The organism is Pseudomonas sp. IT-P258 (assembly GCF_949767825.1).
GTDB lineage: Bacteria > Pseudomonadota > Gammaproteobacteria > Pseudomonadales > Pseudomonadaceae > Aquipseudomonas > Aquipseudomonas monachiensis.
This window is the reverse complement of record NZ_CATKPU010000021.1, coordinates 226,243-337,736: the sequence shown is the minus strand read 5'-3', so window position 1 is coordinate 337,736 and position 111,494 is coordinate 226,243. Positions and strand designations below refer to the sequence as shown.

Sequence of the window (111,494 nt, the reverse complement as noted above, 5' to 3'; positions counted from 1 at the left end):
AGTGATTTGCGGTTTCGGTCGTACCGGCGAGTGGTTTGGTGCCGATTTCTACGACCTCAAGCCAGACATGATGACCATCGCCAAGGGCCTGACCTCGGGCTACATCCCGATGGGCGGCCTGATCGTGCGTGATGAAGTGGTGGATGTGCTCAACGAAGGCGGCGACTTCAACCACGGCTTCACTTACTCCGGTCACCCGGTAGCCGCTGCGGTGGCGCTGGAAAACATCCGCATCATGCGCGACGAGAAGATCATCGAGCGTGTACATGCAGAAACGGCACCGTATTTGCAAAAGCGTCTGCGGGAACTGAACGATCACCCGCTGGTGGGTGAAGTTCGTGGCGTGGGTCTGCTGGGGGCCATCGAACTGGTCCAGGACAAGGCCACGCGCAAGCGCTACGAAGGCAAGGGCGTCGGCATGATCTGCCGTCAGTTCTGCTTCGATAACGGCCTGATCATGCGCGCCGTCGGCGACACCATGATCATCGCTCCGCCACTGGTGATTACACCGGCGGAAATCGATGAACTGGTGACCAAGGCTCGCAAGTGTCTTGACCTGACCCTGAGTGCATTGCAGGGCTAAGTGCTAGGCTCTGAGCGGAAGTCCAAAGTTCTGCAAATGAACCAGGAACTTTCGCTCGGAACTGGTCAGAAAGCGTGGCCGTTCCTTGAAAGACCGATGTGGATCTTGCCAGACTAGCCGCGGTTCCAGTTGCCCGGGTTCGGTCGCTGAACAAGTGGTTCAAAAAAGAAAAATTTGGAGCATTACGCATGAAGGCACTAGGTAAAAAGCTCGCTGGCAAGACTCTGCTTGCCATGTCCGTGATGGGTTTGATGGCGGGCGCGGTTCAGGCCGATGACAAAGTACTGCACGTGTACAACTGGTCCGACTACATCGCACCGGATACCGTCAAGAAGTTTGAAGACGAGTCGGGCATCAAGGTTGTCTATGACGTCTTCGACAGCAACGAAACCCTGGAAGCCAAGTTGCTGGCAGGCAAGTCCGGTTACGACATCGTTGTACCGTCGAACAACTTCCTGGCCAAGCAGATCAAGGCTGGCGTCTACCAGAAGCTGGACAAGTCCAAGCTGCCTAACTGGAAGAACCTGAACACCGACCTGCTCAAGGCCGTTTCCGTGAGCGACCCGGGCAACGAACACGCCTTCCCGTACATGTGGGGTTCGATCGGTATCGGCTTCAACCCCGAGAAGGTCAAGGCTGCGCTGGGTGCCGACGCGCCGACCAACTCCTGGGACCTGCTGTTCAAACCTGAAAACGCCGCGAAGTTGAAGTCGTGCGGCATCAGCTTCCTCGATTCGCCAACCGAGATGATTCCGGTGGCGTTGCACTACCTGGGCTATCCAACCGACAGCCAGGACAAGAAACAACTGGCCGAAGCCGAAGCGCTGTTCCTGAAAATCCGCCCTTCGGTAGGTTACTTCCACTCGTCCAAGTACATCTCCGACCTGGCCAACGGCAACATCTGCGTGGCTGTGGGTTACTCGGGTGACATTTACCAGGCCAAGTCCCGCGCGGAAGAAGCCGGTGGCAAGGTGAAAGTCAGCTACAACATTCCAAAAGAAGGTGCCGGCAGCTTCTACGACATGGTCGCCATCCCTAAAGATGCCGAAAACGTCGAAGGCGCCTACAAGTTCATGACCTTCCTGCAGAAGCCGGAAATCATGGCTGAAATCACCAACGCCGTGCGTTTCCCGAACGGTAACGCGGCTGCAACTGCGTTGGTCGATAAAGACATCACCAGCGACCCGGGCGTTTACCCACCGGCGGACGTGCTCGCCAAGTTGTACGCGATTGCCGACTTGCCGGCCGCGACCCAGCGGATCATGACCCGCAGCTGGACCAAGATCAAATCCGGTAAATAAGCCGGTTTTATGCAACAACCTGTTGTCGCCACCCGCGCGGTGGCGACAACAGGTGTAATTAAATGACAGAAAGTTTTGCTGGAACGGTTTTTCGAGGGTAAGTTGCGCGCCGGTTTTGTTGCCGGGCAACCACGGTTGTCATGTAACGCGGGGCAACTTGGGCCCAACTAATTTCAGAGGACCTCCACTTGCCTATTTTTTCTTTGTTGCGCAATGCCATGCTGGCGGGCGCCGGGTTGACGCTGGCTGTCAGTGCCCAGGCCGCCGGTACCGTGCATATTTATAACTGGTCGGACTACATCGGCGAGACCACCCTGGCCGACTTCCAGAAAGAAACCGGTATCAAGCCGGTTTATGACGTCTTCGATTCCAACGAAACCCTGGAAGGTAAATTGCTGGCCGGGCGTACCGGCTACGACGTGGTCGTGCCGTCGAACCACTTCCTCGGCAAACAGATCAAGGCCGGGGCATTCCAGAAGCTCGACAAGTCGCAGCTGCCGAACTATTCGAACCTCGACCCGGTGCTGCTCAAGCGCCTGGAGCAGAACGATCCGGGCAACCTGTACGCCGTGCCGTACCTGTGGGGCACCAACGGCATCGGTTACAACGTCGACAAGGTCAAGGCTGTGCTGGGCGTCGATACGATTGATTCGTGGGGCGTGCTGTTCGAGCCGGAGAACATCAAGAAGCTGCAAAGTTGTGGCGTCGCGTTTCTCGATTCCGCCGATGAAATGATGCCGACAGTGCTCAACTACATGGGCCTGAATGCCAACAGCACCAACCCTGAAGATTACAAAAAGGCCGAAGAGAAGTTGCTCGCAGTACGGCCTTACGTGACCTACTTCCACTCCTCCAAGTACATCGCGGATCTGGCCAACGGCGATATCTGCGTGGCGATCGGTTTCTCCGGTGACATCTTCCAGGCCAAGAACCGCGCCGAAGAAGCCAAGAAAGGCGTGAACATTGCCTACTCGATTCCGAAAGAGGGCGGTGCACTCTGGTTCGACATGCTGGCGATTCCGAAGGACTCGGCCAACGTCAAACAAGCCCACGCCTTCATCAACTATTTGCTCAAGCCTGAGGTGATTGCCCAGGTCAGCGATTACGTCGGCTATGCCAACCCTAACCCGGGGTCGGACAAACTGATGGAACAGTCCATTCGCACCGACGAAGCGGTTTATCCACCGCAAGAGGTGCTCGACAAGACCTACGTGTCGATCGAGTTACCGCCGAATATTCAACGTTTGATGACCCGCAGCTGGACCAAGGTCAAGTCGGGTAAATAGCCTCAAGGCTCAAACTATCCAAGGTTGGCTCACCTTGAGCGAACTGCACTCTTTTTTTCTGGGAGTTTCGTAAATGGCAGTTGCCTCCGGCGCCTATAAGAAAGCCCTCGAGGGCGACCAGCAACCTAAACAGGTGCTGGTCAAAATCGACCGGGTCACGAAGAAGTTCGACGAGACGATTGCCGTGGACGATGTGTCCCTGGAAATCAAGAAAGGCGAAATTTTCGCCCTGCTCGGCGGTTCGGGATCGGGCAAATCCACTTTGCTGCGCATGCTCGCAGGTTTCGAACGGCCCACGGAGGGACGCATTTTCCTCGATGGCGTAGACATCACAGACATGCCGCCCTACGAGCGGCCGATCAACATGATGTTCCAGTCCTACGCCCTGTTCCCGCACATGACCGTGGCGCAGAACATCGCTTTCGGCCTCAAGCAGGACAAGATTCCCGCGGCAGAAGTCGACGCCCGCGTGGCCGAAATGCTCAAGCTGGTGCAGATGAGCCAGTACGCCAAGCGCAAGCCGCATCAATTGTCCGGCGGTCAGCGTCAGCGTGTGGCCCTGGCCCGTTCCCTGGCCAAGCGTCCGAAGCTGCTGCTGCTCGACGAACCGATGGGCGCACTGGACAAGAAGTTGCGTTCGCAGATGCAGCTGGAGCTGGTGGAGATCATCGAGCGCGTCGGCGTGACCTGCGTCATGGTGACCCACGACCAGGAAGAGGCCATGACCATGGCCGAGCGCATCGCGATCATGCACCTGGGCTGGATCGCCCAGATCGGCAGCCCGATCGACATCTACGAAACCCCGACCAGTCGCCTGGTCTGCGAATTCATCGGTAACGTGAACATCTTCGAGGGCGAAGTCATCGACGACGCCGAAGGCCACGCGATCATTACCTGCAAAGATCTGGATCGCCAGATCTACGTCGGCCACGGCATCAGCACTTCGGTGCAGGACAAGTCGGTCACCTACGCGATCCGTCCGGAAAAACTGCTGGTCACCGCCGACATGCCGACCTGCCAGTACAACTGGTCCAGCGGCAAGGTGCACGACATCGCCTACCTGGGCGGGCACTCGGTGTTCTACGTCGAACTGCCAAGCGGCAAGCTGGTGCAGTCGTTCGTGGCCAACGCCGAGCGTCGCGGGCAGCGTCCGACCTGGGGTGATCAGGTCTACGTGTACTGGGAAGACGACAGCGGCGTGGTGCTTCGCTCATGAACATGCGCAAACTCAAGCGTCGACTCAATCGAATAATTCCCGGTGGCCGTCAAATGGTCATCGGGGTTCCCTTCATCTGGCTGTTCCTGTTCTTCATGCTGCCGTTCTTCATCGTACTGAAGATCAGCTTCGCAGAAGCGGACGTGGCCATTCCGCCCTACACCGAAATCTACAGCTACGCCGAGCAGAAGCTGCAGTTGCTGCTTAACCTGGGCAACTACGCGATGCTGGCCGGTGACGAGCTGTACATCGCCGCATATCTCGGCTCGCTGAAGATGGCGCTGTTCAGCACCATCCTCTGCCTGGTGATCGGCTACCCGATGGCCTACGGCATCTCCGTTGCCCGCAAGGAAGTGCAGACGGTGCTGGTGCTGTTGATCATGATGCCGACCTGGACTGCGATCCTGATCCGCGTTTACGCGTGGATGGGCATCCTCAGCAACAACGGCCTGCTCAATGGGTTCCTGATGAGCATGGGCTGGATCGACGAGCCGCTGCAGATCCTCAACACCAACCTGGCGGTCTACATCGGCGTGGTTTATTCCTACCTGCCGTTCATGATCCTGCCGCTGTACGCCAACCTGGTGAAGCACGACCAGAGCCTGCTGGAAGCTGCGTCGGACCTGGGTTCGAGCACCTTCAACAGCTTCTGGAAAATCACCGTGCCGCTGTCGAAAAACGGCATCATCGCCGGCTGCATGCTGGTGTTCATTCCGGTGGTGGGCGAGTTCGTGATCCCGGAACTGCTCGGCGGTCCGGAAACCCTGATGATCGGTAAAGTGCTCTGGCAAGAGTTCTTCAACAACCGTGACTGGCCGGTGGCGTCTGCCCTGGCGGTAGTGATGCTGGCGATCCTGATTGTGCCGATTATCCTGTTCAACCGCAGTCAGGCCAAGGAAATGGAGGGTAAAGAATGAAGCGCTTCCGTTTCTCCAGCCTGATGCTGGTACTGGGTCTGTTGTTCATCTACCTGCCGATGCTGATTCTGGTGATCTACTCGTTCAACGCCTCGAAACTGGTAACGGTGTGGGGCGGCTGGTCGATCAAGTGGTACGTCGGCCTGCTCGACAACAGCCAACTGATGGGTTCGGTGGTGCGTTCGCTGGAAATTGCCTGCTACACGGCGGTGGCGGCGGTGGCATTGGGCACACTGGCGGCGTTCGTCCTGACGCGCATTACGCGCTTCAAGGGCCGTACCCTGTTCGGTGGCCTGGTCACCGCGCCGCTGGTGATGCCTGAGGTGATCACCGGTCTGTCGCTGTTGCTGCTGTTCGTGGCCATGGCGCAGATGATCGGCTGGCCGCAGGAACGCGGCATCGTCACCATCTGGATCGCCCACACCACGTTCTGTGCGGCCTATGTGGCGGTGGTGGTTTCGGCGCGCTTGCGCGAGCTTGACCTGTCCATCGAAGAGGCAGCCATGGACCTCGGTGCTCGGCCGTGGAAGGTGTTCTTCCTGATCACCATCCCGATGATCGCGCCATCGTTGGCGGCGGGCGGCATGATGTCGTTCGCGTTGTCCCTCGATGACCTGGTGCTGGCGAGCTTCGTGTCGGGCCCGGGTTCCACGACCCTGCCGATGGAAGTGTTCTCGGCGGTCCGTCTTGGGGTCAAACCCGAGATCAACGCCGTGGCCAGCCTGATCCTGCTGGCGGTGTCCATTGTGACTTTCATGGTCTGGTTCTTCAGCCGTCGTGCCGAAGAAAGCCGTCGTCGTGCGATCCAGCAGGCGATCGAAGAAGCGGCAGCCGACTCGTGGAAGCAACCGGACGTGCGTCGCGCACAGGCACCGGAAGCGGCTTGAGCCTGAAATCGGGTAGGCCACAGTTCTGTGGTCTACCCGGACCTCTCACAGGTTCTTTGGCGGTCAGGAAATCCAAGGAGATTTGCGGATGACCTCGACGAAGTTCATCGGCTTGAACCCCGGCTCCTGATCCACCAGCACATCGGTCTTCACATTGCCGAACGTGGTCTGCGGACGATGGCGCAAGCCGTCGGCAAACGCGCAGATGATGCACTCCTTGAACCCCTCGCCCCGTGGATGCGCATGCACCACCGCTTCGCGCTGCGAGCTGGAAAACGCTGCGTAGTCCATGCCCAGCACGTCCATCTCGACGCCAGCCGTGACCAGCGCCACGGTGGGCCGCAAATGCCGGGGCACGCCCGGCGTGGTGTGCAGGGCAATCGATAGCCAGACCTGTTCGATGTCGTCATCGCTTAACCCGTAGGGCTTGAGGAACGCCGCTGCGGCGTTGGCACCATCGACTTCGAAGCGCTCGTTGTCGCTGCGATAACCTTGTACCAGGCCCAGGTCATGGAACATCGCGCCGACGTACAGCAACTCCGGGTTGTAGGCCAGTCGCTTGCGCTCACCGCTCAGTGCGCCGAACAGGAAGACCCGGCGCGAGTGGTGGTAAAGCAGGTCGGATTCGATGTCGCGAATGTATTCGGTGGTGGCCCTGGCCAGTGCACTGTCGGGGATCTGGATGCCGGCGATGGTGCTGCTCATGGAGTTTTCCTCGTCGTGAACGCCTTGGCGGCGCTGAGGGTTTCAGTCTGTTCCGGCCCCCGAAGCCGGACAATCGATCCATGGCTGCGATCCCGGCCAATGAGCGTGCATATCGCGCCAACCTCGCTTGTTATGTGTGGATTGGCTAGGGTTGCTGGTGAGCAGCTAGAAAAGATCGCAGCCTTCGACAGCTCCTACATGGCATTGCGCTCACCTGTAGGAGCTGCCGAAGGCTGCGATCTTTTTTCAACGTTGAGGATGAACTTGAACCATGCAGAAAACCGTAGCCATCGTGGTGTTCGCCGGCGTCCAGTCACTGGATGTCACCGGTCCCATGGATGTGTTTTCCGAGGCCAATCGCTTCCTTGCCCCGCAGGATCACTATCGTCTGGAGGTGATCGGCGTCGAGCGCGGGATGATGGCGTGCTCCAACGGTTTGGCACTCAATGCCCATCGGCATTTCAGCGAGGCGCTGGAGCCATACGACCTGTTGCTGGTGGCCGGCGGGCCGCAGTTGCCGTTCATGAGTTTCGGTATGGCATTCGATGGTTGGTTGCGCGATGCCTGTGCCCGGGCCAAGCGCTTTGGCTCGATCTGCAATGGCGCGTTCATGCTCGCCCGGGCCGGATTGCTGGAGGGGCGCACGGTCACCACGCACTGGCAGGACGCATCGGATCTGGCGGTGTTGTGTCCCACGTCCCGGGTGGAGGCGGATCGACTGTATGTCGAGGACGGCGAGCTGTTCACCTCGGCCGGGGTCACCGCGGGTATCGATCTGTCGCTGTATCTGTTGGGTCGGGATCACGGGCCGGAAGTGGCGCTGAATGTCGCCAAGCGGCTGGTGGTGTTTACCCAGCGTTCGGGCGGGCAGTCGCAATTCAGTCCGTTCCTCACGCCGCACGCCGAAACGGATTCAGCGGTGGCGATGGTGCAGCATTACGTGCTGGCCAACCTGACGGGCGACCTGACGATCGCCGACCTGGCCAATGCCGCCAACATGAGCGCGCGGAACTTCTCCCGGGTGTTTGCCAGGGAAGCGAAAATCACCCCGGCCGAGTTCGTCGAGCGTGCGCGAGTGGATGCGGCGAGGACGCTGCTGGAAAGTACCCGCGCGCCGCTCAAGACCGTGGCATATCAATGCGGATTTCGCGATGCCCAGCACATGCGCAGTGTGTTCAATCGCCGATTGGGGGTGACGCCGCAGCAGTTCAGGTTGAATTTTGCGGCGATGGTTTGAGCTGACATTTTTATTGCCTGTGAGGGACCCTTCGCGGGCAAGCCCGCTCCCACAGGGTTCTCTGGTGTTCACACAATTTGTGTTCGACACAGATCCCTGTGGGAGCGAGCTTGCTCGCGATGAGGCCAGTCCAGCCAGCAAAAATCTATGGCACAGCCCGCGCCGGCAACAGCTTCAACGTACTGCGCGTGTTGGCCGTGACTTCTTCATCATTGAGATGCGCCTGGAAGTACATCCCCTCGATGTAGGCCTCGGCCTGATCATCATAGTGACTGTCGAACAGTACGCCGCTCTGGCCGACCGGGTTGACGGTCAGGCTGTGGGTCGGGTCGGCGAAGTCGATCAGGCGTCGGGTCGAGGGGCCATAGGTGACGGGCCAGGGTGCCGGGCCAATTTTCGCCGAGAGGTTGTTCGGCACTTCATGGCTGCCCGGTGCGGCGAAGGGGCCGACATTGAAGAACAGGTCCAGCGGCTTTTGCTGCCCCAGCGGATGGCCATGGGTCAACGTGTGCGCGTTGCCCCACTGCCATTGCGAGGCGTCGGCGCCGAGTGTGCTCTTGAGGTGCGCGAGGCTGGCTTGCCAGGCGGCCTTCACCGTATCGGCACGGGTTTCCTTGCCGAGGGTGCTGCGGTTGTCCCACCACGGTGAATCGGCGCTGGCGGCCAGGCGGGGGAGCGCGGCGTCGATCACCCGGGTCGAGAGCAGCGTTTCGAAGAAGTCGTTACCCAGTTCATCGCGCATCGTCGCGTCAGCCAGGTTGAACAGGAGTTGGTTGAACAGCGTGGCGCTGGTCGAGTCGAGGGGGTAATCGCCTTGCCACTGGGCCAGTTGCTCCACCAGTTTGAGCTCGGCGGGATCGCTCACCACTTCGCGCAATACTGGCAACAGTGGTGCCAACAGGCGCGGGCCGTAGGCGGTGGTGGTGCCCAGTTGCAGCTTCTGGCTGTTTTCCAGGTCCCATTTGACCGCTTTGTCACTGAGCTGGCGATTGAGTTGCTGGCCGCGATCGGCAAGGTTGTAGTAGCCGGGAATCTCCATGCCGGTCGGCGACACTGGCTGGAAGTTGGCCGAGACGATGTAGCCCCGGGCCGGGTTTTCTTCCTGGGGGTTGGCCGTGAACGGGTAAAAGCCGTCCTTGTCCGCCTCGGCGGTGCTGCCGTCGAGGATGAACCACGGGCGTACACCCGTCGGGCGTTTAGGCAATTGCGCCGCCGCCCACCAGCCGATGTCACCCTTGGCATTGGCCCAGACAACGTTCAGGCCCGGGGCCTGGATTTTTGCCGAGGCATTGCGGGCCTTGGCCAGGGTGTCGGCGCGATTGAGCTGGTAGAAGCCCTCCAGGATCGGGTTCTGGCTTTCGAGAAACGCCCACCACATGGCAATCGGCGTTTTTCCGGCGCCGCTGCCCAAGGCATCGTTGACGATCGGGCCGTGGGGCGACTGGCGCAACACCAGGGTGACTGGCGCCTGGCCCTTGACCGCGATCTGCTGCTCGCTGGTCGTCATGTCCACCCATTTGCCGCGATACCAGACCTGATTAGGGTTGTCCGGGTTGACCTTCTCGGCGATCAGGTCGAGGTCGTCGTTCTGGAACATGGTGATGCTCCAGCCGAAGTCGCTGTTCATTCCCAGGGAGGCAAACGGCATCAGGGCCTGATAGTGGCCGTAGAGTTCAAAGCCCGGCGCCGAGAGCTGTGCTTCGTACCACACCGACGGCGCGGAAAAACGGATATGCGGATCACCCGCCAGCAACGGCTTGCCGCTTTGGGTCCGGCTGCCCGCGACGACCCAGGCGTTGCTGCCCTCGAACTGTGGCAGGCCGTTGTCAGCCAGGGCTTGCTCGCTCAGGCGGGCGAGGGCGTTGAGGTCTTTCCAGTCGGCGCTGGCCAAGGGGGTGCCGGTCCCGTTGAGCACGCCCTTTGGCTGCCAGTCGAGATCGAAGATGTTCAGGTATTCAGGCCCCAGTTGATCGCGAACGAATGTCAGCAAGGGTTCGGTACGAAATGCCGCGGCAAAACTGTAGGCCATGTAGCCGGCGATGCTGATGGTGTCCTGGGCCGTGAACGGGCGTTTTGGAATGCCCAGCACATCGAACTCCACGGGTTTGGCGTGGCTGTCCTGATACTGGTTGATGCCGTCCAGATAGGCTTGCATGGCGATGAAGGAGGGCGACTGCTTGTCGAGATTCGCCAAGTAGGTTTCGGCACGTTCGCGAATGCGCAGGCTGCGCATCAGTTTGTCGGTATCGAGCAGTTTCGGCCCCAGCACTTCGGCCAGTTCGCCACGGGCCAGGCGACGCAGGACTTCCATCTGGAACAGGCGGTCCTGGGCATGCACATAGCCGAGGGCACGGTACAGGTCGGTTTCGTTGTCGGCGCGGATGTGCGGGACGCCGCGCTCGTCGTAGCGCACGGTGACGGAGCCTTGCAGGTGTTGCAGTTCCACCATGCCCTGGCGTGACGGCTGCTTGCTGTAGAGGTACCAACCGGCCCCGGCGGCCAGCATGACGATCAACAGAGCGAGAGCGGTCAGGCTGCGTTTCATGGAGACTCCTTGTTGTTATTGTGATTCCTGGCGCCACTGTGTAACACGTTGCGCCGATTTGGCGCATCGCCCGTAGGAGGGATTCGTATTACTGCGTCTTTCCCTATTTGCTTGGCTCGACAAGCCACGGGCAGTAACACCCCACCGCCAGTGTGTGCGTGGCGCTCACCGCACGTCCCTCATCCAGCGCTTGCAGGATCGGTTCGATAAAGCTGTTGCTCGAATTGCAGGTCAGGCCTTCGCTGTAGGGGCCGAAATACGCCAGTTTGCCGCTGCGATCCCAGATCGCCACGGCCGGGCTGGCGGGGATCTGTTCGGAACCGGGCAGGACGTCGATGGTTTTCAGGCTGCTCAAGGTGCCCGGCAATTGGCCGTGGCTACCGGGTTTTTGCACGGCATAGAATTCCACGCCATGGGGAATGTAGCGCTCGACCAGTTCGGTCAGGTGTTGTTGGTTGCCGACATTGCACGGGCAGGCCGGGTCCCAGAAGTGCACCAGGCGGATGGCGCCAGGGCCGGCGAGGGATTCGGGAAGGCGCAGCGGATCGCCGGAAAACATCGCGGTGTGCTCGCTGAACGCCCGCAGGTAACGCCCCTGGAACCAGTCGTAGGCCGCCCACAATGCGCCGGCACACACCACGGCGAGCAGGCTGGCAAACAGGGTGGCGCGAAGGGGCGAGCGCATCGGTTCAATCCTCGAAGGTCGGCTAGCTTGCCATGCTTGCCGCGACAGATGAATATCGCAGGCCTATAAAGTCCGTTTCACGTTCTGGAATCGTCCATGCCGGCTACTTTCGACCCTGATTTTCTACGTGCAAGCCTGCTGCCATTGGCGGCCGGGCAGCCGTTGTCGGCGCAGGCGCTGGCTTACCAGCGATTCTACGGGCTGGATTTTGCCTCGCGTCAGGTGCGCAGTGGCCTTGGGCGATTCGAGGTCGACGGTTATGAGCTGGTCAGCCAGTTCTGGTGGCCCGAGCGGGCAAAGGCGACGTTGTTTGTCATCCACGGTTTCTACGACCACACCGGGCTCTACCGGCATGTGATCGAATGGGCGCTGGACCAGGGCTTTGCGGTGATTGCCTGCGACTTGCCGGGGCATGGCTTGTCCAGTGGCGAACGGGCGAGCATCAAGGATTTCGCCGAGTACCAGGACACGCTGCAAGGTCTGTTCAGTGAGGCGCAGTCTCTCGACCTGCCGCAGCCGTGGCACCTGTGCGGGCAGAGCACCGGCGGGGCGATCGTGATCGATCATGTGTTGAATGCGGGGACGAGCAGCCCGGCCCAGGGGCAGGTGATTCTGCTGTCGCCGCTGGTGCGGCCGCGGGCGTGGGGTTGGTCGCAGCTGAGTTATTACCTGCTCAAGCCTTTCGTCAAAGCCATCGCCCGACGTTTCAGCGAGAACTCCAGCGACCCGGCCTTTCTGCCGTTCCTGCAAGCCGATCCGTTGCAGCCGCTGCGTCTGCCGACGGCCTGGGTGGGCGCATTGGCGCGCTGGATCAAGCGCATCGAGGCCGCTCCCGTGAGTGCCCGCCGGCCGCTGATCGTGCAGGGGCAGGCCGACATGACGGTGGATTGGGAACACAACCTGGAAGTGTTGCGGGGCAAGTTTGATCGGCCGCAGGTGCTGATGCTTCCCGAGGCGCGGCATCATCTGGCGAATGAGACGCTGGTGATGCGAGAGGAGTATTTCGGCTTCTTGACCAGGCGGATGAGCCGGCAATATCGATGAGTCAAGATCGAAAGATCGCAGCCTTCGGCAGCTCCTACCGAACGTTTGTAGGAGCTGCCGAAGGCTGCGATCTTTTTTACTGGGTCAGGTTCGAATTACTCTGCCCCACCGCCAACCCTGCCCGGATTGCTGCCAATGCGGCTTGATAATAAGCCTGGCCTTCCGAAGATTCAGCAAAGGTCGCGAACTCTTCCAGTTCGTTGTCCGACAGGTCGCGATAGACATACAGCAGCGTGTTGTTCAGGTCGCTGCCGATCTGGTCCATCAGGCGCTGGCGTTGGCCGTTGAGCATGCCTTGGGCCTGACCGGCACCGAGCAACCCGGGGATCATCGAACTCAAGCTGTCGGCGGCGACGCCAGCAATCGCCAGGCTGACTTCCGCGCCGGCCTCGCGTGCGGGCAGGGCTTGTGCCAGGTGGCCGATGATCAGCATGCGGCTGTCACTGGCCTGCATCTTCGGCAGGCCCTTGGCGTTTTTCGCCAGTTGGTCGCGACGGGTCGCCAGCAGCTCGGCGGCGACGACTTTCTTGCCCAGGGGTGACTGGAAAAACGTCAGCGCGGGTTTGGGGTTGGCGAGGTTCTTGCGCAATTGCGCTTCGGCGCGCTGGTCCATGGCCTGGGCGGAAAAACGCTGATTGCTGTTACTGACCAGTGCCTGAAATACCGCTGGAGGCAGGCTGCCCTGGTAGCGTTGCTGAGCGGCCGAGAGGGCGTCGCTGAAATGCGCGCGTTGTTCCGGCCAGCCGGCGACCTTGTACAACAGGTCATGGCCGTCTGCCCAGGCGGGCATAACGCAGAACATCAGCAGTGATAAAAGCAAACGGCGCATAGGGACTCCTGTCAGCAGGCGACTATTCTCCGTGCGGCACTCCTGCTTGTCGAGAATTCGTATCAACCCGCTGCGCGGCTCTGTCGGATTTCCGGGCACAGGAATACTATGCGCGCCATGCAAATATCCTCTGATCACCCGCTGCTGCTACGAATCGTCGACGACCTGGCCGAGCACGGCTGGTCGCAGCAGAATATTTTCCTGCCTCTGGATCTGACCCGGGCGCTGGCGGCCGAGTGTCGCAAACGTGCTGCCGAGGGTGAACTGGCTCCGGCCGCCGTCGGCCGTGGACCGTTTTCGGAGATCCGCGAAGGGATTCGTGGCGACCATATCCAGTGGATCGACCCCGGCCAGGCCGAGGCGTGCGACAGCTACCTGAGTTTGATGAACAGCCTGCGCGAGGCGATCAATCGCGGTCTGTTTCTCGGCCTGGAGGATTTCGAAAGCCATTTTGCGATGTACCCGCCCGGTGCGTTCTACCTGAAGCACGTCGACCGCTTTCGCGATGACGACCGGCGTATGGTTTCGGCGGTGGTTTACCTCAATGACGCCTGGCTTCCCGAACTCGGCGGCCAGTTGCGCATGTACCTCGACAATGATCGCGTCCACGACGTGCAACCTGTAGGCGGCTGCCTGGTGGTGTTTCTCTCCGGAGAGGTGCCTCATGAAGTCCTGCCCGCGACCCGGGATCGCCTGTCGCTGACCGGCTGGTTCCGCCGGCGCGGCAACGAGCCGTTCTGATCATGCAGAAAATTCTCGTCAGCCGCTGCCTGTTGGGCCACCGCGTCCGTTACGACGGCGGGGCCAGCGGGCCGTTCGATCAGCTTCAGCAGTGGCTTGATGAGGGGCGGGTCGTGCCGTTGTGCCCCGAGGTGGCCGGTGGATTGCCAACACCTCGGGCGGCAGCGGAAATTCCAGGCGGGCAGGGCGTGCAAGTCCTCGATGGCCAGGCGTTGGTGATCACCACCGAGGGTGAGGACGTCAGTTCGCAGTTTCTGTCGGGGGCGTATCAGGCACTGGAGCTGGTACAAAAGCATGGCATCCGCATCGCCGTCCTCAAGGCCAACAGCCCGTCCTGCGGCAATCTGCTGACCTATGACGGGACGTTCAGCGGTGTGAAGGTCAGTGGCGAGGGCGTGACGGCGGCACTGCTCAAACGCCACGGGGTGCAGGTGTTCAGTGAGCTGGAGTTGCCGCAAGCGGCGCAGGCGTTGGCAACGCTGAACTGACAGCCGACACAAAACCAAATGTGGGGGCGGGCTTGCTCGCGAAGGGAGAATGTCAGTCGAAAGAGATGCTGACTGACGCACCGCCTTCGCGAGCAAGCCCGCTCCCACAGGTTTTGCATTCACTTGGGCTTCAAGGTGGGCTCAAGGCTTCGGCACCACACCCGCATCCGCCCCCAACCACTTCTGCTCCAGCGCTTGCAGTCGTCCGTCATCCTTGATCCGCTGCAAGGCGTTTTCCAGGCTGGCATGGAACGCCGGATTACCCTTCTGGAACGGAATCGCCAGGCTCACGGCCGGGTTGGTTTTGGGCGTCTCTTGCGTCAGCGATTGCACCAGTAAAATGGAGCGCGGCTCTTCTTTCTGCGCGATCAGTTGCGCATGGGTTTGAATGTAAGGCTCGCTGAAGTCGAAACGATCCTTGAGATCCGGGGTCACTGCTATGTGGTTGATAGCGATGTCGTATTTGCCGCTTTCGACGCCGGTCAGCAGATCGCTGCCGTCGGTGACGACAAAGTCGGCCCGGACATCGAGTTCACTTGCCAGCAGTTGGCCCAGCTCGACTTCGAAGCCGGTGAGCTTGTCGTCATCCTTGAAGTTGAATGGGGGAGTGTTGGCTTCAACGGCAATGCGCAATTCGCCCCGGTCGTTGACGTCATCAATCAGTTCGGCATGAGCCAAAGGGCTCAGAAGGGGTAGCAGGCAGATCAGGCCAGGCAGAAAGCGCATGGTCACTCCTTTGAATTTATTATCGCGACCCTCTGATTCAGGCTCGCTTTGCTATGGTTGTCGAGTGCCTTCGACAACGAATGGCCATGAAGTTGTCATGGTCACGCGGATTTTACGGAAAAACTGGAGAAGAGAATGAAAACCTTTATGTCACGTGCTGCTTTGGCTGGCCTGTTGATGGGTGTTTCGGTGCTGGCCAGTGCTGCAACGCCGGCTCCGAAAGGCGCCGAAGTGTCCATCGTGTCTCCCAAGGATGGCGCGACGGTTCCCCAGACGGTCGTGGTCAAGTTCGCGGTCGAGAACGTTGCCTTGGCACCGGCGGGCGATACCACCAAGAACACCGGTCACCACCACTTGCTGATCGATGTCGACGAGATGCCCGCCGCCGGTGCGCCGATTCCCAAGGATACCAACCACATGCATTTCGGCAACGCGCAGACCCAGGCTGAAGTAACGCTCACGCCGGGCAAGCACACCTTGCAGTTGGAACTGGGCGATAGCAACCACATGCCGTTCGATCCGCCGATCGTTTCCGAGAAGATCACCGTCAACGTCAAGTAACGTTGTGGCGTGAATGAAAAAGGGAGCCCGAAGGCTCCCTTTTTTTGTCGCTCAGGTCGTGATCAGAACAACACGCGACTACGGATGGTGCCTTTGACGTGTTGCAGCTTCTCTTGCGCCAGATCCGAGTACTCGGCGTCGACGTCGATTACCACGTAACCGACTTTCTCGTTGGTCTGCAGGAACTGACCGGAGATGTTGATGCCGTTTTCGGCGAAGACCTTGTTGATCTCGCTGAGCACGCCCGGGATGTTTTCGTGGATGTGCAGCAGGCGGTGCTTGCCAGGGTGAGCCGGCAGGGCCACTTCCGGGAAGTTCACGGACGATACCGAAGTACCGTTGTCGCTGTACTTGACCAGTTTTTCCGCCACTTCCAGACCGATGTTGGCCTGGGCTTCAGCGGTGGAACCGCCGATGTGCGGGGTCAGGATCACGTTGTCCAGGCCACGCAGCGGGCTTTCGAACTCTTCGTCGTTGGAGCGTGGCTCCACCGGGAATACGTCGATGGCCGCGCCGATCAGGTGTTTGTCCTTGATGGCTGCCGCCAGGTGGTCCAGTTCGACCACGGTGCCGCGGGCGGCATTGATCAGGATGCCGCCTTTCTTGATGGCGCGGATTTCCTTCTCGCCCATCATCCACTGGGTGGCGGCGGTTTCCGGAACGTGCAGCGAAACGATGTCGGACATCGCCAGCAGCTCGTGCAGGTTGCCTACCTGAGTGGCGTTACCCAATGGCAGCTTGGTGATGGTGTCGTAGAAGTACACCTGCATGCCCAAGCCTTCCGCCAGGACCGACAGTTGAGTGCCGATCGAGCCGTAGCCGACGATGCCCAGCTTCTTGCCACGGATCTCGAAGGAATTGGCCGCGCTCTTGATCCAGCCGCCACGGTGGCAGGAAGCGTTCTTCTCAGGGATGCCGCGCAGCAGCAGGATCGCTTCGGCCAGCACCAGCTCCGCTACGGAACGGGTGTTGGAGTACGGTGCGTTGAACACCGCGATGCCGCGTTCGCGGGCCGCGTCCAGGTCGACCTGGTTGGTGCCGATGCAGAAACACCCTACAGCCACGAGCTTCTTCGCGTGATCGAAGATCTCTTCGGTCAGTTGAGTGCGGGAGCGAATGCCGATGAAGTGAGCATCAGCGATCTTTTCCTTGAGCTGGGCTTCCGGCAGAGAACCAGTGAGGTACTCGATGCTGGTGTAGCCCGCCGCCTTGAGGACGTCGACAGCCGATTGGTGGACGCCTTCGAGAAGAAGGAACTTGATCTTGCTCTTATCGAGAGAAGTCTTGCTCATCTGCGTAAACCTGTGTCCCGGAGAAAAAATGGCAGGAAGTAGCCAGCAGATGCTGACCCGGACGGCAGGAAAGCCGTCACCGCAGAACAGCCCTTGGGCACTATCCTGCGGGGTCGTTATGCTAGCATATGCACCCCGCTAAACACTCATTCCTGCGACGTGAAGCGTTCTCAGGATGACCATGAATTGTTCGAGAGTTCTGTCGATGACCAATCCTGCCCTGATTGAAGAGCTGAAGACCCTGGTTGAGCCTGGCAAGGTGCTGACCGATGCCGACTCCCTGAATGCTTACGGAAAGGATTGGACCAAGCATTTCGCCCCGGCCCCGACCGCCATCGTGTTCCCCAAGACCACCGAGCAGGTCCAGGCTATTGTCCTGTGGGCGAACAAACACAAGGTGGCGCTGGTGCCGTCCGGCGGTCGTACCGGTCTTTCCGCAGCAGCGGTGGCGGCCAATGGTGAGGTCGTGGTGTCCTTCGACTACATGAACCAGATCCTCGACGTGAACCTCACTGACCGCACGGCCGTTTGCCAGCCGGGCGTGGTCACCGAGCACCTGCAGAACGTCGCCGAAGAGAAAGGCCTGTACTACCCGGTGGACTTCGCTTCGGCGGGTTCGAGCCAGATTGGCGGCAATATCGGCACCAATGCCGGCGGGATCAAGGTGATTCGCTACGGCATGACCCGTAACTGGGTCGCCGGCATGAAAGTGGTCACCGGCAAGGGTGACGTTCTGGAACTGAACCGCGACCTGATCAAGAACGCCACCGGCTACGACATGCGCCAGCTGTTCATTGGTGCCGAAGGTACCCTCGGGTTCGTGGTCGAAGCGACCATGCGCCTGGACCGCGCACCGAAAAACCTCACTGCAATGGTCCTCGGTACCGCCGATTTCGATTCGATCATGCCGGTGCTGCACGCCTTCCAGAGCAAGCTTGACCTGACCGCCTTCGAATTCTTCTCCGACAAAGCCCTGGCCAAAGTCATGGCTCGTGGCGATGTGCCGGCGCCGTTCGAATCCGATTGCCCGTTCTACGCGCTGCTGGAATTCGAAGCGACCACCGAGGAAGTGGCCAACCACGCCCTGGAAACCTTCGAGCACTGCGTCGAGCAGGGCTGGGTACTGGACGGTGTGATGAGCCAGAGCGAAACCCAGCTGCAGAACCTGTGGAAGCTGCGCGAATACATCTCCGAAACCATTTCCCACTGGACACCGTACAAAAACGACATCTCGGTCACCGTATCGAAAGTCCCGGCATTCCTGAAGGAAATCGATGCCATCGTCGGCGAACACTACCCGGATTTCGAAATCGTCTGGTTCGGCCACATCGGCGACGGCAACCTGCACTTGAACATCCTCAAGCCGGATAACCTGAGCAAGGATGAGTTCTTCGCCAAGTGCGCGACCGTCAACAAGTGGGTGTTCGAAACCGTCGAGAAGTACAACGGTTCGATCTCCGCCGAGCACGGCGTGGGCATGACCAAGCGTGACTACCTGACCTACAGCCGCTCGCCTGTCGAGATCGAATACATGAAGGCGGTCAAGGCGGTGTTCGACCCGAACGGCATCATGAACCCGGGCAAGATTTTCGCTGTTTGATTTTCGAACTTTAAGAGCCAACGAAGCAGGAGTCGGTAATGAGCTATCAGCACCAGTATGTCGACGGTACGCGCATTCACTTCCCGTTGGGGAAAGTGGTGTGCATCGGCCGTAACTACGCCGAACACGCCAAGGAACTGGACAATCCGGTGCCGACCGAGCCGCTGCTGTTCATCAAGCCGGGCAGTTGCGTGGTACCGCTGGAAGGCGGTTTCAGCATTCCGACCGAGCGCGGTTCGGTGCATTACGAGGCGGAAATCGCGGTCTTGATCGGCAAGCCGTTGTCGACCAAGCCGAGCCGTGAAGAAGTGCTCGACGCCATCTCCGGTTTCGCTCCGGCCCTGGACCTGACCCTGCGCGACAAGCAGGCCGAGCTGAAATCCAAGGGTTTGCCCTGGGAAATCGCCAAGTCCTTCGACGGCGCGGCAGTGCTTGCTCCGTTCGTGTCCGGCAGCACCTTTGCCGACCTGACCGATATCGGCATCCGCCTGACCATCAACGGTGAAGTGCGCCAGGACGGCAACAGCAGCGCGATGCTCAACCCGATCGTGCCGATGATCCAGCACATGGCCGGCTGCTTCTCGCTGCAGGCTGGTGACGTGATCCTCACCGGCACGCCAGTGGGCGTTGGTCCGCTGAACGTCGGTGACGAGATCGTTCTGGAATTGCCCGGCGCCAGCAGTTTCACCAGCAGCGTTCGCTAGTCCAGGCGCCGCCAAACCCACATTGGTTTTTCCGTGGTCTTCAAAAGGCTCACCCTGGCATTTCCCGTTTTTTTCACATCCAGTCTGGATAATTTCAGGGCTATTGGCCTCTGAGCCGGCCCCAAACTGTGCTATTACCCCTAGCCTGAATTTCTGGAACGCATTCCCCGATGGCCACTCCTCCTCTTTCCACGCTTGAACCTGTTCGCCGTTCGCGCTTCGCCCTGCGCTGGCACACCTGGCTGCTGCTGGTGGCGGTTGTTGCCTACGGCGTCGCATTTGCCATGCACTGGGATTCTCGTGGCGTGCTCTGGGTGAAAGAGCAATTCAAGAGTCCGGCCGAGCGTCAGGCGAGTATCTGGCTTCCGGGCTATCGGGCGGTGATCGATGCCAAGCCGTTGCCGGGCATGGAGAAGGATGAAGCATCGGACGTGGCCTACGACCCTCAGACCAAGACCCTGTTTTCGGTCATGGGCAAGAACCCGTTCCTGGTCGAATTGAACTTGCAGGGCGATGTGCTGCGCCAAATGCCGTTGGTCGGCTGGAGCAACCCTGAGGGCATCACCGTGCTGGGCGACGGCCGGCTGGCCATTGTCGATGAGCGAGAGCATCTGATCGCTATCGTCAAGGTCGATGCCGATACCCGTGAATTGAATATGGCCGACTTCCCGAAATACGACCTCGGGCCTTCCAAAGACCAGAACAAGGCGTTCGAGGCTGTCACCTGGGACCCGAGCAATCAGCAACTGTTGCTGGGCGAAGAGCGCCCGCCGGCATTGTTTGCCTGGAAAGGTGACGGCAAGGTCCTGACCGGCGACAAGCTGAAGCTGGCCAGCCATGCACTGGATATGCGCAACCTGTCTGCCCTGGCCGTCGATCCACGGACCGGCCACATGCTGGTGTTGTCCGCTGACTCGCACCTGCTGCTGGAGCTGGACAAGAAGGGTGAGCAGGTCAGTTTCATTACCCTGCTGCGTGGCTTCAACGGTCTGAAAAATACCATTCCCCGTGCCGAAGGCGTAACCATGGATGAAGCGGGCACGCTGTACATGGTGAGTGAACCGAACCTGTTTTATCGCTTCGAAAAACAGAGGTAGTGCCTCTCCTGCGCTGATTGCGTATACGTAAAAGGCTCACGGCCATTAAGCTTCAGTTCAGACGGGCGTGATATTTCATCCGCCTGTTTTGACCCGAGCCCACCCGAATGCGTCGATTTGCCCGTCCCAAATCCCTGATTCTGATTCTGTTGGTGGTCTTGCTGATCGCGTTGATAGCGATCGCCCAGTACATGCGCCTGTTCGAGCGCACCTGGTTCAATCTGCATGCGCTGTGGCAGCCGGTGAGTTCCCGGTCCATGGGGCTGGACCAGTACCAGGTCGTGACCGAAGCGCAGGTGATCGATGGCCTGGCCGACAACGTTTCGGCGCTGACCTACGATCCCGTGCGCAAAAGCCTGTTCACCGTCACCAACAAACGGAGCGAGCTGGTCGAGTTGTCCCTCGACGGCAGGATCTTGCGTCGTGTGGCGCTGGTCGGTTTCGGTGATCCGGAGGCGGTGGAGTTCATCAGCGAAGACATCTACGTGGTCACTGATGAAAGCCAGCAGCGGCTGATCAAGATTCGTCTGGAGCAGGACACCACCTTCGTCGATGCGGCAGACGCCGAGCAGATGACCATTGGCGTACACATGGGCGGCAACAAGGGCTTCGAGGGCCTGGCCTACGACTCTGTGGGCAAGCGCCTGTTCGTCGCCAAGGAGCGCAACCCGATGCTGATCTACGAGGTGCACGGTTTTCCGCGCTTCAATCCTGAAGAATCCTACTCGGTGCACGTGATCAACGACCCCAAGCGTGATGCCGGGATGTTCGTGCGGGATCTGTCGAGCCTGCAATACGACGAGCGCAGCGGGCATTTGCTGGCGCTGTCGGATGAGTCGCGATTGATTCTGGAGCTGGATGTGGGCGGGCGTCCGCTGAGCACAATGTCATTGAGCAAGGGGCGCCATGGCCTGCAAAAAACCGTGCCGCAAGCGGAGGGGCTCGCCGTGGACGACGACGGTGCGTTGTACCTGGTGAGTGAGCCGAACCTGTTCTACGTGTTCAAGAAACCCACGCAACTCTAACCAGCACCACAAAACAAATGTGGGAGCGGGCTTGCTCGCGAAGGCAATCTGTCAGTTGACATCTCTATCGACTGACACGACCCCTTCGCGAGCAAGTCGGATCGCCGCACCGCCGCTCCCACAGGTATTTCGTCTGCCCGCAAACAGGTGGGCAAACTGGCTTACTCGGCGCGCAGTGTCTTCACGCCTTCGCTCGTACCCAGCAACAACAGATCCGCCGGACGTGCCGCGAACAAACCGTTGGTGACCACGCCGACGATCGCATTGATCTGCGTTTCCAGTTCCACCGGATTGGTGATCTGCATGTTGAACACGTCGAGGATGATGTTGCCGTTGTCGGTCAGCACGCCTTCACGGTAAACCGGGTCGCCACCGAGCTTCACCAGTTCGCGGGCCACGTGGCTGCGGGCCATCGGGATCACTTCCACCGGCAGCGGGAAAGTACCGAGGACCGGCACCAGCTTGCTGGCGTCGGCGATGCAGATGAAGGTCTTGGCCACGGCCGCGACAATCTTCTCGCGGGTCAGGGCCGCGCCGCCGCCCTTGATCAGGTTCAGGTGCTCGTCGCTTTCATCAGCGCCGTCGACATAGAACTCCAGGTCGCTGACGGTGTTCAGTTCGTACACCGGAATCCCGTGGCCCTTGAGGCGTGCGGCGGTGGCTTCGGAGCTGGCGACAGCGCCGTCGAATGCGCCCTTGTGCTTGGCCAGCGCGTCGATAAAGCAATTGGCGGTGGAGCCGGTGCCGACCCCGACGATGCTCTTGTCGTCGAGTTTCGGAAGGATGAAGTCGACGGCGGCCTGAGCCACTGCCTGTTTGAGTTGATCCTGGTTCATGCGGGCTCCGGGGTGCCGAGGAGGGGACGAAAGGCCGGCATTATAGCCCTAAGCGGGGCTAAAACCTCTGCATTCGTATGGTCGTACAGTTGAAAGCCGGGTTAGACTCCTTGGTCCTGCCCAACCCGCTCAGTGATGCTTTCCGATGCTTGAACAGTACGTCAAAAAGATCCTCACCTCGCGCGTTTATGACGTTGCCGTAGAAACCCCGCTGCAGACTGCCCGCCAGCTCTCCGAGCGGCTGGGCAACAGCATTTGGCTCAAGCGCGAAGACTTGCAGCCGGTGTTCTCGTTCAAGATTCGCGGCGCCTACAACAAGTTGACCCAGTTGAGCGACGAAGAACGCGCTCGCGGCGTGGTCACCGCGTCGGCGGGCAACCATGCCCAGGGCCTGGCCCTGGCGGCCAAGGTGTTGGGCGTGAAAGCGACCATCGTCATGCCCAAGACTACCCCGGAGATCAAGGTCGAAGGCGTGCGCTCCCGTGGTGGCAAAGTGGTGCTGCACGGCGATTCGTTCCCGGAAGCCCTGGCCTACTCGCTGAAACTGGTCGACGAAAAAGGCTACGTCTACATTCACCCGTACGACGACCCCCACACCATTGCCGGGCAGGGCACCGTGGCGATGGAGATTCTGCGCCAGCATCCGCAGCCACTGGATGCGATTTTCGTCCCGGTGGGCGGCGGCGGCCTGATCGCCGGCATCGCCGCTTACGTGAAGTACCTGCGCCCCGACATCAAGGTCATCGGCGTCGAACCGGATGACTCCAATTGCCTGCAAGCCGCCATGGCGGCGGGTGAGCGTGTGGTACTGCCGACCGTAGGCCTCTTCGCCGACGGCGTGGCGGTGGCCCAGATTGGTCAGCACACCTTTGACATCTGCAAAGACCATGTCGACGAAGTGATCACCGTCAGCACCGACGAAATCTGCGCGGCGATCAAGGATATCTACGACGATACCCGCTCGATCACCGAACCTGCCGGCGCCTTGGGCGTGGCCGGGATCAAGAAGTATGTCGAGCAGCGCGGCGTCAGCGGCCAGACCTTCGTGGCCATCGACTCCGGGGCCAACGTTAACTTCGATCGCCTGCGCCATGTCGCCGAGCGTGCGGAGCTGGGTGAGGGTCGCGAAGCAATCATCGCCGTGACCATTCCCGAGAAACCGGGCAGCTTCAAGGCGTTCTGCGAGGCCATCGGCAAGCGTCAGATCACCGAATTCAACTACCGCTACAACACCGGCAGCGAAGCGCACATCTTTGTCGGCGTGCAGACCCACCCGGAAAACGACCCGCGCAGCGCGTTGATCGCCAGCCTGAGCGAGCAGGGTTTCCCGGTGCTGGACCTGACCGACAACGAACTGGCCAAGCTGCACATCCGCCACATGGTGGGTGGCCGTGCGGCGCATGTGGTCGATGAAGTGATCCTGCGTTTCGAATTCCCGGAGCGTCCGGGCGCGCTGTTCAACTTCCTCAACAAGCTTGGCGGGCGCTGGAACATCTCGATGTTCCACTACCGCAACCATGGCGCGGCCGATGGCCGTGTCGTCGCGGGCCTGCAAGTGCCTCACGACGAGCGCCACCTGGTGCCGGCGGCGCTGGAAGAAATCGGTTACCCATACTGGGACGAAAGCGACAACCCGGCCTATCAGCTGTTTCTTGGCTGAACGGCTACGCTGACGGGCAAGGCAATAAGGAAATCTGACAATGGAAACGTTAACTGCCCTGAAAGCGGCGCACATGGTGGCAACGGTTGTACTGCTGGCTTGTGCGCTGGGGCTGGGAGCCTGGGTTTTGCTTGCGCGGCGCAAGGGTGACGCGACGGCGGGTAGTCGAACCTTGCAGCGGCCAAGGGTATTTGTCTGGCTGCTGATGGGCCTGGCGCTGCTGAGCATGCCGTTTACCGGCTGGTGGATGGTGCACCTGGTGGGCTGGCCGCTGGGGCAAGCCTGGTTGCTGGTGTCGAGCGTGCTGTACACCGTGGCGGCGCTGGCGTGGTTCTGGCTGCTGGTGCGGCTGAACAAGCTGCGCAAGACACCGGGTGGTGTGGGGAAATTCACCTTTGCCTTGGCGTTGTTCAGTTTTGTCTGTCTTGTGGCCATTGCCGGGTTGATGGGTGCCAAGCCTGTTTGACCCAAAAAGATCGCAGCCTTCGGCAGCTCCTACAGGTGTGCGCGCGATACCTTGTAGGAGCTGCCGAAGGCTGCGATCTTTTGATTTATCAATCGCGCAACGAAATCACCGGCCAACCCCGCTTCTCGGCCTCGGCCCGCAGATTCGGGTCCGGATCAACCGCCACCGCATGAGTCACCTGCTCCAGCAACGGAAAATCATTCATCGAGTCGCTATAGAAGTAGCTGTCTTCCAGCGTAAACCCGGTTTCCTCCAGCCAGCGATTCAAGCGCGTCACCTTGCCCTCGCGAAAGCACGGCACGTCGGTGCTGCGCCCGGTGTAGCGGCCGTCGACCATTTCGCATTCGGTGGCGATCAGGGTTTCGACACCCAGGCGCTCGGCAATCGGCCCGGTGACGAAGCGGTTGGTCGCAGTGATGATCACCAGTTTGTCGCCGGCCGCGCGGTGCTTGGCCAAAAGCTCGATGGCTTTGGGCAGCAGGATCGGTTCGATGCAGTCGCGCATGTAATCGCTGTGCCATTGAGCCAGCGTGGCCATTTCGGTGCGGCCGAGGACTTCCAGGCAGAAGTTCAGGTAAGCGGCGTTATCCAGTTTGCCGGCCAGGTAATCCTGGTAGAACGCATCGTTGCGTGCCTTGTAGGCGACGGCGTCTAGAAAGCCGCGCTCGCACAGGTAATCGCCCCAAGCGTGATCGCTGTCACCGCCCAGAAGGGTGTTGTCCAAATCGAATAAAGCCAGGCGCATTACAGTTACCCGCTGAAAAGTCAGTAAAAAGGCGACAAGAATACGGTCTTTTCACAAGAGTGCACATAAGGTAGGAACCTTCGTTGCCGCCTTCACAACCTTTGTGGAACAATGCGGCGACATGCGTTTGCGAGGTTGTTGCCGTGATCGACCCCGATGGTTTTCGCCCCAATGTCGGGATCATTCTGACGAATGACGCCGGCCAGGTGCTATGGGCTCGCCGAATCAATCAAGATGCCTGGCAGTTTCCGCAGGGGGGAATCAACCCCGAAGAGACGCCGGAAGACGCCTTGTACCGCGAGCTGAACGAAGAAGTGGGCCTTGAACGCGAAGATGTTGAAATTCTCGCCTGCACCCGGGGCTGGTTGCGCTATCGTTTGCCGCAACGTCTGGTACGTACCCACAGCCAACCGCTGTGCATCGGCCAGAAACAGAAATGGTTTCTCCTGCGCCTGATCTCCAACGAGCAGCGGGTGCGGATGGATTTGACCGGTAAACCGGAATTCGATGGCTGGCGCTGGGTCAGCTATTGGTATCCGTTGGGCCAGGTGGTGACATTCAAGCGCGAGGTGTATCGACGCGCTCTCAAAGAGCTTGCCCCGCGCCTTTTAGCGCGCGACTGACGACGGAGTTCGACCCCGAGCCATGCTCAATACGCTGCGCAAGATCGTCCAGGAAGTTAACTCCGCCAAGGATCTCAAGGCGGCGTTGGGGATTATTGTGTTGCGCGTCAAAGAGGCCATGGGCAGCCAGGTCTGCTCGGTCTACCTGCTTGATCCGGAGACCAACCGCTTCGTGCTGATGGCCACCGAGGGCTTGAACAAGCGCTCGATCGGCAAGGTCAGCATGGCGCCCAACGAAGGTCTGGTGGGTCTGGTCGGCACGCGTGAAGAACCCCTGAACCTCGAAAACGCCGCGGACCACCCGCGCTACCGCTACTTCGCCGAAACCGGTGAAGAGCGCTACGCCTCGTTCCTCGGTGCGCCGATCATTCACCACCGCCGCGTCGTCGGCGTGTTGGTCATCCAGCAAAAAGAACGTCGCCAGTTCGATGAGGGTGAAGAAGCCTTCCTCGTGACCATGAGCGCGCAGCTCGCCGGTGTTATCGCCCACGCCGAAGCCACCGGTTCGATCCGTGGCCTCGGTCGCCAGGGCAAGGGCATCCAGGAAGCCAAGTTCGTCGGCGTGCCGGGTTCGCCGGGTGCCGCGGTCGGTACGGCGGTAGTCATGTTGCCCCCGGCCGATCTGGACGTGGTGCCGGATAAGGCCATTTCTGACATCGACGCCGAGCTCAAGCTGTTCAAGACCGCCATCGAAGGCGTACGCGCCGACATGCGCGCGTTGTCGGCCAAGCTCGCCACCCAGCTGCGCCCCGAAGAACGGGCCTTGTTCGACGTCTACCTGATGATGCTCGACGATGCCGCGCTGGGCAGCGAAGTCACCACCGTGATCAAGACCGGCCAGTGGGCCCAGGGCGCGTTGCGCCAGGTGGTCACCGATCACGTCAATCGTTTCGAATTAATGGACGACGCCTACCTGCGCGAGCGTGCCTCGGACGTCAAGGACCTCGGTCGGCGCTTGCTGGCTTATTTGCAGGAAGAGCGCCAGCAAACCCTGGTCTACCCCGACAACACTATTCTGGTCAGCGAAGAACTGACGCCGGCGATGCTCGGCGAGGTGCCGGAAGGCAAGCTGGCCGGCCTGGTGTCGGTGCTCGGTTCCGGTAACTCCCACGTCGCCATCCTCGCCCGCGCCATGGGCATTCCGACCGTGATGGGCCTGGTCGACCTGCCGTACTCCAAGGTCGACGGCATCCAGATGATCGTCGACGGCTACCACGGCGAGGTCTACACCAACCCGAGTGAAGTGCTGCGCAAGCAGTTCGCCGAGGTGGTCGAGGAAGAGAAACAACTGGCCCTGGGGCTGGATGCGCTGCGCGACCTGCCGTGCGTGACAGTCGATGGCCACCGCATGCCGCTGTGGGTCAACACCGGCCTGCTGGCGGATGTGGCGCGCGCGCAGAAGCGCGGTGCCGAAGGCGTGGGTCTGTACCGCACCGAAGTGCCGTTCATGATCAACCAGCGTTTCCCGAGCGAAAAGGAACAACTGGCGATCTACCGCGAACAGCTGTCCGCGTTCCACCCGCAACCGGTGACCATGCGAACCCTGGACATCGGCGGCGACAAATCGCTGTCGTACTTCCCGATCAAGGAAGACAACCCCTTCCTCGGCTGGCGCGGCATTCGCGTCACCCTTGATCACCCGGAAATTTTCCTGGTGCAGACCCGCGCCATGCTCAAGGCCAGTGAGGGCCTGAACAACCTGCGCATCCTGCTGCCGATGATTTCCGGCACCCACGAGCTGGAGGAAGCCCTGCACCTGATCCACCGTGCCTGGGGTGAAGTGCGTGACGAGGGCTGCGACGTACCGATGCCGCCGATTGGCGTCATGATCGAGATTCCGGCGGCGGTGTACCAGACCAAGGAACTGGCGCGGCAAGTGGACTTCCTGTCGGTCGGCTCCAACGACCTGACCCAGTACCTGTTGGCCGTGGACCGCAACAACCCGCGGGTGGCCGACCTCTACGATTACCTGCACCCGGCGGTGCTGCAGGCGCTGCAGAATGTGGTGCGTGATGCCCACGCCGAAGGCAAGCCAGTGAGTATCTGCGGTGAAATGGCCGGTGATCCGGCGGCGGCGGTGCTGTTGATGGCGATGGGGTTCGACAGTTTGTCGATGAACGCCACCAACTTGCCGAAAGTGAAGTGGATGCTGCGCCAGATCAACCTGAGCAAGGCCAAGGAGCTGCTGGCAGAGCTGATGACCATCGACAACCCGCAAGTGATTCACAGCTCGTTGCAGCTGGCGCTGAAGAATCTCGGGTTGGCGCGGATGATCAATCCGGCAGCAATCAAGCCCCTCTAAAACGCTGACGGCCCCTGTGGCGAGGGAGCTTGCTCCCGCTGGAGTGCGAAGCGCTCCTAACTCCGGCTAATGCGGTTTTTCAGAAAAACTGTGGTAGCTGGATTGCGACTGCTTCGCAGCCGAGCGGGACGGTGCGGCGATCCGACAAGCACCCTCGCCACAGGGCCACGTCAGATCAAATTTTGAGTTCCACTTCTCCAAGATGCCCACCAAACGGCCCGAAACTCCTTTCGACCATATGCAGCGCTCCATCCGCCTGCACAATCAACGCCGTACTCGCCCGCGTTCCATAGCTCTGGCTGGCAATGAACACGCTCGACAGCAGCGTCTCGGTGGCCAGCCCGACACCGGTATCCGGCAACTCGGCAAACGGCGCGGTCTGCGCATCGCTCAATAACGCCAGCAGCGCCTGCGGCTGCGGATCATCCAGCACCTCGCTCAATGCAGCCTTGGCCTTGAGCAACTTCGGCCACGGCGTATCCAGCCCGGCGTTCGACACGCCGTAGACTCCCGGTTGCAGCATCACGGCTTGCGTTTCCCGGGCGTTGAAGTGCCAGAGCTCGTTCCTGTTGCCAACCAGTAGATTGAAACCGCCATATTCAAGCGAACGTCGGACAACGTCGGCCAAATAGTCATCAATCGAGCAGTCGCCATTGAGAAATCGCGCGACCAGCTCCCCACGAGACTTGCGCCCCGGTGGCCGATGGGGATCGCGGATGTTGGTCAGCGCCGCAAAGCGTCCGTTGGCACCGATACCGAGCCAGGTGCCACCGGCCTCGAGGTCGCGCCCCGCATGCACGTGCGGCGCTTCGGGCCATGGCGCCAGGGGCAGGCTGGGGCGGGCGTAGAATTCATCGCGATTGGCCGCCACGACCAGCGGCTGGGCATGACCCGGGCGCCAGGCAAAAACAATCAGGCACATCAGGCTGTCCTTGTGTGTTTTTTGCTCACTCTACGCAGACATCGCTCATCGATCCATCGCCTTGCGCAGTGGAGCTTGAGGCCATGCATCCGTTACCATGCCGCTCCGGTTTTGGGGATGCGGGCGGGACGACCATGGAATTTCTGCTCTATCTGGCGCTCGGCGCCTGTGCAGGTGTACTCGCCGGGCTGTTTGGCGTGGGTGGCGGGATTATCATAGTCCCGGTGCTGGTGTTCAGCTTCAAGGCCCAAGGGTTCGATCCGTCGATCCTCACGCACCTGGCAGTGGGTACGTCCCTGGCGACGATCATCTTTACCTCGGTAAACGCGGTACGCGAGCATCATCGCCGTGGCGCCGTGCGTTGGCCGATCTTCATGTGGATGACCGTCGGTATTCTGCTCGGAGCCGGGTTCGGCGCGCTGACGGCCGAAGCGATTTCCGGCCCCAACCTGCAGAAGCTCATTGGTGTATTCGCCCTGGTGATCGCCGCTCAGCTGGCGCTGGAGATCAAACCCCAGGCCAGCCGAACCGTGCCGGGCAAACTCGGTCTGACCGTGGCCGGCAGCGTGATTGGCTGGGCTTCGGCGATTTTCGGCATTGGCGGCGGTTCGTTGACCGTACCATTCCTGACCTGGCGCAGCGTGCCGATGCAGCAAGCGGTGGCCACTTCATCGGCCTGCGGTCTGCCGATTGCCCTGGCCAGTGCACTAAGTTTCATGATTCTGGGCTGGCACGATCCGTTGCTCCCGGCCCATAGTCTCGGTTTTATCTATTTGCCGGCGTTGCTGGGCATTGCCCTGACCAGCATGGTGTTCGCCCGCTTGGGCGCGCGATTGGCCCACAGGTTGTCGCCGAAGTTGCTGAAACGGCTGTTTGCCGCTTTGCTGTTCTGCGTCGGCCTGAACTTTCTAGTCTGAAGCATCTGCTCTGACGGGCAGCGCAATCCTGGCTTAATCCTGAGGTGGCAGCGTCGCCCGGGAATTTTTAAGATTTGAACTCTAACGAGGAGTCGCAATGCTGCCTTACCCGCAGATCGACCCGGTGGCCCTGGCCATCGGTCCGCTGAAAATCCACTGGTACGGCTTGATGTACCTGATCGGCATTGGTGGCGCCTGGCTGCTGGCGTCCCGCCGCCTGAACCGCTTCGACCCGACCTGGACCAAGGAGAAACTCTCCGACATGGTGTTCTGGATGTCGATGGGGGTGATCGTCGGCGGACGTCTGGGTTATGTGCTGTTCTACGATCTGAGCGCTTACCTGGCCAACCCGATGCTGATTTTCGAAGTGTGGAAGGGCGGCATGTCGTTCCACGGCGGTTTCATCGGCGTGATGCTGGCGGCATTGTGGTTCGGCAAGAAGAACAACAAGTCGTTCTTCCAACTGATGGATTTCGTTGCGCCGATGGTGCCGATTGGCCTGGGCGCCGGGCGTATCGGCAACTTCATCAACGCCGAGTTGTGGGGCAAGGCGACCGATGTGCCATGGGCGATGGTCTTTCCGACCGATCCGGCGCAACTGGCGCGTCATCCGTCGCAGCTGTACCAGTTCGCCCTCGAAGGCGTGGCACTGTTCCTGATTCTCTGGCTGTTCTCGCGCAAGCCACGGCCGACCATGGCGGTATCGGGGATGTTCGCGCTGTTCTATGGCATCTTCCGTTTCATCGTCGAGTTCGTCCGCGTACCGGACGCCCAGTTGGGCTATCTGGCCTGGAACTGGCTGACCATGGGCCAGGTACTGTGCGTGCCGATGATCGTCGGCGGGCTGTTCCTGATCTGGCTGGCGTATCACCGCGCCCCGGCAACTCCAGCGGCAGCCGTATAAAATTCGAACCCCGGGGCTACGGTCCCGGGTTCAAGGACACAGGTAATTCATGAAGCAATATCTCGAACTGGTCGCCCACGTCATCAAGAACGGCACCAAACAGGCCAACCGTACCGGCGTGAACACCATCAGCTTTCCCGGTGCGATGCTGCGTTATGACCTGCAGGAAGGTTTCCCGGCGATTACCACGCGCAAGATGGCGTTCAAGTCGGCCATCGGCGAAATGTGCGGATTCCTGCGTGGCGTGAACAACGCTGCCGAATTCCGCGCCCTGGGCTGCAAGGTCTGGGACCAGAACGCCAACGAAAACGCCCAGTGGCTGGCCAACCCGTTCCGTCAGGGCGAAGACGACCTCGGCGAAATCTATGGCGTGCAATGGCGCAAATGGCCTGCGTACAAGCAGATCCCGGTCAGCAACCCGGCTGCCATCGAGCAGACCCTGAAGCAAGGCTATCGCCAGATTGCCGAAGGCGAAGAAGACGGCCAGGCCTATGTGGTGCTCTACAAGGCCATCGATCAGGTTCGCCAGTGCGTCGACACCATCATCAAGGACCCGGGCAGCCGCCGCATCCTGTTCCATGGCTGGAACTGCGCCCAGCTCGATGAAATGGCCTTGCCACCGTGCCACCTGCTGTACCAGTTCCACCCGAATGTCGAGACCAGGGAGATTTCCCTGACCCTCTACATCCGCTCCAACGACCTGGGCCTGGGCACGCCGTTCAACCTCACCGAAGGTGCTGCGCTGTTGAGCCTGATCGGTCGCCTGACCGGCTACACGCCGCGTTGGTTCACCTATTTCATCGGTGATGCCCACGTCTACGAAAACCACCTGGACATGCTCAACGAACAGCTCAAGCGCGAGCCGTTCCCGATGCCGAAACTAGTGATTTCCGAGCGTGTGCCGGAGTTTGCCAAGACTGGCGTGTATCAGCCGGAATGGCTGGAGCTGGTGGAGCCGAGCGATTTTTCGCTGGAAGGTTATGAACACCACGCGCCGATGACCGCGCCGATGGCGGTCTGAAGCGCACCATCGAACCCAATGTGGGAGCGGCGGTGCGACGATTCGACTTGCTCGCGAAAGCGGTCTGTCAGTGAAATCTATATCAACTGACACGGCCCCTTCGCGAGCAAGTCGAATCGTCGCACCGCCGCTCCCACATTGGGTTTTGCGGTGTGCTTAGTGGCCGTGACTACGGCCAACATGAGAATGCTCCACCTCCGTCGCCGCCACCCCGCCGCTCACTTCCAGGCGCTGCAAAATCCCGCATTGGTCAATCTTCGGCCCCTCGCCGCAGCGTTGGCGCAGGTCGAGCAGCTGTGTCTGCAAGGCCAGCAAGCCGTCGATCCGCGCCTTGACGTGGTGGATGTGCTCGTCGATCAGCGCATTAACGCTTTCACACTGATCCTGCGGACTGTCGCGAAACGCCAGCAGGCTGCGGATTTCTTCAAGTGTCATGTCGAGGGTGCGACAGTTGCGGATGAATGTCAGGCGCTCGGCGTGGGCCTGGGTATAGACGCGATAATTGCCGTCACTGCGGGCCGGTTCCGGCAGAAGGCTCTCGCGCTCGTAGTAGCGGATCGTTTCCACGGCGCAGTCCGTGAGTTTCGCCAATTCTCCAATTTTCATGACGCCAATCTCCAAAACTCCGGAATGGGTGCTTGACCCTATAGTGGCTACAGGGTCTTTACTTGGCAACAGGCACTCTTATGGACGCAACCAATGAGCGATTCCCTGCATTCCCACAAACCCGAGGCTGGACACGAGCACAGCCACAAGCTCAAACCCGTGAAAAAACATGACCACGGCGGTCATGGCGACGCCTGTTGTTCATCTAAAGCGGCAGCGCCTGCGCTGGTAAAACTGAGCGAATTGCCGACGCCCGGGGCCCGACTGAGCCGTTTTCGCATCGAGGCGATGGACTGTCCAACCGAACAGACGCTGATCCAGAATAAGCTAAGCAAACTGACCGGCGTGCACCAGTTGGAGTTCAATCTGATTAATCGGGTGCTCGGCGTGACCCACGATTTTCCTGGAGTCGAGCCGATCGTCGAGGCCATCAAGTCCTTGGGCATGCAGGCCGAACCGCTGGAACAGGGTGCTGAAGCCCCGACGCCGGCGCCTGGGAAAAAGCCGTGGTGGCCCTTGGCGCTATCCGGTGTTGGTGCATTGCTGGCAGAAGTTATCCACTTCACCGGCTTCGCGCCGAACTGGGTGGTGGCGGTTATAGCGCTGGTCTCGATCCTCAGCGGTGGCCTTGGTACATACAAAAAAGGCTGGATTGCCCTTAAAAACCGCAACCTGAACATCAACGCCCTGATGAGCATTGCCGTGACCGGCGCGGTGCTGATCGGCCAGTGGCCGGAAGCGGCGATGGTGATGTTCCTGTTCACCGTGGCCGAGTTGATCGAAGCCAAATCCCTCGACCGTGCGCGCAATGCCATCAGCGGTTTGATGCAAATGACCCCGGACACGGCAACGGTGTTGCAGGCTGACGGGAGCTGGCTTGAGCAGGATGTCGAAAACATCGGGCTTGGCGCGCGGGTACGGGTGCGCCCCGGTGAGCGTATCGGCCTGGACGGTGAAGTGCTGTCCGGTCGCTCGACCATCGACCAGGCGCCAATCACCGGTGAAAGCCTGCCGGTGGAAAAAACCGTCGGCGACAAAGTGTTCGCCGGGACCATCAATCAGGCAGGTTCGCTGGAGTACGCGGTGACCGCCGTGGCGGATAACTCGACCCTGGCCCGCATCATCCACGCCGTCGAGCAGGCCCAAGGGGCGCGGGCGCCGACCCAGCGTTTCGTCGACAGTTTCTCGAAAATCTACACCCCGGCGGTGTTTGTCCTGGCTCTGGCCGTGGCGGTGATCCCGCCATTGTTCATGGGCGAGTTGTGGTTCGACTGGATCTACCGGGCGTTGGTGCTGCTGGTGGTGGCCTGCCCCTGTGCGCTGGTGATTTCCACGCCGGTGACCATCGTCAGCGGCCTCGCGGCGGCGGCGCGCAAAGGCATTCTGGTCAAGGGCGGCGTCTATCTGGAGGGCGGTTACAAGCTCGATTACCTGGCCCTGGACAAGACCGGTACCATCACTCACGGCAAACCGGTGCAGACCGATTACCTGTCGCTGGACCCGACCGCCGACGACTCGGCGCCCGCCATTGCCGCCGCGCTGGCCGGGCGCTCGGATCACCCGGTCTCCCTGGCCATCGCCAAAGCGGCTGTGGATAACCAGACCGCGATGCTGATTGTGGATAACTTCGAAGCGCTTGGCGGGCGCGGGGTGCGCGGCGAGATCAACGGCCAGCTCTACCATTTGGGCAATCATCGACTGGTGGAAGATCTGGGCCTGTGTTCGCCGGCGCTGGAGGAAAAGCTGTTTGCCCTGGAAAAACAGGGAAAGTCGGTGGTGTTGCTGCTCGATTCGTCCGGCCCGTTGGCGCTGTTTGCCGTGGCGGACACGGTAAAGGAGTCAAGCCGCGAGGCTATCCGGCAGTTGCATGACCTGGGCATCAAGACCCTGATGCTCACCGGCGATAACGTCCACACCGCGCAAGCCATTGCCGTGCAAGTCGGCATCGACGAAGCCCGGGGCGACCTGTTGCCAGGCGACAAATTGCAGGCTGTCGAGGAGCTTTACGCCCAAGGGCATCGGGTCGGCATGGTCGGCGATGGCATCAACGACGCCCCGGCCCTGGCGCGTTCCGAAATCGGCTTCGCCATGGCCGCCGCGGGTACCGATACCGCAATAGAAACCGCCGATGTCGCCCTGATGGACGACGATCTGCGCAAAATCCCGGCGTTCATTCGACTGTCTCGGCAGACCTCGACCATCCTCAAACAGAACATCGCCCTGGCTTTGGTGATCAAGGCGATCTTTCTTGGGGTAACCTTCGCCGGGGTCGCTACCATGTGGATGGCGGTGTTCGCCGACATGGGCGTGAGTCTGCTGGTTGTGTTCAACGGTTTGCGCCTGCTGCGCAAGTAAAGGATGAGGGGCGGGTGTGCTGAGTGCCGAGCTGAAGGCGTTTTATATGGTGGCCCGCCTGGGCAGCATTACCCAGGCTGCCAAAAAGCTCGGCCTGAGCCAGCCGACGGTGACGACGCAGATCCGCAACCTCGAAAGTCAGTATTCGGTCGAGCTGTTCTACCGTGGCGGCCGGCGTCTCAGCGTCAGCGAGGAGGGCGCGCGGCTGCTGCCGATGGTCAAGGAGCTGATGCAGCAGGAAGCCGACATCGAGTTTTTCCTGCGTAACTGCGGTCAGGTCCAGGGCACGTTGCGCATAGCCGCCACGGCGCCGTATTACATTCTCGACCTGGTGAAAACCTTCCGCGAACGCCTGCCGCAGGTTGAGGTTTCGGTGGAAATCGGCAACTCCCAACAGGTGCTTGAAGCGCTGGAGGATTACCGGGTCGATGTCGCGGCCTCGTCGCAGTTGCTTGACGACGCGCGACTGGTTCGCCGGGTGCTCGGTAGCGATCCGCTGGTGCTGGCGGTGCATCGCAATCATCCGCTGGCGGTTCACGATCACGTGCCGCTCGGCGCCTTGGCCGGGCACACCTTGCTGATGCGCGAACCGGGCTCGACCACCCGTCGTTTGACCGAAGAGTTGCTGCTCAGCGCTGGCGTGTGTTTCGGCCCGCTGCTGGAGATCGGCAGCCGCGAATCGATTCGCGAAGCGGTGCTGCGCAACATCGGTATCAGCATCATTGCCCGACAGGAAGTGCCCCATGATCCGCAGCTGCGAGTGCTGACCATCGAGAACGCACCGCAGATACCCGAATACCTGTATTGCCTCAAGGAGCGCAAAAACGCGCGGCTGCCGGCGGCGTTTCTGGGGTTGGCGCAGGAAATGGCTCCGGCTTGAATTAAAAGATCGCAGCCTTCGGCAGCTCCTACAGGGGAATGTGTTCTGTGTAGGAGCTGCCGAAGGCTGCGATCTTTTTTCCAACCAAAATCCTTGAATACCACTATCGGCAGTTTTTGCCTTACTGCCACATGACGGACTCATTACAACTCTAGGATGGCCCCCATCTGCCAGATGAGGTCCGTCCATGAACAACTCGATTGCAACTGCCCTGACCAACCCCGGTGCACCGATGAAAGTGCGCGGCGTACAGAAGCGTTTTGGCGCCTTCACCGCGTTGGATAACGTGTCCCTCGACGTGGCGGCTGGCGAACTGGTGTGCTTGCTGGGCCCGTCGGGTTGCGGAAAGACCACGTTGCTGCGTTGCATCGCCGGTCTGGAAAAGCAGGACAGCGGCGAGTTGTACCTCGGTGATCGTGACGTTTCCCACCTGGCGCCCCAGGCGCGGGACTACGGCATTCTGTTCCAGTCCTACGCGTTGTTTCCCAATCTCACCGTCGAAGCGAACATTGCCTACGGCCTCGCCGGCAGCGGTCGCGACGAGGTGCGCCGTCGTGTCGGCCAGATGCTGGAACTGGTTGGCCTGAGTGGCAGCGAGAAAAAGTATCCCGGTCAATTGTCCGGCGGCCAGCAGCAGCGGGTTGCCCTGGCTCGCGCCCTGGCCCCGGCACCTTCGCTGTTGCTGCTGGACGAGCCGATGTCGGCCCTCGATGCCCGGGTGCGCGAGAATCTGTGTACCGAGTTGCGCCAACTGCAACGCAACCTTGGCATCACCACCTTGATGGTCACCCACAATCAGGACGAGGCCATGCTGATGGCCGACCGCATCGCCGTGATGAACAACGGCAAGGTCGAGCAGTACGCCACGCCGCAGGAAATCTACAACCGCCCGGCCACGCCGTTTGTTGCGGAGTTCGTCGGCCAGGGTAATTGGCTACCCTTCCAGCGCAGCGGCGACAGCCACGCCCAGGTCGGCGGGATGAACATGCGTCTGGCCGATGGCAGCGCCAAGACCGCGTCGGGCCGCTTGTTCTGCCGTCCGGAAGCGATCAACGTCAACCCGCTGGTGCACGAGGAAAACCTGTTCCCGGCCAAGGTTCGCGAGATCACCTTCCTCGGCAACCGCTGCCGCATGAGCTTTGAACTCGATCATTTGCCGGGCCACGCCTTGCTGGCTGAACTGGCACCGGAAGCCATGCCGCGCCTGGGCGCCCAGCAGATCATGGTCGCCTTGCCGCCGCGCAGCCTGCAGGTATTTGCCTGATGAGCGCGAACATCGCCCTGCCGCTGCCGCACAAGCAGGTTCGGCAAACCACCCGCGCCGAGGTTGGTGACCGGTTGTTCGTGGTCGGTGGCAAAGTCCTCATGCTGGTGTTGTTGGGCGTTGCCGTATTGATGCCGTTGCTGGCGATCTTCTGGCGCGGTTTCAGCGCCGAAGCCGGGCAGGGTGGTGGCTGGGTCGCAGCGAAAGAGCTGGTGAGCAGCGAGAACTTCCATTGGTTGCTCGGTAACAGCCTGAAGGTTTCCCTCAGCGTCGCGGCCATTGTCGTACCGCTGGCCTACCTGTTTGCCTACGCCCTGCAACGCACCTTGATTCCGGCCAAAGGCATCTGGCGCGGTATTTCGCTGTTGCCATTGATGGCTCCGTCGATGCTGCCGGGGATTGCGCTGGTTTACCTGTTCGGCAACCAGGGCATGTTGCGTGGCCTGCTTTCGGACAACATCTACGGCTTCTGGGGCATTGTGCTCGGCGAAGTCATCTACACCTTCCCACACGCCTTGATGATTCTGCTGTCGGCCCTGTCCCTGGCCGATGCGCGACTGTTCGATGCTGCCTCCAGCATGGGAGCCAGCCCGGCCAAAGCCTTCCGCAGCATCACCTGGCCGGCGACCCGACAGGCTGTGTTCGCTGCGTTCTGCCTGGTGTTCACCCTGACCATCACCGATTTCGGCGTGCCCGTGGTGGTCGGTGGCGACTATCAAGTGCTGGCGCTGGAAGCCTACAAGGCGGTGGTCGGCCAGCAACAGTTTGGTCGCGGGGCGTTGATCGGCATGGTGCTGTTGCTGCCGGCGCTCTTCAGTTTCGGGGTCGATGCCTGGTTGCGTCGGCGCCATGGCGACTCCATGAGCGGTCGCGCCCAAGTGTTCAAGCCTTTGCCGTCGAAGCTGCGCGACAGCTGCTACCTGGTCATCGTCCTGCTGATCTGCGCCGCGTTGCTGCTGGTGTTCGGCATGGCGGTGTTCTCGTCCTTGGTGAAGTTCTGGCCGTACAACCTGTCGCTGTCGCTCAACCACTATCAGTTCAACGAAACCGCCGGCGGTGGCTGGCTGGCCTACGGCAACAGCCTGAAGATGGCCCTGGGCACGGCGTTGATCGGCAGCCTGCTGATTTTCACCGGCGCCTACCTGATGGAAAAAACCAAGGGCCAGCGCGGCCTGAACCTGAGCTTGCGCATGCTCAGTTTCGTCCCGATGGCGGTACCGGGACTGGTGCTTGGGCTGGGTTACGTCTTCTTCTTCAATCTCACTGGCAACCCGCTGCATGTGCTGTACGGGACCATGACCCTGCTGATCGTCTGCACCATTGCTCACTATTTGACCACCGCACAAATGACCGCCACCACCGCGCTGCGTCAGCTCGACGCCGAGTTCGAAGCCGCCGCGCTGTCGCTCAAGGCGCCGCTGTATCGCCATTACCTGCGGGTCACCGTGCCTATCTGCCTGCCGGCACTACTGGACATCGTGCGCTACCTGTTCGTCTCGGCCATGACCACCGTTTCGGCGGCGATCTTCCTCTACAGCCCCGACACCATCCTCGCGGCGGTGGCGGTACTGAACATGGACGACGCCGGCAACGTCGGCGGTGCGGCAGCGATGTCGACGCTGATCCTGATTACCTCGGCGGGCGTGTCTCTGCTGCTGGCCTGGGCCTCGCGCGGTTTGCTGCGCCGCTCCCAAGCCTGGCGGCAGACGGCGCCCGGTCATTGAATCTGCACAACCCCTCAACTCAAAAACAGGAAAAGATCATGTTCAAGCCTATGGCCCTGGCCGCTGCTGTCCTCACCGCTTTCAGCCTGAACGCCTTTGCGGCGAAAACCGAGTTGACGGTGTACACCGCCCTCGAAGCCGAACAACTGAAGACCTACAAAGAAGCTTTCGAAAAGGCCAACCCGGACGTCGAAATCAAATGGGTGCGTGATTCCACCGGCATCATCACTGCCAAACTGCTGGCCGAAAAAGCCCGTCCGCAGGCTGACGCCGTGTGGGGCCTGGCAGCTTCCAGCCTGGCGATCCTTGATCAGCAAGGCATGCTGCAAAGCTATGCACCGAAAGACCTGGGCAAGATCGGCGCCAACTACCGCGACGCGGCCAACCCACCAGCCTGGGTCGGCATGGACGTCTGGGCCGCGACCATTTGCTTCAACACCGTCGAAGCCGAGAAGCAGGGCCTGAGCAAACCCGTGAGCTGGCAGGACCTGACCAAGCCTGAGTACAAAGGCAAGATCGTCATGCCGAACCCTGCCTCGTCCGGCACCGGTTTCCTCGACGTCAGCGCCTGGCTGCAAACCTTCGGCGAGAAGCAGGGTTGGGCCTACATGGACGGCCTGCACCAGAACATCGGCCAGTACGTTCACTCCGGTTCCAAGCCTTGCAAACTGGCGGCGGCTGGCGAATTCCCGATCGGTATTTCCTTTGAATACCCGGCCGTTCAGCTGAAACGCCAGGGCGCACCGCTGGACATCATCCTGCCGAAGGAAGGCCTGGGTTGGGAGATCGAAGCGACTGCGGTGATCAAGGGTACTGCCCACGAAGAAGCGGCGAAGAAACTGGCTGACTTCTCCGCCAGTCCAGAGGCGATGGAGCTCTACAAGGAAAACTTCGCCGTGCTCGCCCAGCCTGGCATCGCCAAGCCGCAGACCGAACTGCCGGCTGACTACGAACAGCGCCTGATCAAGAACGACTTCGCCTGGGCTTCGAAGAACCGCGACGAGATCCTGACCGAATGGCGCAAGCGCTATGACGGCAAGTCAGAGAAAGTGGCGGCCAAGTAAGGTCTTTATCGGCTGACAGGGCCTCTTCGCGAGCAAGCCCGCTCCCACATTGGAACGCATTCCCCTGTGGGAGCGGGCTTGCTCGCGAAGACGGTTTCACATTCAGGACAAGACTCCATGACACAACACAACGACATGCTGATCGTCGGCGCCGGCATCCTGGGTTTGTCCCACGCGTATGCCGCCGCCAAACGCGGTCTGAAGGTCAGGGTTTTCGAGCGCAGCGAAACGCCTGTTGGCGCTTCGGTGCGCAACTTCGGCCAGGCACTGGTCACCGGCCAACCGCCAGGACCAATGCTGGAACTGGCCCGCGCCAGTCGCGGAATCTGGGGCGACTGGGCGCAGCTCGCCGGCCTGCAACTCAAGCGCAATGGCTCGTACCTGTTCGCCCGCAACGAGGCGGAAGAGCAGTTGCTGGAAGCTTTCTGCGACGGCCGCGCCGTCGAACACGGTTACCGCGTCCACCTGCTGCGCGGCGCCGCGCTACGCGATTTGTACGGCGGTCAGTTCCGCCATCACCGCGCGGCCTTGCATGGTATGGACGATCAGCAGCTGTATTCCCGCGAAGCGATTCCGGCGCTGATCGACTTCCTGCGTCGCGACCTGGGCGTCAAGTTTCACTTCTCTACCCTGGTGCGCGATATCGAGCCGGGTCGCCTGCACAGCACCGCCGGCAGCTTCAGTGCCGAGCAGATCATCGTCTGCTCCGGCCACGATTATCAGACGCTGCTGGCCGAACAGATCGCCGAACTCGAGCCGCAAATCTGTCGCCTGCAAATGCTTCGCGCGCGCCCGCAAATCAACCTCAACCTGCAACACGCGCTGCTCACCGGTTTGAGTTGCGTGCACTACGGCGCCTTCGCCGACTTGCCGGAGGCCGGGGCGGTACAGGCAGAAATTCTGCGGTACGCGCCGCATCTGCACGAAAACGGTATCCACCTGCTGATCAGCCCGACGCCCTATGGTGAATTGATCATTGGTGATTCGCACCATTACGGCAGCGATCCGTCACCCTTCAATGCCGAGCAGATTGACGACTGGATGATCGAGCTGGCCGAGCAGACCCTGGGCTGCAAGGTACAAGTGGTCGAGCGCTGGCAGGGGGTCTATGGTTCACGGGGACCGGGACCGTTCTCGTTTCTGCGCCCGGCAAAAGGCCTGAGCGTGGCGTTGATGCATACCGGTGTCGGCATGAGTGTCGGGCCAGCGATGGCTGAACGAAACATCGCAGCTGTGTTGGGGGAAATCTGATGGCGCGCAATGAACAAGTCGTCGCCGAAGTATTCAGTCTGTACGAGCGTTTTGGTGACAGCGATTACATCGGTGAACCGGTGTCGCAGATCGAGCACATGTCCCAGGCCGCTGAGCTGGCCATTGCCGAAGACTTCGATGATGAAGTGATTCTGGCGGCGTTCTTTCACGACATCGGGCATATCTGCGCTGAAAGCGCGGAGAACATGGGCGGCTTAGGCGTGGTCAGTCATGAGCGTCTGGGTGCGGATTATCTGCGCCGCGCCGGTTTCAGCGAGCGCATGGCGCGTCTGGTCGAATACCACGTGCAGGCCAAGCGTTATCTGACGCTGAAAGAGCCGGGGTACTACGAGCGTCTGAGTGAAGCCAGTCGCCGAACCCTGCAGTACCAGGGCGGGGTGATGACGGAGGCCGAGGCGCAGGCGTTCGAAAAAGACCCGTTGTGCGCGGTGAGTTTGCGCATGCGCCAGTGGGATGAGCTGGCCAAGGAGACGAACGTACCGCTTCTGGATCTCGACATTCTGAAGCGCAAGGCTTTGGCCCTTTTGCCTCAGGCGGCTTAAACGACCAGTGCAGATGAAACTCCCTACGGGAAAAGGAGACCATTCGCGCAGAGTGATTCAGCGAGACGGGATAGCTTGATCGGCCCCAAATTGAAGAGAGCTATCCCTATGCGTTATTTGAAAGTCACCGCGCAGGACCGGAGCGCGAACGGCCGGGCCGATACCGTACTCCTGCATTTTTTCGAGGAAACCCACGGCGGCGAAGACAAGCTCATCCACAAGGCTTACGCGCTGGATATCACCGCCGATGGCAAGGTCGATTTCCAGGCTGGCGATGTAAACAACGACGGCAAGGAAAACACCAAGGACGAGCGTTTGCTCAAGTCGTTTGCGGACGCCTTTTTACGGCTCAACTGGTTCAATTGCGGGAACATCTGGGCACGCTATCTGAAGATATTCGTCGAAGACTTTGCCAAGGATGGTTCGCCAGACACCGTACGCCTGCACTTTCATGACGGCGTCGGTAAACCGCAGGATGAAACCATCGCCTACACCGCTTCGGCCTACGACACCAACAATGACGGCGAACTGGATTGGTTGATCCATTTCGACATGGATAACGACGGTGATCAGGATGCGGTGGACCAGAAACTGGTTTCGTTGCTGAGCACTACATACCTGAAATTCAAATGGCGTTGACGATAAAGCGCATTAAAGTCGCTGCGCCAAAACCTCAATCTGTTCCTGCCGCTCCGCCTGATTCAATTTTGGATGAGGGTTGAGCGACGACCACTGCGGGTGCGCCCGGGCCTTGTTCAACGCTTCGGGCAGCTTGCCTTCGCGCCAGCTCTTGTCCTGGGGGGTGGCCACTTGGATGCTGTCCATCGCCGCATGCCCCCGGGCATTGAGCGCTTGCAGCAATTGCCGTTGGCGCAAGGCCAACAGGCGCAGCACGTTGTCATCCACCGTCAATTCACGCTGGCCCTTGATTTTACCGAGCAAACGGCTGCCGTAACTGCGCGCGGTTTGCAGGGCGCCGCCAGCGATGGCCCCGGCGAGTGCCGCCGCGCCCAGGGTGATGCCACCCACCAGCAGATCAACCCCGGCCCCGGCGGCCGCGCCGGCTGCGATTCCGCCACCGACTCGCACGCCCAATTGTTTCAGGGTTTCCGGATTGAACAAGTCGTCGCCCCAACGGCCGTCGAGCAGCGGCAAATCACTGGCGGCGGCATCCTGTGGGCGGAAGGCGTAGAGCTTGAGCAGGGCCTCGACGCAACGCTGCTCGCGCTGGCGTACGGCTTTGCGTAGTTCGCTGATCGCCTGTTGTTCCTGCTCGGCCTCACTGACCACACCGCGTCGGCAGGCCGCGCAATCGATCAATAATTCGGCAATCAACCGCGCCGCACTTTGCTGGCGAGCCAGACGCTGGGCTTGCTGATCGGCGATCAGGCGTTCGAGCTGCGGCCGGGCGGATTCCAGCAACAGGGCGAGACTTTCATAGAGTCGACGCTCGCCATCCTCCGGCGGCGCGACGCTGTCAAAGCGCACCAAGGCATGCAAGCCAAGCCGCGCCAGTGCTTCACGCCATGCCGGCTCGCGGTGGTTGGCGCTGCTGACGAAGTTCAGCACCGGCAGCAAGGGTTTGCCACAACTGGCCAGCACTTCCAGTTCGTCGCGATACTTGGCCAACACCGGCTCCCGGGCGTCGATCACATAGAGCCCGGCGTCCGACGCCAGCAACTGGCGCAGCACCTTGGCTTCCTGTTCGAAGCGTTGCCGGGCTTCGCTGCCATCGAGGAAACGAGCCAGCCGCGCCGGGCCGTCGAGGCGTTCGCCAGGCCGCTCCAGGCGTTCGAGGTAGTCGAGCAGGGCGATGGCGTCTTCCAGACCGGGAGTGTCGTAGAGGTCGAGCAAGGGCTCGCCGTCCACCGACAACCGTGCACCTTCGACGTGCCGCGTGGTGCTGGGGCGATGGGACACTTCACCGAAGCCGACGTCGCGGGTCAGGGTACGCAGCAACGAGGTTTTGCCGACGTTGGTGTGGCCGACCACGGCGAGTTTCAGCGGCTGCTTCCAGGTATCAGTCATGACCCGTCTCCAGCCAGTTCATCGGTGCACAATCGGCAAACGGCAGCTCAAGCTGTTGCAGCGCCACGTGCCAGTCGCCCAGGCGTTCAGCGTCCAGTACTTCTCCGGGTGGTGCCTGCAACAACCACACGCGGGTGGCGCTGGCACTGCGCGCCAGTTCGGCAATCAAGGCCAGGCTGCCGCGATCCGGCGAACGCCGTGGATCGCACGCAATGGCCAGGCGCGCGGGGGGAAAGCGACTCAGTTGTTCGAGGAGTTTGTGTCTCGATTCGCGGCTGTCGAGGATGCCGGCGTTGCTGACGGTTTTCGGCAATTGCGGTGGCCACGGGCGGTCGTCGTCCAGTTCGATGGCGACCAATAGAGCACCATCACTTTGTTGTTCACTGACGCCGCTTTCCACGCGATGCAGTTGGGCCGGTGCCGCATCGCTGACGCCGAGGCGCTCACTGGTGGGCATCAAGCGTTCGCGCAGTTGTGCGTAACCAGGCAGGTTCAAATCCAGGCGCAGCGCCGCCTGCCCGGATTTCCAGCGCCACAGGCAAAACAGCGCGAGCAGCAGGCGCGGCAAAACGCCGTAGACCAGCAGAACGCCCACCAGCCACGCGGCCCAGGCCTGGCGGGCGCTTTCGATGTTGAGGGCGGCGTCGCCACTGGCGCGGATCATCTCCTCGGTGGGCACGCTGAAGCCGAGCAGGGCCGGCAGCGCGCCGAGGGCCTGGGTCACGGCAATAAAAGTATCGGCGCCGAGGATGGTGGTTTCCCAGACGAAGCCGTAGCGCCGGGTCGCCATCAACGCCAGCAGGATCACCAGCGCGCTGAGCATCGCCAGCAACCACAAGCTGTTGACCAGCACACCGATTGCCCAGCGGTTGAGTTTCTGCCGTTGCAGCAACAGCAGCAGAGCCGGCGCCAGTTGTGCGGCTTTGGCGTCCCGGGCGAGTTTTTCGCTTAGCCACAGCCACAGGCGTCCGAGGCTGGCGCCGTGTTCACCGGCAAACACCAGGCCCAAGGCCCAGCTCAGCAGCAGGATCAGATTGAGTCCGAGCAAGCTGCCCAAGGCCCAGAACACATTCACCGGGTGCAGGCCGTCGCCCATGGCGGCAAAGGCCAGGCCGGCCCCGCTGATCACCGCCAGCACCGCCATGACGATCAGCGCCAGTCGCGCGCCTTGCAGCCAGTGTTTGAGGGCCGTAACCAGGCCATCGCGTTCAGCCAGCCACAGGGCCCGGCGTTGAATGCGCAACGGTAAATCGCCGCCGGTGCTGCGGGCCAGTCGGTTGGCTTCAAGGTCTTCCAGAGGGCCGGCGTACTCTTCGCGCAGGCGGATGGTTTCTGTCAGCCAGAGGGTATTGAGTTCAGTCACGCGGCATCCCGTCGCTTAATTGAGCAGTGAGCATAACCGCTGTGGCGCTTATCGGCGAAAGCGAGGCTCTGGTATCCTCGCCGGCATGACTAAATCACTCCCCCTCAGCCTGATCGCAGCCCTCGGTGAAAACCGTGTGATCGGCGTCGACAACAGCATGCCCTGGCACTTGCCGGGGGACTTCAAATACTTCAAGGCCACGACGCTCGGAAAGCCGATCATCATGGGTCGCAAGACCTGGGATTCCCTCGGTCGCCCGTTGCCGGGCCGTTTGAACATCGTGGTCAGCCGTCAGGCGGATCTGGTGCTGGAAGGCGCGGAGGTTTATCCGTCGCTCGAAGCCGCTGTGGTTCGCGCCGAAGCATGGGCGAAGGAACAGGGCGTTGATGAGCTGATGCTGATTGGCGGGGCGCAGTTGTATGCGCAAGGGTTGGCGCAGGCTGATCGGTTGTACCTGACCCGCGTGGCGCTGAGCCCGGAAGGGGATGCGTGGTTTCCGGAGTTTGATTTGAACCAGTGGAAACTGGTGTCGAATGTGCCGAACCCGGCCGAAGGCGACAAACCGGCGTACAACTTCGAAGTCTGGGAAAAAGCCTAAAGATCGCAGCCAGCGGCAGCTCCTACAGGATCAGCGCATTCACTGTAGGAGCTGGCGAAGCCTGCGATCTTTTGATCTTTCTTTGCCATGAAAAGATCGCAGCCTGCGGCAGCTCCTACGCGTGAGCCAACTCCGAATGCTCATCCGCATCCAGCAATTCTTTATCAGTCTGCTGCATCACCTGACTGGTAATCGCCCCCGCCGTCATCGAGCCACTGACGTTCAACGCCGTACGCCCCATATCAATCAGCGGCTCGACCGAAATCAGCAACGCCACCAGTGACACTGGCAAGCCCATCGCCGGCAACACGATCAACGCCGCAAAGGTCGCACCGCCGCCAACCCCGGCCACACCGGCCGAACTCAGCGTGACAATCGCCACCAGCGTCGCGATCCACAGTGGGTCCAGCGGGTTGATGCCCACGGTCGGCGCCACCATCACCGCCAACATCGCCGGGTACAGGCCGGCGCAACCATTCTGGCCAATGGTTGCGCCAAACGAAGCGGCGAAACTGGCGATGGACTGCGGGATACCCAGGCGACTGGTCTGCGCTTCGATGCTCAATGGAATCGTCGCAGCGCTCGAACGGCTGGTGAAGGCAAACGTCAGCACCGGCCAGATCTTGCGGAAGAAGCGTAGCGGATTGATCCCGGCGGCCGACACCAGCACGCCATGTACCACGAACATCAGGCCCAGGCCGATGTAGGACACCACCACGAAACTGCCGAGCTTGATGATGTCTTGCAGGTTCGAACCGGCGACCACTTTGGTCATCAGCGCCAGAACACCGTACGGGGTCAGCTTCATCACCAGGCGCACCAGGCGCATCACCCAGGCTTGCAGGGTGTCGATGGCGTTGATCACTTTCTGACCTTTCTCGACATCATCCTTGAGCAATTGCAGGGCCGCGACACCGAGGAACGCGGCGAAGATCACCACGCTGATGATCGACGTCGGCTTGGCCCGCGCCAGATCGGCGAACGGGTTTTGCGGAATGAACGACAGCAACAGCTGCGGCACATTCAGGTCGGCGACCTTGCCGGCGTAGTCGGTCTGGATGGTTTGCAGGCGCGCCATTTCCTGGGTACCGGCCACCAGGCCTTCGGCGCTCAGGCCGAACAGGTTGGTCAGACCGATGCCGATCAAGGCCGCGATGGCCGTGGTGAACAGCAGCGTGCCGATGGTCAGGAAGCTGATCTTGCCCAGCGATGAGGCGTTGTGCAGGCGGGCCACGGCGCTGAGGATCGAGGCGAACACCAGCGGGATCACGATCATTTGCAGCAGTTGCACATAACCGTTGCCCACCAGATCGAACCATCCGATCGAGGTTTTGAGGACCGGGTTGCCGGCACCGTAAACGGTGTGCAAGGCCACGCCGAACGCCACGCCCAGCACCAGTGCGAGCAGGACTTTTTTCGCCAGGCTCCAGGTGGTGTGGCGGGTTTGCGCCAAGCCAAGGAGCAGGGCGAGGAACACCAGCAGATTGAGAATCAGCGGCAGATTCATTGGAACTCCCATTAGACTTTTGCCAACTGCCTTCCAGGACAGCTGCGAACCGGCAAGCCTAACAGCTTGAAAACTAATGAATTAATATCAAAAACGCATGGTTTCCGTCGTTTTTGGAATAAGCCGATGTCGCTGTCAGAAATGCAGCTGGCGCGAAAGGGACGCAGGCGGTCGCTGACAGACGGGGACTGTCACACTTATTTGTTAGCGTCGATCTCCTTTATTCAGGGTCTTTTTATAAGGGAAGCATGCCAATGAAGTTCGCACCGAAATTGCTGGCTGCAGCACTTTGCCTGGGCCTTGCCGGCCAGGTGCTTGCAACGGATCTGAAACACTGGCCCGCCGATCAGGCCAAGGCGCTGGAGGCGATGATCGCCGCCAACGCCAACAAGGGTAACTACGCGGTGTTCGACATGGACAACACCAGTTACCGCTACGACCTCGAAGAGTCGTTGCTGCCGTTCATGGAGAACAAGGGCCTGATCACCCGCGACAAGCTCGATCCCTCCCTGAAACTGATGCCGTTCAAGGACACCGCCGACCACAAGGAAAGCCTGTTCAGCTACTACTACCGCCTCTGTGAAGTCGACGACATGGTTTGCTATCCATGGGTCGCCCAGGTGTTCTCCGGCTTTACGCTCAAGGAGCTCAAGGGTTACGTCGACGAGATGATGGCGTCGGGCAAACCGGTGCCGGCCACCTATTACGAAGGCGACGTGGTCAAGAAACTCGACGTCAACCCGCCGAAGATCTTCACTGGCCAGCAAGAGCTCTACAACAAGCTGATGGAGAACGGCATCGAGGTCTACGTGATGACCGCTGCCTCCGAGGAACTGGTGCGCATGGTCGCGTCCGATCCGAAGTACGGCTACAACGTCAAACCGCAGAACGTGATCGGTGTGTCACTGCTGCTCAAGGACCCGAAAACTGGCGAGCTGACTACCGCGCGCAAGCAGGTCACCGCCGGCAAGTATGACGAGAAGGCCAACCTCGGCCTCGAACTGACCCCGTACCTGTGGACCCCGGCAACCTGGATGGCCGGCAAGCACGCGGCAATCCTGACCTACATCGATGAATGGAAAAAACCGGTACTGGTCGGCGGCGATACCCCGACCAGTGACGGCTACATGCTGTTCCACAGTGTTGACGTGGCCAAGGGCGGCATCCACCTGTGGATCAACCGCAAGGACAAGTACATGACCCAGATCCAGGGCATGATGGCCAAGAACGCCGCGGCCCAGGCCAAGGAAGGGTTGACGGTGACGGCTGACAAGAACTGGGTGATCGTCAAGCCGGAAGATATCCAGTAAGACGACACCGCTCCCACAGTTGACCGAGTTGATAATAAAAATGCCCCGCACTTGGCGGGGCATTTTCATGTTCGACGGTTAAAACTCAGAGCCCGTCGAGCATCGCCTTGTTACGCACAGCACCCTTGTCGGCACTGGTGGCCAGCAGGGCATAGGCTTTCAGCGCAGTGGTCACTTTGCGCGGACGCACTTCCACCGGCTTCCAGCCTTTCTTGTCCTGCTCAACCCGGCGTGCAGCCAGTTCTTCATCGCTGACCAACAGGTTGATCGAGCGGTTCGGAATGTCGATCAGCACTTTGTCGCCGTTCTGCACCAGGCCGATTGCGCCGCCGGCAGCGGCTTCAGGCGAAGCATGGCCGATGGACAGGCCCGAGGTGCCGCCGGAGAAACGGCCGTCGGTGAGCAGGGCGCAGGCTTTGCCCAGGCCTTTGGATTTCAGGTACGAAGTCGGGTAGAGCATTTCCTGCATGCCCGGGCCGCCTTTCGGGCCTTCGTAGCGAATGATGACGATGTCGCCTTCTTTCACTTCGTCAGCAAGGATGCCGCGCACGGCGCTGTCCTGGCTTTCGAAGATCTTGGCGTTGCCTTCGAACACGTGGATCGACTCGTCGACACCAGCGGTTTTCACCACGCAACCGTCAAGAGCGATGTTGCCGTAGAGAACGGCCAGGCCGCCTTCTTGCGAGTACGCGTGCTCGACACTGCGGATGCAGCCGTTTTCACGGTCGTCGTCCAGGGTTTCCCAACGGGTCGACTGGCTGAACGCTGTTTGCGTCGGGATGCCCGCAGGACCGGCCTTGAAGAAGTGGTGCACGGCTTCGTCGGTGGTCTGGGTGATGTCCCACTTGGCGATGGCTTCTTCCATGCTGCGGCTGTGCACGGTCGGCAGCTGGGTATGCAGCAAGCCGCCACGGGCCAGCGAACCGAGGATACTGAAAATCCCGCCGGCACGGTGCACGTCTTCCATGTGGTACTTCTGGATGTTCGGCGCGACCTTGCACAGTTGCGGCACGTGACGGGACAGACGGTCGATGTCGCGCAGGTCGAAATCGATCTCGGCTTCCTGGGCGGCGGCCAGCAAGTGCAGGATGGTGTTGGTGGAACCGCCCATGGCGATGTCCAGGGTCATGGCGTTTTCGAACGCCTGGAAGTTGGCGATGTTGCGCGGCAGTACCGACTCGTCGTTCTCGCCGTAGTAACGCTTGCACAGCTCGACGATGGTGCGGCCGGCCTGCAGGAACAGCTGCTCGCGGTCGCTGTGGGTGGCCAGGGTCGAACCGTTGCCCGGCAATGCCAGGCCCAGGGCTTCGACCAGGCAGTTCATCGAGTTGGCGGTGAACATGCCGGAGCACGAACCGCAGGTCGGGCAGGCGCTGCGCTCGTACTCGGCGACTTTCTCGTCAGAAGCGCTGGAGTCGGCGGCGATCACCATGGCGTCGACCAGGTCGAGGCCGTGGGAGGCAAGTTTGGTCTTGCCGGCTTCCATCGGGCCGCCGGAGACGAAGATCACCGGGATGTTCAGGCGCAGGGACGCCATCAACATGCCGGGGGTGATCTTGTCGCAGTTGGAGATGCAGACGATCGCGTCGGCGCAGTGGGCGTTGACCATGTACTCGACGGAGTCGGCGATGATCTCGCGGCTCGGCAGCGAATAGAGCATGCCGTCGTGGCCCATGGCGATGCCGTCATCGACAGCGATGGTGTTGAATTCCTTCGCCACGCCACCAGCGCGTTCGATCTCGCGGGCGACCAGTTGGCCCAGGTCCTTGAGGTGTACGTGACCCGGTACGAACTGGGTGAACGAGTTGGCAATGGCGATGATCGGCTTCTTGAAGTCGTCATCTTTCATCCCCGTGGCGCGCCACAGTGCGCGGGCACCGGCCATGTTGCGGCCGTGGGTGGATGTTTTCGAGCGGTAATCAGGCATGAAGCACTCCGGGCGGCTAATCAGGTATCAAAAGGGAAGTGAGCTTCTATTGACGTCTGGAACACTCAGAAATGGCCGCGTGTCCGGAAGTTGCCGATAACTTTGCGGGATCGCCGCGCGCTTCAGCTTGAGCTCATAAACCCGCCGGGGATGACTGGCGATGAATGTTCGCGATTCTACACGGCTGGCGGCTGGAGGGAATGCTCGCAAGCATGGAGAGAGCGTTCACATGACGTGTGGGCAAACTCTCGGCGTCATGCCTCGCGGATGGGGTGGCGCTGATTGATCACAGTGTTCAGCCCTGCCCCCATGGCACTCAGAATCAAAAAGCACACTGCAAGGGCAGTAATCAGGTGGTCACTGGCCATGTTGATCACGGCACTGATCAGGCCGCCACACATGAAAATAAACAGACTGCCGGCAGAAGTCGCGGTACCGGCATGTTGCGGGTAGAGGCCCATTGCCCTGGAGTTGGCGATGGGCCGGGAAATGGTGGTGCCGGCAGTGCAGATCAGCATGGGGATCAGCACCGTTGCGGCGGACAGGCCGAATTGCAGGTTCAGCCAGAGCATCACCAGCCCCGACAGGGCGATCAGGCCCAGGCCTGTGATGATTTGCGTGGAGCCTTCCAGATGGCGATGCAGGATGCTCGCAACAACCCCGCCGATTACATAAGCCGAGCCATACAGCAACAGCGCCCAGGCGAACTGATAGGCCGAAAGGTCCAGGTGTTCCATGAAAATGATCGGCGAAATGACGATGAACGAAAAATGGCAGGCGAAGGCGAGGGCAGAGATCAGCCAGTAGCCGGTAAATCGGATGTCGGAAAGGAGCATCCAGTACGCGCCGAAAAATCGCCGGGACTGCCGCTCGCTACTTCGGCTTTCTTTTAGCAGGAACCACGATCTCAGCCAGACAATGACTGCCAGGGTGATGAATACATAAAAGCTGCCCTGCCAATCCAGATGCAACTGCAACCATGTACCCATCAGCGGAGAACTGGAGATGAAAATCCCGCCGGCGGTCGTCGTCCAGATGCGCAGTCGTTCCAGCTCGCGGCCGCTGAATAGATCCTGGATCAATGCCTGAGACAAGGCAAACGATCCGCAGCCCACTGCCTGAACCACTCGAAAGCCCAAAAACCAGGTGAAATCGGTGGCGAACAGGCAACCTGTTGCTCCCACCGCGGCAAGTGCCATCCCCCCCAGTAACAGCTTTTTGCGGCCGAACATGTCGGACAACGGCCCGATCAGCAGCAGTGAGCACGCCAGGCCGATGGCAAAGATGCTGACGGACAGGGCGATATCGGAAGGTGTGGTACGAAAGTGGTCGGAAAGGGCGGGGAAGGAGGGAAGGACCACGTCGAGAGGGAAAACGGCGAGCAGCGTCATGGCCATCAGCAGCAGGATGAACGACGACTTTTCTTTGGCATGCAGGGTGTTGGTCATCAATCAACGCGCTCGGTCCGTGAAGGGGGAGACGAGAGTTGATTTGATGCGGTTGCAAGTCAATGCAGGTGGCGCGGGACTTTTCTGAAACTGTTGTAGGAGCGAGCTGACTCGCTCCTGCACGCAGGTTTTGGTTAGCTGTTAGGCAACAACCGGCAAGTAATGCTCTTGATGTACCGCGTCTCGGCAATGGCCGGGTGCACTGGATGATCCGGACCTTGACCACCACGTTCCAGTATCTGAATGTTGCGGTCCAGGTGACGGGCGCTGGTCAGCAGAATGTTCTGCAGGTCGTCTTCCGGCAGGTGCATCGAGCACGATGCGCTGACCAGGATGCCGTCCTTGGTGAGCAGGCGCATGGCTTGTTCGTTCAGGCGGCGGTAGGCGCCTTCGCCGTTCTTCATGTCTTTCTTGCGCTTGATGAACGCCGGCGGGTCGGCCACGATCACGTCGAAGCGTTCCTCGCTGGCTTTCAGCTCTTTGAGGGCTTCGAACACGTCGCCTTCGATGCAGGTCATTTTCTCGGCGAAGCCGTTCAGCGCGGCGTTGCGCTCGACACCGTCGAGGGCGAAGGCCGAAGCGTCGACGCAGAACACTTCACTGGCGCCGAACGCGGCAGCCTGCACGCCCCAGCCGCCGATGTAGCTGTAGAGGTCGAGCACGCGTTTGCCTTTGGCGTACGGCGCCAGGCGTGCGCGGTTCATGCGGTGGTCGTAGAACCAGCCGGTTTTCTGACCCTGGATGACCGGGGCTTCGAATTTCACGCCGTTCTCTTCGAGGGCAACCCACTCCGGCACCAGGCCGAATACGGTTTCTACGTAGCGGGTGAGGCCTTCGGCGTCACGGGCAGCGGAGTCGTTCTTGAACAGGATGCCGCTCGGCTTGAGCACTTGGGTCAGCGCTGCAATCACGTCGTCTTTATGGGCTTCCATGGTCGCCGAGGCGATCTGTACCACCAGGATGTCGCCGAAACGGTCGACCACCAGGCCTGGCAGCAGGTCGGAATCACCGTAGACCAGGCGGTAGAACGGCTTGTCGAACAGACGATCGCGCAGGGACAGGGCCACGTTCAGGCGGTGCACCAGCAGCGACTTGTCCAGCGGCAACTTGATGTCGCGCGACAGCACACGGGCGCAGATCAGGTTGTTCGGGCTCATGGCAACGATGCCCAGCGGCTTGCCGCCGGCGGCTTCGAGGATCGCCTGGTCGCCGGCCTTGAAACCGTGCAAAGGCGTTGCGGCTACATCGATTTCGTTGCTGTAGACCCACAAGTGACCGTTGCGCAGACGACGGTCGGCGTTGGCTTTGAGGCGCAGGCTAGGCAGGGACATGTCGTCGCTCCGGAAAAAAGAGCGGGAGTATAGCGTGTTGAGCCCCAGGATTGGCCTGCAAGTGGACATGTGGCGAGGGTTGTCTTGCGATTTGGTATGTCGGATCCAACTTCATAAAGGTTAGAATCACCGTCTGACCCAGAGTGTGCACAAATGTCCCAAGAGCTGACTTCCGAACAGATCCAACAAGCCCTGCAGGGCATCAGCGTACCGGCCCAGCCGCAAATCATGGTGGATTTGCAGATGGAGCAATACATGCCCGATCCGGACCTGGAAGTCATTGCCAAACTGATCTCCCAGGATCCGGGACTTTCCGGGTCCCTGCTGAAGATCGTCAATTCGCCGTATTACGGGCTGAGCAACAAGATTGCTTCGATCCAGCGCGCGGTGAATCTGCTGGGCAGCCGTTCGGTCATCAACCTGATCAATGCGCAGTCGATCAAGGGCGAGATGAATGACGACACCATTGTCACCCTGAACCGTTTCTGGGACACCGCTCAGGACGTGGCCATGACCTGCCTGACCCTGGCCAAGCGCATCGGCATAGAGAACGGCGATGAAGCCTATGCCCTGGGCCTGTTCCACGATTGCGGCGTGCCCTTGATGCTCCAGCGCTTCCCCGACTACATGGGCGTTCTGGAGCAGGCCTATGCCAACGCCAGCGCCGAATGCCGGGTGGTGGACACGGAGAACCAGGTGTTCAATACCAATCACTCGGTGGTCGGGTATTACACGGCCAAGTCCTGGCGCCTGCCGGAACACGTGAGCGCGGCGATCGCCAATCACCACAATGCCCTGGCGATCTTCAGCGATGAATCTTCGCGCAACAGTTCGTTGAAGAACCTGTTGGCGATCCTGAAGATGGCCGAGCACATTTGCGCATCGTACCGGGTGCTGGGCAATCAGACCGAAGATCACGAGTGGAACAGCATCGCGCCGCTGGTGCTCGATTATGTCGGCCTCTCGGACTACGACTTCGAGACCCTCAAGCAGACGATCCGCGACCTCGGCACTCATCGCTGAGTGTCGGAACCTTCCAGGCCATGCGCCTGAGCCGAGAGCACCATGCCTGAATTGCCAGAAGTCGAAACCACCCGTCGCGGCATCGCGCCGTACCTGGAGGGTCAGCGTGTCAGCCGGGTGATCGTGCGTGACCGGCGCTTACGCTGGCCAATTCCCGAAGACCTCGATGTGCGGTTGTCCGGGCAGCGCATCGTGCTGGTGGAACGACGCGCCAAGTACCTGCTGATCAATGCCGAAGTCGGCACCTTGATCAGCCATTTGGGTATGTCAGGCAATTTGCGGCTGGTGGAAGCCGGGCTGCCGGCGGTCAAGCATGAGCATGTGGACATCGAACTGGAGTCGGGCCTGGCCCTGCGTTACACCGACCCGCGACGCTTCGGCGCAATGCTCTGGAGCCTCGACCCGTTCAATCACGAATTGCTGATCCGCCTGGGCCCTGAGCCACTGACCGACCTGTTCGACGGTGAGCGTCTGTTCCAGCAGTCCCGCGGACGTTCGATGGCGGTCAAGCCGTTCATCATGGACAACGCGGTGGTGGTGGGCGTGGGCAATATCTACGCGACTGAAGCGTTGTTCGCCGCCGGGATCGATCCGCGCCGCGAAGCCAAGAGCATTTCCCGTGCGCGTTACTTGAAGCTGGCCATCGAGATCAAGCGCATCCTGGCCGCCGCCATCGAACGCGGCGGTACAACGTTGCGGGACTTTATCGGCGGTGATGGTCAGCCTGGTTATTTCCAGCAGGAACTGTTCGTGTACGGCCGTGGCGGTGAACATTGCAAGGTCTGTGGCACGGGCTTGCGGGAAGTGAAGCTCGGGCAGCGCGCCAGCGTGTTTTGCCCGCGTTGTCAGAGCTGATACGTCAGTTAGATTTTCAGTGAGGCTGATGACGCCTTCGCGAGCAAGCCCGCTCCCACACTGGATCTGCGTCGTTCACAAAACCCCTGTGGGAGCGGGCTAGCTCGCGAAGGCGTCCTGACAGGCGCCGAATGGCTTAAGCCTTCCCGGTAATTTTCCGGTACTTCTCCATCAACTGCTCTTCAGTCTCCGGATGAGCTTCGTCCAGTGGAATGCAATCCACCGGGCAAACCTGCTGGCACTGCGGTTCGTCGTAGTGGCCGACACACTGGGTGCACAGGTTCGGGTCGATCACGTAGATCTCTTCGCCTTGGGAAATGGCGGCGTTCGGGCACTCGGGTTCGCAGACGTCGCAGTTGATGCAATCGTCGGTGATGATCAGGGACATGCTAACTCCAGCCGGGGCGGCAAGCCCGGGCGCAATAAACCAATGCGCACAATTGTGCCGCATTGGCGCCCGCAGTGCACGCGGGCGCGATCAAGTGCAGAAAGGTGCAGGCTGCGAAAGCTGAAAAGATCGCAGTCTGCGCCAGCTCCTACTTCTTGAAGCGTTCGGTCAGTGCATCCGCCACCACAGGGTGCACGAACTTGGTGATATCGCCGCCCAAGGCTGCAATTTCACGGACCAGCGTCGAGGAAATGAACGAATAACGCTCGGACGGGGTCAGGAACAGGCTTTCCACGTCCGGCGCCAACTGGCGGTTCATGTTGGCCAGCTGGAATTCGTATTCGAAGTCCGACACCGCACGCAAGCCACGCAGGAACACATTGGCGTTCTTCTCTTTGGCGAAGTGCGCCAACAGCGTCGAGAAGCCGACGACTTCAACGTTCGGCAGATGTTTAGTGACCTCGCGCGCCAGTTCTACCCGTTGTTCCAGAGGAAACAGCGGGTTTTTCTTCGGGCTCGCGGCGACGGCGATGATCACGTGATCGAACAGGCGCGAGGCGCGTTCGACCAGATCGCCATGGCCCTTGGTAATAGGGTCGAAGGTACCTGGGTACAACACTCGGTTCATCGCGTCGTCCTGGCGGGAATCCGTTGGGGAGTCGGATGGTATCGCAGCCTTCCCGGTCGGCCAAGTCGCCTGTTGGGTAAGAAAGCACTATAGACGATGGGAATATTCGTCATTTTCATGGATTTTTTAAACGTTCGGCCAGGGAAGTCGCCAGTTGTGCCGTCAGTCCGTAGACCGACAACTGCGGATTGGCGCCAATGCTGGTGGGGAACAGCGAGCCGTCGTGAATCGACAGATTGCCCAGTTGGTGATGTCGGCCGAGGCTGTCGGTCACCGCGATTGTCGGGTCTTCTCCCATGGCGCAACCGCCCATCACATGGGCACTGCCCAGGCGTGTGCGATACAACTCCAGGCTCAGGCTGTCGATCAGCGTGCGCGCTTCGGCGAGGGTCTTCACGTAGCGGGCGTCGGCGTGCATCGGCATCACGGCCTTGGCGCCACCGGCAAACTGGATCTCGGCCATGGTATGGAACGCCCGACGCAATCCATCCCAGGCGTAGGGTGATAGCTGGTAATCCAGCACCGGCGTGTCATCGCTGCGCAATTCGACGCTGCCACCGGGGCTGTCCGGGTGAAAACCGTCCCGCAGCAACGCCAGCATGGCGTGGGTATGGGCCAGATTGGCCATGTGCTGCGAGTTTTCCTGGCCGAAACCACCGAGCAGTGTCGTGGCCAGTGCCGGATGCAGGGGCGGGACTTCCAGTTTGTAGGACATCTTGCCCGTGGTGCCGTCCTGCCACTGGAAATGGTCGGAATAGATCGACTGCGGCGCGCCGTAGAAAGGGTTGACCACTTCGTCGAACAACGCAGCGGACATGTTCACCGGGTGCAGGAATGTGCGTTTGCCCAGGCGCTTGTGCGGATCGGGTGCTCCGGAACGCATCAGCAGGGCCGGGCTGTTGATGCCGCCACCGGCCAGCACGAAATGCCGCGCCTTGACCGTGATGGTGCGTCCGGTCGGTGCGACGCAGCGTTCATCCATCGCCGAACATTGCAGGCCGAGGACCTTGTCGCCGCTGATGTTGAGTTTTTCGGCGCGGGCCAGGTAAAGCAGCTCGCCGCCTTTTTCCAGGGTTGCTGGAATGGTGGTGACCATCATCGATTGCTTGGCGTTGGTCGGGCAGCCCATGCCGCAGTAGCCGAGGTTCCAGCAGCCGCGAACGTTGCGCGGGATGACGTGCCATGAGTAATTCAGTGCTTCGCAGCCCTTGCGGATCACATCGTTGTTGGCGTTGGGTGGCACCATCCACGGCGCGACGCCCAGGCGTTGCTCCATTTTCTCGAACCACGGCGCCATTTCCGCCGGGCTGTGGCCCTTGACGTTGTGCTCTTTGGCCCAGTGTTCCAGGGTCGGCTCCGGAGTGCGGAAACTGGAAGTCCAGTTGATCAGCGTGGTACCGCCCACTGCCCGGCCCTGGAGGATGGTGATCGCGCCGTCCTTGCTCATGCGGCCGATGCCTTCCTGGTAAAGGCTGGCGTAGGCCTGGTCTTCCAGCAGCTTGAAGTCGCTGCTGGTCTTGAGCGGGCCTTCCTCGATCAGCAGCACCTTGTAGCCGGCGGCACTGAGGATTTCGGCGGTGGTGCCGCCGCCGGCACCGCTGCCGATGATCGCCACGTCCGCTTCGAGTGTCAGGTCCTGGGTCAGTTGCGAGCCGTTGTAGGTTTTCCAGCCTCGGGCCATGCCTTCGCGGAACGGATCGGGTACGGGCATCTTCGGGTTCTCTTTTTATTATTGAGGTACAGGGTCAAGTGTGGGAGCGAGCCTGCTCGCGATAGGGGCGACTCGATTTCAGACCGTAGGCGGCCCGGGATACCCGCAATGCGCCCACGATTCCTTGCGGCCGTACCAGGCCATCATCACCAGTTGCAGCAAGGAACTGTGGCCCATGCGCAACAGGCTCAACGAGCTGTTTTCCCAGCGGTTCAGAAACTGCCGGATATCATCGGCGCTGGCATTTTCCCAGCTGCCCCAGATCCCGGTCAGCGGTCCGCGGGTCACGGCCATGCCCAGCACATCGAACAGTTGCTGGGTCAGCTTGAGCATCTCCGGCGACAGGTGGGCGAGGTTGTAGTCCAGGCTTTTCAGTGTGCCCTCGACAGCCTCGGGCATCCGTTCGGTGATCGCGGCACCCTCGAGCATGACCGGAATCAATGCCCGCAAGAACAGCAGGTCGCCGCTGCGCAACGTGACAAAACCATTGGCCGGAACGCTCGACGAGCAACCGCTGAGGCTGGCTCCGAGCCCGGCGGTGGCAAGGAAGGCTGTGGCGCCGAGGCTGAATTTAAGCAGCCCGCGCCGTGACAGCGCGGGTGTATCGGACAGGCTGGGGATCATTATTGTTATTACCCGACGGTGATGATCGTTAGCGGATGAACAGCTTCTGGATCAGCTTCTGAATCGACTTGCCGTACGGCGGGTAGATCAACTTCGCGGCGTTGAACCGTTGTTTGATCAACACGCCTTTGGCCTTGCTGAAGGTCAGGAAGCCTTCATGGCCGTGGTAGTGGCCCATGCCCGAGGCACCGATGCCGCCAAACGGCATGTCGTCCTGGGCGACGTGCAGCAGGGTGTCGTTCAGGCACACGCCGCCGGAATGGGTTTCGTGCAGCACGCGCTGTTGTTCGCGCTTGTCGTAGCCGAAGTAATACAGCGCCAGTGGGCGAGGGCGCTGGTTGATGTAGGCAAATGCCTGGTCCAGATCCTTATACGGCACGATCGGCAGCAGCGGCCCGAAGATTTCGTCCTGCATCACCGTCATCTCGTCCGTGACGTTGAGCAGCAGGCTATGGCCCATGCGGCGGCCCTGGCCCTGGTCGAACAGCGGCATCAGCAGCGCACCCTTGCTGGTGGCGTCGCTGACGTAACCGTTGAGACGCGCCAGTTGTCGCTCATTGATGATCGCGGTGTAGTCCGGGTTGTCGGCCAGTGTCGGATAGAACCCGCGGACGGCTGTGCGATAGGCTTCGACGAAACTTCCGACGCGATCCTCCGGCACCAGCACATAGTCAGGGGCCACGCAGGTCTGGCCGGCATTCAGGGTCTTGCCGAAGGCGATGCGCTCGGCGGCGTCCTTGAGCGGCACGTCGTGAGAAACAATGGCCGGGGACTTGCCGCCCAGTTCCAGGGTCACCGGGGTCAGGTTTTCCGCAGCGGCGCGCATCACGTGTTTGCCAATGCTGGTGGCGCCGGTGAACAGCAGGTGATCAAACGGCAGGCGTGAAAACGCCACGCCCATATCCGCCTCGCCCAGGACCACGCAAACCAGGTCTTCGGGGAAGATTCGCGCCAGCAGTTGCTTCATCAGCAAGCCGGTCGCGGGGGTCGACTCACTGAGTTTGAGCATTACCCGATTGCCCGCCGACAGCGCGCCGACCAACGGACCGATGGCCAGGTACAGCGGATAGTTCCACGGCACGATGACCCCGACCACGCCCAGCGGTTGGTAAACCACTTTGGCCGAAGCCGGCTGGAAGGCGGCGCCCACCTTGCGTCGCGAGGCGCGCATCCAGCCCTTGAGGTGTTTGCTGGCGTAATGGATGCCGTGCAGGCTGGGCATCAGTTCGGCGAGCAGGGTTTCATCGGCGCTGCGATGGCTGAAGTCCTGGCTGATCGCATCGATCAGGGCCTGGCGTTCATTGTTCAATAAATCCTTTAGTGCCTTGAGCCATTGCTGGCGCTGCGCGGCCGGTGGCATCGGGTTGGCGGCGTAGGCGGCACGCTGTGCGTCGAACAGGGCCTGAAGCTCTTCCAGCGGCTGCTGTAGGTTCTGCAGGTAGGAAATTTCAGCAGTCATGGTCGGCTCCGGATTTATTGTAATGAAGCACTTTTTAGAGTCTATGCTCTAAAAAGTCAAATGACATCCTGGAACAGCTTGGTTTTATCCGCTCGCGGATAGATCTAAGATGCCCGTCAACGCACTCTGAATTAAAGCTCAAGCCATGGCCCCACGGATCAAAACCAGCGAGCGCATCGTGCAGAACAGCCTGGAGCTGTTCAATCAGCAGGGCGAGCGCAGCATCAGCACCAACCACATTGCTGCCCACATGGAAATTTCCCCGGGCAACCTGTACTACCACTTCCCGAACAAGCAGGCGATCATCGCCGTGCTGTTCAGCGAGTACGAAAGCCTGGTGGACAGCTTCCTGCGCCCGCCCCAGGGCCGCGCCGCCACGGTGGAAGACAAACGCTTCTACCTCAAGGAGCTGCTGTCGGCGATGTGGCGCTACCGGTTTCTGCATCGCGATCTCGAGCATCTGCTCGATAGCGATCCGGACCTTGCCGACCGCTATCGACGCTTCTCCCAGCGCTGCCTGATCCAGGGTTCGGCGATCTACGAAGGTTTCGTCGCCGCCGGCATCCTGAAGATGGACAAGGTGCAGATCGAGTCCCTGACGCTCAATGCCTGGATCATCCTCACTTCCTGGGTGCGCTTCCTGTGCACCACGCGGGAGAACTCCAGCCACTTGAGCGAACAGGCCATTAAACGCGGGGTGTATCAGGTGCTGGTGCTGGAAGCCGGGTTCGTCACGGATGAGGCCCGCGATGCGGTCAGCGCCTTGTTCGAAGAGTTTTACGTGCCCCTCGCCCAGGCGCTGGAAGAAGTACAGTAGGATCAAGTTCGAGTTATTCAAAGGAGCCCGCTATGCCCATTGCGCAACTGATCAGCCCGCAAGCACTGGACCTGAAAAAGGACCAGCCGGGGCTGGTGATTCTGGATTGTCGTTTTGCCCTCGAAGACCCGGATTACGGTCAGCGCAGCTATGCCGAAGGGCACATCGCCGGTTCGAGCTATGCCGACCTCGAGCGCGATCTGAGTGGTGCCGTGGTCAAGGGCGTGACCGGGCGTCATCCGTTGCCCGAGCCGGCGCAACTGATCGAGCGCCTGCAAGCCTGGGGCATCAATGCCGATAGCGAAGTGGTTCTGTATGACGACGGTCCGGGAGCCTATGCGGCGCGGGCCTGGTGGTTGCTGGCATGGCTGGGCAAGCGCGACGGTGTATTCATCCTCGATGGCGGTCTCAAGGCCTGGCACGCGGCCGGTTTGCCGCTGAGCCTGGATGCGCCGGTGATCACCCCTGGATCCTTCACCGGCAGTCCTGACACGGCGTTGCTGATCAGTGCCGAGCAGCTGCAAAAGCGCCTTGCACGGCCGGAACTGACCCTGCTTGATGCCCGCGCACTGCCGCGTTTCAAGGGTGAAATGGAACCAATCGATCCGGTTGCCGGGCACATTCCCGGTGCCCAGTGTGCGGCGTTTACCGACAACCTGGACAGTGACGGGCGCTTCCTGCCAGCCGATCAGCTCAAGCAGCGCTTCGCCGCGAAATTGGGCGATCGCTCACCGAGTGATCTTGTAGCGTATTGCGGTTCCGGTGTGACGGCGTGCCACAACCTGTTTGCGCTGTGTCTGGCCGGTTATCCGTTGGGTTCGTTGTATGCCGGGTCGTGGAGCGAGTGGATCAATGAGCCTGCGCGGGGCATCGCCACCGGCGAATGAGACAAAAGAAAGATCGTCCGAACGCGGCCCGAGCCTTCGGACGATCTTTTTGTTTCTAAAGCCGCGCACTGCGATACGCCCCCGGTCCAACCCCATACACCTGCTTGAACTGTCGGCTCAGATGGCTCTGGTCGGCAAACCCCAGTTGCATCGCAACTTCCAGCGGCAAACAACCACTTTGCAGCAAGGCCCGCGCCCGGGCGATGCGTTGTTGCATCAGCCAGGTGTGTGGCGGCATACCGGTGGCCCGACGGAACACCCGGGCGAAATGGAATGGCGAGAGGTTGACCGCCGCCGCCAGCGCCTCCAGGGAGGGTGGTTCTGCCAGTTGTGCGTGCAGCAGTTCCTTGGCCAATGTCACCGCCCGGTGTTCTTTCCCGGGTTTTCCAGCGTTCGGAACCGCCGCATGACGCTGCAACAGCGACAGCATCAGTTCGCGCCAGACCGTTTGTTGCTGCAATGCGGTGGCGGGGCTTTCCAGTAAACGGTGAAGCTGGCAGAAACCGTTCACCAGATCCCGATCGCGATACAGCGTGGCGCCGAACGCCGGCAAGTGATGGGTCGGCAGTTCGAGTTCGGCCAGTAGCGAAGTTATCTGCCCGCTGTCTGGATAAAACGCCCGGTACAGCCAGCCATCCTCGGTGCCTTTGTGGCCGGTGTGCAGTTCATCGGGGTTGATCAGCACCAGCGTGCCGCTACCCGCCAGGTGTTCGGCGCCGCGATAGCGATAACGCTGGGCGCCGGCCATGATCATGCCGATCACATAGCCGTCATGCACATGGGGGGCAAAGCGATGATCGATGTAGCGGGCGGACAACAACTCGACCCCGGCCAGTGGCGGGGTTTGCCAGAAGTGGATTGACTCGCCTTGTTCAGCATCCATGATTCAAGTGCGCCCTGCGGCGGCCAGCCACTCGGGGATGCGCCGTTCCAGGTAGTAACCCGGTTGCCTGAGCGTGCCGTCGACGAAGCCGACATGCCCGCCCTTGGCTTGCAGTTCGAATTGCGTGCAAGCGGACAACTCGTCGACTTGCGGCAGGCTGTGGGGAAAAACGAAGGGGTCGTCGGCGGCCTGAATCATCAAGGTCGGCGTACGAATTTCACCAAGGAAATAGCGGCTGGAGGCGCGGCGATAGTAATCCTCGGCATCGGCGAAACCGTGCAGTGGTGCGGTGACGCGTCCGTCGAAATCCCAGAACGTGCGCATGTTTTCCAGGGATCCGAGGGCCGCCAGGGCTGCCAGGCCGTCCTCGCGTCCGTCGTGCTGGAACTGTCGCTGTTTGTTCTTGATGTAGGCGACCATCTCACGCATGAAATGCGCCTGGTAAACCTTGGAAAAGCCTTGGCCGATACGGTCGGCGCACTGGTCCAGGCGGAACGGCACCGACACCGCCACGGCGCCCATCAAATTACTGTCGCTACCGGTTTCGCCCAAATGCTTGAGCAGGACATTACCGCCCAGGGAGTAACCCACCGCATACAGTGGCGCCAGAGGCCGTTTGGCCCGCAAGTGTTTGATGGCTTCGGCCAGGTCTTCACTGGCACCGGAATGGTAACTGCGCGGCAGCAAATTGGGTTCGCCCGAACAACCGCGCCAGTTCAGCGCGACGCTGGCCCAACCTCGGTCGTCCAGGGCCTTTTGCATGCCAGCGACATAAGGCGAATTCGAGGAGCCGGTGAGCCCGTGCAACACCAGTACCAAGGGTGCGTTGGCGCTGTGTGGGCCATGCCAGTCGAGGTCGAGGAAGTCGCCGTCTTCAAGCCACAGGCGTTCGCGTTCGCGGTCGATGTGCACGGTTTTACGCCACAGCGGCCCCCACAAGGTTTGCAAGTGCGGATTGCCGATGCCGAAGGCAGGGGTAAAGGACGGCGGTGGGGCCAGGGCGGGGTGCGGTTGCACAGTCATTCTCGGTGGAGGTGTTCATGAGTCTGCCCGAAGACGCGGCGGGGCAGCGCCGCGACCGCGTCATCATGGCTGTCTAACTTGCCACAATCTCGCCAGGCATGCGACACATGGCATTGGTTGCGCTTTCGCTCGGAGCTGGCAGTGGTTGTTGATCTGTCTTCGGCCCCAGGATGACAACGCGCCATTGGTCGGCGTGGTGATGCCGGTTGAGCGCGCTTTTGATTGATGCGAGGTTCAGCTTCAAGGCCGCTTGCGTGGAAAAATCGAGGTCCAGCGGCAGATCGTGGGCACTGATGATTTGCAATCGCTTCAGGATCTGCGCGTTGGTAGCACTGTTCAACGGTGAGCTACCGGCCAGTTGCTGTTGGATGTCGTCAAGTTCCTGTTGGGTCGGCCCTTGGGCGAGGAAGTCGCTGAACATTGTTTTGATATGGGCCAGCACGGCATCGGCCTGCTCTGGTGGGGCCTGCAATTGAACGGTCAGCCACCCTTGTGCCTGAAGAGCTGAAAGGCCGGCTTCAACGTGGTAGGTCAGGCCTCGGCGCTCACGAAGTTCATTCATCAGTCGGTTGGTGAAAATACTGCTGGCCATGTAAAGCGCGACATAGTCCGGACTGCTTCGCAGGACACTTGGCTGGGTAAGATGCAGGTAAGCCTGGGTCGATGGTCGCTCAATGCGCAGCAGATCTGGAGCGCCTGGGCTTGTCACTGGCTGGATCGCGGCAATGGCCGGTCCCAGGGGCAAGGCCGCTGATATCTGCGCACCGATGCGCTGGGCTTCTTCCTCGGTGAGGTCGCCGACCAGTGTGATCTGGGCATTGCCCGCGGCATAAGCCTGGCGATGAAAGTCTTGCGCCTGGGTGCGGGTGATGGAGGCAAGCCCGGCCCGGGTTCCATAGAGGGACTGAGCATAACCGTGGCCGGGAAACATCTGGCCGAGATTGGCTTCTCGGGCTTGAGCGGCATGGGACTGATCTTCAAGGTCCAGAAAGTACTGAAATTGGGATTTCACCTCAGGCAGGGATTCTTCCGGCAACAGCGGCTTGCCGAGTACTTGGGCGAACAGCTCCAGGGCTGGAGTGCGCCGTGATTCGTCACTCAGGCTACGCAGGGAAAACCAGGTCCGGTCCTGGTTGATACCCAAATTCATCCTTGCACCCAGATTATCGAACGTCGCCTGTATGGAGTTGACGTCCTTGCCAGCCACTGCCTCATTCAAAAGGCTATAAGTGACTGCGGCCAGGCCGGGTTGAAGCGGTGTGTGGGCGCTGCCGGCGGCAAAGCTCACCAGGGCATCGAACATCGGCAGGCCGGGGATGCGGATGAACAGGATCTTCGTTCCGCCGAGGGTTTTGTAACCCTTGATCGGCAGTGTGCGGTGGGTCGTCGGGGTCTGGGGTTCATTGAGCGATTGCAGCGCTGGTTTCCGGGGCGCCGTGGTTGCGGCGGCAGGGGCCTGGGCACTCAACAGCATGCCGGCCAGGATCAATCCATTGATGAGGCCTTGGAACTTATCCATTGTTTTTCTCCGGCAGGATTTTCGCGGTACTCAGGCGCTCACGCGTCAGGTAAGTCTTTGCGACTTGTTGAATATCCAGGGGAGTGACCTTGGTCAGCTCATCCGTATCCTGATCCGCCAGCCGCCAGTCCAGACCGATGGTTTCCAACAGGCCCAAGGTGTTGGCCTGCCCTTCCAGATCATCCTGCGCATAAACCGTGTTAGCGATCACAAGGTTTTTTGCGCGCTCCAGGTCTGCCGGTTCCGGTGCCTTGCTCTTCAGTGATTCGATCACTTGCCACAGACGGGCGAGGGCTTCGTCAGCGTCATTGAGCTTGTCCGGGTTGAGCTGTGTGCTGATGGTCAGCAACGAATCACCACGATTGAAGGCGTCGTACTCTGAGCGGGCCTCAGTGAATATCGCTTCGCTCAGTTGCAGTTGTTGTTTGATCCGCGCGCTACTGGATCCGGCCAGTAACATATTAAGAAGGCGCAGGGCATGGGCGGTCCGACGATCCGGTGCCGTGGCCAGGCTTGGCGCGTTGAAGCTCATGATCAGGCGTGGGGAAGCTATCGGTGCATACAGGGTCAGTGACCGTTCACCGGCAGAGGCCAGCTCGACGGGGGCATGCGCCACGGGTGTCGCGCGCCGCTCAAGATGGCCGAAGTGCTGCTGTACAAGGGCCTTGATCCGCTCAGGCGTTACATCGCCAACCACCACCAGCGTCGCATTGTTTGGCGAATACCAGGCCTGATACCACTGCCGCAATTGCACGGCGTTCATGCGTTGCAAATCGTGCATCCAGCCAATCGTCGGGGTGCGATAGCCGCTGGACGGGTAGGCAATGCTGTTCAGTCGTTCGCGAGCCGAAGCGATGATTCCATCATCAACGTGCATCCGGCGCTCCTCCTGAATGACCTTGAGCTCCGGTGTGAAGTCCTGTTCATTGAGCTCAGCCGTACTCATCAGGTCAGCCAGTATTTCGAAAGCAACACCTGTCCGGGCAGAGGGCAATGTCTGGTAAAACGACGTGTAGTCCGTGTAAGTTGCGGCGTTTTCACTGGCGCCAAGCTTCTTCAGTATCGCCTCGAACTCTCCGGCGCAGGCCTTGCTGCTGCCTTTGTAGACCATGTGTTCGAGGGCGTGGGACAGGCCCGACTGGCCGGGCGGTTCGTAGCTTGCACCGACCTTGATCCAGAGTTGGGCGGTGACGATGGGGGAGCGGTGGTCCTCGCGCACGACAACCTTGAGGCCGTTATCCAGTACGAAGTCTTGCGTCGCAGGGGGTGTCGCCGCGCTGGCCATGAGCGGCAGCCAGACGATAAAGGGCAGCACAAGCGTGCTGCATGAGATGTTCATCCGTGTTCATCCTCAGTGGTTTGCAGTTAATTGCGCAAACCACTGTGGATGATCCGTAAGGACGTCAGGCGGTAACTATGTAGTGCACTTCACGACCGGTTTGGGGTGGTCGTCTCGCGGGAATCAGAGGTGCGTTGCTCGCAGCTTGCTTGGAAATACCGTGCACCACAGCAGGTCCGCAAGGGACAGGAAACAATTGATGGCAGGTCCATTATTAATGTTCCGGAACCCCCAGCGGTTACTCGAAAGGGTTATCAGTAGGGGCCGGTAACGGCTTTTGCGGCACGGTCGGGCCAGCACTGACGATGACCATCTTGTCCATGCTCAGGTGTTTGTTCATGGCGGCCTTGACCTGCTCGACGGTCAGGGCCTGGGACTGTTGCATGAAGTCTTCCAGGCGACTCAACGGCAAATTAAAGTAGCCGATGACCGCCAGTTCATCGACGATATCGGCGTTGCTCGCGGTGGACAGCGGGAAGCTGCCGGCCAATCCGCGCTTGGCATCGTCAAGCTCTTTTTCGGTCGGGCCGTTCTCAAGGTAGTCGGCCAGCACGTCCTGCACCAGTTTCACGGTGCCTTCGCTCATTTCGGCGCGGGTTTGCAGTTCGATCATGAACGGGCCACGCACCTGCTTTGGGGTGAGGCTCGAATACACGCCGTAAGTCAGGCCGCGTTTCTCGCGCACTTCGCTCATCAAGCGGGTGCCGAAGCCGCCGCCACCGAGAATCTGGTTACCCATGGACAACGCCGCGTAATCCGGGTCGTAGCGGTCGATGCCCAATTGCGCGAGTATCAGGTTGGTCTGCTTGGACGGGAACTCGATATGGCCGACGCTGGCCTTGGGCTCGACCGGTTGCGCGATTTTCGGCAAGGCCGGCCCTTTGGGCAGGGCGCTGGAAACCTGGGCAGCAATCGCTTCGGCTTCCGCGCGGGACAGGTCGCCGACCAGTGCGATCCCAACGTTACCGGCTGTATAGGCTTTCTCGTGGAAAGTACGCAGTTGCGCCAAAGTAATCGCCGGTACGGTTTCCGCCGTGCCGTAGCTGGAATGAGCGTACGGATGATCACCATACAAGCGGCTCATCAGTTCCAGGTTCGCCAATTTACCGGGGTCCTGCTTGTAATATTCGAAATGGGTGAATATCAGATTCTTCATGCGGGTTAACGAGTCGGCCGGGAAGGTTGGTTTGCCCACGACTTCAGCGAACAGCTTCAGGGCCGGCTCGCGCTTGTCCTTGGCACTCAGGCTGCGCAGCGTAGCGACTGCCATGTCGTTATAAGTGTCGTTGCCGAAATTGGCGCCAAGGTCTTCGAAGCCCTGGGCAATGGCACTGGCGTCTTTGCCGGCCACTCCTTCGCCGAGCATGGCGTTGGTCAATAGCGCCAGACCGAGTGCGTTGCCGTCGTGGCTGCTGCCGGCGGCGAAGGTCAGGCGCATGTCGAACATCGGCAGTTCATGGGCTTCGACAAACAGCACCTTGGCACCGTTGGCTGTGTTCCAGGTTTGTACGTCAAGTTTGCGGGAGCTCGGTACTTTGCCGTCGAGCATCGCCAGTGATTCCACCGGCAGGTTGGGGCCATCAGGACCGTCAGTCTCATGAGTTGTTTCCTCGGGCAAGGCATGGGCAACACTCACGCGAGAGTGGGTGAAAAATGTGTGGGCCGCTTTCTGGATGTCCTCGGGAGTTACCTCCTGCAGACCGGCAAGTTCAGTATCCATCAGCTTCCACGACAGGCCGATTGTTTCCAGCTGTCCGATGGTGTGAGCCTGACTGTTGATCAAGTCTCGTTCGTAGACCAGTTGAGCGATCGCTCGAGCGCGCGCCCGCTCGATTTCTTCAGCAGAAGGCGCGGTGATTTTGAGCTGTTCGAGCAGTCGCCACAGGCCGGCTTCAACCTGCTCTATGGTTTTGTGTTTCCGGACGTTAGGTGTCGCTGACAAGGTGAACAAGCTGTCGCCTCGGGTGTAGGGGGAGTAGTACGAGGACGCAAAGGAGACAAGCTCTTCACCACGTTGCAATAGCGCCGGGATACGGGCGCTATAACCACCATCAAGCAGGGACACAATCAGCCGCAAGGCGTTTACCGAGTGTTTGTCTTCGGCGGTGGCTATACCGGGCACGTTGAAGGCCATGAGTATTTCCGGTTCCCGGGTCTGTGTGTGCACTGTAATCCTGCGTTCGCCTGGCTCTGCCAGTTCCAGCGGAATCTTGACTGGGGGGATGTCACGACTTTGGATCGGCCCGAACCAACGCTGGGCCAGAGTGACGACCTCTTCCGGTGTCACATCACCCACCACAACTAGCGTGGCATTGTTCGGCGCATACCAGGATTGGTACCAGTGACGCAGCTCTTCGATCTTCATGCGCTCAAGATCGGCCATCCAGCCAATGGTTGGCGTTCTGTAGCCGCTGCTGGGGAAAGTGATGGTAGAGAAGAGTTCTCGCGCCCTGCTCATCGAGCTGTCGTCGACACGCAGGCGGCGTTCTTCCTTGATGACTTCGATCTCTTTATTGAACTCTCCGGCTGGCAGGTGTGCGTTCACCATGCGGTCGGCTTCGAGTTCGAAGGCCACGCCAAGGTAGTCGCGGGACAGCAACTGGTAATAAACGGTAGCGTCGTCGCTGGTGAAGGCATTCTCCTCAGCGCCGAGGCTGCGCAATATTATCGATGCTTCACCGGGTCGGGTTTTATTGCTGCCCTTGAACACCATGTGTTCCAGGGCGTGGGATAGCCCCGATTGCCCCGGATGTTCATAGCTGGAACCGACTTTGTACCAGAGCTGGGAGATCACCACAGGTGCTCGATGATCTTCGCGAACGATGATCTTCAGGCCATTTTCGAGAGTGCACTCATGCGTAGGGGTTGGAGTTCGTTCAGTCATTGGCTTGTTCATCCATTGGTTATTCATTGCATCCATGCGAGACATTTCGCACGTCAACGATGATCCAGGAGCAGAGGAACAAGCCACCTCAGATGTGTTGCGTTTTAAGAAGCCGCCGTGGTGCCGGGCAAGCCATCGGCCTGCCCGTGCGCTTTACTCGGCAGGGTTTTCAGTGCTGCGCTGCCACAATGAGTAATACACGCGCCCGGATTTCTGTTCCCGGTGCAGGCGCCAGTTCTCCGGCAGGCCCAGGGTCGACGGCGCCGACTCGCTTTCGGTGTACACCCAGGCGTCTTCGGCCAGCCATTGGCGCTCTTCGAGCAACTTGCAGACGGTGGGCAGCAGGTCCTGGTTGAACGGCGGGTCAAGGAACACCAGGTCGTAGGCCGTTGCGGTCTGGGTTTCCAGGTAGCGCAGGGCGTCGGCGGTCTGGACCTGGCCGTTGGTGCAACGCAATGTGCCCAGGTGTTCCTTCAGGCTGGACACCGCGATGCTGCTGGCGTCCAGCGCCTGACCCATGGCTGCGCCGCGGGACAGGGCTTCGAGGAACAGCGCGCCACTGCCGGTGAACGGGTCGAGTACCTTGGCACCGGGTACATAAGGTGCGAGCCAGTTGAACAGGGTTTCACGCACTCGGTCCGGCGTCGGGCGCAGGCCCGGGGCGTCGGGGAAGCTCAGCTTGCGGCTGCGCCATTCACCGCCGATGATGCGCAACTGGTTTACGCCGTTGTGGACGTTTTTGGCGGGTTTTTTAGGGTGGGCCATTAATGCTCCGGAACCCCGAGCGGCTGCTCGGAAGGTTTATCAGTAGGGGCCGGTAACGGCTTTTGCGGCACGGTCGGGCCAGCGCTGACGATGACCATCTTGTCCGTACTCAGGTGTTTGTTCATGGCGGCTTTGACCTGCTCGACGGTCAAGGCCTGGGACTGTTGCATGAAGTCTTCCAGGTGACTCAGCGGCAAGTTGTAAAAACCGATGGCGCCCAGCTGACCGACGATATCGGCGTTGCTGGCGGTGGACAGCGGGAAGCTGCCGGCCAGTTCGCGCTTGGCGTCGTCCAGCTCTTTTTCGGTCGGGCCGGTATTAAGGTAGTCGGCCAGTACATCCTGCACCAGTTTCAGGGTGCCCTCGCTCATCTCGGCACGGGTTTGCAGGTTGATCATGAACGGGCCGCGTGCCTGCATCGGGGTGAAGCCCGAATACACGCCGTAAGTCAGGCCACGCTTTTCGCGCACTTCACTCATCAAGCGGGTGCCGAAGCCGCCGCCACCGAGAATCTGGTTGCCCATGGACAACGCCGCATAGTCCGGGTCGTCGCGATCGATGCCCAGTTGCGCAAGCATCAGGTTGGTCTGCTTGGACGGGAACTCGATATGGCCGACGCTGGCCTTGGGCTCGACCGGTTGTGCGATTTTCGGCAAGGCCGGGCCTTTTGGCAGGGCGCTGGAAACCTGGGCGGCAATCGCTTCAGCTTCCGCGCGGGACAGGTCGCCGACCAGCGCGATCACCACATTACCGGCTGCGTAGGCTTTCTCGTGGAAAACACGCAGCTGTGCCTGGGTGATCGCCGGGACGGTTTTCGCCGTGCCATCGCTGGCGTGTGCGTACGGGTGATCACCGTACAAGCGGTTCATCAGTTCCAGGCTCGCCAGTTTGCCGGGGTTCTGTTTCTGGTATTCAAAACCGGCGAGCATCTGGTTCTTGATGCGGGCTAGCGAGTCGGCAGGGAAAGTCGGCTTGCCGATGACTTCGGCGAACAGCTTCAGGGCCGGTTCGCGCTGGTCCTTGGCACTCAGGCTGCGCAGCGAAGCGATTGCCATGTCCTTATAAGCGCCGTTGCCGAAATCGGCACCCAGGCCTTCGAAGCCCTGGGCAATGGCACCGACGTCCTTGCCGGCCACACCTTCGTTGAGCATGGCGTTGGTCAACACCGCCACGCCCGGTGCATCGCCGTCCTGGCTGCTGCCGGCAGCGAAGATCAGGCGCATGTCGAACATCGGCAGCTCATGGGCTTCGACAAACAGCACCTTGGTGCCTTCGGCGGTGTTCCAGGTCTGCACGTCCAGCTTGCGGTGTTGCGGTGCCTTGCCGTTGAGTTCGGTCAGCGATTGCAGTTTCTGGCTGGCCTTGGCCTTGTCGAGGGCTTCGCTGGCATTGGTTTCACCGGAGCGCGACAGATAGAACGCGGCGGAGCCGATAACGGCGACGGCGACCAGGCCGATCAGGGCCAGGCGGGAGGGTTTACGCTCACTCATGAGTCGTCTCCGGAGGCAATACATGGGCGACGCTGAGACGTTCGCGGGTGAAGTACAGCTTGGCGGCTTTCTGGATGTCTTGCGGCGTGACGCTTTCCAGATCGGCCAGTTCGGTGTCCATCAGTTTCCATGACAGGCCGACCGTTTCCAGTTGGCCGATGGCGGTGGCCTGGCTGGTGATCGAGTCGCGCTCGAAGACCAGGCCGGCGATGACTTGTGCGCGTACGCGTTCCAGTTCTTCGGCGGTTGGCGCCGTGGTTTTCAACTGGTCGAGCAGCTTCCACAAACCGGCTTGCGCCTGGGCGATGGTCTTGTGTTTCTGCGAGTTTGGCGATGCCGACAGAGTGAAGAGGCTGTCGCCACGGGTGTAGGCGTCGTAACTCGACGAGCCGCCGGACACCAGTTCTTCTCCGCGTTCCAGTTGCGTCGGGATGCGCCCGCTGTAGCCGCCGTCGAGCAGCGCCGAGATCAGACGCAGGGCATTGACCAGGCGCTTGTCTTCGGCGGTGGCGATGCTCGGCACGTTGAAGGCCAGCATCAGGCTGGGCAGTTGGGTCTGTACGTGCAGAGTGATCTGGCGCTCGCCTGGTTCGGCCAGTTCCAGCGGTTTTTTTGCGGCGGGCACATCACGCTTGGCGATCGGGCCGAAATAGCGTTGGGCCAGGGTTTTGACTTCGTCCGGAGTGACATCGCCAACCACCACCAGCGTAGCGTTGTTGGGCACGTACCAGGTTTCGTACCAGTGGCGCAGCTCTTCGACCTTCATCCGCTCAAGGTCGGCCATCCAGCCGATGGTCGGCGTGTGATAGCCGCTGGCCGGGTAGGCCATGGCCTTGAAGCGCTCGTAGGCCTTGGCCATCGGCTTGTCGTCGGTACGCAGGCGACGTTCTTCCTTGATGACCTCGATTTCCTTGGCGAACTCGTCGGGCGGCAGGCGCAGGCTGGCCATGCGGTCGGCTTCCAGCTCGAAGGCAACGCCCAGGCGATCACGGGCCAGCACCTGGTAGTACGCGGTGAAGTCGTCACTGGTGAATGCGTTCTCTTCGGCGCCGAGGTCGCGCAGGATCAGCGAGGCTTCGCCGGGGCCGACTTTCTCGCTGCCCTTGAACATCATGTGCTCCAGAGCGTGGGACAAACCGGTATTACCCGGCGTCTCGTAGCTGGAGCCGACCTTGTACCAGACCTGGGAAACCACCACGGGCGCACGATGGTCTTCGCGCACGACCACCTTCAAGCCATTGTCGAGAGTGAATTCGTGGGTGGGTTGCGGGTCGGCAGCCAAGGCCGAAAGGGGCAGGCAAACTGTGCTGAGCAGCAGGCCTGCGGCGCGGCGGGCAAGAGCATTCATTCGTTTTTAAACCTTTGGGGCTGCCCGCTTGGTCTTAGCCTAGGCGGGCGAGGAGGTGCTAGGATACTGATCCGTTTTACTGGCGGCCACGCCTATCAGGCCTTTGATTGGCCTGCGGGTTGTATGGGTTACCGGCAGAAACTTTGAGTTTGTCAGCTAAACTCTGCGTTTTCGCCGACGATGCCGTTCCAGTCCTTCGTATTAGTCGAGCTTTGAGGTGCCGTTGAGCACCTCGACAAAATGTTGCGCGTGAACAAGCTGGGTCAATCGCAGTCTGTTCTGCATCGAATATTTATTTGCCGGGGCGCCATTGGCGCGTCGCTACCGTGAGATAGCCGTCCTCCATGTTTGGTTCCAACGACGACAAGAAGACCCCAGCTGCGGCTGGCGAGAAAAAAAGCCTGTTCGGATGGCTGCGCAAAAAGCCGCAGGAACCCGTCGTCGAACAGCCACAAGCCATTCCTGAACCAGCGCCGACGCCGGTCCCGGTAATAGAAGAAGCGCCCGCGTCGGTTGCTTTGCCGATTGCCGAGCCGTTGCAGCAACCCAAGGTTGAAGCCGCTCCCGAACCCGTCAGCGAAATCGTCACCGAACAGCCGTTGGCCCCGACGGCCGAGCCGTGGTTGACCCTGCCGGTAGCCGAAGAACCCGTGGCATTGGTCGAAAATGACCTGGTTCCTCACGTGACACCACCGATTCCGGCTCCGGCAGCGTTTACGCCTGCACCGGCTCACGCGCCCGTGGTCGAACAGATTGTTGAACCCGTCGTCATGGCCGAGCCTGTGCCCGTTGTCAGCCAGCCAGAGGTTCTGGTATTCGTTGCTCCGGTTGCTCAAGCGCCTGCCCCCGCTCCAGCTCCTGAACCGATCGTGGCGCCCGTCGAAACCCCGGTCCAGCCAGTGCGCACCGAAGAAACCAAAGCCGGTTTCTTCGCCCGTCTCAAGCAGGGCCTGTCCAAGACCAGCGCCAGTATCGGCGAAGGCATGGCCAGCCTGTTTCTGGGCAAGAAAGTCATCGATGACGAACTGCTGGAAGACCTCGAAACCCGCTTGCTGACCGCCGACGTCGGTGTCGAAGCCACATCGGTGATCATCCAGCGTCTGACGCAGAAGGTCGCACGCAAAGAGCTGGCCGACGCCGATGCCCTGTACAAATCCCTGCAAGCCGAGCTGGCAGCGATGCTCAAGCCTGTCGAGCAGCCGCTGAAAATCACCTCGCAGAACAAGCCGTTCGTGATTCTGGTCGTCGGCGTCAACGGTGCCGGCAAGACCACTACCATCGGCAAGCTGGCGAAGAAACTGCAGCTGGAAGGCAAGAAAGTCATGCTCGCCGCCGGCGATACCTTCCGTGCGGCGGCGGTGGAGCAATTGCAGGTCTGGGGTGAGCGCAACAAGATCCCGGTGATCGCGCAGCACACTGGCGCCGACTCGGCCTCGGTAATCTTCGATGCCGTACAGGCTGCCAAGGCCCGTGGCATCGATGTGTTGATCGCCGACACCGCCGGCCGCCTGCACACCAAAGACAACCTGATGGAAGAGCTGAAAAAGGTTCGTCGGGTGATCGGCAAGCTCGACGCCGACGCCCCGCACGAAGTGCTGTTGGTGCTTGACGCCGGCACCGGCCAGAACGCCATCAACCAGGCCAAGCAATTCAACCAGACCGTCGAACTGACCGGCCTGGCGCTGACCAAGCTCGACGGCACCGCCAAGGGCGGGGTGATTTTCGCCCTGGCCAAGCAATTCGGCCTGCCGATCCGCTACATTGGCGTCGGCGAAGGCATCGATGATTTGCGTACCTTTGAAGCAGAACCCTTTGTCCAGGCATTGTTTGCCGAACGGGAGCGTTCATGATTCGTTTCGAACAGGTCGGTAAGCGCTACCCGAACGGTCACGTCGGCTTGCATGAGCTGAGCTTTCGAGTCCGTCGTGGCGAGTTCTTGTTTGTCACCGGCCATTCCGGCGCCGGTAAATCCACGCTGTTGCGCCTGTTGCTGGCGATGGAGCGCCCGACCAGCGGCAAGCTGCTGCTCGCCGGGCAGGACCTGAGCACCATCAGCAACGCGCAGATTCCTTTCTTGCGCCGGCAGATCGGCGTGGTGTTCCAGAATCACCAGTTGCTGTTCGATCGCACGGTGTTCAATAACGTCGCGCTGCCTTTGCAGATCCTGGGGCTGTCCAAGGCCGAGATCGCCAAGCGCGTGGACTCGGCACTGGAGCGCGTGGCGCTGTCGGATAAAACCGATCTGTACCCGGGCGACCTGTCCACCGGTCAGCAGCAGCGCGTCGGCATCGCCCGCGCCATCGTCCATCGTCCGGCCTTGCTGCTGGCGGATGAACCGACCGGTAACCTCGACCCGCGTCTGGCCGCCGAGATCATGGGCGTGTTCGAAGACATCAATCGCCTGGGTACCAGCGTGCTGATCGCCAGTCACGACCTGGCCCTGATCGCCCGCATGCGCCATCGCATGCTGACGTTGCAACGCGGTCGATTGATCGGTGACGGGGAGGCCGCGGTATGAGTGCAACACGTAGCCCCAAGGTTTCCGAGCGTGTGGCCCCGAAGGCCGCCGATCCGCAGCCGCAAAAGAAAAAACGCGATGATGACGACGGGCCGGACTTTGCCACGTTGTTCCGCGCCTGGATCGAAAGTCATCGTGCCAGTCTGGTGGACAGCCTGCGCCGCCTGGGCAAGCAGCCCATCGGCAGTTTCTTCACCTGCATGGTGATGGCGGTGGCCCTGAGTTTGCCCATGGGGCTGTCACTTTTGCTAAGTAACGTCGAGCGCCTCGGTGGCTCCTGGCAGCGTGCGGCGCAGATTTCCCTGTATCTGGACCTTGAGGCCAAGCCGGCCGAAGGTGAATCTCTGCGCGATCAGATCAAGGGCATGCCTGGCGTCGCCGAGGCCGAATATGTTGGCCGGGATCAGGCGCTGGAAGAGTTCCAGCAACAGTCCGGGCTGGGCGAGGCGCTCAAGGAATTGCCTGAGAACCCGTTGCCGGGCGTGGTCCTGGTGACGCCGAACGAAGTCGACAAGCCGGCCCTTGAAGCATTAAGACAAAAACTATCCGAGTTGCCGAAGGTACAACAGGCGCAACTTGATTTAGTCTGGGTCGAGCGTCTGGCAGCCATCCTCAAGCTGGGTGACCGTTTTGTCTTCGGTCTGACCGTGCTTCTGGTTTCTGCATTACTTTTGGTGATAGGCAATACCATTCGTCTTCATATTGAAAACCGCCGCACAGAGATAGAAGTGATTAAACTGGTTGGCGGCACTGACAGCTATGTGCGCAGGCCCTTTCTGTATATGGGCGCGTTGTATGGCTTCGGTGCGGGGATTCTGTCCTGGGGCGTCCTGGCGTTCGGCCTTGATTGGCTGAACGACGCGGTGGTAGGGCTGGCCGGTTTGTACGGCAGTGATTTTGCACTGGCTGGAGTGCCAGTTGCCGACGGTCTGTCTCTCTTGCTTGGCGCGGTGCTGTTGGGGTATATCGGTGCATGGATTGCAGTCGCACGCCACCTGAGGGAGCTTGCGCCTAAGTAGTATCATTTTGCTCGTATTGACCTTTCAGCGTTTTTGGGTTTTAGGGAACTTGTCTTTCGGTTTCCGGTCAATTTTCGCAGTGCTGAACTGCACGAGTTTGTAAGTCGGAGGTTTTTTCGTATGACCAATTCTTTGCAACCTGCATATGCTCTGGTCCCGGGTGCGAACCTGGAGGCCTATGTGCACACCGTCAACAGCATTCCATTGCTGTCGCCGGAGCAGGAGCGTGAACTGGCCGAGAGTCTCTATTATGAGCAGGATTTGGGGGCGGCTCGGCAGATGGTGCTCGCCCACCTGCGTTTTGTCGTACATATCGCCCGTAGCTATTCCGGCTACGGCCTGGCCCAGGCTGACCTGATCCAGGAAGGCAACGTCGGCCTGATGAAGGCCGTGAAGCGCTTCAACCCGGAAATGGGCGTGCGCCTGGTGTCCTTTGCCGTGCACTGGATCAAGGCGGAAATCCACGAGTTCATCCTGCGCAACTGGCGCATCGTGAAAGTCGCGACCACCAAGGCCCAGCGCAAGTTGTTCTTCAATCTGCGCAGCCAGAAGAAGCGTCTGGCCTGGCTGAACAACGAAGAAGTCCATCGTGTAGCGGAAAGCCTGGGTGTAGAGCCTCGGGAAGTGCGCGAGATGGAAAGCCGCCTGACCGGCCATGACATGGCCTTCGACCCGGCTGCCGAAGCGGACGACGACAGTGCTTTCCAGTCGCCGGCCAACTATCTGGAAGACCACCGGTACGACCCGGCCCGTCAACTGGAAGATGCCGACTGGAGCGACAACTCCAACCACAACTTGCACGAAGCGCTGGAAGTGCTGGACGACCGCAGCCGTGACATCCTCTACCAGCGCTGGCTGGCGGAAGAAAAAGCCACGTTGCATGACCTGGCGCAGAAGTACAACGTGTCGGCCGAGCGTATTCGTCAGCTTGAGAAGAGTGCGATGAACAAGCTCAAGTTGTCGATCGCTGCGTAATCGGCGAGCAGGCAATAAAAAACGCCCCGGTCATTGATCGGGGTGTTTTGTTTTCAGGCTCAAAAGATCGCAGCCTTCGGCAGCTCCTACATAGGATTGCGTACCCCAGTAGGAGCTGCCGAAGGCTGCGATCTTTGATTTTTTCAGTTACTGCGCCCAAGGCGCCCGACGCGAATCGTTCAGCCCGACCAGATAGCTGTCGCCGCCCAGTTGGCTCATCTGTCGCCGAATCCAGCCTGCGCGTCGCGCCACGTAAGCGGTCGGATGGCTCGCACTCCACACGCGAGGATTGGGCAATACCGCAGCCAACAAGCTCGATTGCTGGCGGCTGAGGTTCTTGGCGCTCACACCAAAGTGATGCCGGGCCGCCGCTTCGGCGCCAAACACGCCGTCATCCCACTCGACACTGTTGAGGTACACCTCAAGAATTCGCTGCTTGGGCCAGAGCACTTCGATCAGTCCGGTGAACCAGGCTTCCAGGCCTTTGCGCAGCCAGCTGCGGCCAGACCACAAGAACAGATTTTTCGAAACCTGCTGGCTCAGGGTGCTGGCGCCACGGATCGAACCGCCGCGCTCGTTATGGGCAAACGCCGCCTGAATCGCACCGATATCGAAGCCCCAGTGCTCCGGGAATTTCTGGTCTTCGCCGGCAATCACCGCGACTTTCAGGTCATCGGAGATCTCGTCCCAGGGTTTCCAGGTCCGTTGCAGGTCGATGGGTTCGCCGTCAAACCAGGACTCGATCTTGCGCTCGACCATTAGCGTCGTCCCCGGCGGCGGCACCACGCGAAAGATCAGCACCAGCAATACGCTGCCACCCATGAACCAGAGCACGGCCTTGGAGAAATGACGGAAATAGATACGCAGCATAGAGATGGCTTGGCCGAACCCGTTGAGCGGGCCATTATACAGACCCTTTGGATCGAAACTGACTGGAGTTCTGCATGCTGCGTGGCTTTGTGATGCTGGCCGCTTTTTTCGGCTTCACCGGTGTCGGCCTCGGGGCCTTTGCCGCCCATGGCCTGAAGAGCCGCCTGAGCGCCGATTACCTGGCGATCTTCCACACTGGCGTCACCTATCAACTGGTGCACGCCCTGGCGTTGCTCGGTGTTGCAGCGCTGGCCACGCAAATTCCCGGTCGACTCGCCACCTGGGCCGCTGCATCGTTTGCCATCGGTATCCTGCTGTTCTCCGGTAGCCTGTATGTATTGGCGCTGACGGGCATCGGCAAGTTCGGCATCATCACCCCGTTCGGTGGTCTGGCCTTTCTGGTGGGCTGGTTTTGCCTCGGACTTGCCGCCTGGCGCCTGAGCTGACTTAACGGTCCATTTCATGACGAATGGCTTGGGTCGGCCTGACTGATCGGGCTAGAATGCCAGCCCCTAAAAATGATGGCGGCATCCGGCATGCGCATTCAGTTGAACGGCGAATCCCTTGAACTGCCCGACGGTGAAACCGTTGCGGCCCTGCTGACCCGTCTGGACCTGACCGGACGTCGGGTGGCGGTCGAACTCAATCTGGATATCGTCCCGCGCAGTCAGCATGCAGACACCACATTGAATGACGGCGACAACGTCGAAGTGGTGCACGCCATCGGCGGCGGCTAGCAGCCTCGGCCCAGTGGCCACAGAATTCAGCAAGTACCTCACCCCTACAGAGGATTTCCCATGAGCATCGTTCGCAGCGACAAGCCTTTCGTCCTGGCCGGTCGTACTTACCAGTCGCGTTTGCTGGTCGGTACCGGCAAGTACCGTGACATGGAAGAAACCCGCCTGGCCATCGAAGCCTCGGGTGCCGAGATCGTTACCTTCGCCGTGCGCCGCACGAACCTTGGCCAGATCGAGGGCGAGCCGAACCTGCTCGAAGTACTGTCGCCGGATCGCTACACCTTCCTGCCGAACACTGCCGGTTGCTACGACGCCATCGAAGCTGTGCGCACTTGCCGCCTGGCCCGTGAACTGCTCGATGGCCACAACCTGGTGAAACTGGAAGTGCTGGCCGACCAGAAAACCCTGTTCCCCAACGTGATCGAAACCCTGAAGGCCGCCGAAACGCTGGTCAAGGAAGGCTTCGACGTCATGGTCTACACCAGTGATGACCCGATCATCGCCCGTCAATTGGCGGAAATCGGCTGTATCGCGGTGATGCCGCTGGCCGGTCTGATCGGCTCTGGTCTGGGGATCTGCAACCCGTACAACCTGCAGATCATCCTCGAAGAAGCCAAAATTCCGGTGCTGGTGGATGCCGGTGTCGGTACTGCTTCCGACGCTACCATTGCCATGGAACTGGGTTGTGATGCGGTGCTGATGAATTCGGCCATCGCCCACGCCCAGCAGCCGGTCATGATGGCTGAAGCCATGAAACATGCGATCGTCGCAGGCCGCCTGGCTTACCTCGCCGGCCGCATGCCGAAAAAACTCTATGCCAGCGCCTCTTCGCCGCTGGATGGTCTGATCAAGTAAGAGCCATTGATGACTGAATCGAACGACACGCCAATCCAGACGGAAGAAGGCGACGAGCGCCAACACCGCCGCATCAAGAGTTTCGTGATGCGCGCCGGGCGCATGACCGAAGGCCAGCAAAAGGGCCTGGAGCAGGGCACTCCGCTGTTCGTGCTGCCGCTGGCCGACGCGCCGGTGGATTTCGACCAGGTGTTCGGTCGCTCGGCACCGCGCTCGCTGGAAATCGGTTTCGGTATGGGCCATTCGCTACTGGAAATGGCAGCGGCTTCACCGGATCAGGATTTCATCGGCGTCGAAGTGCACCGTCCGGGTGTCGGGGCGCTGCTCAATGGCGTGCTGACTCAGGGTTTGACTAACCTGCGGGTCTACGATTGCGATGCGATCGAAGTGCTCAACCGTTGCGTGGCCGATAACAGTCTCGATCGCCTGATGCTGTTTTTTCCGGATCCGTGGCACAAGAGCCGTCACCACAAGCGCCGTATCGTTCAGGCGTCCTTCGCTGAACTGGTGCGCAGCAAGTTGAAAGTCGGCGGCATTCTGCACATGGCCACCGATTGGGGGCCGTACGCCGAATACATGCTGGAAGTGATGAACGTTGCGCCGGGTTACCGCAACCTCGCCGAAGACGGCAAGTGCGTACCGCGCCCGGCCGAGCGGCCGATCACCAAGTTCGAACGCCGTGGCGAACGTCTTGGGCATGGCGTGTGGGATTTGAAGTTCGAGAAGCAGTCCTAAGCATCACCCAATACAAACTGTGGGAGCGGGCTTGCTCGCGAAGGCGTCGTGTCAGTCGACATTAATGTTGTCTGATGCACCGCTTTCGCGAGCAAGCCCGCTCCCACAGTTGTTTTAAGGTGTGGCTGAGATCAGCGGCGGTCTGCCACAACGCCAATCAACACCAACACTACCAGCAACACCGGCGCCAGGCTGTAGTTGTTGAACTGGCTCAAGCCGCGCACGACCCACGGCGTGGCATAGATCAGCGCCGCGCCACTGCCGATCATGCACAGCAGGGACATCAGTGGCACGCGCAACGCGCCGGCGATGCTGCCCAGGCGTTGCTCGACCCAGCCTTTGAAATCCGCACCAAACAGCACCAGCAGGCAGCCCACCAGGGCCAGGGCGATTTCCGAGAGGTTGCTGCGGCTCCAGCGAGACACGGTGGCAAGCAGGTCGAGTACCAAATCCATTCGATTTCCTTATGTCAGAAATTTCTGCAGCAAGTCGTTGAGGAAGAGTTGTCCGCGTTCGGTGGCTACCAGACGTGACGGTTCGACCTGCAACAGGCCGCTTTGTTCGGCTTCGCGGCGGCCTTCAGCAAGGCTTTCCAGTGTCATGCCGGTGCGTTCCGGGTACAGCCGTGATTCGACGCCTTTAGTCAGGCGCAGCGCGTTCATCAGGAATTCGAACGGCATTTCATCGTTGCCCAGCGCTTTCTCGCCGGCCTGGAAGTTTTTTGCCGGATTCAGGTAATCCTTCGGCAGGCGGGTCTTCCAGGTGCGAATGATGCGCCCGTCCGGATGGCTGAGCTTGCCATGGGCGCCGGCGCCGATGCCAATGAAGTCGCCAAAACTCCAGTAATTGAGGTTGTGCCGTGCCGGGCGACCGGGCAGGGCGTAGGCCGAGACTTCGTATTGCGCGTAACCGTGTTCAGCCAGCAGCGCTTGCCCGGCTTCCTGGATGTCCCACAGCGTGTCGTCTTCCGGCAGCGTCGGCGGCTGGTTCCAGAACACCGTGTTCGGTTCCAGGGTCAGTTGATACCACGACAGGTGTGTCGGCTTCAGGGCGATGGCTGTGCGCAGGTCGGCCAAGGCATCGTCCAGGGACTGATTGGGCAAGCCATGCATCAAGTCCAGGTTGAAGTTGTCGAACCCGGCCTGCCGCGCCATGCCAGCGGCGCGTACGGCTTCGTCGCCGTTGTGGATGCGGCCCAAAGCCTGAAGCTTTTCTTGCTGGAAGCTCTGGATGCCGATCGACAGGCGATTGATCCCCAGTTTCCGGTACGCGACGAACTTGTCTTGCTCGAAGGTCCCCGGATTGGCTTCCAGCGTGATTTCGATGTCGCTGGCAAACGGGATGCGTTGTTCGATGCCTTTGAGCAAGCGACCCAGCGAATCAGCACTGAACAGGCTTGGCGTGCCGCCACCAAAGAAAATCGAGCTCAGCTCACGACCATAAACGGCGTGCAGGTCCTGGTCGAGATCGGCCAGCAATGCGTCGACGTACTCTTCTTCCGGCAACACAGGGCTGGCGGTGTGGGAGTTGAAGTCGCAATAAGGGCATTTGCGCACGCACCACGGGATGTGGATATACAGCGCCAGTGGCGGCAGCACAGGCAGGGCTGCCCGAGGCGATTGAGCATCGCCGCCGAAGATCAGCGGCGACGCGGATGATTCACGGGTCATTTCAAGCCCAGACGCTGGCGCAGCAGATCCATTGCACGGGCGCGGTGGCTGATCTGGTTCTTGTCGCCCGGGCTCAGCTCGGCGCTGGAGCAATCGCGCTCCGGCACCCAGAACAGCGGGTCGTAGCCAAAGCCGTGTTCGCCGCTGGCCTGGGTCAGGATTCGCCCGTGCCACAAACCTTCGCAGAGAATCGGCAATGGATCATCGGCGTGGCGCACCAGTGCCAGCACGCACACGAACTGCGCACCGCGCTCGGCTTCAGGCACGTCTTTCAATGCGTCGAGCAGCTTGGCGTTGTTCGCCGCATCGCCCTTGCCGTCGGCATAACGCGCCGAGTAGATGCCTGGCGCGCCGCCAAGGAAATCCACCGCCAGCCCGGAATCGTCGGCCAACGCCGGCAGGCCGGAAATGCGCGCGGCATTGCGGGCCTTGAGGATGGCGTTTTCGACGAACGACAAACCAGTCTCTTCGGGCTCGACACTGCTGAACTCGCCGATTGAGCGCAGATGCACCGACTCGCCGAGCATGGCCTGGAGTTCCTTGAGTTTGCCGGCGTTATGGCTGGCCAGTACGAGTTGCGTGAAGTTGATCATTGGCCAGGGAAGAGCTCTTGGTTGAAATTGATGGTGTTTATCTTGTCGCCGGTCTGCACCTTGATGTTGAAGGTGCGGACTTCCTGCTGGGGTACCGGGTATTGGGCGATGTAGTAGATCGCTCCTTGCTCGGTGACCTGCTTGAAGTTCAGTGTATAGCTTTGGCTGGTCAGGTCTTTGACGGTGCCGCTGACCTCGGCCGTCATCGGCGTGCCGGCCTTGATCACCGTAATGTTGATCACGCCCTGATCCTTGCTGCGAGTCAGTTGGGCGGCCTTGGCAACGTCCGGTAGCAGGTAGGTGGAGTTGAAGGTGTTGTAGTGCACCGTCACGTCACCGAAGGTTTCCTTGCGTTCGCTCTTGATGGCGTCGGCGGCCATGGCGGTGATGCTCAGGCAGGCAGTGAGTAGAAACAACGCTAGACGACCCATGATCGTTCTCCTTGAAATAGGGTGGATCAGACTGCGACCTTGTGATCGGAAAGTCCCGGGCTGCTGACCCGGTAGATACCGATCTCACCTAACAGATTAGGCCATAGCTTGCTGGCCCACCCGTGCCGATGCTGTTGATCCACGGCAAGCCGATCAATGACCTTCGCTTCACGTTCGCGACACAAGGCTTCAAAGTCCGCGAAGGTGCAGAAGTGAATGTTCGGCGTGTTGTACCAGGTGTACGGCAGGAACTCGGAAACCGGCATGCGGCCCTTGCTCGCCAGGTACCAGCGGCAGCGCCAATGACCGAAATTCGGGAAAGTGATGATGCACTGACGGCCGACGCGCAGCATTTCCTCGAGGATCCTGTCCGGGTAGTGCACCGCTTGCAGCGCCTGGGTCATGACCACGACATCGAAACTGTTGCTGGCAAAGTTTCCCAGGCCCTTGTCCAGGTCCTGTTCGATGACGTTGATGCCCTTGGCCACGCACTCGGCGATGTTGTCGGCGTCGTTTTCCAGGCCATAACCGGTGACTTGCTTGTTATCGCGCAGCCAGGTCAGCAGTTCGCCATCGCCGCACCCGAGGTCGAGCACGCGGCTGCCGGCGGGGATCCATTCCTGGATGATTTCCAGATCAGCTCTCATGGCTTTCTCACAACGTAATGCGGTTCATGTAATTGCCGAATGCCTGCAGGTAGCGCGGGATCGGAATCAGGAAGGCGTCGTGGCCTTGCGGAGCGTCGATCTCGAGGTAGCAGACGTCCTTGCGCGCGGCCATCAGTGCGTCCACCAGCTCCCGCGAGCGGGCAGGGGAGAAGCGCCAGTCGGTGGTGAACGACATCACGCAGAACCTGGCTTTTGCACCTTCAAAGGTTTTCGCCAGGTTATCGTCGAAGTTCGCTGCCGGATCGAAGTAATCGAGCGCTTTGGTCATCAACAGGTACGTGTTGGCATCGAAGCGCCCGGAGAACTCTTCGCCCTGGTAGCGCAGGTAGCTTTCCACCTGGAACTCGACGCTGTGGAAGTCGTAGTTGAGCTTCTCGCTCTTGAGCCCGCGGCCGAATTTCTCGCCCATGGAGTCGTCGGACAGGTAGGTGATATGCCCGACCATCCGCGCCAGCATCAGGCCGCGCTTGGGGATCACGTTGTGTTCCTGGAACGAGCCGCCGTGGAATTCAGGGTCGGTGAGGATCGCCTGGCGCGCCACTTCGTTGAACGCGATGTTCTGTGCCGACAGCTTGGGCGCCGAGGCGATGGCCAGGCAATGACGGATGCGGTCTGGGTAGGTGATGCTCCATTGCATCGCCTGCATGCCGCCGAGGCTGCCGCCGATCACGGCCGCGAACTGGGCGATGCCGAGACGATCGGCCAGGCGCGCCTGGCTGTGCACCCAATCCTCGACGGTTAACACCGGGAAGTCGGCGCCGAACGGCTTGCCGGTGTCCGGGTTGATGCTGCTCGGGCCGGTGGAGCCGTTGCAGCCGCCGAGGTTGTTCAGGCTGACCACGAAGAACTTGCTGGTGTCGATCGGCTTGCCGGGACCGATGCAGCTGTCCCACCAACCGGGCTTGCGGTCGTCGACGCTGTGGTAGCCGGCGGCGTGGTGGTGACCGGACAGGGCGTGGCAGATCAGCACGGCGTTGCTCGCCGTGGCATTGAGCGTGCCGTAGGTTTCGTAAATCAGGTCATAGGCCGGAAGCGAACGGCCGCAGGCCAACGCCAGGGGTTCGCTGAAGTGCGCCACTTGCGGCGTCACCAGACCAACAGAATCGGGGGGAAAGGCAGCTGGCATCGACCCTGCTCTCATTGAAATGAGGCGTAAGTCTAAAGACCGCTGGGGTAAGCGGCAAGCAAAGGCCGGGCCTGATTTCATTCAGTAAGACTGAGGTGCACCATTCGCGAGCAAGCCCGCTCCCACAGGGGGACGCATTCCAATGTGGGAGCGGGCTTGCTCGCGAATGAGGCGACTCGGTGGATCAGGCTGGACGCACCAGATCAGGCAAGTCCGGCAGCTTCTTCGGCGAACAGATCCGCACCCGTTTCTGCCGGTTCAACTCGCCGCTGAGCAGGCTGACCTGGCTCTTGGATACGCCAAAGGCCTTGGCCAGGAACGCCATCAGATACGCGTTTGCCTTGCCCTCGACCGGCGGCGCGGTCAGGCGGATCTTCAGGCGATCGCCGTGCAGCCCGCAGAAGTCATCGCTACGGGCTGCCGGTTGCAGGTGACACTCCAGAATCAGGTCGTCACCGTCCCAGCGAAACCAGCTCACCGGGTCAGATCAACACGCGGAGGATTTCCGGCATCATGGTCATGGCGGCGAGGTTGTTGATCACCAGCATGTCGAACAGCTTGAGTGCCAGGAACGCAAAGATCGGCGACAGGTCCAGACCGCCCAGGTTCGGCAGGAACTTGCGGAACGGCGCCAGGGCCGGTTCGCAGACGTCGTTCACCAGTTCGGCGCCGGGGTTATGGCTGCCCGGGGCGACCCAGGACAGGATCACGCTGATGATCAGGGCGAAGAAGAAAATCTTCATGAACAGCGCGGTCACCCCGATGATCGACCAGATCAGCAGTTGCAGCGGGTTGCCGGTGGTGCCGTAGGTCAGCAGCAGGGTCAGGGCCATCAGCGCCAGTTGCACCAGGATCGCCAGCACCAGTGAGGACATGTCCAGGCCGAACACGCTCGGGATGATCCGGCGCAGTGGCTTGAGCAGTGGCTGAGTGGCCTTGACGATGAACTGGCAGATCGGGTTGTAGAAGTTCGCCCGCACCAGTTGCAGCACGAAGCGCATCAGCACGATCAGCAGGTACAGGCTGCCGAGGGTTTGCAGCACGTAGACCGCTGCGGTGTTCAATCCAATCATGAAAAGCTCCTTATTGACCCAGTTGTTCGGCCATCTCGGCCGAGCGATGCGCGGCAGCGCCGAGTGCTTTTTCGACCAGGGCTTCAAAGCCATTGGCCTGGAACGACTTGATTGCAGCTTCCGTGGTGCCCGCAGGCGAGGTGACGCGGCGGCGCAGCTCGGCGGCGTCGACGTCGCTGGAGACCGCCATGTGTGCGGCGCCCAGGGCGGTTTGCAGGGTCAGTTGCGCGGCGATGTCCGCCGGCAGGCCGAGCTTCACGCCGGCGGCGGTCATGGCTTCGATCAGCAGGAAGAAGTACGCCGGGCCCGAGCCGGAAACGGCGGTGACGGCATCCAGTTGCTGTTCTTCATTCAGCCATAGGGCGATGCCGACCGCGGACAGCAACTCCTGGGCCTGCTGACGTTGTTCGGCGGACACCTCGGCTGTCGCAAACAGGCCGCTCGCGCCCTGACGCACCAGCGCCGGGGTGTTGGGCATGCAGCGCACGATCGGCTGGGCGCCGAGCCAGTTGTTCATGCTGGCGCAGGTGATGCCCGCTGCAATCGAAACCACCAGTTGATCGGGCTTGAGGCTTGGGCGAATGGCTTCGCACACGGCTTTCATCGCCTGCGGCTTGACCGCCAGCACGACCACGTTGGCGCCATCGATGGCCTGGGCGTTGTCGGCAAAGGTTTCGATGCCGTGTTCAGCGCTCACGCGGGCGCGGGTTTCTTCGCCCGGATCGCTGGCGCGGATCTGCGCTGCTTCCAGACCCTTGGCCCGCAGGCCGCCGATCAGGCTGGCGGCCATGTTGCCGGCACCGATAAAGGCAATACGTGTCTTGCTCATGTCAGGTCCTTATAAAGAGAGGAGTCAGCCATTTTTCAAGGCTGACCGTAGTCGCGGGCGCCAAACAGGGCGGTGCCGATCCGCACCCAAGTGGCGCCTTGGGCGATGGCCGATTCGAGATCGTGGCTCATACCCATGGAAAGTGTGTCGAGCGGCAGGTTCAGGCTGGCTTGCAGGCTTTGCACGGCCGCGAAAGAGGCATCCTGGGCGGCGCGATCTTCAGTCGGCTCCGGAATGGCCATCAATCCGCGCAGTTTCAGGCGCGGCAGGTTACTGATGGCGTTGGCCAAGGCTGGCAGGTCGGCCGGGGTGCAGCCGGATTTGCTGGCTTCACCGCTGACATTGACCTGAATGCAGATGTTCAGGGGCGGCAGATCGGCGGGACGTTGTTCGGACAGGCGTTGTGCGATTTTCAGGCGATCCACGGAATGCACCCAGTCGAAGTGCTCGGCGATAGCGCGAGTCTTGTTCGATTGAATGGGGCCGATGAAGTGCCAGATCAAGGGCAGGTCGGCCAGTTCCAGCTGTTTGCCCAGCGCTTCCTGCAAGTAGTTCTCGCCAAAGTCGCGCAGGCCGGCAGCGTAGGCTTCACGCAGGTCCTGAGCGGGTTTGGTCTTGCTCACAGCCAGCAACCGGACGCTGTTTTCGGCGCGGTTCGCGGCAAGTGTTGCGGCATGTATGCGCGAACTAACCTGAAGAATGTTGTCTGCTATGGTGGACATCAAGAGGCGCCAGCGGTCTGAAGGTTCGCGGCATTCTACTGGAATTGAGAGGCGCTATGGATATCACTGAGCTGCTGGCATTCAGCGCCAAACAGGGGGCATCCGACCTGCACCTGTCCGCCGGCCTGCCACCGATGATTCGGGTGGATGGCGATGTGCGGCGCATCAACCTGCCGGCCATGGACCACCAGCAGGTGCAGGCGCTGATCCATGCCATCATGAATGACACCCAGCGGGCGGACTTCGAAAAGCATCTGGAAACCGATTTTTCCTTTGAAGTGCCCGGCGTGGCGCGCTTTCGGGTCAATGTGTTCAACCAGAACCGTGGCGCGGGCGCCGTGTTTCGCACCATCCCGGCGAAAGTGCAGAGCATGGACGAACTGGGCATGGGCGATGTGTTTCGCAAGATGACCGACGCTCCCCGTGGCCTGGTGCTGGTGACCGGCCCGACCGGTTCCGGCAAGTCCACCACGCTGGCAGCGATGATCGATTACCTCAATACCCATCGTCATCACCACATTCTCACCATTGAGGATCCCATCGAGTTTGTTCACGAGTCGCGCAAATGCCTGATCAATCAGCGTGAAGTCCATCGCGATACCCGTAGTTTCGCCACCGCGTTGCGTTCGGCACTCCGGGAAGACCCGGATGTGATCCTGGTGGGGGAGATGCGCGATCAGGAGACCATTCGCCTGGCGTTGACCGCAGCCGAAACCGGCCATCTGGTGTTCGGCACGCTGCACACCACGTCGGCGGCGAAAACCATCGACCGGGTGGTCGACGTGTTTCCGGGGGACGAGAAGTCGATGGTGCGTTCTATGCTCTCCGAGTCGCTGCTGGCGGTGGTATCCCAGACCCTGGTGAAGAAAATCGGCGGCGGACGCATCGCGGCACACGAGATCATGCTGGGGACATCGGCGATCCGGAACCTGATCCGTGAGGACAAGGTGGCGCAGATGTACTCGGCGATTCAGTCGGGAGGGTCGCTGGGGATGCAGACGCTGGATATGAGCCTGAAGGATCTGGTGACCAAGGGGTTGGTCAGTCGTGATCATGCGCGGGAGAAGGCGCGGTCACCGGATGGTTTTTGATGACCCTGAAAGCAAAGGGTCGCAGCCTTCGGCAGGTCCTACACAGGAATATGCGATTCCATGTAGGAGCTGCCGAAGGCTGCGAGCCTTTGATCTTGCTTCAATCAGCGCTGAACAACCCGCAACGCATTTTGTTCTTTCGGCAGAACCCGCTTGGCAACTACGTAGTGGTTTTCCCAGTACGGCTTCTTCAAGGTGTCGATGGACACCGACTTGCCGCGACGTGGCGCGTGGATGAAACGGTCGTTGCCCAGGTAAATGGCAACATGATTGACCCGACGGCTCTTGATGTTGAAGAAAATCAGGTCGCCCGGCTTCAGGTCGTCGCGATCGACTTTCTCCCCATGACCGCTGGCCATGGCGTTGGAGGTGCGTGGCAGGTCGAACGTGGCGTCGTTGAACGCGTATTTCACCAGGCCGCTGCAATCGAAGCCTTTGCTTGGGCTGCTGCCGCCCCAACGATAGGGAGTGCCAAGGACGTTCACGGCGCGGCTCAGCACGTCGCTGCTTTCCTTGGTGCCCATCGGTGGAACCAGGCCGCTTTTGCTGCTGGCCAGGCTTGGAGCGTATTTAGCGGATTTCTTGTCTTTGCTCGAAGGAGCAGAGGCATGGGATTTCGGGGTGTAACCATTAACGTTTGGAAGACGTTGCTCACGATTGGTGGCGTGGGCGGCCAGTGGCATCAAAAGGCAAATGGTTAGCCATGTCTTGAAAAATGAACGCATTAGGCAAGGCTCTTAATAAGTTAGCGCGCAACTTTATAACAGCTTTTTTCCCGCTTCCGAGGCCGTTGGTCGATTCAATAAGGGGGGCAATGGTGGCAAAAAAGCAGCAAAATGGCGCCATTGTCGGACAGGAGTCCGGTGTTACAAGGCTTTGACAGGTGCGAAGGTAGCACTTGCCATACGTCGGGTGCCTGTAAAAAAGTCACAAAGAATTAAAGAATATTTATCTATCGTGTGAATCGAGGTCATTCATGAACCCCTATCAACAGGCTGTCCAGCAGCAAGACACCCACAGCAAAGTGATCGGTTACCTGCTGTGGATTTTCGGTTTTACCGGTGCTCACCGCTTCTATTACGGCAGGCCGGTGACCGGGACGATCTGGTTCTTCACCTTCGGCTTGCTGGGGATCGGTTGGCTGATCGACCTTTTCCTGATTCCGGCGATGGACCGAGAGGCTGACCTGCGGTTTACCGCGGGCCCGATCGAATACAACGTGGCGTGGATCCTGCTGACGTTTCTCGGGGTGTTCGGCGTTCACCGGATGTATCAGGGGAAATGGATCAGCGGGTTGCTGTACCTGGTGACCGGCGGGTTGTTCTTTCTTGGGGTGCTGTATGACTTCTGGACGTTGAATGACCAGGTTTCTGTGCGTAATGCGCAGAATCGCGGCGCCTTTTAGTCAGTTGTGGCGAGGGAGCTTGCTCCCGTTGGGTCGCGAAGCGACCCCAAAACAGGTCTGCTGCGCAGCCCAGCGGGAGCAAGCTCCCTCGCCACAGTCTTAAGCCTGGTGACTGATCCGCCCATCCACCAGGGTGTAACGCACCACGCCTGGCAGGCTGTGGCCAATGAACGGGCAGTTCTCGCCCTTGGACAACCAGGTTTCACCGGCGACGGTGGAGGCCGCAGGGTCGAACAGCACGATGTCCGCCGCGCCACCCACCGCCAGTTTGCCTGCCGGCAGACGCAAGGCCTCGGCAGGGCCGGCGCTCAGACGCTTGAGCAACGTCGGCAGGTCCAGCAAGCCGTCTTCGACCAGGGTCATTGCCAATGGCAAGAGCAGTTCAACGCTGCTGATGCCCGGCTCGGTCGCACCGAACGGTGCCAGTTTGGCGTCACGCTCATGGGGTTGGTGATGACTGGAGATGGCCGAGATCACGCCGGATTTCACCGCAGTGCGCAGGCCCTCGCGGTCGGCGCGGGTGCGTAGCGGCGGCTGGACGTGATACAGGCTGCTGAAGCCGATCAGGGCTTCGTCGGTCAGGATCAGCTGGTACAGGGCGACATCCGCGGTCACCTTCAGGCCTCGGGCCTGGGCTTGGGCGATGAGCTCCACGCCGCGGGTGCTGGTGAGCTGGCTGAAGTGTGCGCGTACGCCAGTCTGTTCAACCAGCAGCAGATCCCGGGCCAGGGCGACGGTTTCAGCGCTTTCCGGGATGCCCGGCAAGCCCAGGAAGCTGGCGGTCGGACCTTCGTGAGCCAGGCCACCTTCGGCCAGGTCGTAATCCTGGGAGTTGAAAATCACCGTCAGGTCGAAAGTCGCTGCATAGTCCAGTGCCCGGCACAGGGTGCGGGTGTTGCGGAAACTCTCCAGGCCGTTGCCGAAGGCCACGCAGCCGGCGTCGCGCAGTGCCACGAGCTCTGCCAGTTGCTCACCGTCCAGGCCTTTGCTCAGGGCGCCAATCGGGAAGACTTTGGTGTTGCCGGCCTCACGGGCGCGGTCGAGGATCAGCTCGGCCACCGCCGAGGTGTCCAGCACCGGTTTGGTCTTTGGCGGGCAGCACAGGCTGGTCACGCCGCCAGCCGCCGCCGCGCGGGTTTCGCTGACAATCGAGCCTTTGCGGCTGTAGCCCGGCTCGCGCAGGGCAACGTTGAGGTCGACCAGGCCGGGAGCGGCCACCAGGCCTTTGGCGTCGATGGTGTCGACTGCGACAAAACCGGCCGGCGCGGCGCCAAGGGCGACGATCTTGCAGGCTTCAATATGGATATCGGTGATTTGATCCAGGCCGCTGGCCGGGTCGATGACGCGTGCGCCGAGAATGCTGAGCTTCACTGAACGTTCTCCTGGTCGAATTGGCGCTGCGCAGTCTGCCCGCTCATGGCCATGGACAATACGGCCATACGAATGGCGATCCCGTAGGTCACTTGGTTGAGGATCACCGAGTGCGGGCCATCGGCCACCGCCGACTCGATTTCCACCCCACGGTTGATCGGCCCCGGGTGCATGACGATGCAATCGGGTTTGGCCCCGGCCAGGCGCGCGGTAGTCAGCCCGAACAGGCGATAGAACTCGCCTTCGCTCGGCAACAGGCCGCCGGTCATGCGTTCACGCTGCAGGCGCAGCATGATCACCACGTCGACGTCTTTGAGGCCTTCGGTCATGTCGGTGTAGACCTTCACGCCGTACTGCTCGATGCCGATCGGCAGCAAGGTTTTCGGCGCGATCACGCGGATGTCCGGGCAGCCCAGGGTTTTCAGGGCCAGCATGTTCGAGCGCGCAACCCGCGAGTGCAGGATGTCGCCGACGATGGCCACCGAAAGGTTTTCGAAGCCGCCCTTGTGCCGGCGGATGGTCAGCATGTCGAGCATGCCCTGGGTCGGGTGCGCGTGCCGGCCGTCACCGCCGTTGATGATCGCCACTTGCGGGCAGACATGTTCGGCGATGAAGTGCGCTGCGCCGGAATCACCGTGACGCACGACGAACATGTCGGCGGCCATGGCTTCCAGGTTGCGCAGGGTATCGAGCAGCGTTTCGCCCTTGCTCGCCGACGATGTCGACACGTTCAGGGTGATCACGTCCGCCGAGAGCCGCTGGGCCGCCAGTTCGAAGGTGGTGCGGGTGCGGGTCGAGTTTTCGAAGAACACGTTGCACACGGTCTTGCCGCGCAGCAACGGGACTTTCTTCACGGCCCGGGCGCCGACTTCAAGGAAGGAGTCGGCGGTGTCGAGAATTTCCGTCAACAGCTCGCGGCGCAAACCGTCGAGCGAGAGGAAGTGGCGCAACTGGCCCTGATCATTGAGTTGCAGCGGGCGCTTGGTTTCTAGAGGCGTCATCGCGATGGGGACTCTCAATAGGGCGAATTAAAGGGCGAGGTCTTGCAGTTCGAGCGCAAGCTCCGGGCCGGACAGCTTCACCCGTTCGTGGGCCGCCAGCGACAGGGTCGCGCCAACCACGTTCGGGCGGATCGGCAGTTCGCCGGCGTCCAGGTCCAGCAGACACACCAGCGTCACGCTGGCCGGGCGGCCGTAGTCGAACAGTTCGTTCATGGCGGCGCGGATGGTCCGGCCGCTCATCAGCACGTCGTCGATCAGCACCAGGTGCTGGCCTTCGATCTCGAACGGCAGCGCCGAAGGGCGAACCTGTGGGTGCAAGCCGTTCTGGCTGAAGTCGTCGCGGTAGAAGGACACGTCCAGGGTGCCGAGGGGCTCATTGCTGCCCAGCTCCTTGAGCAGGGCCTGGGCCACCCAGACACCACCGGTACGGATGCCGATGAAGCGCGGGTCGCTGATGCCTCGTTTGGCCAGATAGGCGTCAAGTCGGATCGCCATCTGGCTGATCAGTTCGGCGGGATTGGGCAGGCTCATGGTTGCTCCTTCTTTGGCCCGGGCCAGCCTGTGCGGGAGTGGCTCGGGTTGTAGCTAAGAGAGACGGACAGCGGCTCTTCAGGATTCAAACAGTGCGGTGTTTTCGTCGAGCCAGCCTTGCAGCAGCAGGGCGGCGGCGATGGCGTCGACCGGGTTGTCGCGGTAACTGCCTTTCTGGCCGCCGCGAGCCAGGCGTTCGCCCTTGGCCTCGAAGGTAGTCAGGCGTTCATCGTGGGTATAGAAGGGCAGATTGAAGCGGCCGTTCAGGCGCCGGGCGAACTTTTCCGCGCGGGCGCACATGTCACTGGGTGTGCCGTCCATATTCAACGGCAGGCCGACCACCACGGCATCGGGTTTCCACTCTTTGATGAGGGCTTCGACCTGGTTCCAGTCGGGAATGCCGTTCTGCGCCTTCAGGGTGCACAGCTCGCGGGCCTGGCCGGTAATCACCTGGCCGACCGCGACGCCGATCTGTTTGGTGCCGTAGTCAAAACCCAGAATCAGCTTCAGGGCCATCAAGCGTGCCCCGCCTGGCTGGTCAGCAGGCTGAGGTTGACGCCCAGGTGCCTGGCCGCCGCCTCCAGGCGCAACTCACTGCTGGTATTGAACAGGATGTCCGCGTCAAACGGGCAGGTCAGCCAGGCGTTTTGCGCCAGTTCGGCTTCAAGCTGCCCGGCTTCCCAACCGGCATAGCCGAGGGCAATCAGGCTTTTTGCCGGGCCGACGCCGTCAGCGATGGCGAACAGCACGTCCTGGGAGGTTGACAGGGCCAGTTCGTCTTCCAGATCAACGGTCGCCTGGAAGCTCAGGCCTTTGGGGTGAAGGACGAAACCGCGATCGGTCTGCACCGGGCCACCGATGAAGATCGGCACATGCTGGCAGAGCGCTGGCGGTTCGATTTCCGGGCGCAATTGCTCAAGGATATCGGCCAGGCTCAGATCTTGCGGACGGTTGACCACCAGCCCCATGGCGCCATTGGCCGTGTGCTCGACGATGTAGGTCAATGTGTGCGCAAAGTTCGGGTCGGCCATGTGCGGCATGGCGATCAGGAATTGATGCTTGAGGTAGCTGGGGCTGACGTTTTTCATGACCGCTAGTGTGGCGTTCGAGGGGCGAACTGACAAGCTTGAGCGAGCCAAAAGATCGTCCGAACGCGGCCCGAGCCTTCGGCAGCTCCTACAGGGGAATGTGTACATCTGTAGGAGCTGCCGAAGGCTGCGATCTTTTAATTACTGGAAAGTCGATCCCCGCGGGCAAATTTCCAGGTGCGGATGATCTCCAGCCGGTCGATATCCGACAAATCCCCGGTAAACGGTGCAAACGGCGCCGCCAGCCGCACAATCCGTTGCGCTGCCTGGTCCAGCAGCGGTTGGCCCGAAGACTCCAGCACCAGCACTTCATACAGCGAACCGTCGCGGTTGATCGACACCATCAGGCGCAAGTTACCGTAGATCTGTTTGCGCCGCGCTTCATCGGGGTAGTTGAGGTTGCCGATGCGCTCGACCTTCTTGCGCCATTCGTCCTTGTACCAGGCGCCCTTGTCGCGCATGGTCGATGCCGCGCTCAAGCGGTGGATGCGCGGGCGCTTGGCGTACAACTGTTGTTCGGCGGCCAGTTCCGCTTCGAGGCTGGCGATGTCGCTGGACAGTTGCTCGCTGTCGAAGGTCGGCGCCTGGACCTGGGGCTTGACCTCGGTCTTGGGTTCCTCGGTCTTGGCGGGGGCCTTTTTCGGCTTCGGCGCCACTGTGGTCACGGCAGCCTTGGGCGGGGCTTCCTGAATTTCAGGCTTGGCGGCCGGCGGTGGCGTGACCTTTTGCACCTTGTTGTCCTGGAACGGCGCGACCTCGGTGGTCTTGGGAATCGCCTTTTTATCCAGGGTGCCGCTGCCTTGCTGATTCTCCTGAGCCAGGAAATCGGCTTTCTCGGGCTTCTTTTCGCTCTTGAAGGTGGCGAGGGTGATTTCCAGGGTTTTGCTGATCTGCTTGGGCTCGACGACTGCAAACCCGACACCCAACAGCAAGGCCAGGTGGATCAGCGCTGCCAGAAACAGGGTAAAACCGAGGCGATCGGCCGGGCGCACGCCACGGTGGGCGAGTTCGGCAGGCAGATCGGACGGGAGTGTCATGACAAGGAAACCAACATCGCGTTTTCACAGGCCGCGCATGATAACGCAATGTTGGTTTGGCTAATCAACGTGCCTTGAGCTTCTGATCGATGGCATCCATCAGCATGCCGCCGATGTCGGTGCCAAACGCATTATCGATCTCGCGAATGCAGGTCGGGCTGGTGACGTTGATTTCGGTCAGGTGTTCGCCGATCACGTCCAGGCCAACGAACAACAGGCCTTTTTCACGCAGGGTCGGGCCGACTTGCGCGGCGATCCAGCGGTCCTTGTCGGTCAGTGGGCGCGCTTCGCCACGGCCACCGGCGGCCAGGTTGCCACGGGTTTCGCCCGCCGCGGGAATTCGCGCCAGGCAGTAATCCACGGGCTCGCCATCGATCATCAGGATGCGCTTGTCGCCATCGACGATGGCCGGCAGGTAACCCTGGATCATGATTTGCTGTTGACCATGCAGGGTCAGGGTTTCGAGGATCACCGACAGGTTCGGATGCCCTGCGGTGTGGCGGAAGATCGAAGAGCCGCCCATGCCGTCCAGCGGCTTGAGGATCACATCGCCATGATGGTCGGCGAATTCGCGCAGCACGTCAGGACGACGGCTGACGATAGTCGGCGGTGTGCACTGCGGGAACAACGTGGCAAACAGCTTTTCGTTGCAGTCACGCAGGCTTTGCGGCTTGTTGACCACCAGCACGCCAGCGCGCTCGGCCTGCTCCAGCAAATAGGTGGAGTAGACGAACTCCATGTCGAACGGCGGATCCTTGCGCATCAGGATCACGTCCAGATCGCTCAGCAGCGCGTCGCTTTCGGCGCCCAGTTCGAACCATTTTTCCGGGTTGGCGAAAACCTGCAGCGGACGCATCCGGGCCCGGGCCTGGCCTTCGCCCTGATACAGGTCGCGCTGTTCCATATAGAACAATTCCCAGCCACGCTTCTGCGCGGCCAGCAGCATGGCCAGCGAGCTATCCTTTTTATAGGAAATGCTGGCGATAGGGTCCATGACAATCCCGACGCGAACGCTCATTGGGTTTTCCTCGAAAATTGGCTACCGGATCGGTATGAAAAAAGTGGCGTCAGAGTGGCGCTGAGTGTGTTCCCGGTCAAGGAAAAACCACCTTGCGGGTCGTCCGATAGATTGGTTCTGGAGACTGTGCTAAAAAGGCTGCCATGTCGTGCCGGCCCTTGAGCATCAAGGGTTTCGAGCCGCGTTAACCGGCAAACGGACAATTTGTTTCGCAAAGGCGACGGTAGAGCATTTTATGGAACAGCACCCCAGCGCCTTGAAGGTCATGGTGATCGACGATTCGAAGACGATCCGTCGCACCGCCGAAACACTGCTCAAGAACGTGGGTTGTGAGGTCATCACGGCCATCGACGGTTTTGATGCCCTGGCCAAGATTGCCGACAACCACCCCGGCATCATCTTTGTCGACATCATGATGCCGCGCCTTGATGGCTATCAGACCTGCGCCCTGATCAAGAACAACAGCGCGTTCAAGTCCACGCCTGTGATTATGCTGTCGTCCAAGGACGGGCTGTTTGACAAGGCCAAGGGGCGCATCGTCGGCTCCGACCAGTTTTTGACCAAGCCGTTCAGCAAGGAAGAATTGCTTGATGCGATCCAGGCCCATGTTCCTGGCTTCGCCGCCGTTTTGCCGCAGTAGGACACGCACAGTGACGCTCGGCCATCGGGCCCGGCGTCGACAAGAATGGGGAAGACCATGGCACGTATTCTGATCGTCGATGATTCGCCGACCGAAATGTACAAACTGACCGGCATGCTGGAAAAGCACGGTCATGAAGTGTTGAAAGCCGAAAACGGCGCCGACGGCGTGGCCCTGGCCCGCCAGGAAAAGCCCGATGCGGTGCTGATGGACATCGTCATGCCCGGCCTCAACGGCTTCCAGGCCACCCGCCAACTGACCAAGGACCCGGAAACCGGGCACATCCCGGTGATCATCATCACCACCAAGGATCAGGAAACCGACAAGGTCTGGGGCACGCGCCAGGGTGCCAAGGACTACCTGACCAAGCCGGTCGATGAAGACACCCTGATCAAGACCCTGAATAACGTGCTGGCCGGTTGATCGTCGGGTCATGAACGAGTCGCTGACGGCTTTCGAACTGCTGCTGCAAATCGACCAGCGCTGTCGTCTGCTGGCGGCGGACCTGCCGTCCCAGCCTGCCCGGCGGGACAGCTGGAGCGGCATTGGTTTTCGCCTGGGCGAACACTGGTATGTCGCGCCCATGAGCGAAGTCAGCGAAGTCCTGCACGAGCCGCGCTCCACTCAGTTGCCGGGGGTCAAGCCTTGGGTCAAGGGTGTCGCCAACCTGCGCGGGCGTTTGTTGCCGGTCATGGATTTGTGCGGCTTCTTCGGGCACGAGCTTTCGGCGGCGCGCCGGCAGCGGCGGGTGTTGGTGGTGGAACATGAAGAGGTGTTTGCCGGGTTGCTGGTCGATGAAGTCTTCGGCCTCCAGCACTTTGCCCAGGACAGCCTGGAGCCAGTGCCGACGGACGAGTTGAAGGGCCCGGTGGCGGCGTTCGTCAAAGGCCGGTTTCAGCGCGAGCAGTGCTGGCAGGTGTTCAGCCCGTTTGCGTTGACGCAGTCTCAGGGGTTCATGAACGTCGCGGTGTAACCGGAACAACAGAGATCCAATGTGGGAGCGGCGGTGCGGCGATCCGACTTGCTCGCGAAGGCGGCAGTCCATTCGACATTGCTATTGGCTGATCTACCGCTTTCGCGAGCAAGCCCGCTCCCACAGGGTCTCGGGTAAGCGCAGAAGTTGGTTAACAGGCGAGGACCGATGATAAAAGCAAAAGCAGGCAAGCCAATGGAAGGGTCGCGCAGCCGGTCGCAGATTATCGTGCTGTTCATCGCGCTGATCGTCTTCATCATGCTGCTGTTCGCCAACTTCGCGTACCTCAACACCCAGGCTATCTACGACAAACAGTACATCGGCCACGCTGGCGAACTGCGCGTGCTGTCCCAGCGTATCGCCAAGAACGCCACCGAAGCCGCCGCCGGCAAGGCGGCCGCGTTCAAGTTGCTCAGCGATGCGCGCAACGATTTTGCCCGGCGCTGGGGTTATCTGAAGAAGGGCGACCCCGCCACCGGCCTGCCGCCGGCGCCCGCCACTGTGCGTCCAGAGATGCGCGCGGTGCAACAGGACTGGGAACGCCTGCTGAAAAACACCGACGCGATTCTGTCCAGCGAGCAAACCGTACTGTCGCTGCATCAGGTCGCCGCGACCCTGGCTGAAACCGTGCCGCAGCTGCAGGTCGAGTACGAGAAAGTCGTCGAGACTCTCCTGCAACGGGGCGCCCCGGCGGCCCAGGTGGCCATGGCCCAGCGTCAGTCGCTGCTGGCCGAGCGGATCCTCGGCGCGGTCAATACGGTGTTGGCCGGCGACGAAAATTCACAACAGGCAGCCGATGCGTTCGGACGCGACGCGACGCAGTTCGGCAAAGTGCTCAACGGCATGCTCCAGGGCGACCCTGCGCTCAAGGTCAGCCAGGTCGAAGACCGCGACGCCCGTGCTCGACTCGCGGAAATCTCCGAGCTGTTCGAGTTCGTCTCGGGCTCGGTGGACGAGATCCTCGAAACCTCGCCTGAACTGTTCAAGGTCCGCGAATCGGCCTCGAACATTTTCAGTCTGTCGCAAACCCTGCTCGACGAAGCCTCACACCTGGCCAGCGGTTTCGAAAACATGGTCGGCGGGCGTACCACCGACACCATTGGCGGTTATGTGCTGGGCTTGTTGGCGCTGGCTTCGATCATCCTGATCGGCATGGTGATGGTGCGCGAAACCAATCGTCAGTTGCGTGAAACCGCCGAGAAAAACGAGCGTAACCAGAACGCGATCATGCGTCTGCTCGACGAAATCGAAGACCTGGCCGACGGCGACCTCACAGTGACGGCCTCGGTGACCGAAGACTTTACCGGCACCATCGCCGACTCGATCAATTACTCCGTCGACCAGTTGCGCGATCTGGTCGCGACCATCAACCTCACCGCCGGCCAGGTGGCCGCCGCCGTGCAGGAAACCCAGGCGACCGCAATGCACCTGGCCCAGGCGTCGGAGCACCAGGCCCAGCAGATTTCCGAGGCCTCCATGGCGATCAACGACATGGCCGAGTCCATCGACCAGGTGTCGGCCAACGCGGCGGAATCCTCGGCGGTTGCCGAACGCTCGGTGGAAATCGCCAACAAGGGCAACGAGGTGGTGCACAACACCATCCATGGCATGGACAACATTCGCGAACAGATTCAGGACACCGCCAAACGCATCAAGCGCCTGGGCGAATCCTCACAGGAAATCGGCGACATTGTCAGCCTGATCGATGATATTGCCGATCAGACCAACATCCTGGCCCTCAACGCGGCCATCCAGGCGTCCATGGCCGGTGACGCCGGTCGCGGTTTCGCTGTGGTCGCCGATGAAGTGCAGCGCCTGGCCGAGCGGTCGTCCGCCGCCACCCGGCAGATCGAAACCCTGGTGCGGGCGATCCAGACCGATACCAACGAAGCGGTCATCTCCATGGAGCAAACGACGACCGAAGTGGTGCGTGGCGCTCGTCTGGCGCAGGATGCCGGTGTGGCCCTGGAAGAAATCGAAGGCGTCTCCAAGACACTTGCGGCGTTGATCCAGAGTATTTCCAATGCGGCGCAACAGCAGACGTCGTCGGCCGGTCAGATTTCCCTGACGATGAACGTGATCCAGCAGATCACTTCGCAGACGTCGTCGGGTTCCACCGCCACGGCTGATAGCATCGGTAACCTGGCGAAAATGGCCAGTCAGTTGCGTCGTTCGGTGTCCGGCTTCACCTTGCCGGATGCCAAGGCGCAGGTTGTGGACAAAGCTTGAACCGCCCATGGGTGTCTGAATTGTGATTGGAGTGGTTATGGGTGATCGGCACGACTATGTGGCCCTCGAGTGGGTCAAGGGCGAGATTGCCGAAACGCTGAAACAGGCTCATCACGCGATTGAAAACCTGCTCGATGACCCGCAGGCGACCCAAGCGCTGGATGATTGCCTGGCATGCATCCATCAGGTCCACGGCAGTTTGCAGATGGTCGAGTTCTACGGCGCGGCGTTGCTCGCCGAAGAAATGGAACAACTGGCCATGGCCCTGCAAGGCAACCGTGTCAGTCATCGCGACGAGGCGTTGCACCTGTTGATGCAGGCCCTCGGGCAACTGCCGATCTACCTTGACCGGGTGCAAGGTGCGCGTCGCGACCTGCCATTGGTGGTGTTGCCCTTGATCAACGACCTGCGCAGCGCCCGGGGCGAAAGCCTGCTGTCGGAAACCAGCCTGTTCAGCCCGCAATTGCCCGAGTTGCCAGCGTTGGACGCACAAACGCTGGCGCAGCTGGAACCGGCCGAGTTGCCCGGTGTGCTGCGCAAGCTGCGGCAGATGCTGCAAATGGCGCTGGTCGGATTCCTGCGTGAACAGGACAACGACACCAACCTCGATTACCTGGCCAAGGTCTTCACCCGCCTCGAAACACTGTGCGCAGACGCCCCCCTGAGCCCGTTATGGCAGGTGGCATCGGCGCTGGTCGAAGGCATGCAGGGCGGTGCGATCGCCAATAGCCCGGCCTTGCGCAGCCTGTTCAAGGAGGCCGACAAGGAACTCAAGCGCCTGCTCGAACAAGGCATGCCCGGCATCAATCAACCGGCCCCGCCGGAGCTGCTCAAGAGTTTGCTGTTCTACATTGCCAAGGCCGAACATCCCACCGGGCAGATGCTGACCATGAAAGAACGCTACTCACTGGACGACGCGCTGCCCGACAGCGCGATGGTCGATGAAGAACGCGCGCGGCTGGCAGGTCCCGACCGTGACGCCATGCGCTCGGTGCTGGCTGCACTGTGCGAAGAGCTGGTGCGGGTCAAGGAGCGCCTGGACCTGTTCGTGCGCAGTGACCGCCAGCACACCTCCGACCTCGACAGCCTGCTGGCGCCGCTGCGGCAAATCGCCGACACCCTGGCGGTGCTGGGTTTCGGCCAACCGCGCAAGGTGATCATCGATCAACTGGCGGTGGTGCTCAGCCTCGCTCAGGGCCAGCGCGAACCCAACGATGCGATCCTCATGGACGTTGCCGGGGCCTTGTTGTACGTCGAAGCGACGTTGGCCGGCATGGTCGGAACCGTTGAGCCGGAGAGCCAGGACGACAACCGCCTGCCGACCACCGATCTGACGCAGATCCATCAGATCGTGATCAAGGAGGCCCGCATCTGTTTGCAGCAGGCCAAGGACATGATCGTCGACTATATCGACGCCGATTGGGACCGCCAGCACTTGCAGGCGTTGCCGGCCTTGCTGACCCAGGTGCGCGGGGCGCTGGCGATGATTCCCTTGAGCCGGGCGGCGAGCCTGGTGGAAACCTGCAATCACTTTATCCGCGAGCACCTGCTGCTCGAGCCGGGCCAACCGGGCTGGCAGGAACTGGACAGCCTGGCCGACGTGATCACCAGCATCGAGTACTACCTTGAGCGCCTCAGCGATGACCCGCAGGCCCAGGGCGAAAACCTGCTCGATGTCGCGGAAAAAAGCCTGGCGAGCCTCGGTTTTTTCCCTAGTGAGCAACACGTACCCGTGCTGGATGATGTGCTCAACCCGAGCGATGCGCAGGTCATGCAGATGATGCAGGAGCTGGATGATCCTCAGGTCGTCCAGACCCTGGCCGATGTGCTCGCCAGCCCGGTTTCGAGCCTGAACCCGCCCGCGCAGAACACCCCTGGCAGCCTGCTGCCGCCGCCCTCGGGCGAAGTGCCGGTGGACGAGGAACTGCGCGAAGTGTTCCTCGAAGAAACCGACGAAGTCCTGGAAATCCTGCGCGAGTACTTGCCGCGCTGGTCGGCCAACCCGGACAACCGCTCGGCCCTGAGCGAACTGCGCCGCGCTTTCCACACCCTCAAGGGCAGTGGTCGCATGGTGCGTGCCCTGGTGCTGGGTGAGCTGGCCTGGGCTGTGGAAAACCTGCTCAACCGGGTACTGGAAAGCAGCGTAGAGCCGGGTGCCAAGGTGCAGCAACTGATCGGCGATGTGCTGCATCTGCTGCCGGAGCTGGTGGCCGAATACGCCGCCAATGCCCAGCGCCAGCGCAACGATGTCGATCAGCTGGCCGCCCGCGCCCATGCCCTGGCCAAGGGCGATGAACCCGTGTCCGATGAGGATACGCAAGATGTCGCGGCCCTCGATCCGCTGTTGCTGGAGATCTTTCGCAAAGAGGCCGAAACCCATCTGGGCAGCCTCAATCGCTTCCTTGATCAGGCCGCCGAACATGTGCCGTTGCAGGCCAGCGACGAATTGCAGCGCGCCTTGCACACCCTCAAGGGCAGTGCCTACATGGCCGGCGTATTGCCGATTGCCGAACTGGCCGCACCGCTGGATCAACTGGCCCGGGAATACAAGGCGCACCTGCTCGCGCTGGATCTGGATGAAGTCGAATTGCTGCTGGAAGCTGAAGGGCTGTTTCGCCTCGGCTTGCGCCAGCTCAAGACAGATCCGCTGGCGGAAATTCCCGGTGCCCGGGGTTTGAGCGAGCGCGCCAGGGCGCTGCTGGCCGAGCGCCTGGAAAGCCTCCTGAGCACACCAAACACCGGGCTGCGGATCAAGCGCGACCCGCAACTGATCAACAACTTCCTCGCCCAGGGCATGGACATCCTGCTGGACGCCGAAAGCCTGCTGCAGCGTTGGCAGCAACATCCCGGCGAACGTCAGGAACTCAGCGCTCTGCTGGACGAATTGACCACCCTTGGCGAAGGCGCCCATCTGGCCGACCTGCATCCGGTGGATGAACTGTGCGAAGCGTTGCTCGATCTGTACGGCGCCGTGGAAGAAAGCAGCCTGGCGGTCAGCGAGCGGTTTTTCCAGGAGGCACAGGCTGCCCACGAAGCGCTGATCAACATGCTCGACGAGTTGGCCGCGGGCCAGGAAGTCAGCCCCCAGCCGCAACGGATCAGGGCCTTGCGCGAACTGCTCGACGAGAGCCTTGATCCGTCGGCCATGGGCCTGATCCGCAGCGATGGCAGCCGCAGCCTGAGCATCCGTGAATTGGGTACGGCCACCGCCGAGCTTGAGCAGCGTGCGACGGCGCCGGGGGTGGACGATGAGATCGTCGCGATCTTCCTTGAAGAAGCGGTGGATATCCTCGAGAGCGCCGGTCAGGCCTTGCAGCGCTGGTTACGCGACTCGGACAACGCCGCGCCGCTGTCGTCCCTGCAACGGGATCTGCACACCCTCGAAGGCGGCGCGCGCATGGCCGAGATCGGACCGGTCGGCGATCTGGCCCATGAATTGGAAAGCCTTTACCAGGGCCTGGTGGATCGTCGTTATGCCTTCAGCGATTCACTGGCGGTGCTGCTCAAACAGTGCCATGAGCGACTGGCGTTGTACCTCGAACAGTTGCAGCTCAACCAGCCGCTGGACAATTCCCGTGAGCTGATCGAAGCCATTCGCGCCTACCGTCAAGGGCATGCAGGTGTCGCCGAGGGGGCCCGGCAGGCGACCGGCAACGACTCGACTGCGCACGATCCGGAATTGCTGGAGATCTTCCTTGAGGAAGGTTTCGACATCATCGAAAGCTCGGGGGCGGCGCTGGCGCGCTGGCAGGCCCAGCCTTCGAGTCGCCAGGAAGTGGAAACCCTGCTGCGGGACCTGCACACCCTCAAGGGTGGTGCGCGCATGGTGGAAATCGCCGCGATTGGCGATCTGGCCCATGAACTGGAGTTCCTCTACGAAGGCCTGTCCACTGGCGTGCTGCAACCGACTGAACCCTTGTTCGCGCTGTTGCAGCGCAGCCATGACCGCCTGGCGCAGATGCTCGATGCGGCCCGCGCCGGTGAGCCGATGCCGCCGGCCGACCGCTTGATCGATGCAATCAAGAACTTCAGCCACCCGGCCGTGCCGGAATCGCCCGCGCCGGTTGCGCCGCCGGCCAAGGCCAAGGCCGAGCCGCTGGCGCCGCCGCCCGATGCCGGCGCCGACATGGTCAAGGTCTCGGCGGAACTGCTCGACGATCTGGTCAACCTGGCCGGTGAGACCTCGATCTTCCGTGGCCGGATCGAACAGCAGGTCAACGATGCGCACATCGCCCTGAATGAGATGGAGACCACCATCGAGCGGATGCGCGACCAGTTGCGCCGCCTCGATACCGAGACCCAGGGGCGGATCCTCAGCCGCCAGCAAGTCGACGCCGAACGCTTGGGCTACGAGGAATTCGACCCGCTGGAAATGGACCGCCACTCACAGTTGCAGCAGCTGTCCCGGGCGCTGTTCGAGTCGGCCTCTGACTTGCTCGACCTCAAGGAAACCCTCGAGCGACGCAATCACGACACGGAAAACCTGCTGCAACAGCAGGGCCGCATCAACACCGAATTGCAGGAAGGCCTGATGCGCACGCGCATGGTGCCGTTCGAACGCATGCTCCCGCGTTTGCAGCGCATCGTCCGGCAGGTGTCCAGCGAACTGGGCAAGGACGTGGACTTCATCGTCGACAACGCCGAAGGCGAGATGGATCGCAACGTTCTCGAGCGCATGGCCGCGCCGCTGGAACACATGCTGCGCAACGCCGTCGACCATGGCCTGGAGTCCGTCGAAGCGCGGCTGGCGGCAGGGAAACCGGCCAAGGGCAAGATCTCCCTCGATCTGCTGCGCGAAGGCGGCGACATCATTTTCGACATCCGCGACGACGGCGCCGGTGTGCCGCTGGACGCGGTGCGGCGCAAGGCGATCAAGCGCGGCTTGCTCGCCCCGGACAGCATCATCAGTGATCACGACGTGTTGCAGTTCATCCTGCAACCGGGGTTTTCCACCGCCGAAAAAATCACCCAGATCTCCGGGCGCGGCGTCGGCATGGACGTGGTGCACGAAGAGGTGCGGCAACTGGGCGGCACCATGAGCATCGACTCGGTGCCCGGGCAGGGCGTGCATTTCCGCATTCGCCTGCCGTTTACCGTATCGGTCAACCGGGCGTTGATGGTGCAGTGCGGTGAGGACCAATACGCGATCCCGCTCAATACCATCGACGGCATCGTGCGTGTCCTGCCCAATGAACTCGAAGGGTATTTTCGTTTCGATTCACCGACCTACGAATACGCCGGACAACGTTACGAGCTGTGCTATCTGGGCGAGTTGTTGAAAACCAGCCAGCGCCCGAAACTCTTGGGCCAGAGCCTGCCATTGCCGGTGTTGCTGGTGCAGTGCAACGAACGGCACATTGCGGTGCTGGTGGACGCCATGGCCGGCACTCGCGAAATCGTGGTCAAGAGCCTGGGGCCGCAGTTTGCGGCGGTACAAGGGGTATCCGGTGCGACGATTCTCGGCGATGGCCGGGTGGTGCTGATTCTGGATTTGCTGGCGCCGATCCGCGCCATGCAGGCCCGTGTCCCCCAGCGTTCGCCGGGGCAAGAGATCGAGGCCGAACCGCAGCGCCCGCTGCTGGTGATGGTAGTCGACGACTCGGTCACCGTGCGCAAGGTCACCAGCCGCTTGCTCGAACGCCATGGCATGAATGTGCTGACCGCCAAGGACGGGGTCGACGCGATGTTGCTGCTGGAAGAGCACATGCCCGACCTGATGCTGCTGGACATCGAGATGCCACGCATGGATGGCTTCGAAGTCGCGACCCAGGTGCGCAACGACGAGCGCCTGCAACACCTGCCGATCATCATGATCACCTCCCGCACCGGACAGAAGCACCGCGACCGCGCCATGGCCATCGGCGTCAACGACTACCTGGGCAAGCCGTACCAGGAATCGGTGCTGCTCGAAAGCATCGCCTTGTGGAGCAAGACCCATGCTTGAGCACCGCACCAGCAACCTCACCGGCCTGCTGCTGCCGTTGGCCGACCGCAACCTGATCCTGCCCAATGTCGCCGTTGCCGAGCTGATCGATTACCAGCAGCCGGGGACCTTCGACCTCGACACGCCGCCGTGGTACCTGGGCCTGGTGACGTGGCGCGACCGGCAGATTCCGCTGCTGAGTTTCGAGTCGGCATGCGCGCAGAAGATCGTCATTGGCGAACGCGCGCGGATCGTCATTCTCAACGCCCTCGGCGGGCGTCCCGAGCTGAAATTCATAGCGCTGTTGGTGCAGGGGATTCCGCGCTCCTGCAAGCTCGATAGCCAGTTGAGTTATGTGGATGTGCCGTTGTGTTCGCTGGAGCAGGCGGCGGTGCAGGTGGGCGAGCAGGTGGCCAAGGTGCCGGATTTGTTGGCGCTGGAGACGTTGTTGGTGGATGCCGGGTTAATCAACTGATCCCGATTCAGCGATGATCTGACTGACGCCTTCGCGAGCAAGCCCGCTCCCACAGTTGATCTGTGGTGAATACAAAACCCTGTGGGAGCGGGCTTGCTCGCGAAGAGGCCCGCATGAACGACGCAGATCTCGATCATTAACCTGAGCGTAACGATCCACCACTCTGCTTGATTGATACGCTGCGCCCAACACTCCTAAGGTAGCTCCACGACAGCGAACCCGTGGAGTGGTCATGACAACAACAATATCCCCCGACTCGCGATGGACGCGGCGGCGCAGCGAAAAGCAGCGGCGCCTCGAGCTGGTGCGAGGTCTTGCCGACGGTGTGGTGTTGCCCACCGACAACATCGTCGCGGCGCTTGAAGCGCTGATCCTGCCCGGCGACCGCGTGGTGCTCGAAGGCAACAACCAGAAGCAGGCGGATTTCCTTTCGCGATCCCTGGCCAAGGCCGACCCCGCGAAGCTGCATGACTTGCACATGATCATGCCCAGCGTCGGACGCTCCGAGCACCTGGACCTGTTCGAACGCGGCATCGCCCGCAAGCTCGACTTCTCTTTCGCCGGCACCCAGAGCCTGCGCATCAGTCAGTTGCTTGAAGACGGCCTGCTGGAAGTCGGCGCGATCCACACCTACATCGAACTCTACGCACGGCTGGTGGTGGACCTGATCCCCAATGTCGTACTTTCGGCCGGGTTCATGGCCGACCGCGCCGGCAACATCTACACCGGCCCCAGCACTGAAGACACCCCGGCACTGATCGAGCCGGCGGCCTTCAGCGACGGCATCGTCATCGTCCAGGTCAACCAGTTGGTGGACGACGTCAGCGACTTGCCACGCGTCGACATTCCCGCCTCCTGGGTCGACTTCGTGGTGGTGGCCGACAAGCCGTTCTATATCGAACCGCTGTTCACCCGCGACCCTCGGCACATCAAGCCCGTGCACGTGCTGATGGCGATGATGGCGATCCGCGGGATCTACGAAAAACACAACGTGCAGTCGCTCAATCACGGCATCGGTTTCAACACGGCCGCCATCGAACTGATCCTGCCGACCTATGGCGAGTCCCTCGGCCTCAAAGGCAAGATCTGCCGCAACTGGACCCTCAACCCGCACCCGACCCTGATTCCCGCCATCGAAAGCGGCTGGGTGGAAAGCGTGCATTGTTTCGGCACCGAACTGGGGATGGAAAACTACATTGCGGCGCGGCCGGATGTGTTCTTTACCGGACGCGACGGCTCCCTGCGTTCCAATCGGATGTTCAGCCAACTGGCCGGGCAATACGCCGTGGACCTGTTCATCGGCGCGACTTTGCAAGTCGATGGCGACGGGCATTCTTCCACCGTGACCCGCGGGCGTCTGGCCGGTTTCGGCGGGGCACCGAACATGGGTCACGACCCGCGCGGTCGTCGTCACAGCACACCGGCCTGGCTCGACATGCGCAACACCGACGTGGCAGAGCCGATGCTTGAGCGCGGCAAAAAGCTCGTGGTGCAGATGGTCGAAACCTTCCAGGAGGGCGGCAAACCGACTTTCGTTGAAACCCTCGATGCGGTCGATGTGGCGAAGAAGAGCGGCATGCCACTGGCGCCGATCATGGTCTACGGTGACGACGTGACCCACCTGTTGACCGAAGAAGGCATCGCCTACCTGTACAAGGCGCGCTCGCTGGAAGAACGCCAGGCGATGATCGCCGCCGTCGCCGGGGTGACCGCCATCGGCCTGCGCCACAACCCCAAAGACACCGCACGCATGCGCCGCGAAGGGCTGATCGCCTTGCCCGAAGACCTCGGCATCCGCCGCACCGACGCCACCCGCGAACTGCTCGCGGCGAAAAGCGTGGCTGATCTGGTGGAATGGTCCGGTGGCCTCTACAACCCGCCCGCCAAGTTCAGGAGCTGGTAATGCACGCACTTAACCTGCAACCCAAAAGCCTGAGCCTGGCCGAACGGCTGGCGGACCTGGCAGTGGACGCGCTGATCGACGAGGCTGATCTGTCGCCAAAGCCGGCACTGGTCGACCGTCGCGGCAATGGCGCCCACACCGATTTGCACCTGGGGCTGATGCACGCTTCAGCGCTGTCTTTGTGGCCGGCCTTTAAAGAAATGGCTGAAGCCGCCATCGAGCTCGGCGAAATCGGCTTGCCCCTGCGCGAAGCCGTGGGCCGCATCGGTCGCGAAGGTGAGCAAGTCATGCTCGACACTACCGGCGGGGTGAACACCCATCGCGGGGCAATCTGGGCCTTGGGCTTGTTGATCACTGCCGCTGCACTGGAACCTCAATCCTGCAGCGCCAATAGCGTGGCGTTACGTGCTGCGAGGTTGGCCTTGCTCGACGACCGTTTTGCACCACGTCCGCTCAGTCACGGTGCGCAAGTCGCCCAACGCTACGGCGCTCGCGGCGCCCGTGAAGAAGCGCAACTGGGTTTTCCTGCGGTGACTCAACGTGCTCTGCCACAACTGCTGCGCAGCCGCGCCGTCGGTCATGGCGAACAGAACGCCAGGCTCGATGCGCTGCTGGCGATCATGACCGATCTGGCCGACACCTGCGTGCTTTATCGCGCCGGTGAGGAAGGCCTGAACATCATGCAACTGGGCGCCCGGGCGGTGCTCGATGCCGGTGGCAGTGCCAGCCTCGGCGGACGTCGCCGCCTGCATGAGCTGGACCAACAACTCATCGCGTTGAATGCCTCGCCCGGCGGCGCTGCCGACCTGCTCGCAGCCTGCCTGTTCATCGACCGTATCGCGTCTGGCGACGGCCTTATCCAGGGAGTGTTTTGATGGAAACCTTATCCTTTGAATTCCCCGCCGGGCAGCCGTCACGCGGTCGTACCCTGGTGGGCTGTGTCGGCTCTGGCGATCTGGAAGTGCTGATCGAACCGGGCCAGGCCGGCAAGCTGACGATCAATGTGCAGACCTCGGTCAATGGCAGCGAACAACGCTGGCAGCATCTGTTCGCACGGATGTTCGACGGCCAGACGCCACCGGCCATGGATATCGATATCCACGATTTCGGCGCGACACCCGGCGTGGTGCGCCTGCGCCTGGAACAGGGCTTCGAGGAGATCGGCCATGACTGACAGCGCATCCCTGCTCAACAAGCACAGCTTCGTCGAACTCGGCGCCCGGCAACGGACCAGGGCCCTGCTCGACGCCGGCACCTTCCGTGAATTGCTCGACCCCTTTCAACGGATCATGTCGCCGTGGCTATCGCGCCAGGGCGTGGTGCCGCAAGCCGACGACGGCGTGGTGATCGCCAAGGGCAATCTCGATGGTTTGCCGGTGGTGATCGCAGCCATCGAAGGGGCGTTCCAGGGCGGCAGCCTCGGTGAAGTCGGCGGAGCAAAAATTGCCGGCGCACTGGAACTGGCCGCCGAAGACAACCGCAACGGCATCCCGACCCGCGCCGTGCTGCTGCTGGAAACCGGCGGCGTGCGCTTGCAGGAAGCCAACCTCGGCCTGGCGGCCATTGCCGACATCCACGCGGCGATTGTCGATTTGCAGCAGTACCAACCCGTGGTCGGGGTGGTGGCGGGCAGCGTCGGTTGCTTTGGCGGCATGTCGATTGCCGCCGGGTTGTGCAGCTATCTGTTGGTGACCCGGGAGGCGCGACTGGGCCTGAACGGTCCACAGGTGATCGAACAGGAAGCCGGACTCGAGGAGTACGACTCCCGCGACCGGCCCTTCATCTGGAGCCTGACCGGTGGTGAGCAGCGCTTTGCCAGTGGCCTGGTGGATCGCTATGTTGCCGACGACGTGGCGCAGATCCGCCAGCAAGTCGGCGAGTTGCTCCAGCAAGGTTTGCCTGAACAACCGCGCAGCCGTCAGGCGGAGTTGTTCCTGCAACGCCTGGCGCGCCTGGATGCCGAGCCGCAAATCGAGCCATCTGTGGTTCGCGATCTGTACCAAGGAGAACGCCCATGAGTTCGTATTCCCTGCGAGGCTTGAACTGGTTCAATGCCTTGAGTGCCGGGGCGAAAGCGGTCGAGGGTTTGCCGGCTTCGCTGAAGGTCGCCGACGGTTCGCTGGGCGATCAGCCTGTGCGTTTCATCGCGGTGGTGGCCGACCCGGAAAACCGCTTCGTCCGTGCCCGCAACGGCGAGGTTGGCTTGCTCGAAGGCTGGGGCCTGGCCAAGGCTGTGGATGAAGTCATCGCCGCCGATCAGGACAAGGCACAAAAACGTGCCCTGATCGCCATCGTCGACGTGCCGAGCCAGGCTTACGGTCGACGCGAAGAAGCCCTCGGCATTCATCAGGCGCTGGCCGCTGCGGCGGACAGTTATGCCCGTGCCCGTCTGGCCGGTCATGCGGTGATCGGCTTGCTGGTGGGCAAGGCGATGTCCGGGGCGTTTCTGGCCCACGGCTATCAGGCCAGCCGCTTGATCGCCCTGCGCGATCCGGGGGTGATGGTGCATGCCATGGGCAAGGCGTCGGCGGCGCGGGTAACCTTGCGCAGCGTCGAAGAACTCGAAGCCCTGGCGGCCAGCGTGCCGCCGATGGCCTATGACATCGACAGTTATGCCAGCCTCGGGCTGCTGTGGGAAACCTTGACGGTGGAGCAGATTGAGCAGCCGACGGCGGCGGATCTGGCGCGGGTGACCGAGTGCCTGCATCTGGCGATTGGCGATGTGGCCGCCACTGGCCGTGATCTGGGCGGTCGCCTGGGGGCGGCCAATCGGGCGGCGTCGAGCAAGGTTCGCCAATTGCTGAGAGCGCAGTGGTGAGCACGCTCTTGGCTCACGACCTGCTGTGGGGCATGACCCCACGGCAGTTGCCGGCGGATGCGCCTGCCTGGGTGATCGAGTCGATCAGTGCCGGCCAGCCGGTGGTGGTTCGTCGCGCCTTGAGTGAGGCGGGGCAGGTGGCGGTGGGCGTGCGCGGGCCGTTGCGCGAACAGCGATTTGCGGCGGTGATGGAAGTCGCTGCCATCACGCGGCGGGTGCGGCCGCAAGAGCTGTGCCATGTTCAAGGCCAGCGCGATTTCCCGGCGCTGCGGGCCTTGGCGCAACTGCGCTCGCACCTCGATGACAGCGGTTGGGTCTGGGGTGTCAGCGGCAGCGCCGGGTTCGAGTTGGCCAGTGGATTTGCCGCCTTGCACGAGGGCAGCGATCTCGATCTGATCCTGCGTACGCCACGTCCGTTGAGTCGTGTCGATGCCCGGGCGTTG

General features: G+C 61.0%; 105 protein-coding genes and 2 pseudogenes (2 of these 107 only partly in view). 58 read left to right on the top strand and 49 right to left on the bottom strand.

Annotated features, from left to right (window positions below; all coding sequences use genetic code 11):
- The 6 genes from ACM6G4_RS08795 to ACM6G4_RS08770 form a co-directional block, all read left to right on the top strand.
- Positions 1 to 583, top strand: partial view of an aspartate aminotransferase family protein gene (locus ACM6G4_RS08795; RefSeq protein WP_056726422.1) — the 3' end only. It extends 782 nt beyond the left edge of the window; 583 of the gene's 1,365 nt are visible here — the last part of the coding sequence; the start codon falls outside the window, past its left edge; the stop codon is at positions 581 to 583.
- A gap of 188 nt (positions 584 to 771) precedes the next feature.
- Positions 772 to 1,884, top strand: coding sequence for a polyamine ABC transporter substrate-binding protein (locus tag ACM6G4_RS08790; RefSeq protein ID WP_056726423.1), 1,113 nt, complete (start codon positions 772 to 774; stop codon positions 1,882 to 1,884).
- A gap of 188 nt (positions 1,885 to 2,072) precedes the next feature.
- A complete protein-coding gene (locus ACM6G4_RS08785; protein ID WP_056726424.1) occupies positions 2,073 to 3,170 on the top strand; it encodes a polyamine ABC transporter substrate-binding protein in 1,098 nt (365 codons plus the stop codon).
- A 73-nt stretch (positions 3,171 to 3,243) separates the two neighbouring features.
- On the top strand, positions 3,244 to 4,386 hold the full coding sequence (locus ACM6G4_RS08780) for an ABC transporter ATP-binding protein (protein WP_008048747.1): 1,143 nt from the start codon (positions 3,244 to 3,246) through the stop codon (positions 4,384 to 4,386).
- A gap of 35 nt (positions 4,387 to 4,421) precedes the next feature.
- Positions 4,422 to 5,303: an ABC transporter permease subunit gene (locus ACM6G4_RS08775; protein ID WP_172435394.1), complete on the top strand. Its 882-nt coding sequence runs from the start codon at positions 4,422 to 4,424 to the stop codon at positions 5,301 to 5,303.
- The gene (locus ACM6G4_RS08770) at positions 5,300 to 6,190 is read left to right on the top strand and encodes an ABC transporter permease subunit (protein WP_414913500.1); all 891 of its coding nucleotides are present in this window, start codon (positions 5,300 to 5,302) and stop codon (positions 6,188 to 6,190) included. Before ACM6G4_RS08775 ends, ACM6G4_RS08770 begins: the two co-directional genes overlap by 4 nt.
- 63 nt (positions 6,191 to 6,253) lie before the next feature.
- On the opposite strand, the gene ACM6G4_RS08765 is transcribed toward ACM6G4_RS08770, so the two are convergent.
- Complete coding sequence (locus ACM6G4_RS08765) at positions 6,254 to 6,895, bottom strand: HD domain-containing protein (RefSeq protein ID WP_414913499.1); 642 nt, start codon at positions 6,893 to 6,895, stop codon at positions 6,254 to 6,256.
- Positions 6,896 to 7,166: 271 nt separating this feature from the next.
- Here ACM6G4_RS08765 and ACM6G4_RS08760 point away from each other — a divergent pair, with 271 nt between their 5' ends.
- Positions 7,167 to 8,132 carry a GlxA family transcriptional regulator gene (locus ACM6G4_RS08760; protein ID WP_414913498.1) on the top strand — a complete coding sequence of 322 codons (966 nt, stop codon included), beginning with the start codon at positions 7,167 to 7,169 and terminating at the stop codon, positions 8,130 to 8,132.
- A 145-nt stretch (positions 8,133 to 8,277) separates the two neighbouring features.
- Here the strand turns inward: ACM6G4_RS08760 and ACM6G4_RS08755 are convergent, their stop codons facing one another.
- Together ACM6G4_RS08755 and ACM6G4_RS08750 are read right to left on the bottom strand one after the other, a co-directional pair.
- Complete coding sequence (locus ACM6G4_RS08755; protein WP_414913497.1) at positions 8,278 to 10,677, bottom strand: penicillin acylase family protein; 2,400 nt, start codon at positions 10,675 to 10,677, stop codon at positions 8,278 to 8,280.
- Positions 10,678 to 10,780: 103 nt separating this feature from the next.
- A complete protein-coding gene (locus ACM6G4_RS08750) occupies positions 10,781 to 11,362 on the bottom strand; it encodes a DUF6436 domain-containing protein (RefSeq protein WP_409078178.1) in 582 nt (193 codons plus the stop codon).
- Positions 11,363 to 11,458: 96 nt separating this feature from the next.
- On the opposite strand from ACM6G4_RS08750, the gene ACM6G4_RS08745 reads away from it, so the two are divergent.
- Positions 11,459 to 12,406 carry an alpha/beta hydrolase gene (locus tag ACM6G4_RS08745; RefSeq protein ID WP_414913496.1) on the top strand — a complete coding sequence of 316 codons (948 nt, stop codon included), beginning with the start codon at positions 11,459 to 11,461 and terminating at the stop codon, positions 12,404 to 12,406.
- Between the two features lie 76 nt (positions 12,407 to 12,482).
- Here the strand turns inward: ACM6G4_RS08745 and ACM6G4_RS08740 are convergent, their stop codons facing one another.
- Positions 12,483 to 13,235 (bottom strand): DUF2059 domain-containing protein, encoded by a 753-nt coding sequence (locus tag ACM6G4_RS08740; protein WP_056726432.1) that lies wholly within the window; start codon positions 13,233 to 13,235, stop codon positions 12,483 to 12,485.
- 108 nt (positions 13,236 to 13,343) lie between these two features.
- Here ACM6G4_RS08740 and ACM6G4_RS08735 point away from each other — a divergent pair, with 108 nt between their 5' ends.
- Positions 13,344 to 13,976, top strand: coding sequence for a 2OG-Fe(II) oxygenase (locus ACM6G4_RS08735; RefSeq protein ID WP_056726433.1), 633 nt, complete (start codon positions 13,344 to 13,346; stop codon positions 13,974 to 13,976).
- Between the two features lie 2 nt (positions 13,977 to 13,978).
- Entirely contained in the window at positions 13,979 to 14,464 is a 486-nt protein-coding gene (locus ACM6G4_RS08730) for a DUF523 domain-containing protein (RefSeq protein ID WP_414913495.1), read from the top strand.
- Between the two features lie 141 nt (positions 14,465 to 14,605).
- Here ACM6G4_RS08730 and ACM6G4_RS08725 read toward each other — a convergent pair whose 3' ends face one another.
- Positions 14,606 to 15,190: a transporter substrate-binding domain-containing protein gene (locus tag ACM6G4_RS08725; RefSeq protein ID WP_414913494.1), complete on the bottom strand. Its 585-nt coding sequence runs from the start codon at positions 15,188 to 15,190 to the stop codon at positions 14,606 to 14,608.
- Positions 15,191 to 15,325: 135 nt separating this feature from the next.
- Between ACM6G4_RS08725 and ACM6G4_RS08720 the strand changes: the two genes are divergently transcribed.
- On the top strand, positions 15,326 to 15,751 hold the full coding sequence (locus ACM6G4_RS08720; RefSeq protein ID WP_414913493.1) for a DUF4399 domain-containing protein: 426 nt from the start codon (positions 15,326 to 15,328) through the stop codon (positions 15,749 to 15,751).
- 62 nt (positions 15,752 to 15,813) lie between these two features.
- On the opposite strand, the gene serA is transcribed toward ACM6G4_RS08720, so the two are convergent.
- Complete coding sequence (gene serA, locus ACM6G4_RS08715; protein WP_007976393.1) at positions 15,814 to 17,043, bottom strand: phosphoglycerate dehydrogenase; 1,230 nt, start codon at positions 17,041 to 17,043, stop codon at positions 15,814 to 15,816.
- A 205-nt stretch (positions 17,044 to 17,248) separates the two neighbouring features.
- Between serA and ACM6G4_RS08710 the strand changes: the two genes are divergently transcribed.
- The 4 genes from ACM6G4_RS08710 (at position 17,249) to ACM6G4_RS08695 (ending at position 21,469) form a co-directional block, all read left to right on the top strand.
- The gene (locus ACM6G4_RS08710) at positions 17,249 to 18,643 is read left to right on the top strand and encodes an FAD-binding oxidoreductase (RefSeq protein WP_033052123.1); all 1,395 of its coding nucleotides are present in this window, start codon (positions 17,249 to 17,251) and stop codon (positions 18,641 to 18,643) included.
- A gap of 38 nt (positions 18,644 to 18,681) precedes the next feature.
- Entirely contained in the window at positions 18,682 to 19,347 is a 666-nt protein-coding gene (locus ACM6G4_RS08705; protein ID WP_056726437.1) for a fumarylacetoacetate hydrolase family protein, read from the top strand.
- Between the two features lie 170 nt (positions 19,348 to 19,517).
- Positions 19,518 to 20,444: an SdiA-regulated domain-containing protein gene (locus tag ACM6G4_RS08700; protein WP_414913492.1), complete on the top strand. Its 927-nt coding sequence runs from the start codon at positions 19,518 to 19,520 to the stop codon at positions 20,442 to 20,444.
- A gap of 107 nt (positions 20,445 to 20,551) precedes the next feature.
- Positions 20,552 to 21,469: an SdiA-regulated domain-containing protein gene (locus tag ACM6G4_RS08695; RefSeq protein ID WP_414913491.1), complete on the top strand. Its 918-nt coding sequence runs from the start codon at positions 20,552 to 20,554 to the stop codon at positions 21,467 to 21,469.
- Between the two features lie 161 nt (positions 21,470 to 21,630).
- Here ACM6G4_RS08695 and rpiA read toward each other — a convergent pair whose 3' ends face one another.
- Positions 21,631 to 22,305, bottom strand: a complete 675-nt coding sequence (rpiA, locus tag ACM6G4_RS08690) for a ribose-5-phosphate isomerase RpiA (RefSeq protein ID WP_046039153.1) — start codon at positions 22,303 to 22,305, stop codon at positions 21,631 to 21,633.
- A 145-nt stretch (positions 22,306 to 22,450) separates the two neighbouring features.
- Between rpiA and ilvA the strand changes: the two genes are divergently transcribed.
- A complete protein-coding gene (gene ilvA, locus ACM6G4_RS08685) occupies positions 22,451 to 23,965 on the top strand; it encodes a threonine ammonia-lyase, biosynthetic (protein ID WP_008048261.1) in 1,515 nt (504 codons plus the stop codon).
- A 40-nt stretch (positions 23,966 to 24,005) separates the two neighbouring features.
- Entirely contained in the window at positions 24,006 to 24,431 is a 426-nt protein-coding gene (locus ACM6G4_RS08680; RefSeq protein WP_414913490.1) for a DUF2269 domain-containing protein, read from the top strand.
- Positions 24,432 to 24,519: 88 nt separating this feature from the next.
- Here the strand turns inward: ACM6G4_RS08680 and ACM6G4_RS08675 are convergent, their stop codons facing one another.
- A complete protein-coding gene (locus ACM6G4_RS08675; RefSeq protein ID WP_056726442.1) occupies positions 24,520 to 25,176 on the bottom strand; it encodes an HAD family hydrolase in 657 nt (218 codons plus the stop codon).
- A gap of 143 nt (positions 25,177 to 25,319) precedes the next feature.
- On the opposite strand from ACM6G4_RS08675, the gene ACM6G4_RS08670 reads away from it, so the two are divergent.
- Positions 25,320 to 25,799: an RNA pyrophosphohydrolase gene (locus tag ACM6G4_RS08670; RefSeq protein WP_003229203.1), complete on the top strand. Its 480-nt coding sequence runs from the start codon at positions 25,320 to 25,322 to the stop codon at positions 25,797 to 25,799.
- A gap of 22 nt (positions 25,800 to 25,821) precedes the next feature.
- On the top strand, positions 25,822 to 28,101 hold the full coding sequence (gene ptsP, locus ACM6G4_RS08665; RefSeq protein ID WP_056726443.1) for a phosphoenolpyruvate--protein phosphotransferase: 2,280 nt from the start codon (positions 25,822 to 25,824) through the stop codon (positions 28,099 to 28,101).
- A 175-nt stretch (positions 28,102 to 28,276) separates the two neighbouring features.
- Here ptsP and ACM6G4_RS08660 read toward each other — a convergent pair whose 3' ends face one another.
- Positions 28,277 to 29,023: an NRDE family protein gene (locus tag ACM6G4_RS08660; protein ID WP_414913489.1), complete on the bottom strand. Its 747-nt coding sequence runs from the start codon at positions 29,021 to 29,023 to the stop codon at positions 28,277 to 28,279.
- A 134-nt stretch (positions 29,024 to 29,157) separates the two neighbouring features.
- Between ACM6G4_RS08660 and ACM6G4_RS08655 the strand changes: the two genes are divergently transcribed.
- The 3 genes from ACM6G4_RS08655 to ACM6G4_RS08645 all read left to right on the top strand — a co-directional run bounded on the left by ACM6G4_RS08655 (position 29,158) and on the right by ACM6G4_RS08645 (position 31,865).
- The gene (locus tag ACM6G4_RS08655; protein WP_414913629.1) at positions 29,158 to 29,940 is read left to right on the top strand and encodes a sulfite exporter TauE/SafE family protein; all 783 of its coding nucleotides are present in this window, start codon (positions 29,158 to 29,160) and stop codon (positions 29,938 to 29,940) included.
- A gap of 97 nt (positions 29,941 to 30,037) precedes the next feature.
- Entirely contained in the window at positions 30,038 to 30,844 is an 807-nt protein-coding gene (gene lgt / locus ACM6G4_RS08650; protein ID WP_056726446.1) for a prolipoprotein diacylglyceryl transferase, read from the top strand.
- Positions 30,845 to 30,893: 49 nt separating this feature from the next.
- Positions 30,894 to 31,865: a thymidylate synthase gene (locus ACM6G4_RS08645; protein WP_414913488.1), complete on the top strand. Its 972-nt coding sequence runs from the start codon at positions 30,894 to 30,896 to the stop codon at positions 31,863 to 31,865.
- Between the two features lie 156 nt (positions 31,866 to 32,021).
- On the opposite strand, the gene cadR is transcribed toward ACM6G4_RS08645, so the two are convergent.
- Positions 32,022 to 32,471, bottom strand: coding sequence for a Cd(II)/Pb(II)-responsive transcriptional regulator (cadR, locus tag ACM6G4_RS08640; RefSeq protein ID WP_414913487.1), 450 nt, complete (start codon positions 32,469 to 32,471; stop codon positions 32,022 to 32,024).
- 93 nt (positions 32,472 to 32,564) lie between these two features.
- Between cadR and ACM6G4_RS08635 the strand changes: the two genes are divergently transcribed.
- From ACM6G4_RS08635 to ACM6G4_RS08600, 8 genes are all read left to right on the top strand, one after another.
- Positions 32,565 to 34,826, top strand: coding sequence for a heavy metal translocating P-type ATPase (locus ACM6G4_RS08635; RefSeq protein WP_414913486.1), 2,262 nt, complete (start codon positions 32,565 to 32,567; stop codon positions 34,824 to 34,826).
- Positions 34,827 to 34,842: 16 nt separating this feature from the next.
- Positions 34,843 to 35,706, top strand: a complete 864-nt coding sequence (locus tag ACM6G4_RS08630) for a LysR family transcriptional regulator (protein ID WP_414913485.1) — start codon at positions 34,843 to 34,845, stop codon at positions 35,704 to 35,706.
- A 187-nt stretch (positions 35,707 to 35,893) separates the two neighbouring features.
- Positions 35,894 to 36,970 (top strand): putative 2-aminoethylphosphonate ABC transporter ATP-binding protein, encoded by a 1,077-nt coding sequence (locus ACM6G4_RS08625; RefSeq protein WP_414913484.1) that lies wholly within the window; start codon positions 35,894 to 35,896, stop codon positions 36,968 to 36,970.
- Positions 36,970 to 38,694, top strand: coding sequence for a putative 2-aminoethylphosphonate ABC transporter permease subunit (locus tag ACM6G4_RS08620; protein WP_414913483.1), 1,725 nt, complete (start codon positions 36,970 to 36,972; stop codon positions 38,692 to 38,694). Before ACM6G4_RS08625 ends, ACM6G4_RS08620 begins: the two co-directional genes overlap by 1 nt.
- 38 nt (positions 38,695 to 38,732) lie before the next feature.
- A complete protein-coding gene (locus tag ACM6G4_RS08615) occupies positions 38,733 to 39,758 on the top strand; it encodes a putative 2-aminoethylphosphonate ABC transporter substrate-binding protein (RefSeq protein WP_414913482.1) in 1,026 nt (341 codons plus the stop codon).
- A gap of 117 nt (positions 39,759 to 39,875) precedes the next feature.
- Complete coding sequence (locus ACM6G4_RS08610; protein ID WP_414913481.1) at positions 39,876 to 41,009, top strand: TIGR03364 family FAD-dependent oxidoreductase; 1,134 nt, start codon at positions 39,876 to 39,878, stop codon at positions 41,007 to 41,009.
- Complete coding sequence (locus ACM6G4_RS08605; protein ID WP_414913480.1) at positions 41,009 to 41,572, top strand: phosphonate degradation HD-domain oxygenase; 564 nt, start codon at positions 41,009 to 41,011, stop codon at positions 41,570 to 41,572. The genes ACM6G4_RS08610 and ACM6G4_RS08605 overlap by 1 nt, the downstream gene beginning before the upstream one ends.
- A 108-nt stretch (positions 41,573 to 41,680) precedes the next feature.
- Positions 41,681 to 42,211, top strand: coding sequence for a hypothetical protein (locus ACM6G4_RS08600; RefSeq protein ID WP_409078167.1), 531 nt, complete (start codon positions 41,681 to 41,683; stop codon positions 42,209 to 42,211).
- A gap of 12 nt (positions 42,212 to 42,223) precedes the next feature.
- On the opposite strand, the gene ACM6G4_RS08595 is transcribed toward ACM6G4_RS08600, so the two are convergent.
- Positions 42,224 to 43,600, bottom strand: a complete 1,377-nt coding sequence (locus ACM6G4_RS08595; protein WP_414913479.1) for a GTPase/DUF3482 domain-containing protein — start codon at positions 43,598 to 43,600, stop codon at positions 42,224 to 42,226.
- Entirely contained in the window at positions 43,593 to 44,963 is a 1,371-nt protein-coding gene (locus ACM6G4_RS08590) for a DUF2868 domain-containing protein (protein ID WP_414913478.1), read from the bottom strand. The genes ACM6G4_RS08595 and ACM6G4_RS08590 overlap by 8 nt, the downstream gene beginning before the upstream one ends.
- An 85-nt stretch (positions 44,964 to 45,048) precedes the next feature.
- Here ACM6G4_RS08590 and ACM6G4_RS08585 point away from each other — a divergent pair, with 85 nt between their 5' ends.
- Positions 45,049 to 45,561: a dihydrofolate reductase gene (locus ACM6G4_RS08585; RefSeq protein WP_056726458.1), complete on the top strand. Its 513-nt coding sequence runs from the start codon at positions 45,049 to 45,051 to the stop codon at positions 45,559 to 45,561.
- Positions 45,562 to 45,676: 115 nt separating this feature from the next.
- Here ACM6G4_RS08585 and ACM6G4_RS08580 read toward each other — a convergent pair whose 3' ends face one another.
- Positions 45,677 to 47,068, bottom strand: coding sequence for an L-cystine transporter (locus ACM6G4_RS08580; RefSeq protein ID WP_414913477.1), 1,392 nt, complete (start codon positions 47,066 to 47,068; stop codon positions 45,677 to 45,679).
- A gap of 254 nt (positions 47,069 to 47,322) precedes the next feature.
- Here ACM6G4_RS08580 and ACM6G4_RS08575 point away from each other — a divergent pair, with 254 nt between their 5' ends.
- Complete coding sequence (locus tag ACM6G4_RS08575; protein WP_414913476.1) at positions 47,323 to 48,378, top strand: haloacid dehalogenase-like hydrolase; 1,056 nt, start codon at positions 47,323 to 47,325, stop codon at positions 48,376 to 48,378.
- A gap of 85 nt (positions 48,379 to 48,463) precedes the next feature.
- Here ACM6G4_RS08575 and ilvD read toward each other — a convergent pair whose 3' ends face one another.
- The 3 genes from ilvD to ACM6G4_RS08560 form a co-directional block, all read right to left on the bottom strand.
- Positions 48,464 to 50,305: a dihydroxy-acid dehydratase gene (gene ilvD / locus ACM6G4_RS08570; protein WP_409078163.1), complete on the bottom strand. Its 1,842-nt coding sequence runs from the start codon at positions 50,303 to 50,305 to the stop codon at positions 48,464 to 48,466.
- A 254-nt stretch (positions 50,306 to 50,559) separates the two neighbouring features.
- Positions 50,560 to 51,753, bottom strand: coding sequence for an MFS transporter (locus ACM6G4_RS08565; protein WP_414913475.1), 1,194 nt, complete (start codon positions 51,751 to 51,753; stop codon positions 50,560 to 50,562).
- A gap of 134 nt (positions 51,754 to 51,887) precedes the next feature.
- Positions 51,888 to 53,084, bottom strand: a complete 1,197-nt coding sequence (locus ACM6G4_RS08560; protein ID WP_046039197.1) for a class I SAM-dependent rRNA methyltransferase — start codon at positions 53,082 to 53,084, stop codon at positions 51,888 to 51,890.
- A 153-nt stretch (positions 53,085 to 53,237) separates the two neighbouring features.
- Between ACM6G4_RS08560 and ACM6G4_RS08555 the strand changes: the two genes are divergently transcribed.
- A complete protein-coding gene (locus tag ACM6G4_RS08555) occupies positions 53,238 to 54,107 on the top strand; it encodes an HDOD domain-containing protein (RefSeq protein ID WP_056726464.1) in 870 nt (289 codons plus the stop codon).
- Between the two features lie 42 nt (positions 54,108 to 54,149).
- Positions 54,150 to 54,962 (top strand): bifunctional DNA-formamidopyrimidine glycosylase/DNA-(apurinic or apyrimidinic site) lyase, encoded by an 813-nt coding sequence (gene mutM, locus ACM6G4_RS08550; RefSeq protein ID WP_414913474.1) that lies wholly within the window; start codon positions 54,150 to 54,152, stop codon positions 54,960 to 54,962.
- Positions 54,963 to 55,098: 136 nt separating this feature from the next.
- Here mutM and ACM6G4_RS08545 read toward each other — a convergent pair whose 3' ends face one another.
- The 5 genes from ACM6G4_RS08545 to ACM6G4_RS08525 form a co-directional block, all read right to left on the bottom strand.
- Complete coding sequence (locus tag ACM6G4_RS08545) at positions 55,099 to 55,350, bottom strand: YfhL family 4Fe-4S dicluster ferredoxin (RefSeq protein ID WP_003195146.1); 252 nt, start codon at positions 55,348 to 55,350, stop codon at positions 55,099 to 55,101.
- A 148-nt stretch (positions 55,351 to 55,498) separates the two neighbouring features.
- The gene (gene coaD / locus ACM6G4_RS08540) at positions 55,499 to 55,978 is read right to left on the bottom strand and encodes a pantetheine-phosphate adenylyltransferase (protein WP_046039203.1); all 480 of its coding nucleotides are present in this window, start codon (positions 55,976 to 55,978) and stop codon (positions 55,499 to 55,501) included.
- A 115-nt stretch (positions 55,979 to 56,093) separates the two neighbouring features.
- Positions 56,094 to 57,689: a GMC family oxidoreductase N-terminal domain-containing protein gene (locus tag ACM6G4_RS08535; protein WP_414913473.1), complete on the bottom strand. Its 1,596-nt coding sequence runs from the start codon at positions 57,687 to 57,689 to the stop codon at positions 56,094 to 56,096.
- A gap of 78 nt (positions 57,690 to 57,767) precedes the next feature.
- Positions 57,768 to 58,313: a twin-arginine translocation pathway signal protein gene (locus ACM6G4_RS08530; RefSeq protein WP_414913472.1), complete on the bottom strand. Its 546-nt coding sequence runs from the start codon at positions 58,311 to 58,313 to the stop codon at positions 57,768 to 57,770.
- Positions 58,314 to 58,341: 28 nt separating this feature from the next.
- Complete coding sequence (locus ACM6G4_RS08525; protein ID WP_056726468.1) at positions 58,342 to 59,772, bottom strand: coniferyl aldehyde dehydrogenase; 1,431 nt, start codon at positions 59,770 to 59,772, stop codon at positions 58,342 to 58,344.
- A 145-nt stretch (positions 59,773 to 59,917) separates the two neighbouring features.
- Between ACM6G4_RS08525 and ACM6G4_RS08520 the strand changes: the two genes are divergently transcribed.
- Both ACM6G4_RS08520 and ACM6G4_RS08515 read left to right on the top strand, forming a co-directional pair.
- The gene (locus ACM6G4_RS08520; RefSeq protein WP_008048320.1) at positions 59,918 to 60,589 is read left to right on the top strand and encodes a TetR/AcrR family transcriptional regulator; all 672 of its coding nucleotides are present in this window, start codon (positions 59,918 to 59,920) and stop codon (positions 60,587 to 60,589) included.
- A 32-nt stretch (positions 60,590 to 60,621) separates the two neighbouring features.
- Entirely contained in the window at positions 60,622 to 61,476 is an 855-nt protein-coding gene (locus ACM6G4_RS08515) for a sulfurtransferase (protein ID WP_056726469.1), read from the top strand.
- Positions 61,477 to 61,531: 55 nt separating this feature from the next.
- Here the strand turns inward: ACM6G4_RS08515 and ACM6G4_RS08510 are convergent, their stop codons facing one another.
- The 9 genes and pseudogenes from ACM6G4_RS08510 to ACM6G4_RS08470 form a co-directional block, all read right to left on the bottom strand.
- Complete coding sequence (locus ACM6G4_RS08510) at positions 61,532 to 62,359, bottom strand: AraC family ligand binding domain-containing protein (protein WP_414913471.1); 828 nt, start codon at positions 62,357 to 62,359, stop codon at positions 61,532 to 61,534.
- 3 nt (positions 62,360 to 62,362) lie between these two features.
- Positions 62,363 to 63,358: a hydrolase gene (locus tag ACM6G4_RS08505; protein ID WP_414913628.1), complete on the bottom strand. Its 996-nt coding sequence runs from the start codon at positions 63,356 to 63,358 to the stop codon at positions 62,363 to 62,365.
- A 97-nt stretch (positions 63,359 to 63,455) separates the two neighbouring features.
- Positions 63,456 to 64,901: a M16 family metallopeptidase gene (locus ACM6G4_RS08500; protein ID WP_414913470.1), complete on the bottom strand. Its 1,446-nt coding sequence runs from the start codon at positions 64,899 to 64,901 to the stop codon at positions 63,456 to 63,458.
- Positions 64,894 to 66,240, bottom strand: a complete 1,347-nt coding sequence (locus ACM6G4_RS08495; protein ID WP_414913469.1) for a M16 family metallopeptidase — start codon at positions 66,238 to 66,240, stop codon at positions 64,894 to 64,896. Before ACM6G4_RS08495 ends, ACM6G4_RS08500 begins: the two co-directional genes overlap by 8 nt.
- Before the next feature lie 238 nt (positions 66,241 to 66,478).
- Positions 66,479 to 67,804: pseudogene (locus tag ACM6G4_RS08490) on the bottom strand (M16 family metallopeptidase); the annotation flags it as partial.
- 30 nt (positions 67,805 to 67,834) lie between these two features.
- Positions 67,835 to 69,160: pseudogene (locus tag ACM6G4_RS08485) on the bottom strand (M16 family metallopeptidase); the annotation flags it as partial.
- A 117-nt stretch (positions 69,161 to 69,277) separates the two neighbouring features.
- Positions 69,278 to 69,889: a 16S rRNA (guanine(966)-N(2))-methyltransferase RsmD gene (gene rsmD, locus ACM6G4_RS08480; protein WP_223541323.1), complete on the bottom strand. Its 612-nt coding sequence runs from the start codon at positions 69,887 to 69,889 to the stop codon at positions 69,278 to 69,280.
- On the bottom strand, positions 69,889 to 71,379 hold the full coding sequence (locus ACM6G4_RS08475) for a M16 family metallopeptidase (RefSeq protein WP_409078156.1): 1,491 nt from the start codon (positions 71,377 to 71,379) through the stop codon (positions 69,889 to 69,891). Before ACM6G4_RS08475 ends, rsmD begins: the two co-directional genes overlap by 1 nt.
- On the bottom strand, positions 71,372 to 72,727 hold the full coding sequence (locus ACM6G4_RS08470; protein ID WP_414913468.1) for a M16 family metallopeptidase: 1,356 nt from the start codon (positions 72,725 to 72,727) through the stop codon (positions 71,372 to 71,374). The genes ACM6G4_RS08475 and ACM6G4_RS08470 overlap by 8 nt, the downstream gene beginning before the upstream one ends.
- Positions 72,728 to 73,071: 344 nt before the next feature.
- Between ACM6G4_RS08470 and ftsY the strand changes: the two genes are divergently transcribed.
- From ftsY to rpoH, 4 genes are all read left to right on the top strand, one after another.
- Complete coding sequence (ftsY, locus tag ACM6G4_RS08465) at positions 73,072 to 74,577, top strand: signal recognition particle-docking protein FtsY (protein WP_414913467.1); 1,506 nt, start codon at positions 73,072 to 73,074, stop codon at positions 74,575 to 74,577.
- Positions 74,574 to 75,245 carry a cell division ATP-binding protein FtsE gene (ftsE, locus tag ACM6G4_RS08460; protein WP_007975383.1) on the top strand — a complete coding sequence of 224 codons (672 nt, stop codon included), beginning with the start codon at positions 74,574 to 74,576 and terminating at the stop codon, positions 75,243 to 75,245. Before ftsY ends, ftsE begins: the two co-directional genes overlap by 4 nt.
- Complete coding sequence (ftsX, locus tag ACM6G4_RS08455) at positions 75,242 to 76,264, top strand: permease-like cell division protein FtsX (RefSeq protein WP_409078154.1); 1,023 nt, start codon at positions 75,242 to 75,244, stop codon at positions 76,262 to 76,264. Before ftsE ends, ftsX begins: the two co-directional genes overlap by 4 nt.
- A 120-nt stretch (positions 76,265 to 76,384) precedes the next feature.
- On the top strand, positions 76,385 to 77,239 hold the full coding sequence (gene rpoH / locus ACM6G4_RS08450) for an RNA polymerase sigma factor RpoH (RefSeq protein ID WP_007975386.1): 855 nt from the start codon (positions 76,385 to 76,387) through the stop codon (positions 77,237 to 77,239).
- 147 nt (positions 77,240 to 77,386) lie between these two features.
- Here rpoH and mtgA read toward each other — a convergent pair whose 3' ends face one another.
- Positions 77,387 to 78,109 (bottom strand): monofunctional biosynthetic peptidoglycan transglycosylase, encoded by a 723-nt coding sequence (mtgA, locus tag ACM6G4_RS08445; RefSeq protein ID WP_056726479.1) that lies wholly within the window; start codon positions 78,107 to 78,109, stop codon positions 77,387 to 77,389.
- A 74-nt stretch (positions 78,110 to 78,183) separates the two neighbouring features.
- Between mtgA and ACM6G4_RS08440 the strand changes: the two genes are divergently transcribed.
- The 4 genes from ACM6G4_RS08440 to trmB all read left to right on the top strand — a co-directional run bounded on the left by ACM6G4_RS08440 (position 78,184) and on the right by trmB (position 80,436).
- Positions 78,184 to 78,555, top strand: a complete 372-nt coding sequence (locus ACM6G4_RS08440) for a DUF423 domain-containing protein (protein WP_414913466.1) — start codon at positions 78,184 to 78,186, stop codon at positions 78,553 to 78,555.
- 90 nt (positions 78,556 to 78,645) lie between these two features.
- Positions 78,646 to 78,846 (top strand): sulfur carrier protein ThiS, encoded by a 201-nt coding sequence (thiS, locus tag ACM6G4_RS08435; RefSeq protein ID WP_167394879.1) that lies wholly within the window; start codon positions 78,646 to 78,648, stop codon positions 78,844 to 78,846.
- Between the two features lie 60 nt (positions 78,847 to 78,906).
- Complete coding sequence (locus ACM6G4_RS08430; RefSeq protein WP_007975390.1) at positions 78,907 to 79,701, top strand: thiazole synthase; 795 nt, start codon at positions 78,907 to 78,909, stop codon at positions 79,699 to 79,701.
- Positions 79,702 to 79,710: 9 nt separating this feature from the next.
- The gene (gene trmB / locus ACM6G4_RS08425) at positions 79,711 to 80,436 is read left to right on the top strand and encodes a tRNA (guanosine(46)-N7)-methyltransferase TrmB (protein WP_414913465.1); all 726 of its coding nucleotides are present in this window, start codon (positions 79,711 to 79,713) and stop codon (positions 80,434 to 80,436) included.
- A gap of 131 nt (positions 80,437 to 80,567) precedes the next feature.
- On the opposite strand, the gene ACM6G4_RS08420 is transcribed toward trmB, so the two are convergent.
- The 10 genes from ACM6G4_RS08420 to ACM6G4_RS08375 all read right to left on the bottom strand — a co-directional run bounded on the left by ACM6G4_RS08420 (position 80,568) and on the right by ACM6G4_RS08375 (position 87,548).
- Positions 80,568 to 80,891 carry a DUF3392 domain-containing protein gene (locus tag ACM6G4_RS08420; RefSeq protein ID WP_007987827.1) on the bottom strand — a complete coding sequence of 108 codons (324 nt, stop codon included), beginning with the start codon at positions 80,889 to 80,891 and terminating at the stop codon, positions 80,568 to 80,570.
- 9 nt (positions 80,892 to 80,900) lie between these two features.
- On the bottom strand, positions 80,901 to 82,106 hold the full coding sequence (gene hemW / locus ACM6G4_RS08415) for a radical SAM family heme chaperone HemW (protein WP_414913464.1): 1,206 nt from the start codon (positions 82,104 to 82,106) through the stop codon (positions 80,901 to 80,903).
- Positions 82,103 to 82,699 (bottom strand): RdgB/HAM1 family non-canonical purine NTP pyrophosphatase, encoded by a 597-nt coding sequence (gene rdgB / locus ACM6G4_RS08410; protein WP_409078152.1) that lies wholly within the window; start codon positions 82,697 to 82,699, stop codon positions 82,103 to 82,105. Before rdgB ends, hemW begins: the two co-directional genes overlap by 4 nt.
- A complete protein-coding gene (locus ACM6G4_RS08405; RefSeq protein ID WP_056726484.1) occupies positions 82,696 to 83,130 on the bottom strand; it encodes a DUF4426 domain-containing protein in 435 nt (144 codons plus the stop codon). Before ACM6G4_RS08405 ends, rdgB begins: the two co-directional genes overlap by 4 nt.
- Before the next feature lie 26 nt (positions 83,131 to 83,156).
- Complete coding sequence (metW, locus tag ACM6G4_RS08400) at positions 83,157 to 83,777, bottom strand: methionine biosynthesis protein MetW (protein WP_056726485.1); 621 nt, start codon at positions 83,775 to 83,777, stop codon at positions 83,157 to 83,159.
- A gap of 7 nt (positions 83,778 to 83,784) precedes the next feature.
- Positions 83,785 to 84,924 (bottom strand): homoserine O-succinyltransferase MetX, encoded by a 1,140-nt coding sequence (gene metX / locus ACM6G4_RS08395; protein ID WP_056726486.1) that lies wholly within the window; start codon positions 84,922 to 84,924, stop codon positions 83,785 to 83,787.
- A gap of 184 nt (positions 84,925 to 85,108) precedes the next feature.
- The gene (locus ACM6G4_RS08390) at positions 85,109 to 85,402 is read right to left on the bottom strand and encodes a DUF167 domain-containing protein (RefSeq protein WP_056726487.1); all 294 of its coding nucleotides are present in this window, start codon (positions 85,400 to 85,402) and stop codon (positions 85,109 to 85,111) included.
- 4 nt (positions 85,403 to 85,406) lie between these two features.
- Complete coding sequence (locus tag ACM6G4_RS08385; protein ID WP_056726488.1) at positions 85,407 to 85,997, bottom strand: YggT family protein; 591 nt, start codon at positions 85,995 to 85,997, stop codon at positions 85,407 to 85,409.
- A gap of 10 nt (positions 85,998 to 86,007) precedes the next feature.
- The gene (proC, locus tag ACM6G4_RS08380) at positions 86,008 to 86,826 is read right to left on the bottom strand and encodes a pyrroline-5-carboxylate reductase (protein ID WP_056726489.1); all 819 of its coding nucleotides are present in this window, start codon (positions 86,824 to 86,826) and stop codon (positions 86,008 to 86,010) included.
- Positions 86,827 to 86,861: 35 nt separating this feature from the next.
- Positions 86,862 to 87,548, bottom strand: a complete 687-nt coding sequence (locus ACM6G4_RS08375; RefSeq protein ID WP_056726490.1) for a YggS family pyridoxal phosphate-dependent enzyme — start codon at positions 87,546 to 87,548, stop codon at positions 86,862 to 86,864.
- A gap of 56 nt (positions 87,549 to 87,604) precedes the next feature.
- Between ACM6G4_RS08375 and ACM6G4_RS08370 the strand changes: the two genes are divergently transcribed.
- Positions 87,605 to 88,639 (top strand): type IV pilus twitching motility protein PilT, encoded by a 1,035-nt coding sequence (locus tag ACM6G4_RS08370; RefSeq protein WP_056726491.1) that lies wholly within the window; start codon positions 87,605 to 87,607, stop codon positions 88,637 to 88,639.
- A 104-nt stretch (positions 88,640 to 88,743) separates the two neighbouring features.
- Here the strand turns inward: ACM6G4_RS08370 and ACM6G4_RS08365 are convergent, their stop codons facing one another.
- Complete coding sequence (locus ACM6G4_RS08365; protein WP_056726492.1) at positions 88,744 to 89,364, bottom strand: C40 family peptidase; 621 nt, start codon at positions 89,362 to 89,364, stop codon at positions 88,744 to 88,746.
- A 251-nt stretch (positions 89,365 to 89,615) separates the two neighbouring features.
- Between ACM6G4_RS08365 and ACM6G4_RS08360 the strand changes: the two genes are divergently transcribed.
- Entirely contained in the window at positions 89,616 to 90,044 is a 429-nt protein-coding gene (locus tag ACM6G4_RS08360; protein ID WP_414913463.1) for an NINE protein, read from the top strand.
- 99 nt (positions 90,045 to 90,143) lie between these two features.
- Here ACM6G4_RS08360 and ACM6G4_RS08355 read toward each other — a convergent pair whose 3' ends face one another.
- The 7 genes from ACM6G4_RS08355 to gshB form a co-directional block, all read right to left on the bottom strand.
- Complete coding sequence (locus ACM6G4_RS08355; RefSeq protein WP_414913462.1) at positions 90,144 to 91,415, bottom strand: dihydroorotase; 1,272 nt, start codon at positions 91,413 to 91,415, stop codon at positions 90,144 to 90,146.
- Complete coding sequence (locus ACM6G4_RS08350; protein ID WP_056726495.1) at positions 91,412 to 92,416, bottom strand: aspartate carbamoyltransferase catalytic subunit; 1,005 nt, start codon at positions 92,414 to 92,416, stop codon at positions 91,412 to 91,414. Before ACM6G4_RS08350 ends, ACM6G4_RS08355 begins: the two co-directional genes overlap by 4 nt.
- 27 nt (positions 92,417 to 92,443) lie before the next feature.
- Positions 92,444 to 92,947, bottom strand: coding sequence for a bifunctional pyr operon transcriptional regulator/uracil phosphoribosyltransferase PyrR (pyrR, locus tag ACM6G4_RS08345; RefSeq protein WP_056726496.1), 504 nt, complete (start codon positions 92,945 to 92,947; stop codon positions 92,444 to 92,446).
- A gap of 78 nt (positions 92,948 to 93,025) precedes the next feature.
- Positions 93,026 to 93,463, bottom strand: a complete 438-nt coding sequence (gene ruvX, locus ACM6G4_RS08340) for a Holliday junction resolvase RuvX (RefSeq protein WP_056726497.1) — start codon at positions 93,461 to 93,463, stop codon at positions 93,026 to 93,028.
- Positions 93,463 to 94,035 carry a YqgE/AlgH family protein gene (locus ACM6G4_RS08335; protein WP_056726498.1) on the bottom strand — a complete coding sequence of 191 codons (573 nt, stop codon included), beginning with the start codon at positions 94,033 to 94,035 and terminating at the stop codon, positions 93,463 to 93,465. Before ACM6G4_RS08335 ends, ruvX begins: the two co-directional genes overlap by 1 nt.
- A gap of 137 nt (positions 94,036 to 94,172) precedes the next feature.
- Positions 94,173 to 95,072: an energy transducer TonB gene (locus ACM6G4_RS08330; RefSeq protein WP_056726499.1), complete on the bottom strand. Its 900-nt coding sequence runs from the start codon at positions 95,070 to 95,072 to the stop codon at positions 94,173 to 94,175.
- Positions 95,073 to 95,136: 64 nt separating this feature from the next.
- Positions 95,137 to 96,090 (bottom strand): glutathione synthase, encoded by a 954-nt coding sequence (gene gshB / locus ACM6G4_RS08325; protein WP_056726500.1) that lies wholly within the window; start codon positions 96,088 to 96,090, stop codon positions 95,137 to 95,139.
- A 235-nt stretch (positions 96,091 to 96,325) separates the two neighbouring features.
- Between gshB and pilG the strand changes: the two genes are divergently transcribed.
- The 12 genes from pilG to ACM6G4_RS08265 form a co-directional block, all read left to right on the top strand.
- Positions 96,326 to 96,730 (top strand): twitching motility response regulator PilG, encoded by a 405-nt coding sequence (gene pilG, locus ACM6G4_RS08320; protein WP_007987791.1) that lies wholly within the window; start codon positions 96,326 to 96,328, stop codon positions 96,728 to 96,730.
- A gap of 57 nt (positions 96,731 to 96,787) precedes the next feature.
- Complete coding sequence (gene pilH / locus ACM6G4_RS08315; protein WP_007897961.1) at positions 96,788 to 97,153, top strand: twitching motility response regulator PilH; 366 nt, start codon at positions 96,788 to 96,790, stop codon at positions 97,151 to 97,153.
- A gap of 10 nt (positions 97,154 to 97,163) precedes the next feature.
- The gene (locus tag ACM6G4_RS08310) at positions 97,164 to 97,703 is read left to right on the top strand and encodes a chemotaxis protein CheW (RefSeq protein ID WP_056726501.1); all 540 of its coding nucleotides are present in this window, start codon (positions 97,164 to 97,166) and stop codon (positions 97,701 to 97,703) included.
- Between the two features lie 168 nt (positions 97,704 to 97,871).
- On the top strand, positions 97,872 to 99,932 hold the full coding sequence (locus ACM6G4_RS08305; protein ID WP_056726502.1) for a methyl-accepting chemotaxis protein: 2,061 nt from the start codon (positions 97,872 to 97,874) through the stop codon (positions 99,930 to 99,932).
- 37 nt (positions 99,933 to 99,969) lie between these two features.
- Positions 99,970 to 105,876, top strand: a complete 5,907-nt coding sequence (locus ACM6G4_RS08300) for an Hpt domain-containing protein (protein WP_414913461.1) — start codon at positions 99,970 to 99,972, stop codon at positions 105,874 to 105,876.
- Positions 105,869 to 106,330: a chemotaxis protein CheW gene (locus tag ACM6G4_RS08295; protein ID WP_223541328.1), complete on the top strand. Its 462-nt coding sequence runs from the start codon at positions 105,869 to 105,871 to the stop codon at positions 106,328 to 106,330. The genes ACM6G4_RS08300 and ACM6G4_RS08295 overlap by 8 nt, the downstream gene beginning before the upstream one ends.
- 232 nt (positions 106,331 to 106,562) lie before the next feature.
- Positions 106,563 to 108,233 (top strand): malonate decarboxylase subunit alpha, encoded by a 1,671-nt coding sequence (gene mdcA / locus ACM6G4_RS08290; protein WP_056726505.1) that lies wholly within the window; start codon positions 106,563 to 106,565, stop codon positions 108,231 to 108,233.
- Positions 108,233 to 109,108: a triphosphoribosyl-dephospho-CoA synthase gene (locus ACM6G4_RS08285; protein ID WP_414913460.1), complete on the top strand. Its 876-nt coding sequence runs from the start codon at positions 108,233 to 108,235 to the stop codon at positions 109,106 to 109,108. The genes mdcA and ACM6G4_RS08285 overlap by 1 nt, the downstream gene beginning before the upstream one ends.
- Entirely contained in the window at positions 109,108 to 109,407 is a 300-nt protein-coding gene (locus ACM6G4_RS08280; protein WP_056726507.1) for a malonate decarboxylase subunit delta, read from the top strand. Before ACM6G4_RS08285 ends, ACM6G4_RS08280 begins: the two co-directional genes overlap by 1 nt.
- Entirely contained in the window at positions 109,400 to 110,251 is an 852-nt protein-coding gene (locus tag ACM6G4_RS08275; protein WP_056726508.1) for a biotin-independent malonate decarboxylase subunit beta, read from the top strand. Before ACM6G4_RS08280 ends, ACM6G4_RS08275 begins: the two co-directional genes overlap by 8 nt.
- Positions 110,248 to 111,051: a biotin-independent malonate decarboxylase subunit gamma gene (gene mdcE / locus ACM6G4_RS08270; protein ID WP_056726509.1), complete on the top strand. Its 804-nt coding sequence runs from the start codon at positions 110,248 to 110,250 to the stop codon at positions 111,049 to 111,051. Before ACM6G4_RS08275 ends, mdcE begins: the two co-directional genes overlap by 4 nt.
- Positions 111,045 to 111,494, top strand: partial view of a malonate decarboxylase holo-ACP synthase gene (locus ACM6G4_RS08265; RefSeq protein ID WP_414913459.1) — the 5' portion only. The gene runs 171 nt beyond the window's last position; 450 of the gene's 621 nt are visible here — the first part of the coding sequence; the start codon lies at positions 111,045 to 111,047; its stop codon lies beyond the right edge, outside the window. Before mdcE ends, ACM6G4_RS08265 begins: the two co-directional genes overlap by 7 nt.

What these genes read in the sequence shown, in the direction of transcription:
- ACM6G4_RS08790 (WP_056726423.1), top strand. Translation starts at nt 772, where the DNA reads ATGAAGGCACTAGGTAAAAAGCTCGCTGGCAAGACTCTGCTTGCCATG.
- ACM6G4_RS08780 (WP_008048747.1), top strand. Translation starts at nt 3,244, where the DNA reads ATGGCAGTTGCCTCCGGCGCCTATAAGAAAGCCCTCGAGGGCGACCAG.
- ACM6G4_RS08770 (WP_414913500.1), top strand. Translation starts at nt 5,300, where the DNA reads ATGAAGCGCTTCCGTTTCTCCAGCCTGATGCTGGTACTGGGTCTGTTG.
- ACM6G4_RS08765 (WP_414913499.1), bottom strand. Translation starts at nt 6,895, where the DNA reads ATGAGCAGCACCATCGCCGGCATCCAGATCCCCGACAGTGCACTGGCC.
- ACM6G4_RS08760 (WP_414913498.1), top strand. Translation starts at nt 7,167, where the DNA reads ATGCAGAAAACCGTAGCCATCGTGGTGTTCGCCGGCGTCCAGTCACTG.
- ACM6G4_RS08755 (WP_414913497.1), bottom strand. Translation starts at nt 10,677, where the DNA reads ATGAAACGCAGCCTGACCGCTCTCGCTCTGTTGATCGTCATGCTGGCC.
- ACM6G4_RS08750 (WP_409078178.1), bottom strand. Translation starts at nt 11,362, where the DNA reads ATGCGCTCGCCCCTTCGCGCCACCCTGTTTGCCAGCCTGCTCGCCGTG.
- ACM6G4_RS08745 (WP_414913496.1), top strand. Translation starts at nt 11,459, where the DNA reads ATGCCGGCTACTTTCGACCCTGATTTTCTACGTGCAAGCCTGCTGCCA.
- ACM6G4_RS08740 (WP_056726432.1), bottom strand. Translation starts at nt 13,235, where the DNA reads ATGCGCCGTTTGCTTTTATCACTGCTGATGTTCTGCGTTATGCCCGCC.
- ACM6G4_RS08735 (WP_056726433.1), top strand. Translation starts at nt 13,344, where the DNA reads ATGCGCGCCATGCAAATATCCTCTGATCACCCGCTGCTGCTACGAATC.
- ACM6G4_RS08730 (WP_414913495.1), top strand. Translation starts at nt 13,979, where the DNA reads ATGCAGAAAATTCTCGTCAGCCGCTGCCTGTTGGGCCACCGCGTCCGT.
- ACM6G4_RS08725 (WP_414913494.1), bottom strand. Translation starts at nt 15,190, where the DNA reads ATGCGCTTTCTGCCTGGCCTGATCTGCCTGCTACCCCTTCTGAGCCCT.
- ACM6G4_RS08720 (WP_414913493.1), top strand. Translation starts at nt 15,326, where the DNA reads ATGAAAACCTTTATGTCACGTGCTGCTTTGGCTGGCCTGTTGATGGGT.
- serA (WP_007976393.1), bottom strand. Translation starts at nt 17,043, where the DNA reads ATGAGCAAGACTTCTCTCGATAAGAGCAAGATCAAGTTCCTTCTTCTC.
- ACM6G4_RS08710 (WP_033052123.1), top strand. Translation starts at nt 17,249, where the DNA reads ATGACCAATCCTGCCCTGATTGAAGAGCTGAAGACCCTGGTTGAGCCT.
- ACM6G4_RS08705 (WP_056726437.1), top strand. Translation starts at nt 18,682, where the DNA reads ATGAGCTATCAGCACCAGTATGTCGACGGTACGCGCATTCACTTCCCG.
- ACM6G4_RS08700 (WP_414913492.1), top strand. Translation starts at nt 19,518, where the DNA reads ATGGCCACTCCTCCTCTTTCCACGCTTGAACCTGTTCGCCGTTCGCGC.
- ACM6G4_RS08695 (WP_414913491.1), top strand. Translation starts at nt 20,552, where the DNA reads ATGCGTCGATTTGCCCGTCCCAAATCCCTGATTCTGATTCTGTTGGTG.
- rpiA (WP_046039153.1), bottom strand. Translation starts at nt 22,305, where the DNA reads ATGAACCAGGATCAACTCAAACAGGCAGTGGCTCAGGCCGCCGTCGAC.
- ilvA (WP_008048261.1), top strand. Translation starts at nt 22,451, where the DNA reads ATGCTTGAACAGTACGTCAAAAAGATCCTCACCTCGCGCGTTTATGAC.
- ACM6G4_RS08680 (WP_414913490.1), top strand. Translation starts at nt 24,006, where the DNA reads ATGGAAACGTTAACTGCCCTGAAAGCGGCGCACATGGTGGCAACGGTT.
- ACM6G4_RS08675 (WP_056726442.1), bottom strand. Translation starts at nt 25,176, where the DNA reads ATGCGCCTGGCTTTATTCGATTTGGACAACACCCTTCTGGGCGGTGAC.
- ptsP (WP_056726443.1), top strand. Translation starts at nt 25,822, where the DNA reads ATGCTCAATACGCTGCGCAAGATCGTCCAGGAAGTTAACTCCGCCAAG.
- ACM6G4_RS08660 (WP_414913489.1), bottom strand. Translation starts at nt 29,023, where the DNA reads ATGTGCCTGATTGTTTTTGCCTGGCGCCCGGGTCATGCCCAGCCGCTG.
- ACM6G4_RS08655 (WP_414913629.1), top strand. Translation starts at nt 29,158, where the DNA reads ATGGAATTTCTGCTCTATCTGGCGCTCGGCGCCTGTGCAGGTGTACTC.
- lgt (WP_056726446.1), top strand. Translation starts at nt 30,038, where the DNA reads ATGCTGCCTTACCCGCAGATCGACCCGGTGGCCCTGGCCATCGGTCCG.
- ACM6G4_RS08645 (WP_414913488.1), top strand. Translation starts at nt 30,894, where the DNA reads ATGAAGCAATATCTCGAACTGGTCGCCCACGTCATCAAGAACGGCACC.
- cadR (WP_414913487.1), bottom strand. Translation starts at nt 32,471, where the DNA reads ATGAAAATTGGAGAATTGGCGAAACTCACGGACTGCGCCGTGGAAACG.
- ACM6G4_RS08635 (WP_414913486.1), top strand. Translation starts at nt 32,565, where the DNA reads ATGAGCGATTCCCTGCATTCCCACAAACCCGAGGCTGGACACGAGCAC.
- ACM6G4_RS08625 (WP_414913484.1), top strand. Translation starts at nt 35,894, where the DNA reads ATGAACAACTCGATTGCAACTGCCCTGACCAACCCCGGTGCACCGATG.
- ACM6G4_RS08620 (WP_414913483.1), top strand. Translation starts at nt 36,970, where the DNA reads ATGAGCGCGAACATCGCCCTGCCGCTGCCGCACAAGCAGGTTCGGCAA.
- ACM6G4_RS08615 (WP_414913482.1), top strand. Translation starts at nt 38,733, where the DNA reads ATGTTCAAGCCTATGGCCCTGGCCGCTGCTGTCCTCACCGCTTTCAGC.
- ACM6G4_RS08610 (WP_414913481.1), top strand. Translation starts at nt 39,876, where the DNA reads ATGACACAACACAACGACATGCTGATCGTCGGCGCCGGCATCCTGGGT.
- ACM6G4_RS08605 (WP_414913480.1), top strand. Translation starts at nt 41,009, where the DNA reads ATGGCGCGCAATGAACAAGTCGTCGCCGAAGTATTCAGTCTGTACGAG.
- ACM6G4_RS08600 (WP_409078167.1), top strand. Translation starts at nt 41,681, where the DNA reads ATGCGTTATTTGAAAGTCACCGCGCAGGACCGGAGCGCGAACGGCCGG.
- ACM6G4_RS08595 (WP_414913479.1), bottom strand. Translation starts at nt 43,600, where the DNA reads ATGACTGATACCTGGAAGCAGCCGCTGAAACTCGCCGTGGTCGGCCAC.
- ACM6G4_RS08585 (WP_056726458.1), top strand. Translation starts at nt 45,049, where the DNA reads ATGACTAAATCACTCCCCCTCAGCCTGATCGCAGCCCTCGGTGAAAAC.
- ACM6G4_RS08580 (WP_414913477.1), bottom strand. Translation starts at nt 47,068, where the DNA reads ATGAATCTGCCGCTGATTCTCAATCTGCTGGTGTTCCTCGCCCTGCTC.
- ACM6G4_RS08575 (WP_414913476.1), top strand. Translation starts at nt 47,323, where the DNA reads ATGAAGTTCGCACCGAAATTGCTGGCTGCAGCACTTTGCCTGGGCCTT.
- ilvD (WP_409078163.1), bottom strand. Translation starts at nt 50,305, where the DNA reads ATGCCTGATTACCGCTCGAAAACATCCACCCACGGCCGCAACATGGCC.
- ACM6G4_RS08565 (WP_414913475.1), bottom strand. Translation starts at nt 51,753, where the DNA reads ATGACCAACACCCTGCATGCCAAAGAAAAGTCGTCGTTCATCCTGCTG.
- ACM6G4_RS08560 (WP_046039197.1), bottom strand. Translation starts at nt 53,084, where the DNA reads ATGTCCCTGCCTAGCCTGCGCCTCAAAGCCAACGCCGACCGTCGTCTG.
- ACM6G4_RS08555 (WP_056726464.1), top strand. Translation starts at nt 53,238, where the DNA reads ATGTCCCAAGAGCTGACTTCCGAACAGATCCAACAAGCCCTGCAGGGC.
- mutM (WP_414913474.1), top strand. Translation starts at nt 54,150, where the DNA reads ATGCCTGAATTGCCAGAAGTCGAAACCACCCGTCGCGGCATCGCGCCG.
- ACM6G4_RS08545 (WP_003195146.1), bottom strand. Translation starts at nt 55,350, where the DNA reads ATGTCCCTGATCATCACCGACGATTGCATCAACTGCGACGTCTGCGAA.
- coaD (WP_046039203.1), bottom strand. Translation starts at nt 55,978, where the DNA reads ATGAACCGAGTGTTGTACCCAGGTACCTTCGACCCTATTACCAAGGGC.
- ACM6G4_RS08535 (WP_414913473.1), bottom strand. Translation starts at nt 57,689, where the DNA reads ATGCCCGTACCCGATCCGTTCCGCGAAGGCATGGCCCGAGGCTGGAAA.
- ACM6G4_RS08530 (WP_414913472.1), bottom strand. Translation starts at nt 58,313, where the DNA reads ATGATCCCCAGCCTGTCCGATACACCCGCGCTGTCACGGCGCGGGCTG.
- ACM6G4_RS08525 (WP_056726468.1), bottom strand. Translation starts at nt 59,772, where the DNA reads ATGACTGCTGAAATTTCCTACCTGCAGAACCTACAGCAGCCGCTGGAA.
- ACM6G4_RS08520 (WP_008048320.1), top strand. Translation starts at nt 59,918, where the DNA reads ATGGCCCCACGGATCAAAACCAGCGAGCGCATCGTGCAGAACAGCCTG.
- ACM6G4_RS08515 (WP_056726469.1), top strand. Translation starts at nt 60,622, where the DNA reads ATGCCCATTGCGCAACTGATCAGCCCGCAAGCACTGGACCTGAAAAAG.
- ACM6G4_RS08510 (WP_414913471.1), bottom strand. Translation starts at nt 62,359, where the DNA reads ATGGATGCTGAACAAGGCGAGTCAATCCACTTCTGGCAAACCCCGCCA.
- ACM6G4_RS08500 (WP_414913470.1), bottom strand. Translation starts at nt 64,901, where the DNA reads ATGGATAAGTTCCAAGGCCTCATCAATGGATTGATCCTGGCCGGCATG.
- ACM6G4_RS08495 (WP_414913469.1), bottom strand. Translation starts at nt 66,240, where the DNA reads ATGAACATCTCATGCAGCACGCTTGTGCTGCCCTTTATCGTCTGGCTG.
- rsmD (WP_223541323.1), bottom strand. Translation starts at nt 69,889, where the DNA reads ATGGCCCACCCTAAAAAACCCGCCAAAAACGTCCACAACGGCGTAAAC.
- ACM6G4_RS08475 (WP_409078156.1), bottom strand. Translation starts at nt 71,379, where the DNA reads ATGAGTGAGCGTAAACCCTCCCGCCTGGCCCTGATCGGCCTGGTCGCC.
- ACM6G4_RS08470 (WP_414913468.1), bottom strand. Translation starts at nt 72,727, where the DNA reads ATGAATGCTCTTGCCCGCCGCGCCGCAGGCCTGCTGCTCAGCACAGTT.
- ftsY (WP_414913467.1), top strand. Translation starts at nt 73,072, where the DNA reads ATGTTTGGTTCCAACGACGACAAGAAGACCCCAGCTGCGGCTGGCGAG.
- ftsE (WP_007975383.1), top strand. Translation starts at nt 74,574, where the DNA reads ATGATTCGTTTCGAACAGGTCGGTAAGCGCTACCCGAACGGTCACGTC.
- ftsX (WP_409078154.1), top strand. Translation starts at nt 75,242, where the DNA reads ATGAGTGCAACACGTAGCCCCAAGGTTTCCGAGCGTGTGGCCCCGAAG.
- rpoH (WP_007975386.1), top strand. Translation starts at nt 76,385, where the DNA reads ATGACCAATTCTTTGCAACCTGCATATGCTCTGGTCCCGGGTGCGAAC.
- mtgA (WP_056726479.1), bottom strand. Translation starts at nt 78,109, where the DNA reads ATGCTGCGTATCTATTTCCGTCATTTCTCCAAGGCCGTGCTCTGGTTC.
- ACM6G4_RS08440 (WP_414913466.1), top strand. Translation starts at nt 78,184, where the DNA reads ATGCTGCGTGGCTTTGTGATGCTGGCCGCTTTTTTCGGCTTCACCGGT.
- thiS (WP_167394879.1), top strand. Translation starts at nt 78,646, where the DNA reads ATGCGCATTCAGTTGAACGGCGAATCCCTTGAACTGCCCGACGGTGAA.
- ACM6G4_RS08430 (WP_007975390.1), top strand. Translation starts at nt 78,907, where the DNA reads ATGAGCATCGTTCGCAGCGACAAGCCTTTCGTCCTGGCCGGTCGTACT.
- trmB (WP_414913465.1), top strand. Translation starts at nt 79,711, where the DNA reads ATGACTGAATCGAACGACACGCCAATCCAGACGGAAGAAGGCGACGAG.
- ACM6G4_RS08420 (WP_007987827.1), bottom strand. Translation starts at nt 80,891, where the DNA reads ATGGATTTGGTACTCGACCTGCTTGCCACCGTGTCTCGCTGGAGCCGC.
- hemW (WP_414913464.1), bottom strand. Translation starts at nt 82,106, where the DNA reads ATGACCCGTGAATCATCCGCGTCGCCGCTGATCTTCGGCGGCGATGCT.
- rdgB (WP_409078152.1), bottom strand. Translation starts at nt 82,699, where the DNA reads ATGATCAACTTCACGCAACTCGTACTGGCCAGCCATAACGCCGGCAAA.
- ACM6G4_RS08405 (WP_056726484.1), bottom strand. Translation starts at nt 83,130, where the DNA reads ATGGGTCGTCTAGCGTTGTTTCTACTCACTGCCTGCCTGAGCATCACC.
- metW (WP_056726485.1), bottom strand. Translation starts at nt 83,777, where the DNA reads ATGAGAGCTGATCTGGAAATCATCCAGGAATGGATCCCCGCCGGCAGC.
- metX (WP_056726486.1), bottom strand. Translation starts at nt 84,924, where the DNA reads ATGCCAGCTGCCTTTCCCCCCGATTCTGTTGGTCTGGTGACGCCGCAA.
- ACM6G4_RS08385 (WP_056726488.1), bottom strand. Translation starts at nt 85,997, where the DNA reads ATGATTGGATTGAACACCGCAGCGGTCTACGTGCTGCAAACCCTCGGC.
- proC (WP_056726489.1), bottom strand. Translation starts at nt 86,826, where the DNA reads ATGAGCAAGACACGTATTGCCTTTATCGGTGCCGGCAACATGGCCGCC.
- ACM6G4_RS08375 (WP_056726490.1), bottom strand. Translation starts at nt 87,548, where the DNA reads ATGTCCACCATAGCAGACAACATTCTTCAGGTTAGTTCGCGCATACAT.
- ACM6G4_RS08370 (WP_056726491.1), top strand. Translation starts at nt 87,605, where the DNA reads ATGGATATCACTGAGCTGCTGGCATTCAGCGCCAAACAGGGGGCATCC.
- ACM6G4_RS08365 (WP_056726492.1), bottom strand. Translation starts at nt 89,364, where the DNA reads ATGCGTTCATTTTTCAAGACATGGCTAACCATTTGCCTTTTGATGCCA.
- ACM6G4_RS08360 (WP_414913463.1), top strand. Translation starts at nt 89,616, where the DNA reads ATGAACCCCTATCAACAGGCTGTCCAGCAGCAAGACACCCACAGCAAA.
- ACM6G4_RS08350 (WP_056726495.1), bottom strand. Translation starts at nt 92,416, where the DNA reads ATGACGCCTCTAGAAACCAAGCGCCCGCTGCAACTCAATGATCAGGGC.
- pyrR (WP_056726496.1), bottom strand. Translation starts at nt 92,947, where the DNA reads ATGAGCCTGCCCAATCCCGCCGAACTGATCAGCCAGATGGCGATCCGA.
- ruvX (WP_056726497.1), bottom strand. Translation starts at nt 93,463, where the DNA reads ATGGCCCTGAAGCTGATTCTGGGTTTTGACTACGGCACCAAACAGATC.
- ACM6G4_RS08335 (WP_056726498.1), bottom strand. Translation starts at nt 94,035, where the DNA reads ATGAAAAACGTCAGCCCCAGCTACCTCAAGCATCAATTCCTGATCGCC.
- ACM6G4_RS08330 (WP_056726499.1), bottom strand. Translation starts at nt 95,072, where the DNA reads ATGACACTCCCGTCCGATCTGCCTGCCGAACTCGCCCACCGTGGCGTG.
- gshB (WP_056726500.1), bottom strand. Translation starts at nt 96,090, where the DNA reads ATGAGCGTTCGCGTCGGGATTGTCATGGACCCTATCGCCAGCATTTCC.
- pilG (WP_007987791.1), top strand. Translation starts at nt 96,326, where the DNA reads ATGGAACAGCACCCCAGCGCCTTGAAGGTCATGGTGATCGACGATTCG.
- pilH (WP_007897961.1), top strand. Translation starts at nt 96,788, where the DNA reads ATGGCACGTATTCTGATCGTCGATGATTCGCCGACCGAAATGTACAAA.
- ACM6G4_RS08310 (WP_056726501.1), top strand. Translation starts at nt 97,164, where the DNA reads ATGAACGAGTCGCTGACGGCTTTCGAACTGCTGCTGCAAATCGACCAG.
- ACM6G4_RS08305 (WP_056726502.1), top strand. Translation starts at nt 97,872, where the DNA reads ATGATAAAAGCAAAAGCAGGCAAGCCAATGGAAGGGTCGCGCAGCCGG.
- ACM6G4_RS08300 (WP_414913461.1), top strand. Translation starts at nt 99,970, where the DNA reads ATGGGTGATCGGCACGACTATGTGGCCCTCGAGTGGGTCAAGGGCGAG.
- ACM6G4_RS08295 (WP_223541328.1), top strand. Translation starts at nt 105,869, where the DNA reads ATGCTTGAGCACCGCACCAGCAACCTCACCGGCCTGCTGCTGCCGTTG.
- mdcA (WP_056726505.1), top strand. Translation starts at nt 106,563, where the DNA reads ATGACAACAACAATATCCCCCGACTCGCGATGGACGCGGCGGCGCAGC.
- ACM6G4_RS08285 (WP_414913460.1), top strand. Translation starts at nt 108,233, where the DNA reads ATGCACGCACTTAACCTGCAACCCAAAAGCCTGAGCCTGGCCGAACGG.
- ACM6G4_RS08280 (WP_056726507.1), top strand. Translation starts at nt 109,108, where the DNA reads ATGGAAACCTTATCCTTTGAATTCCCCGCCGGGCAGCCGTCACGCGGT.
- ACM6G4_RS08275 (WP_056726508.1), top strand. Translation starts at nt 109,400, where the DNA reads ATGACTGACAGCGCATCCCTGCTCAACAAGCACAGCTTCGTCGAACTC.
- mdcE (WP_056726509.1), top strand. Translation starts at nt 110,248, where the DNA reads ATGAGTTCGTATTCCCTGCGAGGCTTGAACTGGTTCAATGCCTTGAGT.